Here is a 115,343-nt window from a genome sequence, read left to right on the forward strand (position 1 = left end):
ATAGAGAAAGCCTTCTGAAAGTTCGCATTTCTTGATATTACCACAGAGATTGCAAGTCCCATAGTCCACACCAAGAGCTAAGATGATGTTTCCTTCCCAATCATCGGCCTCGTCTTCTTCCATAGCAGGGCGTTCTTTCTGTATGAAAGTCTGATAGAGGTCATATATCTCTTGCAACTCTTCTTGTTTTCCCACAATGTGGTAGCGTACTTTTATATTATGCATTTGGGATGCAAAGATAGCTAAATCTGATTCCATGTCTTGTCAATCGATTTCACTACTGTCCAATAAAAAAGGGCAATTCGATCTTTGAAACAGTTGAATTATAGTCTTTTATGCAGTATTTTGCAATGAAACGGACTTGATTTTGTACAATAGTTCGTTAATAATTCAATAATGTGCTAAGCAGCTATACGCTGTAAGCACGAGAGATCTTTGAAAATCTTGCTAATTAAAGTTCGGTTCGGGATGTACCCGCATGCTTTAAAAATTCGTCTCACCAGATAAATGTTGGTCATCAGTGACTTGAATGAAGACATAGAATATTCCATTCCCATCTCCTTCATAGTTACCTTGGCAACATTTAGTGATGTGAACGAAGCATTGAAAGCAAAATCGAGTTTCCACTTATCGCGAGCCTGGCAGTCCATAAGACCAGTATAGCCTTTGGCGTCACGAAAGCAAAATTCGATCTGAAACCTGGTTCTATAATAAAGAAGTACCTCTTCACCCGAAAGTGAGGTGTCTGTAGAGAAGAATAGTTTCTTCTTGCCATTCGGCATCTGCCAGATGACAAGTCTAACTTTACACTTGAGTGCCTTGGAATAGGCAATCAAAGTATAAGCTGTTCCTTCTATATCTTTCATCTCCATCTTCTCCATTCGAGTGAGGTCAAGATTCTTCATATCAATCTTGCCATCCTTGGTCTTGGGGCGATCACGTTTTCCAGTACGTGGACCAGTATAGACATAAAAGAGACAAGCATTGTCACGAAAGCGGCTTATCAAAGAGAAACCTTCTTTCTTTATCCCATTAACAAATGTACTTGTAGAGAAGTAAGCATCTGCAACTATGAGGGTTGAGAGTTTAAGAAGTTCCTTGCGGTAACGCTTAATGACGCTGATATAGAAATCTACCATAGTCTTGTTTCTAAGACTCAGTTCTTTATTATTTAGCGACTGGTGGGCTCTTAACATCATGCAGTCTTTGGTATCAATATCAATGAGTCCAATACCCATGATTTCGAGACCATGTTTAACAGACTGAGCACATCCTGACCAAAAACGACCGATATGTGGTGTTTTCTTGCCAGCTTTACTGATGTAGCTGGGACCAATGGCAATAGCCCATCTTCCCTGTTTACCCAAGAAGCGCTTGGCAAGTGAGACATTAAGTTTGAGCCAATCAATGCACTTCGACTTTTTCAAGCCGAATGCGTTGCGATAGGTTTGCTCAACATGCAAGCCATACCTCCCCATTTGGGTGAAATTTATCTTTCTTGGTATTACCATGAACAAAATTATCACCTCGATGAGTATTTTCTCGAAACTTTTTGTTATCTTTGCAGCTGAATCTTCAACTGCATCTTTAAAGATATCCATATATTGGTCAAGTCCTGTATTCATGTAATATTGTATTTGTCGTGATCTACAAAGTTACTGAAAATCAGCGACTTGACCAACTTTTTACAGTTAAGTTTTCATAAGCATTTCTTAATATAAGTTATTGATTTACAGACGATTAAATATTAATTTAACGCAGTATTGATTAATAAAGAATATACTACCGCTGATATATGCGCAACAAATTGTGACGCTTGTGATTCATTTCCCTTGAAATCCTTAACAAATACAGCTAAGGTATAGCAGACCTTATTAGGCAGACATATATAGGCTACATCATTCTGAGCTGCAAGAATACCATTTTCATTGACATAACCAGAACCTGTCTTATGTGCTATTACAACCCCTTCTTTATCAAGAAGTGGAGCTACTATCCTATCTATACCTGTTTTACATTCTTTCAATGCATTCTTAATGAAATCTTGTTTCTCATTACTGATAAGACTTTCTGTAAACAAACGATTCATCAACATTGCAGCACCAAGAGGAGATGTGTAATTAGAGTAAGCTTTGTCATGGTCAGCGGACATTTCCTCTTCTGTATAAGCTATCTGAAAACTCGAACGTGGTATGAGTTTCGCTATAAAACTGTCTGTTTGTGCAGTATTGAGCATATTCTTAAACATGATATTGCTTGCATTATTGTCGCTCTGGGAAAGAGTATAGCGCAACAGATCTCTTACTGTCAACGATATAACTGGTGCTGAATAATCTTTCATCATAGGGCTCCATGTCTTTGGATCAAGTTTTTCCCTATTTATCTTTACCAAGGTATCAAGGGAAAGGCCTTTTTTGTCAAAATCATTGCAAAGAGCTAATGCCTGATGAACCTTAAATACACTCATCATAGGATAAATGCTTTTATTATTAACACTAACCGTATCTGTGTTATTAATAATAACCGCCACACCAATTTCACCAGGACAAGCCGAGACAATCTGAGAAATGCTATCAGTCAAAACATCTGTTAATGGAGGATTCGCGCTACCTTTTGTAGCTGATTTATGGGACAATGAGAACACCAAGATGAAGATGCAAACTAAAGCTATACACAAAACTACGATTTTCTTTTTTCTGTTTTTTTTCATGTTCCTTAATTCCGCAACACTATAGTTTAATATTATTTATAAGTGCCTGAGCAACAAAAAGTTGCCCAGGATTTTGCCATGTCAGAATTTTCACTTACCTTAGTGTTGCGAAAAGAAGACAAGCAAAACTCTAATATGACATGGCAAAGATACAAATTAAATCAGAGAAACTCACTCCTTTTGGGGGAATTTTTTCGATTATGGAGCAATTTGATGCTCTTTTAGCTCAAACCATAGATTCCACCTTGGGATTGAGATGCACTATGTTTGGTTATCAATATAGCGAGATTCTACGCTCTCTGATGTGCGTATATCTTTGTGGTGGCTCATGTATTGAGGATGTTACAACTCACCTGATGAAACATTTGTCTCTTCATCCAACTCTTCGCACTTGCAGCGCAGACACCATATTACGTGCTATCGAAGAACTGACTTTTAAGAGCATCACCTATAAGTCTGCTTCTGGCAAATCCTATGATTTCAATACTGCAGACAAGATGAACTGCTTACTGGTCAATGCCCTGCTTGCTACTGGTCAATTGAAATCCGGTCAAGAGTATGATTTTGACTTTGACCATCAGTTCATTGAAACAGAGAAGTATGATGCAAAACCAACCTACAAGAAGTTCTTGGGCTATAGTCCAGGGGTGGCAGTCATTAACGACATGATTGTCGGTATTGAAAATAGAGACGGTAACACAAACGTGCGCTTCAACCAAAGAGAGACTTTGGAAAGAATCTTCAAGCGATTGGAGGCTTCGGAAATATATATTTCTCGTGCCCGCATGGATTGCGGCTCATGTTCGGAGGAAATCGTAGATATGGTAGAGGCTCATTGCAGGCATTTTTATATTCGTGCCAACAGATGCTCTTCTTTCTACGATTCCATGTTTGCCTTAACTGGATGGAAAACTGTTGAAATCAACGGTATTGAGTTTGAGTTGAATTCTATCCTTGTTGAGAAATGGAAAGGAAAACCGTATCGTCTTGTCATACAGAGACAAAGGCGAATAGATGGATACCTTGACATTTGGGAAGGCGAATATACCTACAGATGTATACTGACTAACGATTACAAGTCGAGTGCAAGAGACATCGTGGAATTCTACAATCTTCGTGGTGGCAAGGAACGCATCTTCGATGACATGAACAATGGCTTTGGCTGGAATCGATTGCCAAAATCGTTCATGGCACAGAATACTGTATTCCTGCTTATGACAGCTCTCATCAGAAACTTCTACAAAGCTATTATGCAGAGATTGAAAACCCATGAATTTGGATTGCGTGCCACCAGCAGAATCAAGACCTTTGTTTTCAAGTTCATCTCTGTTCCTGCGAAATGGATTAAGACATCACGTAGGCATGTATTGAACATTTACTCAGACAACAATGCTTATGCCAACCTGTTCAAGACAGACTTTGGTTAAAGACCATGCTTTTCTGGTTAAACCAGCGTATTACCTCAAGTCGCTTTATGGGGTAAGGGGATTTTGTGTCTGCGACATTTCTGTTATGCAAGAAATATGTACAATAAAATGAATTTTGTCGCTTTGCAAGCAAAATCCCACTAAACCCTATAGGTTGCGGATTTGAGGTAAAGAAGGTTACACAAAAGAACAAATAGCGAAACTTATGTTTATAAATGGTCGTCATCGTAAGACTTCTGACTATTCTCTATATTGGCGAGCCGGAAACTCCATTGTCGTGCAGGTCTTGTCCGCAGTCTTTACTGCAATAATCAAGCAGTATCCAGATTCATTCGGAGAATTTGCCTGTATGTCTCCTAAAGAGTGAAAAACTGCCACGAAAAAAGAGTATCAACGTCGATATTATGCCAGTCATAAGGAAGAACTACAACGCAAGAGCTGTGAGTACCACAGACAGCTAAGAGTGAATAAGAATAAGTGATTGTGGAAAATGTTTGCAAAGTTTTCTACATAAAAAAAGTTAATTTAATCAGTGGTATGTTACGCATATCGCTGATTTTTTGTATTTTTGCACCATTAAAGAAAGAAAACGATATGGCAGAAATAGCAAACCGTATATACGAGACAAGTGAAGGGCAGATTCTCTTCATCTCAGACTTCTCTGACATCAATGATAATGAGAAGGTGGTAAGTCGTGCACTTTCTGTAGAAGAAAAAAAGGGAAATATAGTTCGATTAGCTAATGGGGTTTATCTTCGCCCTAAGAATACCCGATTTGGGATAGTCTATCCATCAATAGATGAAATGGTGATGGCTATAGCCCAGCGAGATAAGGTACAAATACAACCTTCAGGAGTTACAGCGCTCAACAAACTTGGACTCTCAACACAGGTGCCTACAAAATATACTTATCTGACATCGGGAAGTGGAAGAGTCTTGACTCTTGGAAATCGGACTATAGAGTTGAAGAGAAGTGTTCCTAAGAACTTTGCTTTTCAGACAGTGTTGGCAGCGCTTCTTGTACAAGCTCTTAGAACATTAGGACAAAAGAATGTAGGTAATCAAGAACTCTCTACCATAAGAAAATTGGTCAATGAAGAGGAACATAAAGACTTGTTTGTACAAGATCTTACTCTCATGCCAGTATGGATGAGAAAGCTGATAACTGATATAATAGATAAAAACGAGCATTATGACACTTTGGTTAAATCACACAATAGATGAACGAATAGCAATGTTGCAACGTGCGGAAGAGAAGTTTCGTATTAATCAGGTTGCAATTGAAAAGGACTGGTGGGTAACTGTGGTGCTCAACGCTCTTTTCAAATGTTCATGTGCAGATCAACTTATCTTTAAGGGAGGTACAAGTCTCAGTAAAGGATGGAATTTGATAGAAAGATTCAGTGAGGATATAGACTTATCTGTAAACCATGAATTCTTTGGTATAGAGAAGACGACAAAGAATCAGCGTGAAAAACTTCGCAAGAAGGCACGTAGGTATTTTCTTGATACAGTTTCTGCAGAGTTGGATGAAAATCTAAAGAAACTTGGTGTGGAAGGATACCATATAGAAAATGTAGTAGAGGAATTTGATGAGGATGGTAAGGCAAGTCCCGTTGCAAGTGATAAGGATCCGTCTGTCATTCTCGTTCATTATGAGTCTATGCTTGGTCATACGATAGAGTATATTCCGCCAAGAGTAAAGATAGAGATTAGTTGCTTGTCTATGAACGAGCCTACGGAAGACCGTTTGATTTCATCATATATTGAGCAGACTTTCCCTGGAGAAGATGAGGCGGCTACAGCTACTATAAGGACAGTTTTGCCTACACGAACATTCCTGGAGAAGGCATTCTTGCTATGTGAGGAGTTTCAGAAACAGTCTCCTCGTTATGTCCGAATGTCTAGGCATCTTTATGATCTAGAACGTTTGATGGATACAGAATTTGGCAAACAAGCCCTGCAGAATATGGACTTGTATGAGCGTATTGTTAAGCATCGTTCCATATACTATGCTGTAGGGTATGTAGATTATTCTAAGTTGATGCCGAGCGAGATTGATTTTGTTCCTAGGCAAGAGTTAATGAAGGATTGGGAGGGTGATTATGCAGAGATGTGTAACCACTTTATCTATGGTCAGACTTTATCTTTCGAAAAACTTTTAGAGCGAATCAAGGAGTTGCAAGATAGGTTTAGAAAAGCCTTTTAGCGACTTTTACTCCTTAATAAAATGTTCAATAAAAAAGTTAGAAGGCTATAAGTGTTTGGTATTCAGCCCTAATATTCCTCTGGAATGATGACGAGTATTAATCTCGATGATAGGGCTGCTCTCTTATAAGAGGGTAGCCTTTTTCATCTTTTGTTTCTTGCTTATATATAATAATGTGTAAGAAATTCCGTTATCTTATTGTGTTGAAAAGATTTATCATTATATGGATTCTGCTAGTGGGGGTGCTCGAAGTGAGGGCACAGTATGATCCTTCCTTCAGTCATTATTTTGACATGGAACCATCATTCAATCCTGCTGCTGTGGGTAAGCAGTCGAAACTTAATGTTACGGCGGCCTACGCACTTGATATGGCTGGATTCGAACATAACCCCCGTACCTTTCAGGTGGCGGCTGACATGCCTTTCTTCCTGTTCAATCACAGGCATGGAGTAGGCTTATCGTTACAGAATGACCAGATTGGTCTTTTTACTCATCAGCGGCTGGCTTTACAGTATGCTTTGCAGAATAAACTCCTGGGTGGAATGCTGAGCGTGGGTGTGCAAGGAGGTATGCTGAGTGAGAAGTTTGATGGTAGCAAGGTGGATTTGGGAGAAAGTGGTGACCCAGCCTTTTCTACTTCAGACGTAAATGGAAGCGGAATGGATTTGAGTCTGGGTCTGTATTATCAGCATAAGGCTTGGTATGTTGGACTTTCTGCCCAGCATCTTACATCGCCTACGATTAATCTAGGTGAGACCAACGAATTGAAAATAGATGCCACATATTATTTGACTGGTGGATACAATATTCGACTGAGAAATCCGTTCTTAACAATAAAGCCGTCTGTTCTTGTTACAACAGATGGTGCCACATGGCGAGGCGACCTGACAGGAAGATTGGTTTACCAATATGAGAAACGGATGTTGTATGGTGGAGTAACCTACAGTCCGGACAGATCGGTAACCATGCTGGTAGGCGGTAGTTTTCATGGGGTAGTGCTTGGTTACAGTTACGAGGTATATACCTCCAAACTCAGTGCCGGAAATGGCAGTCATGAACTCTTTGTAGGGTATCAGACCGATATCAACCTGACCAAGAAAGGCAGAAACCGCCATCAGAGCGTCAGAATATTATAATGTAAATAGAAATAAGAACATAGTAGAATCATAAAACAATGAAGAAAAGTATATTGCTCCTTAGTGCATTCGCTATATTGCTCACCTTGAGCGGCTGCTTCGGTGCCAAGCAAGCTTCTGTTGCAGGCAGAGGTGGCGAGGTGGTTGGCGTGAGCGGTAGAAGCTTTGTAGAGCCAGCCCCTTATGGTATGGTAAAGATAAACCGTGGCTTCCTGAAAATGGGAATGGAGACCCAAGACTCACTCTGGGGAATGAAAACACCACGCAAGGATGTGTCGGTGGATGGATTCTGGATGGATGATACCGAAATCACCAATTCAGAATATAAGCAGTTTGTGGCTTATGTGCGCGATTCTATTCTTCGTACCCGTCTGGCTGATCCTGCTTATGGAGGCGACGAGACTTACATGATTACTGAAGATAAGAATGGCGATCCGGTTACACCTCATGTAAACTGGAAGAAAGCGCTGCCTAAGAAACCTAATGAGGATGAGCAGAGAGCTTTTGAAAGTTTGTATGAAACCAATCCGGTTACAGGAGAAAAACTCATCGACTGGCGCCAGCTCAACTATAAATACGAAATCTATGATTATACAGCTGCGGCTCAGCGTAAGTTCCGTCTTAATCCCCAGGAACGTACCTTCAACACCGATGTGAAGATAAATCCGGACGAGGTGGTGATGATTTCAAAAGATACCGCTTATTATGATGATGAGGGTAGAGTGGTGCGTGAGACCATCAACCGTCCGCTTTCAGGACCATGGGACTTCCTGAATACCTATATCGTGAATGTTTATCCTGACACTACCTGTTGGGTAAACGACTTCAGAAATGCAGAGAATGAAACCTATCTGAGAAGTTATTTCAGCAATCCTGCGTATAATGACTATCCGGTAGTAGGTGTTACCTGGGAACAGGCAAATGCCTTCTGCGCCTGGAGAACAGACTATCTTTTGAAGGGCTTAGGTCCTGAAGCAAGATTTGTGCAGCGTTACCGTCTGCCAACCGAGGCAGAATGGGAATATGCTGCAAGAGGCAAGAACCAGAATGAATTTCCTTGGGACAATGCGGATGTAAAGAACGGGGATGGCTGTTTTTACGCCAATTTCAAACCAGACAGGGGCAACTATACCAAAGACGGCAACCTGATAACCAGCAAGGTGGCTATCTATTCGCCAAATTCTAATGGACTTTACGATATGGCTGGTAATGTGGCAGAGTGGACAAGTACCGTTTATACAGAGGCGGGTGTTGACGCAATGAGCGATTTTAACCCAACTTTACAGTATAATGCTGCCATAGAAGATCCTTACCGTTTGAAGAAGAAGAGTGTAAGAGGTGGTTCCTGGAAAGACCCTGAGTCGTTTATCCGTTCGGCATGGCGCACTTTCGAGTACCAGAATCAGCCTCGCTCATACATCGGATTCCGTTGCGTGAGAAGTCTTGCTACTACGGCAAGCGGAAAACAGAAACCATTGAAGAATAAGAATAGGAGATAAATAATATGAGCTATTATAGCAAATTCAATATCGTATACCGCTTGCAGAAGTGGATGGATAGTGTGCCGGGTCAGACATTCCTTAACTATGCTTACAGTTGGGGTGCCTCTATCGTAATCGCTGGTACCCTCTTTAAGTTGACCCATCTTCCTGGTGCCAATTTCATGCTTTTCTTAGGTATGGGAACCGAGATTTTCGTGTTCTTCCTTTCTGCTTTCGACCGTCCTTTCGACAAGACTGCCGAAGGTAGAGACTTGCCTACCCATGCTACAGAGGAGTATCTGGAAGGAAAGGTGTCGGCTGAAGAAATGATGACTGCCAAGAATCGTTCTGAAACCATTCAACCTCAGGTTGCTTCTCCTGTCTCTCCTGTAATGACTGCTGCGCCAGAACTGACTCCACTTAATCCTGAGGTGGTGGAAGTTCAGAACAGCTACGTAGAACAGTTGAAGAGCCTGGTAGAAACCTTGAGTAAGGTAAACGAACAGAGTAGCCGACTGACTCGTGACAGCGAGGAGATGGAGAATCTGAACCGTACCTTGACAGGTATCAGCAGGGTATACGAGATGCAGCTGAAAAGTGCCAGCCAGCAGATTGGTACCATTGACCAGATCAATGAGCAGACCAAGATGATGGCAAAGCAGATAGAACAGTTGAACAAGATTTATACCCGTATGATTGATGCCATGACCATCAATATGCGTGTGGCGGCTCCTCATGTAACAAGTGAAGAGTAAAGACGAAGAAAATAAATAGAATCAAGCAAATTTATATCCATGGCAATCAAGAAAAGACCGGTTTCGCCTCGCCAGAAGATGATTAACCTGATGTATGTCATCCTGATGGCTATGTTGGCGCTGAATACTCCTACAGATGAGGAATTCGGTGTCAAAGGCAAGTCTATTGTCGAGAAAATCAAGAAAAGTCTTGCCGATGATGGGAAGAAATCGGATGAGGAGAAGAAAAATATAGATTTGGTAGAACTGAATGTGAATGAACTCGATGCATTCGTTATTCCAGAGAAAACAACCCTCTATGCCGGTGAACGTTTCAATTCGCATGTGGTGATGGCTGCAATAGACAGTACACAGCGCCCGGAAATCTATGTGAATGGTAGTAGGCTGAATGCCGAGAATGGCAGATACAGTTTTGTGGCAGGTGGCGTAGGTGAGCATCAGTTTGGCGGTTACATTCTGATGAGAGGCAAGAATGGCGAGATGATGCGACGCAATTTCGTTCAGAAATATACCGTATTGCCTGTTCCTAACACTGCTACCGTTGCTGCCGACCTGATGAATGTGCTCTATGCAGGCTATGCCAATCCTATCAGTATCAGCGTTCCTGGTGTTCCGGCAAATGCTATCTCTGCAACCATGACAGGCGGTTCTTTCGTGGCTAAGGGTAATGGTCATTTTGTAGCTACACCTTCAGCGGTGGGTAAGGATGTTACCATCCATGTGACAGCCCGCGATAAGGGCCAGGTGAGAAGTCTGCCTCCATTCGTATTCCATGTAAGAAAACTTCCTGACCCAACAGCTTATATCGCGATGGGTACAGATAGATTTAGAGGTGGTGCTCTATCGAAAGGTGCTCTGATGGGTGCTCCTGGCATTCATGCAGCCATAGATGACGGACTCCTTGATATTCCGTTCAAGGTACTGGGCTTCGAAACCGTATTCTTCGATAATATGGGCAATGCCATACCTTTGGCTTCGGCGGGTTCCAATTTCTCAGAACGACAGCGCGAAGAGTTCAGAAAACTGTCTAGAAGCCGTCGCTTCTATATCTCGCATATCAAGGCTGTAGGTCCTGATGGAATTACCCGAAATCTGCCGGCAGCAATGGAAGTTATCGTCAGGTAAGTGAAGAGTTCAACGGCTTTACTTAGCATAAAGTTCAAAGTTCAATGTTCAAAGTTCAATGTAATGAAAAAGATATTATTCATATTCATGCTTTTGGGAATGGTGCAGAGCATCATGGCACAGCCAGCGGCTCGCAGAAAGCAGGCTCAGCAAAAGGCACAACAGTCGAATGCTGACAATATGACCTTGCGTGCCAAACTTTATTTCCCTACAGCCATCCCGATGGATGAGGACGTGGTTTGGAGAAGAGACATCTATCGTGAACTCAATCTCACAGATGATGCCAATGCTGCCTTGTATTATCCTGTAGAGCCAACAGATGGTAAGATGAATCTCTTTACCTATATCTTTAAACTGATGTTTACGGGTAGAGTGCCTGTTTATCAGTATCGTATGGATGGTAATGAAGATTTTTCTGCCGCCAACCGTCTTACTCCGAAAGCATTCGTAGATAATTATCATATCTACTACGAGAAGACTGATAATGGAAAGGTGCATATTGATGACAGCGATATTCCGTCAGCAGAAGTGAAGTCGTACTATGTGAAGGAGACTTCTTATTATGACCAGAAAACAGCTTCTTTCCATACCAAGGTATTGGCTTTGTGCCCTATCATGACCCGTAATGATGATTTTGGAGATGTAGGAAACAAGTATCCGCTCTTCTGGGTGAAGTATGATGATCTGGCTCCGTTCCTGGCTAAGCAGCAGCTGATGACCAGTAATGTGAACAATGCTGCTGTGATGAGTGCAGAAGATTATTTTACCAAGAATCTGTATCAGGGTAAAATCTACAAGACCAATAATATGCAGGGCAATACCCTGGCACAGTACTGTCCTTCGGATACAGCCATGGCGAAGGAACAGAAACGCATAGAGGCTGAGTTGGAAGCCTTTGAGAAGAATATCTGGGGTAATCAGGCTCGGAAGGATTCTCTTGACAGTATTGCCAAGGCAGAAAAGAATATGGATGCCAAGACTCTGAAGAAAAGCCGTAACAGAAGAAGTGGTTCTGCATCTAAACCAGCTAAGACTTCTACTGTTAAAAAACGCAGATCAGGAGGAAGCAATGTTTCTTCTGGTGGCTCTGCTAGGGTAACGGTTCGTAGAGAGCGTCATTAATTTATATAAGAATTAAAGTAAATATAGAATGAAGAAAGTTTTATCAGTATTAATGGTTGTAGCAGCCATGATGTTTGCTACAAATGCTAATGCCCAGATTAAGTTTGGTTTGAAGGGCGGTTTGGATGTTACTAACATGTCTTTGAGTAACGATGTATTTGATGCATCTAACAAGACAGGTTTCTTTGTTGGTCCAATGGTAAAGGTTACTATCCCTATTGTTGGCTTGAGTTTTGATGCTGCTGCCTTGTACGATCAGAAGGAAGCTAAGGTGTCTGTAAATGATGCAGAGACAACGATGACTCAGAAATCTCTTAATATCCCAGTAAACGTACGTTATGGCTTCGGCTTGAGCAGCTTGGCTAATGTTTTCGTCTTCGCTGGTCCACAGTGGGGTATCAACGTTGGTGACAAGAACTTCGAGTGGGATAAATCAGGCTGCTATTCTCTGAAGAAAACAAACTTCAGTGTAAACGTAGGTTTGGGTGTTACCCTGCTGAGCCATCTCCAGCTCTCTGCGAACTATAACATCGCTTGCGGTAAGACTGCAGATGTTACCTGGAAGGAAACAAGCGATAAGATTGTGAATGGTAACAGTAAGAATAACAGTTGGCAGATCGCTTTGGGTTATTGGTTCTAATCTTGTAAAAGAACAGGACAGATTATGGGTGAGAACATCGTATGGTCTCGCCTAGTACATCTTAAAATATATAAAAGCAGGTATCCGATGATGGGTATCTGCTTTTTTTTTGCTAACTTTGCAAGTCGAAAGCCTGAATGATGGATATTTCAAGGTTAAAGAAGATTAGATATGAAATATGTAGATGTGATATTACCCCTTCCGCTCGACGGAACCTTTACTTATTCTGTCCCTGATGGGATGGAAGGGAAAGTTGTGCCTGGGGTACGCTTGCTGGTTCCTCTTGGTAAAAGTAAGAAATATATCGCAATGGCTACCCGGCTGCATGATGATAAGCCTGCATTCTCCTGCAAACCTGTCGAGGCGGTACTTGACAATACCCCTTCGCTGTTGCCTCAGCAGATGAGATTGTGGCAATGGATTGGCTATTATTATATGGCTCCGTTAGGCGATGTCTATAATGCTGCTATGCCCGGTGGACTGAAGTCTACAGAGAAATTCAAGCCCAAGATGGAACTCTATGTAGAACTTGCCAGTACGTACCGTAGTGAGCAGGCACTTCATGTAGCGCTCAACCTGGTGCAGAGAGCCTTGAAGCAAGCCAAAACTTTAACCACCTTTCTGAGTCTCTCGCATTGGGACAGTCTTGATGGAGATACGCCTAGAGAAGGCATAAAAAAAGTGACCAAGGAAGAACTGATGAATGAGAGCCATTGTACGGCTGCTGTTGTCAAGGCACTTATCGACAGGGGAATTCTCTTTACTTATGAATTGGAAATAGGACGATTGAATACGAATGGAGAATCTCATCTTGACTTGATTAAACCTCTCTCCTTGGCTCAGCAAGATGCCTATAATGGAATCCTGATGCAAATGATGAAAAAGGATGTTGTATTGCTTCATGGTGTGACATCCAGCGGAAAGACGGAAATCTACATTCATCTTATCAGAAAAGCCATTGAGGAGCATAAGCAGGTGCTCTATCTTCTGCCGGAAATCGCTCTGACCGTACAAATCATGGAGCGCCTTCATAGAGTTTTCGGCGACCGGCTGGGCATCTACCATTCTAAATATAGTGATGCTGAGCGTGTAGAAATCTGGCAGAAACAACTCTCTGATCATCCCTATGATGTAATTCTGGGTGCAAGAAGTGCCGTCTTCCTGCCTTTTAAGAATTTGGGACTCGTCATCATAGACGAAGAGCACGAGACTTCCTTCAAACAACAGGATCCCGCTCCGCGCTACCATGCCAGAAGTGCTGGCATAGTGCTTGCCAAGATGTATGGGGCAAAGACATTATTGGGTACGGCTACGCCTTCGATGGAGAGTTATTATAATGCGCAGCAAGGTAAGTATGGACTGGTAGAGCTGAAAACAAGATACAAAGGTATTCAGTTGCCGGAAATTCAGGTGGTAGATGTAAAAGACTTGCGCCACCGTAAGATGATGAGCGGTCCTTTCTCTCCACAGCTTTTGGCTGCAGTAAGAGAGGCTTTGAAGAATGGGCAACAGGCAATCCTCTTTCAGAATCGTCGTGGTTTTGCGCCGATGGTTGAATGTAAGGTATGTGGTTGGGTGCCGAAATGTAAAAACTGTGATGTCTCGCTTACGTTACACAAAAGCATTAACCTGCTGACTTGCCATTATTGTGGTTACACTTATCCGGTTCCTACAGAATGTCCTAACTGTGGCAGTACGGAAATCATGGGACGTGGTTTTGGTACCGAGAAGATAGAAGACCAGATAGCGGAAATCTTTCCGGAAGCCAAGATTGCCAGAATGGATTTGGATACAACACGTACACGAAATGCCTACGAACGTCTTATCGCAGACTTCTCTGAAGGCAGAACGAATCTTCTCATAGGTACGCAAATGGTTTCTAAGGGTCTCGATTTCGATAAGGTGAGTGTAGTAGGCATCCTGAATGCTGATTCGATGCTCAACTATCCCGATTTCCGCGCCTACGAGCATGCTTTTATGATGATGGCACAGGTGAGTGGTAGAGCTGGAAGAAAAGGTAAGCGTGGCTTGGTGATTCTACAGACCAAGAATCCTAACTTGCCTGTAATTGGCCAGGTGGTTCATAATGATTATGCAGGCTTGTATCAGGGTATCCTGGAGGAGAGAAGAAATTTTCATTATCCACCTTTCTATCACCTGATTAATGTGTATGTAAAACATAAATATGATAAGGTATGCGAACAGGCTAGCCATGAGCTCAGCAAAACGCTGAGAAGCTGGTTTGGCGAGCGTGTGTTGGGACCGGATAAACCTGCTGTGGCAAGGGTTAAGACGATGAACATCCGAAAGATTGTTATCAAACTGGAAAATGGTATTGACCAGCAGAAGGTAAGAGAATATCTGAAGTTTGCTCAACAGCAGATGGGAAAGGATCCGAGATATGGAGCTCTGCAGATTTATTATGATGTAGACCCATTGTAGTCTCCTGCCCCTCCTTTTCTCTGGCAGAATGGAAGAAAATAAGATTGGTAAATAAAATGAAAAAGGCTATCCGTTACTTGTTGCAAGAACGGGTAGCCTTTTAATTATGATATTTGTAGTTATGTTTAGAAGTTGATGTCAAGACCTACTGCGAATACGTTGTTGTTACGTGTGTAGTCAGAACTGTAGGTCTTTCCTATTAGTTCTACATTCTCTGAGGTCTTCTTGTGCTGATAGAAGGTGTGGAAGTAAGCCACGTTCAAGTCCATCTTCTTATTGATGTGGTATACACCACCAACTGCTACAGAGTTTGAACTGACAACGAATGATTTGTCGTCCATGTATTCATCGCTCAAGCCATAGTTGGTATTCTGCCAGCCAGTACTCAAGGTAATCTTCTTGTTTACGTCTACCTCTACACCTGCGTTGTATTCCAATGTACCACGCTTTAACTTCTCCTGTCGGTTGTTGTAAGATGTAGCGTGCTTGTCATCGAACCAGTGGAAACCAACGTTTACGCGTACTGCATTTACAGGGCTGTAACCTACACCGAGTGCCAGATAAGCAGGAATATCACCAGCAATCTTCTTGCCATCCTCATATTCACCGATAGCCTCTTCGAGCTCTGTGTCGAACTGGGTCTTCAAGCCTAACATTGTAGCTCCTACTGTTGGGTCAGTTAATACAGCATTAGCCTTATTTTCTGCCTGTTGCTTGGCCTGCTCAAGTGTAAGACCTGCCTGCTGATATTTTGCAGTCAGTATGCCTGTCATCTGATTGGAAAGGTTGGCAGGCAAGTTACCGATACTTGGAGCCTGGTTTACAGACTTGTTCTTCAGGCGAATACGGGTTTTGAACTCGTATTTTGCAGAGAAGTTCCAACGGCCAGTCTTGTAATCTACACCGATGATAGGCGTAAAGCCTACACCACTTTGATCGCAGCTCAACTCAATGTTGGCAGCATTTTCCTTGGTAGGGTCGAGAACCTTGTACAGAGGCATGTTGCCTACCTTGATGTTTTCAACATATCCATAGTAGTTTGTTGAAGCATAAACGCCACGCACGCCTGCAAATGCGCTGAAGTTGTCGCAGAATTTATATGCAGCACCTACAGAGAGACCGTAATAGTACTGACGTCCATGCATATAGCTATTGTAACTATATTCGCCTTTCTGACCGAAAGCTTGGTCGGTTGTAAACATTTGCATTCCTGGCTGTCCAAGTGTGTTGCCCAATACGTTGTCAACAGTTCTTGCCAAACCGCAAGCAGCCATTGCTGTCTCTGCTACGATCTTCTCGAAAGAGCCAAGACCATTATCGAAGGTACACTTGCCACCGCCACCTGTGAGGGCGAAGCTAGCCTGAAGTGACCATCTACCTTTATTATAAGCATACTGGAATGAAGGGATGACAGGCGCAAAAGCCTCACCCTTGAAAGTACGAGGAGTAATAGGATTGTTCACATTGTTGGTGAACAGAGCATAATCATTTTCAATGCTACGTGTCTGGTAAGCCAACTGCCAGTTGATGGCGAGGTGGTGACCTTCACCCATGAATACAACTCCGGCTGGATTATAATAAACACCGTCGATACCAATTGAAGCCTCACGGCTCATCATTCTGTTGAATGCTACATGTTGATTGGTGTTGGTGAGCAAACCGCCTGCAAAAGATGGGGTTGCACAAGCCATCGCAATGGCCAAACCAACTAATTTTAGTTTCTTCATCTTAATAATATTAAATAAAAACGTCCGCAAAGGTAATTATAATGTTCTATTTCGCTATAGTTTCCTTGAAATATTTAAAGCATATTAACGCAAAAAGCCCTTTCTCTTGCACAGATTTAAAAAACTGTGCAAGAAAAAGGGCTTTTATTGGTTATGTTTTACCTTTTTGTATATCCGTTTATACGCTTTACGGCATAAGAACTTCACGAATTGTATCTTTACTCTTGTTCTTTAGACTCCTGACTCGTCTTTTTGCCGGCATTCTGTCTTACGTTCAAGTGAGGATACGAAATACGGGTATGGTAAATAGCCTTGAGTCGTTCGATGAGTACCTGCTTAGCGAGAGCGATGTCTCGGAACGTGATAGGGCACTCCTTGAAGAAACCATCTGCCACCTGTCCGTCGATGAGTTTATTGACGAGGTTACTGATGCTTTCTTCAGTATATTCGTTCAGAGAGCGCGAAGCCGCTTCAACCGTATCTGCCATCATCAGGATGGCCTGTTCGCGGGTAAATGGGTTCGGACCAGGATATTGGAACTGCGACTTGTCAATCACCTCTGTAGGGTGGGCATTACAGTAATTAATATAGAAATACTTGGTGATGCCCGTTCCGTGATGAGTAGTGATGAAATCCTTTATGATGCCTGGCAGACCAACCTTCTCTGCCATCTTCAGACCTTCTGAAACATGGCTTATGATAATCTGTGCGCTCTCAAGGTCGCTTAACTGGTCGTGAGGATTAACGCCCGCCTGATTCTCTGTGAAGAAAACAGGGTTAGTCATCTTACCGATATCATGATAGAGTGCTCCGGTACGTACCAGAAGACTGTTGGCTCTGATGCGGTTGGCAATCTCTGCTGCCAGGTTACCTACGGTGATAGAATGCTGGAAGGTGCCTGGAGCAATCTCACTCAGGTTGCGAAGTAATCCCTTGTTGGTATTTGACAACTCGAAAAGTGTAACATTAGATGTAAATCCAAACATCTTTTCTATAATGTACATGAGCGGATAAGAGAGTAGCAGGAAGATGCCGTTTACGGTAAAGTAGGTATACATGCTGGCATCTACGTTGAACACCTGGTTGTCCTGCATCAGCTGAAGGGCAAGATATACTATACCGCTGGCTATAGTCACCAACAGGGCTGTGATGAATATCTGCGAGCGCTTGCTGAGTTCACGCAAACTGTAAATAGCAACAAGACCTGCTACCAGCTGTACGATGATAAACTCGTACTGGTACTTTACCGCTGCTGCACAAATGAGAATCATCGTAACGTGGCTGATAAAGGCTGTACGCGAGTCCATAAACACACGTACGAAGATAGGCGCCATGGCAAATGGGATGATATAGACACTGAAGAAATTGTGTTTCATCATGAGTGACACAAAGATAGGGAACAGCGTAATCATCGCATAAAGCATGGTAATGCTGCGCGGCTTATCAAAATAGTCTTTTCTGAAAAGTGAGAGATAAGAGGTAAACAGCATGACAAGAATGAAGATAAACAGTACCTGTCCGATGATAGTGGTTGTCAGTTCTTCCTGGGTAGAGCTGCGGCGCTTCATCTCCTTATCGAATGAATTGAGCACCCGATAGGTGTTGTTCGTAATCACTTCTCCACGATCTACAATCTTCTGTCCGCTCATCACCATTCCGCTTGCCAGTGGAATGCTGCTCATCATGTCGGCTTTCTCGGCCTCGCTTCTTTCCTTATCGTATATGACGTTGGCTTCAACATAATTATTGAGGTTGCAACGGGATAAAAGCTGTCTCTGGGTTGCCAGCTTCTCATCGTAGAAGATGCGTTCGTAAGCGGCAATAGTAGAGTAGAACGAACCGATAGGTACGCTCTTCACATTCTTTCCGTTGATAATTCGTATCATACTGGTAGAATCTTTGTAGATACGATTATATTCCGTGGTAGCGATGATGCCGGTCTGATAAAGGCGCTGAAGCTGGTGGGCTATGAGTCCCACATATTCTTTTGGCAAACCTGGTACACCTTGGCTGAAGTCGTGCAGGAAACGGCTCACCTGTTCGCTGCCGATGGAATCATTGACAGAATAATAAGGTTGGAATTGCTTCATCAGCGAATCCTGTTCACGCTTGATGGCTTCATCGGTCTTATAGATCGGAAAGTCAAATTTTGCGATGACGGAACCATACATCCATGGCTTTCCAACATCGTACCTGAACATCCTTCCTTCGTTGCGAGGAAGGAACCAAACAATGATAGCAACGGTAATTAATATCAAAACCGTTTTTGTGGCGAAATTGCGCCAATAGTTCTCTTCTGGGTTGTTAAATATGCTCATTTTCCTACTTTTTTCTTACTTATTTTGTTTTACAGTGCGAAAATACGAAAAAAAACGGCTAAAATCGCAAAAAAAGATGTAAATTTGCAGAAAAATTTGAAAATAGCTATAAAAAGACATGGCAGATAGAAAAGTAAGGGTGCGTTTTGCCCCTAGTCCAACGGGTGCATTGCACATTGGCGGTGTTCGTACCGCTCTGTATAATTATTTGTTTGCTCGCCAACATGGAGGTGAGCTGGTGTTCCGTATTGAGGATACAGATTCTCATCGTTTCGTGCCTGGAGCCGAAGAATATATCCTGGAATCTTTCAAGTGGCTGGGTATCCAGTTTGACGAGGGTGTAAGTTTCGGTGGAGAGCATGGACCTTATCGCCAGAGTGAACGTCGTGATATCTATAAGCAGTATGTTCAGCAGCTCTTGGATAATGATAAGGCGTATATTGCTTTTGATACTCCTGAGGAGTTGGAAGCGAAACGTGCCGAAATCCAGAATTTCCAGTATGATGCTCATACTCGTATGCAGATGCGCAACTCTCTGACTCTTTCTAAGGAAGAGGTTGATAAACTGATTGCTGACGGAAAGCAGTATACTGTACGTTTCAAGATTGAACCGGGACAGGAAATTCACGTGAACGATATGATTCGTGGTGATGTGAAGGTAATGAGCGATATCCTGGATGATAAGGTACTTTATAAGAGTGCTGATGAATTGCCAACTTATCACCTGGCAAATATCGTAGACGACCACCTGATGGAAATCTCTCATGTAATCCGTGGTGAGGAGTGGTTGCCTAGTGCGCCTTTGCACGTACTTCTTTATAAGGCTTTCGGTTGGGAAGATACCATGCCTCGTTTTGCGCATCTTCCTTTGCTTCTTAAGCCTGAAGGTAAAGGTAAGCTGAGTAAGCGTGATGGCGACCGCCTCGGTTTCCCGGTATTCCCGCTGGAGTGGCATGATCCTAAGACTGGCGAGGTTTCTTCCGGTTATCGTGAGAGTGGCTACTTCCCAGAGGCTGTAGTCAACTTCCTGGCGCTCCTCGGCTGGAATCCTGGTACAGAACAGGAAATCTTCTCTCTTGATGAACTGGTGAAGGCTTTTGATATTTCACGTTGCTCTAAGGCTGGTGCCAAGTTTGACTTCAAGAAGGGAATCTGGTTCAACCACGAATACATTCTGATGAAGAGCGATGATGAAATAGCTAACCTCTTTGCCCCTATTGTTGCCAACAATGGTGTAGAGGAAACTCTGGACCGCGTAAAGCAGGTGGTACACATGATGAAGGATCGTGTGAACTTTGTCTATGAACTGTGGCCATTGTGTTCTTTCTTCTTCATTGCTCCTACAGAGTATGATGCTAAGACAACCAAGAAGCGCTGGAAGGAATATTCTGCACAGCAGATGACAGAACTTGCTGATGTGCTTGAAGGTATTGAAGATTTCTCTATCGAAGGTCAGGAACCTGTCGTGATGAAATGGGTAGAGGATAAGGGCTACAAACTCGGTGACGTGATGAACGCATTCCGTCTGACTCTCGTAGGTGAGGGTAAGGGCCCGGGTATGTTCGATATCTCTGCCTTCCTTGGCAAGGAGGAAACTCTGCGCCGTCTTCGCAAGGCAATCGAAGTTTTGGGTTAATTCACAATAATTTCTCTCTGAATGGCTTTCTGCAGCATTTTGCTGAAGGCTATTCAGAGAGTTCACGTATTTATAGATAGTAACCAATATAAAGAAATATCATGATCTATAATATCGTAATATATTTCGTCCTTTGGGGCATAGCCATTGCAAGTCTGTTCAATGAAAAAGTGCGCAAGATGTGGCGTGGTGAGCGTGAGGCTTTCAAAATATTGAAGCAGAAGGTGGATCCTAATGCTAAGTACATTTGGTTTCATGCTGCATCGCTCGGTGAGTTTGAACAGGGACGACCTTTGATGGAACGTATCCGCAAGGACTATCCTCAGTATAAGATTCTGCTTACCTTCTATTCTCCTTCAGGTTATGAGGTGCGCAAGAACTATGAGGGAGCTGATATCATCTGTTATATGCCGGTGGATACTAGGTTGAACGCCATCCGTTTCCTTAGACTGGTACGTCCTGTGATGGCTTTCTTCATCAAGTATGAGTTCTGGTCTAATTTCCTTCATATCCTGAAGCATCGCAACATTCCTACTTATAGCGTGAGCAGTATCTTCCGCGAGGATCAGGTGTTCTTCAAATGGTACGGCAGAAGCTATGCTGGAGTGCTGAAGTGTTTTACCCGTTTCTTCGTACAGAACGAAGAGAGTAAGCGATTGCTCGAAGGTATCGGCATCACGGCTGTGGATGTGGTAGGAGATACCCGTTTCGACCGTGTTCTCCAGATAAAGGAGGCTGCCAAGCAATTGCCGATTTGCGAGGCTTTCAGAACAGGAGTGGCTTCATCTCAGTCTGCTGATGTACCTCATCATGATTTCAAGGTATTTGTTGCCGGTAGCTCTTGGCCACCAGATGAGAATATCTTTATACCTTTCTTTAATGAGCATAAGGATTGGCGTCTGCTGATTGCTCCTCATGTCATCGCTGAAGAGCATCTGAAGTTGATTCTTTCTCTGATAAAGGGCAAGAAGGTAGTGCGCTATACGCAAACAACTCCTGAAGAAGCTGCAGATGCTGATGTTTTGATCATCGATTGTTTCGGATTGTTGAGCAGTATGTACAACTATGGTGATGTGGCTTATATCGGTGGCGGCTTTGGTGTAGGTATTCATAACACCTTGGAGGCTGCCGTATGGAATATGCCGGTTATCTTTGGTCCGAACAATAAAAAGTTTCAGGAGGCTCAGGGCTTGCTGAAATCGGGTGGAGGTTTTGAAATCAATACCTATGATGATTTCTCGAGCTTGATGGGTTCTCTGATGAATGATGAGACCTTCCTGAAACAGGCTGGCGATAAGGCTGGCACCTTCGTGGCTCATTTGGCTGGCGCTACTGATAAGGTCTTGGCAAGTGTAAAGTTGTAATAGCTTCATTATATACATATACAAGAAAAGGTCTCATGAATGTTTTTCTTCATGAGACCTTTTCTTGTAAATGTATGTGCCGTAAACCAGGCATCCTGCCTTTATTTGATAATGCGGTAGTAATCCTCTTTTCTTGGTTTTACGGTATGAGGATGCGCAGAAGCATAACCCAAGGCTAAGGCTCCTACTCCCATCAAACCTTCTGGAAGATTCCAGTCTTTCATCAACTTCTTGCCTTCTTCTGATGCAAACATGCCGTCTTCACGGTTAATCCAGCAAGATGCAAGGCCGATAGAGTGGGCTGCAAGCATCATATTGCCTAAGATAAGGCTGCCATCTTTCACACCGTTAACGTTGCTTTCTGGTGCCAGAACGATAACGATGGTTGGCGCTCCATAGTAAGGATCGCTTTCTACACCCATGATTTCTGCGTTCATCTTGCGAAGCTGGGCGCAAATCTCAGGATTCTGAACGGCAATGATGAAAGGCTCCTGGGTTCCATGACCTGTTGCTGCCCATGTGCCGGCTTCCAATACCGTCTTCAACTCTTCGTCGGTAATCTGATCTGCCTTGAAGCGACGAATGCTTCTTCTTTCCTTAATGGCTTTCAAAACTTCATTTTCCATCTTATCTTGTTTTAAACATTTTATTTAGAAATCTTTTCTCTTTCTTCGCTCTTTTATGCAGGGCATCCGCTTAAATCCTCTTCATCCATATACTGGCTGAGAACCCGGGCAATGCGGATCAGACCCTGCATCAGGGTCTTGCGAGGACAGGCGATGTTGAGGCGCAGGTAGCCCTGGCCAGCCTTTCTGCCATACATCGTACCACTGTTGACGAATACCTTGCCATCGTTCATCAGCTTCTCATAAGCCTCGTCGCTTGACAGTTCGAAAGGCAGGATATCGAGCCATACCAGGTAGGTGCCTTCAAGGCGGGTAACGCGAACTTGTGGCAATTCGGTATTGAAGAATTCCTTTACTGCCTGATAGTTCTCGTAGAGATATTGGTTCAATTCATCCAACCATTCTTCTCCCTCATTGTAAGCTGCCTGTAGGGCGATAACGCCGAATGGGTTTACGTCACAAACCTCGTTGATGTTGATGGCGCGGTTGATGCGGCGGCGCAATGTTGCATCCGGACAGATAATGTTGGCTATCTGAAGTCCTGCAATATTGAATGACTTTGATGGTGAATTCAATACTACGCAGTTGTCACGGCAAGCTTCGCTGATGCTGGCAAATGGAGTATACTGATAGCCTGGCATGATGAGCTCGCAATGAATTTCATCTGCGATGACCTTTACCCCGTGCTTGAGACAGATGTCGTTCATTCGCTCAAGTTCCTCTTTCTTCCACACTCTTCCGGCTGGATTGTGAGGATTGCAGAGGATGAAGGCTGTGGTCTTCTCATCGGCACATTTGCGCTCGAAGTCTTCGAAATCTATCTCATAAGTGCAGTTGCCCACACGTTTCAGTTCGTTTTCTACTACTTCGCAGCCGCTGTTTGTAATGCAGGAGAAGAAGCAGTTGTAGACAGGTGTCTGTACCAATACCTTTTCGCCAGGCATGCAGATGGCTTTCAGACAGCAGGAAATGGCTGGTACAACGCCTGAAGTATAGAGAATCCAGTCTTTCTCTATCTTCCACTGGTGGCGGCGGGAGAACCAGCTGATGATAGCCTCGTAATAAGAATCAGGTACGAGGGTATAGCCGAAGATACCATGAGCTACGCGCTTCTGCAGAGCTTCGATGATGCAGGGAGCTGTCTGGAAATCCATATCTGCTACCCACATAGGAATAACGCCGTCTTCTTTCACCAAATCCCATTTGTATGAGTTGGTTCCACGACGTTCGATGATTTCATCAAAATTGTATTTCATATTTGTTTTCTATCTATGTTGTTTCTTCTATCTATATAGGATAAATCTCTTATTTATATAGGATAAATCTCTTTTTCTCCTAATTGAAATCTTCGTTCATAGACTTTGAATGTACGTTCAAAGACATTGAACGTACATTCAAAGCTTTTGAACGGCCGTTCAATGTCTATGAACGGAGATTTCAGTTAAGTGTAAGAATAATTAGTTATGGGAACAATAAGTAATTTACTTGATTGTTGTCATTTCTGTAATTACCTCTTAAACTATTTCGATTTATCTGTGATTTTACATGCACCCTTTGGCGCTTTGGCAAACTCAGTATATGTTACGCTTCCCACTTCGTCTGCCTCGATTCTTCCGGAGATAGGGTTCTTGATATTGGTGATACTTCCCTTGATCTGTGCATCGATGTTGGTGCAATCCTCGAAGGCACGGTCGCATTCCTTATCAAAGGTGCAATTCTCCAGAGTTACATGGTCCATGTAGCAGAGAGGCTGCTCGCCGCTGATGTGGCAACGTACGAACTTGATGTTCTTGCTGTGCCAGGCCAGATACTCACCATTCAGTTCCGAATCATAGACGGTTACATTCTCGCATTCCCAGAAACTGTCCTTGGTTGTAATCTTTGCGTTGTGAATCTCCACATTTCTGCAGTATTGGAATACATATTTAGAGTCGCTCTCAAGTCCGTCTACATAGATATTCTTGGAGAACATGAATGGATAAGTTCCATCGTGGAGTTTTACGTTCTTCAGTTTCAAGCCATCTACCTTCCAGAAAGTCTCATCAGCATCTGTGATGTTTACGTTCTCCAAATCCAGATTCTTCATTTCGCGGAAGAACTTAGGCCCATCGATGGCGCAGTCTTTCATCACCATATTATCACTATACCAGATGGCCGAACGGCTTTCTGGGGCGAAGTAGCAGTCTGTGATAAGGGAACCGTCCACATGCCACCAAGGGTATTTGCCATAAAACTTGGAATGGTGGCATTCTATGTTTTGGCAGCACTTGATGCCCGATTCGCCATCTGTAATCGTAATATCTTCTAAACGTACATCGTGAGCACCGAAAAGAGGGCGCTCGCCCCCGAATGATTTCTTCTTTATCAATTCCATAATTTTCTATTATCCTTTCTTGTTTGTTATTTCTGTGTGCAAAATTACAAAAATAATGCCAAATTCGTATAACCTGATTTACAGAAAAATGTAACGATATGGCGTATTTGGGGATAAATGGTCGCTATAGGGGAAAAATAAATGAAAAAAGGCTGAATCATGAAGCATTTTCACGATTCAGCCCTTATCGAGTTAACTTCTAAAAATCCGAAGCGGAGAATTACAAGTTAGGGTTCATCTCTTTCCACTCAGCTACTGGAGGAACGATGCCAAGCTCTACGATCTCATCGCGCATCTTGCAAAGGTGCTCGTAAGACTTCTGGAGGCTAGCGAGCTCTTCCTCAGTACCTGTAGGCTCTGTGAAGTGAACACCAGTCTTGTCGATAGTAGTAGGCATAGCCATCATTACGTTCTTGAAACCGAGCTTGTCGTGGTTTACATAGCAACCTGCTGGCAATGTGAACTTCTCGCCACCCATAGCAGCCTCGATCATCTTAACTGCGTTGTAAGCTGGGCTCTGGAATGAAGAACGGCCACGGAGCTTGATGATGTTAGAACCACCCTGTACTGTGTGGTGCTTGATCTCTTCCCAACGCTCGTCAGAAAGACCCATCTCTGCCAATGGCTTGCCGTCAACCTTAACCTGAGAAGCAAATACAGCCATCTGCTCGCCGTGACCACCATAAGTGTGAGCGCCAGTAACCTTATCCTGCTGTACACCGAACTCGAGGGCCAAAGCCTGCTGCAGACGAGTAGAATCGAGAGCTGCGAGTGATGTCAACTGGTTTGGCTTCAAACCTGAGTGGATAAGTGCTGTAAGAGCTGTAACGTCAGCTGGGTTGAAGATAACAACTACGTGCTCAACCTCTGGGCAGTACTTCTTGATGTTGTCACCAAATTCTGCAGCAATCTTGCAGTTGCCCTTAAGAAGATCCTCACGAGTCATACCCTCCTTACGAGGAGCACCACCAGAAGAAATGATATATTTAGCACCAGTGAAAGCCTCCTCTGGGTTAACAGTATAAGTTACGTTAACACCTGGGAATGCGCACTGCTGAATCTCATCGAAAACACCATGTACACCTGGCTCGAAGATATCATAAAGACAGATGTTTGGAGTAAGACCGAGCATCAAAGCGCTCTGTACCATGTTAGAACCGATCATACCGCCTGCACCGACGATAACGAGTTTGTCATTTGTTAAAAAATTCATAACTACAATTCTTTTTTAAATGTTTATAATCTTTTTCTCCTGAAAAATAGCGGAATGTATCTGGAATAAAGTTTGTAAAACTCCTTCTTTTTACTTTCCGACCGCAAAATTAATAAAAAGTAATGTAAATCGTGCATATTTTTGCGCTTAAATTTGTTGTTAATTCTTAAAAATGTTATCTTTGTAATCTCTAATTAGCAAAATGCATTATTTGGAGTTAAGTTAAACATTAAATTGCATAACAATTATGAATGAAATCGAATTACGTTTAGCTAGATTGAGGGAGTTGATGAAGCGTGAACATCTTTCTGCTTTCATCTTCCCTAGTACAGATGCTCATCAGAGCGAGTATGTTGCCGACCATTGGCGAGGAAGAGAGTGGATCTCTGGTTTTAACGGGTCGGCTGGTACTGCTGTCGTTACAATGAAATCGGCTGCTTTATGGACTGATTCCCGCTACTTCCTGGCTGCGGAAGAACAGTTGGAAGGTACTGAATATCAGCTGATGAGACTGAAAATGGAAGGTACGCCTACTATCGCTGAATGGTTGGGAAAAGAATTGCGGGATGTACAATCTCCAGAGGTTGGACTTGATGGCATGGTCAACTCTTATAATTATGTTAAAGATTTAAGCTATTCTCTCCGTAAACTCGGTGGAATTACGCTTAGAACTAATTTGGACCCTTTGGAACAGATTTGGGAGAATCGTCCTTCGCTTCCTGCAAATCCTGTAGAAATTCAACCATTGGAATATGCTGGAGAGACGCTAGCCTCTAAAGTGGCCCGTATCCGTAAGGCTTTGAGAGGACTTCATGCAGATGGTATGCTCGTTTCTGCTTTGGATGATATTGCTTGGACTTTGAATCTTCGTGGTACAGATGTTCATTGCAATCCTGTATTTGTAAGTTATTTGTTGATTGAGAGCGATAAAGTTTCTCTTTTCGTGGATGATAATAAATTATCTCCTGAAGTAAAACAGTATCTTCAAGACAATCAGGTTTCTCTCTATAAATATAATAAGGTGGAAAAATGCCTTGAATCATATTCGGAATATAATATCCTGTTAGATGGAAATGAAACGAGCTATTATCTGTGGAAAGCAGTAAAATGCCAGGAAATTGTTGCTGCTGGTTCTCCTGTTCCGGCTATGAAGGCTGTGAAAAATAAAGCAGAAATAGAGGGCTACCGTAGTGCGATGCTTAAAGATGGTGTTGCTATGGTTAAGTTCTTGAAGTGGCTGAAACCTGCTGTTGAGGCTGGCGGACAAACAGAAATTTCCATTGATGAGAAATTAACGTCGCTACGTGCCGAACAGAAACTGTTCAGAGATATTTCTTTTGATACGATTGCCGGCTATGCGCAGCATGGAGCAATTGTCCATTATGAGGCAACTCCTGAAACAGATGTCGTTCTGAAACCGGAAGACTTGATTCTGATAGACTCTGGCGCTCAATACCAGGATGGTACTACTGATATTACCCGTACCATAGCCTTGGGGGCCGTATCTGAAGAGATGAAGCATGTTTATACCTTGGTTCTGAAAGCGCATATTCAGTTGGAATTGGTTAAATTCCCCGATGGTGCATCAGGAACACAGTTGGATGCTGTAGGAAGAGAGTGTATGTGGCGTGAAGGATATAATTTCTTGCATGGTACAGGCCATGGAGTAGGTTCGTATCTCTGTGTGCACGAAGGCCCTCATCAAATAAGAATGGAGTGGATGCCTACACCTTTGAGAGCTGGAATGACCTTGACTGATGAGCCTGGTTTGTATCTGGCAGGTAAGTTTGGCGTAAGAATAGAAAATACGGTGCTGATTTCAGACTACATGTCTACTGAGTTCGGTAAATTCCTGCAGATAGAGCCTCTTACTCTTTGTCCTATAGATACCACTCCTATAGATGTTGATATGTTGTTGCCTGAAGAGATTGACTGGCTCAATGCTTATCATCATTCAGTTTATGAAAAATTGTCTCCTTTCCTTGATGAAGAGGAGAAAATATGGCTTGAAAATGCTACAAAACCCATAAAATGAACATTTTAGAGTAAAAAGTTGAAGAAAAACTTGGTAGTTTGATAAAATAGATGTAATTTTGCACCCGCAAATTGTGGCATTGCCATATTTCGCATTGAATAACATAAGTTTAACATAATAAATTAAAAGCAAAAAAATGATTATTGTACCAGTTAAAGACGGTGAGAACATCGAGAGAGCTCTCAAGAAGTTTAAGAGAAAATTCGAAAAGACAGGTGTTGTTAAGGAGCTTCGTGCTCGTCAGCAGTATGACAAGCCTTCTGTTTTGAAGCGTCTCAAGATGGAACACGCCATCTACGTACAGCAGTTGCGTGCAAACGAGGAATAAAAGTAAAAAATCCTCAAAAAATTTGGTAGTTTAAAATAATTTTCGTAACTTCGTTGCCGAAATGAAAAAGGTACGACGTTATGTTGAGTATAGATAAGTTCTTGGAATATTTGCGCTCTGAACTGAACAGGTCGCAGAGGACGGTAGAAAACTATCGCGAAGATTTGAAACTCTTTGAGCAGTATGCTAGGAACTTGTCTGAATCCTTCACTTGGGAATCTGTTGATTCTGATATGATTCGCAACTGGATGGAGCATATGATAGATGCAGGAAATAAGGCAACCTCGGTTAATCGCCGGTTGAGTGCTTTGAAAATGTTCTATCGGTTTGCTTTAGTCAGACATTATGTGGAGTCGGATCCCGCTCATAGCCTCAAAGGACCTAAGGAGAGTAGACCGCTACCTCAATTCTTGAAAGAAAATGAGATGGATGAGTTGCTTGACAGAAAAATGTGGGGCGATGATTATAATAATGTACGCGCACGTACTATTATAATATTGTTCTATGAGACGGGGGTGCGATTGTCAGAGTTGATAGGGCTTGATGTTGACGATGTGAACTTTATCAAAAAAGAGATAAAGATTACGGGTAAGGGAAACAAACAACGTATAGTTCCTTTTGGTGACGAGCTTAAAAATGCTCTTTCGGAATATTTGGCTCTAAGAGCACAAAGGGTGATGGTTAAGACTGGAGCTCTTTTGCTTGCGGATAAGGGCGGACGGATGAGTCCGGTTCAAGTCAGAGAAATCGTGAAGGAGAACCTCGCAAGGGTTTGCTCGTTGAAAAAGAAAAGTCCGCACGTGTTGAGGCATACGTTTGCTACTGCAATGTTGAATCATGGTGCAGGAATTGAAAGTTTGAAAAGACTGTTAGGACATGCGAAACTCTCGACGACCGAGATTTATACGCATACAACGTTTGAGCAGTTGAAACGAGTTTATATTGAAGCCCATCCTCGGGCGTAACCTTTTAAAAAATGGAGGTAACTATGGAAATTAAGATTCAGTCGATTCACTTCGACGCTACCGAGAAGTTACAGGCGTTTATCGAAAAGAAAGTCGCCAAGTTAGAAAAAACTTTTGAAGATATACAGAAAGTAGAGGTGCAATTAAAGGTCGTGAAGCCTGCTACTGCCTTGAATAAGGAAGTTCATCTGGAAGTTGCTGTCCCTGGAACCAAGTTGTTCGTAGAAAAGACATGTGACACTTTTGAGGAAGGAATTGACCAGGCAGTGGACTCAATGAAGGTTCAATTGACCAAATTTAAAGAAAAATCAAGGAATCGATAAAAAAAACTCGAAAAAATTTTGTTGATTCAAAAAATAGTTGTATCTTTGCAGCCGTTTTCCGATAGATGGAAATTTAGCCGTATTGCGGCTGTAAAGATTGCCTCTTTAGCTCAGTTGGCCAGAGCACGTGATTTGTAATCTCGGGGTCGTTGGTTCGAATCCGACAAGAGGCTCAGAAAAAGAAAAATTTGGGTAGTTACCAGAGTGGCCAAATGGGGCAGACTGTAAATCTGCTGGCTATGCCTTCGGTGGTTCGAATCCATCACTACCCACTTTCTTTGATAAGCGGAAATAGCTCAGTTGATAGAGCACTAGCCTTCCAAGCTGGGGGTCGCGGGTTTGAGCCCCGTTTTCCGCTCAATTTATTAACTTGCTGTAATAGCTCAGTGGTAGAGCACTTCCTTGGTAAGGAAGAGGTCCTGAGTTCAACTCTCAGTTACAGCTCTATCGTTCTAGATGCTTAGGATGGTAGAGGAACAGATTATTCATTTATATAAATAAAAAGAAAAGCTATGGCTAAAGAAGAATTCGTGCGTACCAAACCGCATGTTAACATTGGTACAATTGGTCATGTTGACCATGGTAAGACTACTCTGACCGCTGCTATCTCTAAGGTATTGAACGAGAAGCTCGGTACATCTGAGGCAGTTAAGTCATTCGATCAGATTGATAATGCTCCTGAGGAGAAAGAGCGTGGTATCACTATCAACTCTGCTCACATCGAGTATGAGACAGCAAAGCGTCACTATGCACACGTTGACTGTCCTGGACACGCTGACTATGTAAAGAACATGGTTACTGGTGCTGCTCAGATGGATGGTGCAATCTTGGTTTGTGCTGCTACTGATGGTCCTATGCCACAGACACGTGAGCACGTACTTCTTGCACGTCAGGTAAACGTACCTCGTTTGGTTGTTTTCTTGAACAAGTGCGATATGGTTGATGATGAGGAGATGCTTGAGCTCGTTGAGATGGAGCTTCGTGAGATCCTCGAGCAGTATGGTTACGAGGAGGATACTCCAATTGTACGTGGTTCTGCTCTCGGTGCTTTGAACGGTGTTGAGAAGTGGGTTAAGTCTGTTGAGACTTTGATGGATACAGTTGATGAGTGGATTCAGGAGCCAGAGCGCGAGATTGATAAGCCATTCTTGATGCCTATCGAGGATGTATTCTCAATTACAGGTCGTGGTACTGTTGCTACAGGTCGTATTGAGACAGGTCGTTGCAAGGTAGGTGACGAAGTTCAGTTGCTCGGTCTTGGTGAGGACAAGAAGTCAGTTATTACTGGTGTTGAGATGTTCCGTAAGATCCTTGCTGAGGGTGAAGCTGGTGATAACGTAGGTTTGCTTCTCCGTGGTATCGATAAGGCTGAGGTTAAGCGTGGTATGGTAGTTGTACACCCAGGTGCTATTACTCCTCACGATCACTTCAAGGCTTCTATCTATGTATTGAAGAAGGAAGAGGGTGGTCGTCACACTCCATTCGGTAACAAGTATCGTCCTCAGTTCTATCTCCGTACTATGGACTGTACAGGTGAAATCAAGCTTCCAGAGGGAGTTGAGATGGTAATGCCTGGTGATAACGTAGAGATTGAGGTAGAGTTGATCTACAAGGTTGCTTTGAACGAGGGTCTTCGTTTCGCTATCCGTGAGGGTGGTCGTACAGTAGGTTCTGGTCAGATTACAACAATTCTCGACGATATCAAGTAATTTAGATTTATCTAATTTGCTATATATATCAGACTCCCCTCCTAAGGGAGCGGGAGTCTTTCTACGGGTTTAGCTCAGTTGGTAGAGCACTGGTCTCCAAAACCAGGTGTCGAGGGTTCGAGCCCTTCAACCCGTGCTAAATAGAAGATAATATGAATAAAATAGTAAATTATTGCAAGGCATGTTACGATGAACTTGCGCATAAGACTACTTGGCCATCACGTGCCGAACTTACTCATAGTGCAATGGTTGTATTATCTGCTTCCCTAGTCATTGCACTTGTTGTGTTCGCGATGGATTCTATTTTCAAAGCCTTTATGGGTGTAGTTTATCCAGGTTAATTTTTTAAGGAAATGGCAGACGCAGGAAATAAATGGTATGTGCTTAAAGCCGTTAGTGGTAAGGAAGCTAAGGTGAAAGAATACATCGAAGCTGAAATGAAGCACAATGACTTACTAGCAGCAAATGTTTCTCAGGTGTTGATTCCAGTTGAGAAGCATGCAACTGTGCGTAATGGAAAGAGAGTCGTTAAAGAAAAGGTTTCTCTTCCAGGTTATGTTTTTGTGGAGGCCAAACTGAAGGGTGATGTAGCGCATACGTTGCGTTTCCTCCCTAATGTTTTGGGTTTCCTTGGAGGTTTGGATGAACCTACACCAGTTCCACAGCGCGATATCAATCGTATGCTGGGTTCTGCTGAGGAGACTGAGTTTGAGGAGAATCTTGATTGTCCTTACTTGGTTAATGATACCGTTAAGGTTATGGAAGGTCCATTCAGTGGTTTCAGCGGAATCGTTGAAGAGGTTAATGCTGAAAAGCATAAGCTGAAAGTTACGGTTAAGATCTTCGGACGTAAAACTCCGTTGGAATTAGGTTTTATGCAAGTAGAAAAGGAATAGGATTCTGTTACGAGATTGTTATTCCTTATAAGTTTCAATTTTAAATATTAACAAAGAAATGGCTAAAGAAGTTGCTGGATTAATCAAATTACAGATTAAAGGTGGCGCTGCGAATCCTTCACCTCCAGTAGGACCTGCATTGGGTTCTAAGGGTATTAATATTATGGGATTCTGCAAGGAATTCAACGCCCGTACCCAGGACAAAGCAGGTAAAGTGTTGCCAGTAGTTATTACTTATTATACTGACAAGTCTTTTGATTTTATTATCAAGACTCCACCTGCTGCAGTTCAATTGAAAGAGGCTGCCAAAATCAAGTCAGGTTCTGCTCAGCCTAATCGTCAGAAGGTTGCTTCTCTTACTTGGGATCAGGTAAAGGTAATCGCTGAGGATAAGATGAAGGACTTGAACTGCTTTACTGTAGAATCAGCTATGAAGCTCATCGCTGGTACTGCAAGAAGTATGGGTATTACTGTAAAAGGGGACTTCCCTGGTAAATAATTTAAAACTTCAATTAGAAAAATGAGTAAACTGACAAAAAATCAAAAATCAGTAGCTGATAAGGTTGAAGCAGGGAAGGCATACACATTGAAGGAGGCTTCAGAGTTGGTAAAGGAAATTACCACTACCAAGTTTGATGCATCTCTTGATATTGATGTACGCTTAGGTGTTGATCCACGTAAGGCTAACCAGATGGTTCGTGGCGTTGTTTCATTGCCAAACGGAACAGGTAAGGTTACTCGCGTGCTCGCACTCTGTACTCCTGATCAGGAAGCTGCTGCTAAGGAAGCAGGCGCTGATTATGTAGGTCTTGACGAATACGTTGAGAAGATTAAGGGTGGTTGGACAGATATTGATGTCATCATCACAATGCCTTCTTGTATGGGTAAGATTGGTCCTTTGGGTCGTGTACTCGGTCCTCGTGGCTTGATGCCTAACCCTAAGAGTGGCACTGTAACTATGGATGTTGCTAAGGCAGTAAAGGAAGTTAAGCAAGGTAAGATTGACTTTAAGGTTGATAAGGCTGGTATTATCCATACTTCAATCGGTAAGGTTGGCATGACTTCTGAGCAGATCTATGGAAATGCTAAGGAGTTCATCAACACAGTTATCAAGCTGAAGCCTGCTGCTGCTAAAGGTACATATATCAAGAGTATCTTTATTTCTAGCACTATGAGTAAGGGTATCAAGATTGATCCTAAATCAGTTGAATAACTCTAAAAGTTTTGTAAAATGAAGAAAGAAGTTAAAGATACTATTATCGCTGAGCTTGGACAGAAGTTGCAGGAGTTTCCTCATTTCTATCTTGTAGATGTTACAGGATTGAATGCTGAGAAGACAAGCGCACTCCGTCGTAAGTGCTTCCAGAGCGAGATTAAGATGGTTGTTGTTAAGAATTCCTTGCTTCACAAGGCGTTCGAGGCTTCAGATATCGATTTCTCTGAGCTCTATGGCTACTTGAAGGGTACTACTGCTGTGTTGTTTGCTAATACAGCTAATGTACCAGCTAAGTTGTTGAAGGAATATGACAAGGAAGATGTTCCAACATTGAAGGCTGCTTATGCAGAGGAAAGCTTCTACGTTGGCGCAGACAAACTTGCAGAGCTTTCAGCTCTCAAGAGCAAGAACGAAGTTATCGCAGAGATTGTTGCTTTGCTCCAGTCACCTGCAAAGAACGTTGTTTCAGCTCTTCAATCAGGAAGCAACACTATTCATGGTGTGCTTAAGACATTGGGCGAGCGTCCTGAGTAATCAATCACAATGTTATCATTAATTATAGTATAAACAAAATAAAATTTAGAATAAAATGGCAGATATCAAAGCTATTGCAGAAGAGTTAGTAAATCTTACTGTTAAGGAAGTTAATGAGTTGGCAACAGTCCTCAAGGACGAGTATGGTATTGAGCCTGCTGCTGCAGCTGTAGCTGTAGCTGCTGGTCCTGCTGCTGGTGGTGCAGCTGCAGCTGAGGAGAAGTCTACATTCGACGTAGTCCTCGCTGAGGTTGGTGGCGCTAAGCTCCAGGTTGTAAAGGCTGTTAAGGAGGCTTGTGGTCTCGGTTTGAAAGAGGCTAAGGATCTCGTAGACGGTGCTCCTTCTACAATCAAGGAAGGTGTAGCTAAGGACGAGGCTGAGAACCTTAAGAAGGCTATCGAAGAGGCCGGTGCTAAGGTAGAGCTCAAGTAATTAGAGTAATACATTTTTTATATAAATGGTTAGGATTCTCCAAGTAGGTGAGTCCTAACCTTTTTGTGTCTTTTATTATATTATTAATAAAACCCATTTAATAACTTCTAATGGCTACAAAAATTGTTGATAACAGAGTAAATTTTGCCAGCGTGCATAATCCGTATCCATATCCGGATTTCCTCGATGTGCAGTTAAAGTCTTTCAAGGACTTCTTACAGTTGGATACTCCGCCTGAGGAACGCAAGAATGACGGTTTGTATAAGGTGTTCTCTGAGAACTTCCCTATTACCGATACACGTAACAATTTCGTTCTTGAGTTCTTGGATTACTATATCGACCCTCCTCGCTATTCTATTGATGAGTGTTTGGAGCGTGGTCTTACATATAGTGTACCTTTGAAGGCTAAGATGAAACTGTATTGTACTGATCCTGATCATGAGGATTTCGGTACATTTATTCAGGATGTGTTCCTTGGTACTATCCCATATATGACCGATAATGGTACTTTCGTGATTAATGGTGCTGAGCGTGTTGTTGTTTCTCAGCTTCATCGCTCTCCTGGTGTGTTCTTTAGCCAGGGTGTTCATGCAAATGGTACCATGCTTTATTCTGCTCGTATCATTCCTTTCAAGGGAAGCTGGATTGAATTTGCAACTGACATTAACAATGTAATGTATGCATATATCGATCGTAAGAAGAAGTTGCCTGTAACCACATTGTTGCGTGCTATTGGTTACGAACAGGATAAGGATATTCTTCAGATTTTTGATCTCGCCGAGGAGGTGAAGGTTAACAAGAAGAATATGAAGGCTGCTATTGGTCGTAAGCTTGCTGCTCGTGTTTTGAAGAGTTGGAATGAGGACTTCGTTGATGAGGATACCGGTGAAGTAGTATCTATCGAGCGTAATGAAGTAATCATGGAGCGTGAGACTGAACTTACTGCTGATAATATTGAGGAGATTGTTGAGAGTGGTGCGCAGACTGTTCTGCTTCATAAGGATGAGGAAGCTGCCAACAAGTTTACTATTATCTTCAATACTTTGGCAAAGGATCCAAGTAACTCTGAGAAGGAAGCTGTTAACTATATCTATCGTCAGTTGCGTAATGCTGATCCTGCAGATGACGCAAGTGCACGTGAGGTTTTCCAAAACCTGTTCTTCTCTGATAAGCGTTATGATCTGGGTGAGGTAGGTCGTTATCGTATCAATAAGAAATTGAATCTTGATACTGACATTGATGTTCGTGTCTTGACTAAGGAAGATATTATTGAGATCATTAAATATCTTATTCAGCTGATCAACTCTAGTGCAACAGTTGACGATATCGACCACTTGTCTAATCGTCGTGTTCGTACAGTAGGTGAGCAGTTGGCTAACCAGTTCTCTATTGGTTTGGCACGTATGACCCGTACTATCCGTGAACGTATGAATGTTCGCGACAATGAGGTGTTTACTCCAACAGATTTGATTAATGCTAAGACAATCTCTAGTGTTATCAATTCTTTCTTTGGAACTAATCCATTGTCACAGTTCATGGACCAGACTAACCCTCTGGCTGAGGTAACTCATAAGCGTCGTCTTTCTGCCTTAGGTCCTGGTGGTTTGTCTCGTGAGCGTGCCGGTTTCGAGGTTCGTGACGTACATTATACACACTATGGTCGTCTTTGCCCTATTGAGAGTCCTGAAGGTCCAAACATCGGTTTGATTTCTTCTCTCTGTATGTATGCAAAGATTAATGATCTTGGTTTTATTGTTACTCCTTACCGTAAGGTGAATGATAGCAAGGTCGATATGGCTAATGAGGATGTTGTATACTTGACTGCTGAAGATGAAGAGTCTAAGATTATCGGTCAGGGTAATGCGCCTTTGACTGTTGATGGTTCTTTCATTCGTGATGTAGTAAAGTGTCGTCAGGATGCTGATTATCCTGTTGTAGGTCCGGATCAAGTTGATTATGTTGACGTCTCTCCACAGCAGATTGCTTCTGTATCCGCAGGTTTGATTCCATTCTTGGAGCATGATGATGGTCACCGTGCGTTGATGGGATGTAACATGATGCGTCAGGCTGTACCATTGCTTCATAATGATGCACCAATAGTTGGTACTGGTCTTGAGAAGCAAGTTTGTGAGGATTCACGTACTATGGTTACTGCAGAAGGTGAGGGCGTTATCGAATATGTTGATGCTACAACTATCCGTATCCTTTACGATCGCACAGAAGACGATGAATTTGTAAGCTTCGAACCAGCTTTGAAGGAGTATCGTATTCCTAAGTTCCGTCGTACCAACCAGAATATGACCATCGACTTGCGTCCTATCTGTAATAAGGGACAGCGTGTAAAGAAGGGTGATATCCTGACTGAGGGTTATGCGACAGAAAACGGTGAGCTGGCTTTGGGCCGTAACTTGCTTGTAGCTTATATTCCTTGGAAGGGTTACAACTATGAGGATGCTGTTGTTATTTCTGAACGTATGGTTCGTGATGACGTATTGACATCTGTACATGTTGACGAATACTCTCTTGATGTCCGTGAAACTAAGCGTGGAGTAGAGGAATTCACATCTGATATCCCTAATGTCAGCGAGGAAGCTACAAAGGATCTTGATGATAATGGTATCGTGCGTGTTGGTGCAAGAATTGAACCAGGTGATATCATGATTGGTAAGATTTCGCCTAAGGGTGAAAGTGATCCTTCACCAGAAGAGAAGTTGCTTCGCGCTATCTTTGGTGATAAGGCTGGTGATGTGAAGGATTCTTCATTGAAGGCAAATCCATCATTGAGCGGTGTGGTTATTGACAAGAAGTTGTTCTCTCGTGCTATCAAGACCCGTGAGTCAAAGAAGCAGGATAAGATTATTCTTGCTAAGATTGATGAGGAGTATGAGGCAAAGGGTGATGACTTGAAGGATATTCTCGTAGACAAGTTGCTTACACTTACAGAAGGTATGACTTCTGAGGGTGTTAAGGATTATACAGGTGCTGAGATTATCACCAAGGGCAGTACCTTTACTGCTACAGCCTTGAAGAATTTGGAGTATGATGGTGTTCAGTCAAATAAGTGGACTAAGGATGAGCATACCAATGGCTTGATTCAGAGACTTATTATGAACTATATCCGCAAGTATAAGCAACTTGATGCTGAATTAAAGCGTCGTAAGTTTGCTATCACTATTGGTGATGAACTTCCATCAGGTATTCTTCAGATGGCTAAGGTATATATTGCTAAGAAGCGTAAGATCCAGGTTGGTGATAAACTTGCCGGTCGTCATGGTAATAAGGGTATTGTGTCTAAGGTAGTTCGTTTGGAGGATATGCCATTTATGGCTGACGGTCGTCCTGTAGATATGGTATTGAATCCATTGGGTGTGCCTTCACGTATGAACCTTGGTCAGATCTTCGAGTGTATCTTGGGTGCTGCAGGTAAAAAGTTGGGTGTAAAGTTTGCTACTCCTATCTTTGATGGTGCTAAATTGGATGATCTCTCAGAATGGACAGATAAGGCAGGCTTGCCACGTTTCTGCTCAACTTACCTTTATGATGGTGAGACTGGAGAACAGTTTGACCAGCCAGCTACTGTTGGTATGACTTACTTCTTGAAGTTAGGTCATATGGTTGAGGATAAGATGCACGCTCGTTCTATCGGTCCATACTCTTTGATTACACAACAGCCACTTGGTGGTAAAGCACAGTTTGGTGGTCAGCGATTCGGAGAGATGGAGGTCTGGGCTATCGAGGCATTCGGTGCAAGCCACGTTTTGCAGGAGATCCTGACTGTTAAGTCAGATGATGTTGTAGGACGTAGCAAGGCATACGAAGCAATCGTAAAGGGCGATCCAATGCCAACTCCTGGTATTCCTGAGTCACTTAACGTATTGCTCCATGAGCTTCGTGGCCTTGGTTTGAGCATCAAACTTGATTAATTTTGAGAACCCCTAATTTATATATAGAAACATGGCTTTCAAAAAAGATACAAAGGTAAAGAATAATTTTACGAAGATTACCATCGGTCTCGCTTCGCCAGAGGAGATCTTGGAAAATTCGTATGGTGAGGTTACTAAACCGGAAACCATTAATTATCGTACATATAAGCCGGAGCGTGATGGCTTGTTCTGCGAGCGTATTTTTGGTCCTACTAAGGACTATGAATGCGCCTGCGGCAAGTACAAGCGTATCCGTTATAAGGGAATCGTCTGCGACCGATGCGGTGTAGAGGTTACAGAGAAGAAAGTTCGTCGTGAACGCTCTGGTCACATTGAGCTTGTCGTACCTGTTGCTCATATTTGGTATTTCCGTTCTCTTCCAAATAAGATTGGTTACCTTTTGGGTATGCCGACCAAGAAACTTGATGCTGTCATTTACTACGAGAAGTATGTAGTTATCCAGCCTGGTATTCTTGAGGGAAAGACTGATGCTGATGGTCTTGAATTGAACGGTTCTCACAAACTTGATCTCTTGTCAGAAGATGAATATATGGCTCTTCTTGACCAGTATGATCCTAATGGTGACAATGAACTTTTGGACGATACGGACCCTAATAAGTTTATAGCAAAAATGGGTGCTGAAGCAATTTATCAGTTGCTCCAGAATGTAGACCTTGACTCTTTGTCATACGAACTCCGCGATCGCGCCAATAACGATTCAAGTCAGCAGCGTAAAACTGAGGCTCTGAAGCGTCTGCAAGTTGTAGAAGGCTTCCGTGCTAGTAAAGGTATTAACAAGCCAGAATGGATGATCATGAAGATTATTCCTGTTACTCCACCTGAGCTTCGTCCGTTGGTACCATTGGATGGTGGTCGTTTTGCAACATCAGACTTGAATGACCTCTATCGTCGTGTGATTATCCGTAACAACCGTTTGAAGAGATTGGTTGAAATCAAGGCTCCTGAGGTTATTCTCCGTAACGAGAAGCGTATGTTGCAGGAGGCTGTTGACAGCTTGTTCGACAACTCACGCAAGAGTTCTGCTGTAAAGAGTGAGAGCAATCGTCCTTTGAAGTCACTCTCTGACTCTTTAAAGGGTAAGCAGGGTCGTTTCCGTCAGAACTTGCTGGGTAAGCGTGTTGACTATTCTGCCCGTTCTGTAATCGTTGTAGGTCCAGAGTTGAAGATGGGTGAGTGTGGTCTTCCAAAACTGATGGCTGCAGAGCTTTACAAACCATTTATCATCCGTAAGTTGATTGAGCGTGGTATCGTAAAGACTGTTAAGAGTGCCAAGAAGATTGTTGATCGTCGCGAGCCAGTTATCTGGGATATTCTTGAGAATGTAATGAAGGGTCATCCGGTTATGTTGAACCGTGCCCCTACGCTTCACCGACTCGGTATCCAGGCATTCCAGCCTAAGATGATTGAGGGTAAGGCTATTCAGTTGCATCCATTGGCATGTACAGCGTTCAACGCCGACTTCGATGGTGACCAGATGGCTGTTCACCTTCCATTGAGCAATGAGGCTGTTTTGGAGGCTCAAATCCTGATGCTTCAGAGTCATAACATTCTCAACCCAGCTAATGGTGCGCCTATCACCGTTCCTTCTCAGGATATGGTGCTTGGTCTTTACTATATTACTAAGATTCGTCCAGGTGCAAAGGGTGAGGGCTTGACATTCTATGGTCCTGAAGAGGCATTGATTGCTCGTAACGAGGGCCGATGTGATCTTCATGCTTTGATTAAGGTTGTAGTTGACGACTTGGTTGATGGTACAATCCAGAAGCGAATGGTAGAAACTTCTGTTGGACGTGTCATCGTTAATGGTATCATTCCTGATGAAGTTGGCTTCTTCAATGATGTGATTTCCAAGAAAACCCTCCGTGGTTTGATTTCTAATGTTATCAAGGCTGTTGGTATGGCTAAGGCTTGTGAATTCCTTGATGGAATCAAGAACTTAGGTTATCGTATGGCTTATGTCGCAGGATTGTCATTCAACCTTGGTGATATTATTATTCCACCAGAGAAGGAAGCTATTGTTGAGCGCGGTCGCAAGGAGGTTGAGGAAATTACCAATAACTATAATATGGGTTTCATCACCAACAAGGAACGATACAACCAGGTTATTGATGCGTGGACTCACGTAAATACAGATTTGGGTAATATCTTGATGAAGGAGATGACCGAAGCTGATCAGGGATTCAACGCCGTATACATGATGCTTGATTCCGGAGCCCGTGGTTCTAAGGATCAGATTAAGCAGTTGTCTGGTATGCGTGGTTTGATGGCTAAACCTCAGAAGGCTGGTGCAGAGGGCGCGCAGATCATCGAGAACCCTATCCTTTCTAACTTTAAGGAGGGTATGTCTGTATTGGAGTACTTTATCGCTTCTCACGGTGCCCGTAAGGGTCTTGCTGATACCGCTATGAAGACTGCCGATGCCGGTTACTTGACTCGTCGTCTTGTAGACGTTTCTCACGATGTTATCATCACCGAAGAGGATTGTGGTACATTGCGTGGCTTGGTTTGTACAGCTTTAAAGAATGGTGATGAGATTATTTCATCTCTTTATGAGCGTATTCTGGGTCGTGTTTCTGTGCATGATGTTATTCATCCAACAACTGGTGAACTGATTGTCAAATCTGGTGAAGAAATTACCGAGGCTAAGGCAAAGGCTATAGATGAATCTCCTATCGAGAGTGTTGAAATTCGTTCGGTTCTCACATGTGAGAGCAAAAAGGGTGTCTGCATGAAGTGCTATGGCCGTAACTTGGCAACAGCCCGTATGGTGCAGCTGGGTGAAGCCGTTGGTGTCATCGCTGCTCAAGCTATTGGTGAGCCAGGTACTCAGTTGACTCTCCGTACATTCCACGCCGGTGGTATTGCATCTAATGCTGCTGCCAATGCTAAGATTGCTGCGAAGAATAAGTCTCGTATCGAGTTTGACGAGTTGAGCACAGTACCATTCGTAGAGGAAGACGAGGAAGGCAACGATATCAAGTGCGAAAAGGTAGTAAGCCACTTGGCTGAAATCCGTTTCGTGGATCCTAATACAAACATCGTTCTTGCAACTTTGAATGTTCCTTACGGTTCTTCATTGTATCACAAGGAGGGTGAAATCGTAGAGAAGGATACTGTTATCGCCCGTTGGGATCCATTCAACGCCGTTATCGTCAGCCAGTATGCCGGTACATTGAAGTTCAATGACGTTCAGAAGGATCAGACTTATCGTGCTGAGGTCGATGAGACTACAGGCTTGGAGGAGAAGATTATCACCGATTCCAAGAATAAGGCAATGGTTCCATCTTGTGATGTTATCGATGCTAATGGTGAAATCCTTGGTACATACAACTTCCCTGTAGGTGGTCACTTGGCTGTTGAGGATGGACAGACAATTAATACCGGTGAGGTTTTGGTTAAGATTCCTCGTGCTGTAGGTGGTGCAGGTGATATCACTGGTGGTCTCCCTCGTGTAACTGAGCTTCTTGAGGCTCGTAACCCTTCTAACCCTGCTGTTGTATCTGAAATCGATGGTGAGGTAACTATGGGTAAGGTAAAGCGTGGTAATCGTGAGATCATCGTGACATCTAAGACAGGCGATCAGAAGAAGTATCTTGTATCTCTTTCTAAGCAGATCTTGGTACAGGAACATGATGCTGTACGTGCTGGTACTCCTCTTTCTGATGGTAGTGTAACTCCTGGCGATATTCTCGCCATCATGGGTCCTACCGCTGTTCAGGAGTATATTGTTAACCAGATCCAGGACGTTTACCGTCTTCAGGGTGTGGCTATTAATGATAAGCATTTTGAGGTTGTGGTACGTCAGATGATGCGTAAGGTTCGTATTGACGATCCAGGTGATACTACCTTCTTGGAGCAAGAGTTGGTTGATAAACTTGACTTTGCAGAAGAGAATGATCGTATCTGGGGTAAGAAGGTTGTTACTGACGGTGGTGATAGTGAAAGTCTCAAACCAGGTCAGATCATAACGGCTCGTAGATTGCGTGATGAGAATTCTGCATTGAAGCGTCGCGACTTGAAACTTGTACAGGTTCGTGATGCTGTATCTGCAACTTCTACACAGATCCTCCAGGGTATTACTCGTGCTGCTCTTGGTACTAAGAGCTTTATGAGTGCTGCATCATTCCAGGAAACTACTAAGGTTTTGAATGAGGCTGCTATCCGTGGTAAGGTTGATTACCTTGAGGGTATGAAGGAGAATGTTATCTGTGGTCACTTGATTCCTGCAGGTACTGGTCTTCGTCAGTGGGATAAGCTCATCGTAGGCTCTAAAGAAGAATATGAGCGTATGCAGGCTAATAAGAAAAATGTGCTCGACTATGCTGATTCTCCAATAGGAGAATAATCGTAGAATAGAGTACTATATATAAATAGGTATAATGAGGGTGCGTCATAAGTCTATGGCGCACCCTTTTATTATCTGTAACAGATGAAAAAAAGCAAAGAATCAAGATTCCATCTTCTGTTGTCTTATGATGTTTTTTTTAAAATAAGTGGCAGATTATTCGTTTTTTTCAGATATTATGTGTAAATTTGCACTATCATTTAAAGTTTAATCCTATTAACTTAGTAAAATTATGGAAGAAAATAAGAATAATCAACAGCAGCAGAATCAGTTCCAGATGGGCATCAGCCCTGAAGTTGCAGAGGGTACATACTCTAACTTGGCACTGATTACTCATTCTAGTTCAGACTTCATCTTGGATTTTGCATGTGCACTTCCTGGCATGCCTGCACCTCAGATCAAGAGTCGTGTTATCATGGCACCTGAGCATGCTAAGCGATTGCTCCAGGCATTGCAGAGCAATATTTATAACTATGAGCAGTCCTTCGGTAAAATTAAGTTGTCTGATGAGCAAGAACGTACAATCGCTCCATTTGGCACACCAAAGGGTGAGGCATAATGTACTACAGCATACATACTAAGACTAAATTCTCTGCTAAATTCCGCTTTTTCTTTATAATATTCGTTTTTAATAGTTATATAAAGTTAAAACTAGCCTTCGTTTTTTAAAAGTCTCCTTAATATTTAGGTAGTTTGCCGAAAAAATCGTACCTTTGCACCCCGAAAAGGCTCTATAAAGTAGTGGCTTACATCGAAATAAGACAATAAATAAAAATAAATATATAAATTAAAAAGTAAAATTATGCCTACTATTTCACAGTTAGTAAGAAAAGGCAGACGAGTTCTTGTAGACAAGAGCAAGTCACCAGCTTTGGATTCTTGTCCTCAGCGTCGTGGTGTTTGTGTTCGTGTTTATACAACAACTCCTAAGAAGCCTAATTCAGCAATGCGTAAAGTTGCACGTGTACGTTTGACAAACTCAAAGGAAGTAAACTCTTATATTCCAGGAGAGGGTCACAACTTGCAGGAGCACTCAATTGTTTTGGTTCGCGGTGGTCGTGTAAAGGACCTTCCTGGTGTACGTTATCACATTGTCCGTGGTACACTTGATACTGCAGGTGTTGCAAATCGTACACAGCGTCGTTCTAAGTACGGAGCTAAGCGTCCTAAGGCAAAGAAGTAATATAGCTTCTTAAATTTTAGACAAAACCGCAGACTCACGGTCGGAGAAGGTCGGGAGTTGGGGTTAAAATATTTAATAAAAGTTTTGCTGGAGAAGTAATCAGGTTGAGTAAATGCTCGGGTGCGAGCGTTGAAGAACATTATACAGCCCCATGCAGAATTAAAAAAAAGTTTTATTTAAAATGAGAAAAGCAAAACCAAAGAAGAGAGTGATCCTTCCAGATCCTGTCTTCAATGACCAGAAGGTCTCAAAGTTCGTAAATCATTTGATGTATGATGGAAAGAAGAATACATCTTATGAGATTTTCTACAATGCACTTGATATTGTAAAGGCTAAGATGTCTAACGAGGAAAAGTCTGCTCTTGAAATCTGGAAGCAGGCACTTGATAATATTACTCCTCAGGTAGAGGTTAAGAGCCGTCGTATCGGTGGTGCAACCTTCCAGGTTCCTACAGAGATTCGTCCTGATCGTAAGGAAAGTATTTCTATGAAGAATCTTATTCTTTTTGCACGTAAGCGCGGTGGTAAGACTATGGCTGATAAGCTTGCTGCAGAGATCATGGATGCTTTTAATAATCAGGGTGGTGCATTTAAGCGTAAGGAGGATATGCATCGTATGGCTGAGGCTAACCGTGCGTTCGCTCACTTTAGATTCTAATTTAATATATAATATAGTTAAAAGAAAATGGCAAATCGCGATTTACATTTGACTCGTAACATCGGTATCATGGCGCATATCGATGCTGGTAAGACAACAACTTCTGAGCGTATTTTGTTCTATACAGGTAAGACTCATAAGATTGGTGAGGTACACGATGGTGCTGCTACAATGGACTGGATGGCCCAGGAGCAGGAGCGTGGTATTACTATCACTTCTGCTGCTACAACTTGTAACTGGAACTATCTCGGTAAGTCTTATAAGATCAACTTGATCGATACTCCGGGACACGTTGACTTCACTGCTGAGGTTGAGCGTTCACTCCGTGTCCTTGATGGTGCTGTTGCTACATATTCTGCAGCTGATGGTGTTCAGCCTCAGTCCGAGACTGTATGGCGTCAGGCTGATAAGTACAATGTACCTCGTATCGGTTATGTAAACAAGATGGACCGTTCTGGTGCTAACTTCTTCGAGACAGTTCAGCAGATGAAGGATATCTTGGGCGCTAATCCAATTGCTATTCAGATTCCTATTGGTGCAGAGGAGAACTTCAAGGGTGTAGTTGACCTCATTAAGATGAAGGCTATTCTTTGGCACGATGAGACTATGGGTGCTGAGTATGATGTTGAGGATATCCCTGCAGACTTGGCTGACGAGGCTGCTGAGTGGCGTGATAAGCTCCTTGAGGGCGCTGCTAACTTCGATGATGAGGTTATGGAACTTTATCTCGATGGTAAGGATGTTCCAGAGGAGAAGATTCTTGCTGCTATCCGTAAGGGTTGCTGTGCTATGGAGTGCTGCCCAATGTTGCTCGGTTCTTCATACAAGAACAAGGGTGTTCAGCCATTGCTCGACTATGTATGTGCATTCTTGCCTTCACCAATGGATACTCCAAATATCATCGGTACTAACCCTGATACTGAGGAGGAAGAGGATCGTAAGCCATCTGAGGATGAGCCAACATCTGCTCTCGCATTTAAGATTGCTACAGACCCATTCATGGGCCGCTTGGTATTCTTCCGTGTTTATTCAGGTAAGGTTGTTGCTGGTTCTTATGTTTACAACCCACGTTCAGGTAAGCGCGAGCGTATCAGCCGTCTGTTCCAGATGAACTCTAAGCAGGAAATTCCAATGGAGTCTATCGATGCTGGTGATATCGGTGCAGGTGTAGGTTTCAAGGATATTCGTACAGGTGATACTCTCTGTGATGAGGAGCACCCAATCGTATTGGAGTCTATGACATTCCCTGATACTGTGATTTCTATCGCAGTTGAGCCAAAGAGCCAGGCAGACATCGCTAAGATGGATAATGGTCTCGCTAAGTTGGCTGAGGAGGACCCAACCTTCACTGTTCGTACAGATGAGCAGAGCGGTCAGACAATTATCTCTGGTATGGGTGAGCTCCACTTGGATATCATCATCGACCGTTTGAAGCGTGAGTTCAAGGTTGAGTGTAACCAGGGTAAGCCTCAGGTTAACTATAAGGAGGCTATCACTAAGACTGCTCAGAGCCGTGAGACTTACAAGAAGCAGTCTGGTGGTCGTGGTAAGTTCGCTTGTATCGATGTAACCATCGGTCCTAAGGACGAGGATTACAAGGAGGGTGACTTGCAGTTCATCAACGAGGTTAAGGGTGGTAACGTTCCTAAGGAATTCATCCCATCTGTACAGAAGGGTTTCGCTGACTGCTTGTCAAATGGTGTACTCGGTGGTTTCCCAATGACAGGTTTGAAGGTGACTTTGACCGATGGTAGCTTCCACCCAGTTGACTCTGACCAGTTGTCATTCGAGTTGGTAGCACATCAGGCATTCAAGGTACTTTGCCCTAAGGCTGGTCCTGTTTTGATGGAGCCTATCATGAAGGTAGAGGTTGTTACTCCAGAAGAGAACATGGGTGACGTAATCGGTGACTTGAACAAGCGCCGTGGTCTCGTTCAGGGTATGGAAGAAGGTCGTAGCGGTGCTCGCATCGTAAAGGCAATGGTTCCATTGGCTGAAATGTTCGGTTATGTAACAGCTTTGCGTACTATCACTTCTGGTCGTGCAACAAGTTCTATGGAGTACGATCATCATGCACCTCTTTCTTCAACAATTGCTAAGGCTGTGTTGGAGGAGGTTAAGGGTCACGCAGAACTCCTTTAATAACAAAGAATAACGGTAAGATGAGGCGCTGCTTAGCGAATGACTCTTAAGCAGCGTACCTCTTCTTCCATTAGACTATATAATTCATATAATAATAACTTAATTTAAAAAATGAGTCAGAAAATCAGAATTAAGCTGAAGTCTTACGACCACCAGTTGGTTGACAAGTCAGCTGAGAAGATTGTGAAGGCTGTAAAGGCAACAGGCGCTATCGTTAGCGGTCCTATTCCATTGCCAACACACAAGCGTATTTTTACTGTAAACCGCAGTACTTTCGTTAACAAGAAGTCTCGCGAGCAGTTCCAGCTCTCAGATTTCAAGCGTCTCATCGACATCTACAGCTCAACAGCTAAGACAGTTGATGCCTTGATGAAGCTTGAATTGCCAAGTGGTGTAGAAGTAGAAATCAAAGTCTAATTATTTAAATTAAATTGAAATGCCAGGATTAATTGGAAAGAAAATCGGAATGACATCCGTTTTCAGTGCCGACGGTAAGAATATTCCGTGCACTGTTATCGAAGTAGGTCCTTGTGTTGTAACCCAGGTTAAAACTGTAGAAAAGGATGGTTACAAGGCTTATCAGTTAGGTTTCGAAGAGGCAAAGGAGAAGCGTACTTCTCAGCCTATGATGGGAATCTTCAAGAAGGCAGGCACAACACCTAAGAAGCACTTGGCCGAGTTCAAGTTTGATGAGGAGTACAACCTCGGTGACACAATTACAGTTGAAATCTTCAACGATTGCAAGTTCGTTGATGTAATTGGTACATCAAAGGGTAAAGGCTTCCAGGGCGTTGTTAAGCGTCACGGATTCGGTGGTGTAGGTCAGTCTACTCACGGTCAGGATGACCGCGCTCGTAAGCCGGGATCTATTGGTGCTTGTTCTTACCCTGCAAAGGTATTCAAGGGTATGCGCATGGGCGGCCAAATGGGAGGTGATAGAGTTACAACTCAGAACCTTCAGGTGTTAAAGGTAATTCCAGAGCAGAATCTTCTTATTGTTAAGGGTTCTTTCGCTGGATGCAAAGGTTCAACTGTTTTAATTGAGAAATAATGGAAGTTAGCGTATTAGATATCAAAGGTCAGGAGACCGGCCGCAAGGTAGCTCTTAATGATGCAGTCTTCGGCATTGAGCCTAACGATCACGTTCTCTATCTTGACGTAAAGCAGTATCTCGCTAACCAGCGTCAGGGTACAGCTAAGTCTAAGGAGAGAAGCGAGATGAGCGGTTCTACTCGTAAGCTTGGTCGTCAGAAGGGCGGCGGTGGTGCTCGCCGTGGTGATATTAACTCACCTGTACTCGTAGGTGGTGCTCGCGTTTTTGGTCCTAAGCCACGTGATTACCGCTTCAAGCTCAACAAAAAAGTAAAGATTCTTGCTCGTAAGTCTGCTCTGTCTTATAAGGCACAGGAAAGCGCAATTGTAATGTTGGAAGATTTTACATTTGAGGCTCCAAAGACTAAAGAATTCTTAAGTATTATTAAGAATCTCAAAATTGAGGGCAAAAAAGTGCTCTTCGTTTTGCCAGAATCAAATAAAAACGTATATTTGTCTGCACGTAACTTACAGCGCGCTGAGGTTATCCTCGCATCTAACGTCAATTCGTACAAAGTTTTGAACGCTGATGTAGTAGTGATTACTGAAAAGTCGCTGGAGACTATCGACCAGATCTTAACAAAGTAAATAGGAGATATTAGAATATGGCATTTATTATCAAACCATTGGTTACTGAGAAGATGACCAAGATTACAGACAAGCAGCCTAACCGCTATGGCTTCGTTGTTCGTCCTGAGGCTAATAAGCTCGAGATTAAGAAGGAAGTTGAGAGTCTGTATAATGTTACAGTAGTTGACGTGAACACTATTCGTTACGCTGGCAAGCGCTCTGCCCGTTATACAAAGGCAGGTCTTGTTAAGGGTCAGAAGAATGCGTTCAAGAAGGCAATCGTTACTCTTAAGGAGGGCGATACAATTGATTTTTACAGCAATATTTAAAATAAAAAATGGCAGTACGTAAATTAAAACCGGTTACTCCGGGTCAAAGACACAAAGTTATTGGCACGTTCGAGGATATTACTGCATCCGTGCCAGAGAAGTCTCTCGTTTACGGTAAACGTTCTACCGGCGGTCGAAACAACACCGGTAAGATGACCGTTCGCTACATTGGCGGTGGTCACAAGCAGAAGTATCGTTTAATCGACTTCAAACGTGAGAAAGATGGTGTTCCAGCAGTTGTTAAGACAATCGAGTACGATCCAAACCGTTCGGCTCGTATCGCATTGCTTTACTATGCTGATGGTGAAAAACGTTACATTATTGCTCCTAACGGACTTCAGGTAGGCGCTACTTTGATGTCAGGTGCAGATGCTGCTCCTGAGATTGGTAACTGTCTTCCTTTGGCAAACATCCCTGTAGGTACAGTGATCCACAACATTGAGTTGCGTCCTGGTCAGGGTGCCTTGTTGGTTCGTTCGGCTGGTAATTTTGCTCAGTTGACTTCTCGTGAGGGCAGTTATTGTGTAATTAAGCTCCCTTCTGGTGAAACACGCCAGATTTTGAGTGCTTGTAAGGCTACAGTTGGTAGTGTTGGTAACTCTGACCACGCTCTTGAACAGTCTGGTAAGGCTGGACGTTCTCGTTGGTTGGGTCGTCGTCCACACAACCGTGGTGTTGTTATGAACCCTGTTGATCACCCAATGGGTGGTGGTGAAGGTCGCCAGAGTGGTGGTCACCCACGTTCACGTAAGGGCTTGTACGCTAAGGGTCTTAAGACTCGCGCACCTAAGAAGCTTTCTAACAAGTATATTATCGAAAGAGCTAACAAAAAATAAAGAGTAAATTATGAGTCGTTCACTTAAAAAAGGTCCATACATCAACGTTTCTCTCGAGAAGAAGATTCTCGCTATGAACGAGAGTGGCAAGAAGAATGTTGTTAAGACATGGGCTAGAGCTTCAATGATATCTCCTGATTTCGTAGGACATACTGTTGCAGTTCATAACGGTAACAAATTTATCCCTGTTTATGTTACAGAGAATATGGTTGGCCACAAGCTTGGAGAGTTTGCTCCAACACGTCGCTTTGGAGGTCACTCTGGTAACAGAAAGTAAGCTAAGGGTTAAACCATTTAAAATTTAAGTAAATAATGGGAGCAAGAAAACATATTGCGGCTGAGAAATTGAAAGAAGCCCGTAAAAACTTGTACTTCGCAAAGTTGGTAGGCGTTCCTTCTTCTCCACGTAAGATGCGCTATGTAGTAGACATGATTCGTGGTATGGAGGTTAACCGTGCACTCGGAGTACTTCGCTTCTCTAAGAAGCAGGCATCAGCTGATGTAGAGAAATTACTTCGTTCAGCTATCGCTAACTGGGAAGCTAAGAATAATCGCAAGGCTGAAGACGGTGAGCTTTATATCAGTAAGGTCTTCGTTGACGAAGGCGTTACAATGAAACGTATGAGACCTGCACCACAGGGTCGTGGTTATAGAATTCGTAAGCGTTCTAACCATGTAACTCTTTTTGTTGATGCAAAAACTAATGACGAAAAATAATTAAGTAGAATGGGACAGAAAGTTAATCCGATTAGTAACCGACTTGGTGTTATCCGTGGTTGGGATTCAAATTGGTTCGGTGGTAAGAACTTCGGTGATAACCTCGTTGAGGATCAGAAAATCCGTAAGTATCTTAACGAGCGTCTTGCTAAAGCAAGCATTTCTCGTATTATTATCGAACGTACATTGAAACTTGTTACCATTACTATTTGTACAGCCCGTCCAGGTATTGTCATTGGTAAAGGTGGTCAGGATGTAGATAAGTTGAAGGAAGAGTTGAAGAAGCTTTATAAGAAAGATATTCAGATCAACATCTTCGAGGTTAAAAAGCCTGAACTTGATGCTACTATCGTTGGTAAGAATATTGCGACTCAGATTGAGCACATGATTGCTTATCGTCGCGCTATCAAGATGGCAGTTGCTAACACCATGCGTGCTGGTGCTGAGGGTATCAAGGTACAGATTACAGGTCGTCTGAATGGTGCTGAAATGGCACGTAAAGAAATGTACAAAGAGGGTCGTACTCCTCTTCATACATTCCGCGCAGACATCGACTACTGCCAGTGCGAGGCACTTACAAAGGTAGGTTTGCTTGGTATTAAGGTTTGGATTTGCCGTGGTGAGGTTTATGGTAAGGCTGATCTTACTCCAAACTTCTCACAGGACAATAAGAGCAACAACCGTGGTAACGGTCGCTCTAACAACCGTGGTGGTAATCGTAAAAGAAACAATAACCGTTAAATTTTAGAAAGCTATCATGTTACAGCCAAAAAGAGTTAAATATAGAAGACCTCAAGATGGTCGTGGCAACAAAGGCAACGCTCACAGAGGTACACAATTGGCTTTCGGTTCTTTTGGTATCAAAACTCTTGAATCAAAGTGGATCGATAGTCGTCAGATTGAGGCAGCTCGTGTGGCATTGAACCGCTATATGAACCGTCAAGGTCAGGTCTGGATTAGAATTTTCCCTGATAAGCCAATCACTCGCAAGCCTGCTGATGTCCGTATGGGTAAAGGTAAGGGTGATCCTGCAGGATGGGTTGCACCTGTTACACCAGGTAGAATTCTCTTCGAAGTTGAAGGAGTTAGTTTCGATATTGCAAAAGAAGGTCTTCGCCTTTGCGCTCAGAAACTTCCTGTTAAGACTAAGTTTATTGTTAGACGTGATTACGATAAAAACGCTTAATTATGAAGATTGCAGAAATTAAAAATATCGAGACCAAAGAATTGGTTGAGAAGTTGGAGGCAGCTGTTGATGCTTTGAACAAGAAGAAGATCAATCATAATGTAACTCCACTTGAGAATCCATCAGAGATTAAGGTTGCTCGTCGTGATATTGCACGTATGAAAACTGAACTTCGTCAGAGAGAACTTAACAAATAATAATGGTCCAGATGGAAACAAGAAATTTAAGAAAAGTAAGACAGGGTGTTGTTATTAGCAACAAGATGGATAAAACCATTGTTATTGCAGCTAAGTTCAAGGAGATGCACCCTATTTATGGTAAATTTGTCCAGAAGACAAAGAAGTACCATGCACATGACGAGAATAATGAGGCTAACGTAGGTGATACTGTTATGATCATGGAGACTCGTCCTCTGTCTAAGACAAAGAGATGGAGATTAGTACAAATTGTTGAAAAAGCTAAGTAATTATGATACAGACTGAATCAAGACTTACAGTATGTGATAACAGCGGTGCTCGTGAGGCTCTTTGCATTCGAGTTCTCGGTGGTACAGGCCGTCGTTACGCTAGCGTTGGTGACGTTATTGTTGTTGCAGTCAAGAACGTTATCCCATCAAGTGATTTGAAGAAGGGTGCAGTATCAAAGGCTTTGATTGTTCGCACAAAGAAGGAAATTCGTCGTGCAGATGGTTCTTACATCCGTTTCGATGACAACGCTTGTGTATTGCTTAACAATGCAGGTGAGCTTCGTGGTAGCCGTATCTTCGGTCCTGTTGCTCGTGAGCTTCGTGCAGTAAATATGAAAGTCGTTTCTTTGGCACCTGAGGTTCTTTAATATTTAAAAAGTAAGAAGTAATGAGTAAGTTACATATTAAGAAAGACGATACCGTTATCGTTATTGCCGGTGCAGATAAGGGCAAGACTGGTAAGGTGCTTAAGGTCCTCGTTGAGGAGAACCGTGCTATCGTAGAAGGTGTGCACATGGTTTCTAAGAGCACTAAGCCATCTGCTAAGAATCCTCAGGGAGGTATTGTTAAGCAGGAGGCTCCTATTCATATCTCAAATTTGAGTTTGATTGATCCTAAGAGTGGCAAGGCTACTCGTGTTGCTATCAAGCATGAGGGTAAAAACGTTGTTCGCATCGCTAAAAAGTCAGGGGAGGAAATCAAGTAATGGATACAGCACAGTTAAAGAAAGTATATAAGGAGACAATCGCTCCTGCTCTTCAGAAGCAGTTCAACTACTCTTCAGCTATGGAGATTCCAGTATTGAAGAAGATTGTCATCAATCAGGGTCTTGGTGATGCTACTCAGGACAAGAAAATTGTTGATGTAGCAATCAATGAGATTACTGCTATCACCGGTCAGAAGGCTGTTGCTACATATTCTAAAAAGGATATTGCAAACTTCAAGCTTCGTAAGAAGATGCCTATCGGTGTTATGGTAACATTGCGTCGTGAGCGTATGTACGAGTTCTTGGAGAAGCTCGTTCGTGTTTCTCTTCCTCGTATTCGCGACTTCAAGGGTATTGAGAGCAAGTTTGATGGTCGTGGTAACTATACATTAGGTATCACAGAGCAGATTATCTTCCCTGAGATTAATATCGATGAGATCGATCGTATTCAGGGTATGAATATTACCTTCGTAACAACAGCTAAGACTGATGAAGAAGGTTTTGCTCTTTTGAAGGCCTTTGGTCTTCCATTCAAGAACGCAAATAAAGATTAAGAGATATGGCAAAAGAATCAATGAAAGCTCGCGAGGTTAAGCGTGCAAAGCTTGTAGCTCGTTACGCTGAAAAGCGCGAAGCACTGAAAAAGATTATTGCAACTTCTAATGATCCAGCCGAAGCATACGAGGCAGCTCGTAAGCTTCAGGCTATCCCTAAGAATGCAAACCCAATCCGTCTTCACAATCGTTGCAAGATTACTGGTCGTCCAAAGGGTTATATCCGTCAGTTCGGTATTTCTCGTATCCAGTTCCGTGAGATGGCTTCTGCTGGTTTGATTCCAGGTGTAAAGAAGGCTAGCTGGTAATCCTTTCAAAGGTAAGAATATTTTTTTATTTAATATTGTCGGGGTAGTCCCGATTAATTAAACATTTATATTTTATGACAGATCCAATAGCAGATTATCTGACAAGACTCAGAAATGCAATCATGGCTCATCACCGTGTTGTAGAAGTTCCTGCGTCTAACTTGAAGAAAGAGATCACTAAGATCCTCTTCGAGAAAGGTTACATCCTCAATTACAAGTTTGTAGAGGATGGTCCTCAGGGCTCAATTAAGGTTGCCTTGAAGTACAACCCAACTACAAAGCAAAACGCTATCAAGTGTTTGAAGCGCGTGTCAACTCCAGGTTTGCGTAAGTATACCGGTTACAAGGACATGCCAAGAGTTATTAACGGATTAGGTATTGCAATCTTATCTACATCCAAAGGTGTAATGACAGACAAAGAAGCTTCTGATCTTAAGATCGGTGGCGAGGTTCTTTGCTATATTTATTAATTGGAGGCTTTTATATGTCTAGAATAGGAAAATTGCCAATTAGTATCCCTGCAGGTGTTACTGTAAATTATGATGAGGCTTCTCATGTTTGTACAGTAAAGGGCCCTAAGGGTGAACTTTCTCAGTGGATTGATCCATCTATCAAGTTTAATAATGCAGATGGTCATATTAGCTTTGAAATCGATGAAAATAGTCCTGTAAATATTAAGCAGAAGCAGGCTTTCCACGGTTTGTATCGCTCTCTCGTTAACAACATGGTTGTTGGTGTAAGCGCTGGTTATACAAAGGTTTTGGAATTGGTAGGTGTTGGTTATCGTGTTTCTAACCAGGGTAATATCATTGAGTTTGCTTTGGGTTACACTCACCCTATTTTCATCCAGTTGCCTAAGGAGATTAAGGTTGAGACTAAGTCTGAAAGAAACCAGAACCCAATCTTGACATTGGAGTCTTGCGACAAGCAGTTGTTGGGACTCGTTTGTGCAAAAATTCGTTCTTTCCGCAAGCCTGAGCCTTATAAAGGTAAGGGTATTCTCTTTAAGGGTGAAGTTATTCGCAGAAAGTCTGGTAAGAGTGCTTCAGCTAAGTAATTTTAATTATTTACGATTATGACAACAAAGAAAGTAGAAAGACGAATTAAGATAAAGTTCCGCATTCGTAAGAGTGTGAACGGTACAGCTGAGCGTCCACGTCTTAGTGTATTCCGCTCTAACAAGCAGATTTACGCTCAGGTTATTAACGATTTGACAGGCACTACACTTGCATCAGCTTCTTCACTCGGTTTGGAGAAGATGCCTAAGCAGGAGCAGGCAACTAAGGTTGGCGAGCTCATTGCTGAGAAGGCTAAGGCTGCTGGCGTTGAGGCAGTAGTTTTCGACCGTAATGGTTACCTTTACCATGGTCGTGTAAAGCAGTTGGCTGAAGGTGCTCGTAATGGTGGTCTTAAATTTTAAACGATTATGGCAATGGATAAAGTAAAAGTAAATAACGAAGAAGTACTTAAGGATCGCTTGGTTGCTATCAACCGTGTAACTAAGGTTACAAAGGGTGGTCGTACTTTCACATTCGCTGCTATCGTCGTTGTAGGTGACGGTAATGGCGTAATCGGCTACGGCCTTGGTAAGGCAGGTGAGGTTACTGCTGCTATCGCAAAGGGTACTGAAGCTGCTAAGAAGAACTTGGTAAAGGTTCCTGTACTCAAGGGTACTGTTCCTCATGAGGTTGAAACTTCATTTGGTGGTGCTAAGGTTCTTATTAAGCCAGCTGCAGCCGGTACAGGTTTGAAGGCCGGTGGTGCTATGCGTGCTGTACTTGAGAGCGTAGGTATCAAGGATGTCATCGCTAAGTCTAAGGGTTCTTCAAATGCCCACAACCTTGTGAAGGCTACTATCGCAGCTCTTGCAGAGATGCGTGATGCTTATACTGTAGCAGGTGAGCGTGGTATCAGTATGGATAAAGTATTTAACGGTTAATTAGGAAAAATCGAATATGGCAACAATTAAAATCAAGCAGATTAAGAGTAAAATCGGTGCTCCAGTAGATCAGAAGCGTACTCTCGCTTGTCTTGGTCTCCACAAGATTTCTCAGGTTGTTGAGGTAGAGGATACTCCTAGCAACCGTGGTATGATCCGTAAGGTTCATCACCTCGTAAGTGTAGTTGATTAATTAATCTTTTTAAATTAGGAACGATTATGAAATTAAATAATTTGAAACCTGCTGCAGGTTCTACCCATTCACGTCGTCGTATTGGTCGTGGTCCAGGTTCTGGTCTCGGTGGTACTTCTACACGTGGTCATAAGGGTGCCAAGGCTCGTTCTGGTTATAAGAGAAAGATTGGTTTCGAAGGTGGTCAGATGCCATTGCAGCGTCGTGTTCCAAAGGCTGGTTTTAAGAATATCAACCATAAGGAGTACTTCGCAGTAAACCTTTCAACTCTTCAGGCTCTTGCTGAAGCAAAGAACCTTACTAAAATCGGTATTGAGGAACTTAAGGCTGCTGGCCTCACAAACGGCAAGGAGCTTGTAAAGGTTCTCGGTAACGGTGAACTTAAAGCAAAATTGGAAGTTGAAGCTAATGCTTTCTCAAAGACTGCCGAAGAAGCAATCAAGGCAGTAGGTGGTAACGCAACTATAATCTAAGTAAATGAAAAAGTTTATTGAGACACTAAAGAACTGTTGGAAGATAGAGGATCTCCGTCAGAGACTCCTCATTACTCTTCTGTTTACGGCTATTTACCGTTTTGGCTCGTTTGTGGTACTTCCAGGTATCAATCCGGGCATGTTGGAAAAACTTCAGTCGCAGACCTCTGGCGGTCTTATGTCGCTATTGGACATGTTCTCTGGTGGTGCATTTTCCAATGCATCTATCTTTGCACTCGGAATTATGCCTTATATCTCAGCTTCAATCGTTATGCAGCTTCTTGCTGTTGCTGTACCTTATTTCCAGAAGATGCAGCGCGAGGGCGAGAGCGGCCGCAAAAAAATACAATGGTATACTAGAGTCCTGACTGTGGCCATTTTGGTCTTTCAGGCTCCTAGTTACCTTTTGAATTTGAAAATGCAGGCTGCTAATGCTCTAGCCACAGGTATTAGTTGGACGGTATTCATGATACCGGCAACAATTATCTTGGCTGCAGGTAGTATGTTTATCCTTTGGTTAGGTGAGCGTATCACTGACAAGGGAGTAGGTAATGGTATCTCTCTTATTATTATGATTGGTATTATCGCCCGCTTGCCACAGGCTTTCGTTCAGGAGGTAACTTCTCGCTTGCAGGCAATTTCTGGTGGTGGTCTTATCATGTTCATTGTAGAGATTCTTATCCTTTATGCTGTAGTTTGTGCTTCAATACTTTTGGTACAAGGTACACGTAAGATCCCTGTTCAGTATGCTAAACGCTTGGTTGGAAATAAGCAATATGGTGGTGCGCGTCAGTACATCCCTTTGAAGCTTTTTGCAGCTAACGTAATGCCTATCATCTTTGCACAGGCTTTAATGTTTATTCCATTGGCAATAGTTCGCTATCAGTCTGAAAATGCTAGTAGTGTTGTTCAGCAGTTGATGGATAATCGTAGTTTGCTATATAATGTTGTTTATGTAATCTTGGTTATTGCATTTACTTATTTCTATACAGCTATTACATTGAATCCTACTCAGATGGCTGAGGATATGAAACGTAACAATGGTTTCATTCCTGGCGTAAAACCAGGAAAGGATACAGCTGAGTACATTGATACCGTAATGTCTCGTATTACTTTACCAGGTTCGTTATTTATTGCGTTTATTGCAATCATGCCTGCATTAGCAGGACTTCTCGATGTACAGCAAGCTTTCTCTCAATTCTTTGGAGGTACATCTCTATTGATTTTGGTTGGTGTTGTCATTGACACATTACAACAAGTCGAGAGTCATTTGCTTATGCGCCACTATGATGGTCTTTTGAATTCAGGCCATACGCGTCAGGGTGGTGTTGCTGCATATTAATCTTTTTCTTTTGAAATGAGAAATTTCTGAAGACAGAAGATGAAATTATTCAGAGTGCAGTTTTACTTCATCTTCAAGTAAAGCTGACTTGAATTTACTATATTATGTGAGACGACTCTCCATTTGGATAGGTAATTCCTCATCCACTTGGAGAGCCTTTTCCCGCTAATATGTCATCTAATTATGATTTTTATCTGATAGTGATGGCACAAAGTTGCTCGAAAAGATAAAGCACAATTTTATCTTCATTCGTAGAAGTTTAACATTAAGAAGGACAAATATTTATATTATGGCAAAACAAGCCGCTATTGAGCAAGATGGAACAATTGTAGAAGCATTGTCAAATGCGATGTTCCGAGTAGAATTAGAGAATGGAGTTGACATCACAGCTCATATCTCTGGTAAGATGAGAATGCATTACATCAAGATTTTACCTGGTGATAAGGTAAAGGTGGAGATGAGCCCATATGACCTTACCAAAGGTAGAATTGTTTTTAGATACAAATAATAATCATATATAAGGTTATGAAGACAAGAGCATCATTAAAGAAGCGTTCAGCTGACTGTAAGATCGTTCGTCGTAAAGGTCGTCTGTTCGTTATCAACAAGAAGAACCCTAAGATGAAATTACGTCAGGGTTAATGTTAAAGTATTGTAAAAGTGCCGTTATTTCAAAAAATAGTTGTACTTTTGCACCGCTTTAAACGAAAGGTATTAATTTTTTAATTATTTATTTAAACAATGGCAATAAGAATTGTTGGAGTAGATTTGCCCCAGAATAAGCGTGGCGAAATCGCATTGACCTATATCTACGGTATTGGTCGAAGTAGTTCAGCAAAGATATTGGATAAGGCCGGTGTAAACCGTGACCTGAAGGTTAGCGAGTGGTCTGATGACCAGGCAGCTAAGATCCGTGAAATTATCGGCGCTGAGTTCAAAGTTGAAGGTGATCTCCGTTCTGAGATCCAGATGAACATTAAGCGACTGATGGATATTGGTTGCTATCGTGGAGTTAGACATCGTAATGGTCTTCCAGTTCGCGGTCAGAGCACAAAGAATAATGCTCGTACACGTAAGGGTAAGAAGAAGACTGTTGCTAATAAGAAGAAGGCTACTAAGTAATTCTGAAGGAGGAAATTAATTATGGCAAAGCAAAAAGCAACATCTAAGAAGAGAAATGTACGCGTTGACGCTATCGGTCAGCTTCACGTTCATAGCTCATTCAATAACATTATTGTATCTCTTGCTAACAATGAGGGTCAGATCATTTCTTGGTCTTCTGCTGGTAAGATGGGTTTCCGTGGTTCTAAGAAGAACACTCCTTATGCTGCTCAGATGGCTGCTGAGGATTGTGCAAAGGTCGCTTTTGATCTTGGTCTTCGTAAGGTTAAGGCTTATGTTAAGGGTCCAGGTAATGGTCGTGAGTCTGCTATCCGTGCTATTCACGGTGCAGGTATCGAGGTTACTGAAATCGTTGACGTAACTCCATTACCACACAATGGTTGCCGTCCTCCAAAGCGTCGTCGTGTATAACGCTTGAGGTTAGCATTATTAATTAAGATACAAACAATATAGCATTTATATAATATTATGGCTAGATATATAGGTCCGAAATCTAAAATTGCGCGTCGTTTTGGTGAGCCAATCTTCGGCGCTGACAAAGTTTTGTCCAAGAGAAACTTCCCTCCTGGACAGCATGGCAACAACCGTCGTCGTAAGATGTCTGAGTACGGTGTCATGTTGGCAGAGAAGCAGAAAGCTAAGTACACTTATGGTGTATTAGAGCGTCAGTTCCGTAATATGTTTGATAAGGCTGCTAAGGCTGATGGTATTACTGGTGAGGTTCTTCTTCAGAATCTCGAGTGCCGTCTTGATAACGTTGTATTCCGTCTTGGTATCGCTCCAACACGTGCTGCTGCGCGTCAGTTGGTTGGTCACAAGCACATCGTTGTTGATGGTAAGGTAGTTAATATCCCTTCATTCGCAGTTAAGCCTGGTATGGTTGTTGGTGTTCGTGAGAAGTCTAAGTCTCTCGAGGTTATCGAAGCAGCTCTTGCAGGTTTCAATCATAGCAAGTACCCATGGATTGAGTGGGACGATAATTCAAAGAGCGGTAAGTTCTTGCACAAGCCAGAGCGTGCCGACATTCCAGAGAATATTAAGGAGCAGTTAATCGTTGAGTTGTACTCTAAATAAATCATTACATTAATGGCGATATTAGCATTTCAAAAACCTGATAAAGTAGTAATGTTAGAGGCTGATAACAAGTTCGGAAAGTTTGAATTCCGTCCTTTGGAGCCTGGCTTCGGTGTTACCATTGGTAACGCCTTGCGCCGCATTCTCCTTTCATCATTGGAGGGTTATGCTGTTAACACTATCCGCATTGCGGGTGTTGAGCATGAGTTCTCTTCAGTTCCTGGTGTAAAGGAAGATGTTACTAACATTATCTTGAATCTCAAACAAGTTCGATTCAAGCAAGTAGTAGAAGAATTCGAGAATGAGAAAGTTAGTATCACCGTTGAGAATTCTACAGAATTCAAAGCAGGTGATATCGGTAAGTATCTGACTGGATTTGAAGTGTTAAACCCTGATTTGGTGATTTGTCATTTAGATGCCAAAGCTTCGATGCAGATCGATTTGACTATTAATAAGGGACGCGGTTATGTTCCTGCTGATGAGAATCGTCAATTCTGCACTGACGTTAACGTTCTCCCAATCGATTCCATCTACACCCCTATCCGTAATGTAAAGTACGCTGTAGAACCATATCGTGTTGAGCAAAAGACCGACTATGATAAGCTCGTACTTGAAATTACAACAGATGGTTCCATTAGTCCAAAGGATGCACTGAAAGAGGCTGCGAAGATTCTTATTTATCACTTCATGCTCTTCTCTGATGAGAAGATTACTCTTGAGACTCAGGATCAGGAGAGCAATCAGGAGTTTGATGAAGAGGTTCTTCATATGCGCCAGTTGCTTAAGACTCGTCTCGTAGACATGAATCTTAGTGTTCGTGCCCTCAACTGCTTGAAGGCAGCTGATGTCGAGACTCTTGGTGATTTGGTTCAGTTTAACAAGACTGACCTCTTGAAGTTCCGCAACTTTGGTAAGAAATCGCTCTCAGAGCTTGATGATTTGCTCGAGAGTCTGAATCTGTCTTTTGGAACTGATATTTCAAAGTATAAATTAGACAAGGAATCTTAAAGGTTCGTAGTCCAAAAAGCAAAAACAAAAAATGAGACATAATAAGAAATTCAACCATTTAGGTCGTACTGCTTCTCATCGTAGCGCGATGTTGGCTAACATGGCTTCATCACTTATCTTGAGCGAGCACAAAAGAATCACTACGACCCTCGCAAAGGCAAAGGCTCTTAAGAAGTATGTTGAGCCATTGATTACTCGTTCTAAGAACGATACAACAACTTCACGTCGTGTAGTTTTCCGTTATCTTCAGAATAAGTATGCTGTTAAGGCTCTCTTCGGTGAGGTAGCTGAGAAGGTAGCTAACCGTCCAGGTGGTTACACTCGCGTAATCAAGTTGGGTACCCGTCAGGGTGATGCAGCTGAGATTGCTTTCATCGAGCTCGTTGACTTTGATGAGAATATGGCTAAGACTCAGAAGGCTGCTGCTAAGAAGACTCGTCGTAGTCGTAAGGCAACAAAGGCTGAAGAGGCTCCTGTAGCTGAGACTGAGGCTCCTGCAACTGAGGAGGCTCCAAAGGCTGAATAATTTTCAATCATCTCAGATAAATTTAGCGTCCTTGTCTTGACAAGGGCGCTTTTTTTGTCCCTTTTTCAAAACTATCTGCTCTTTTAGGGTTTTTCCTAATCATTATTAGGGATTTTTTTGCTTTTGTTCTTTTAGTTCTTTGTATCTTTGCAGCAGAAATTTAAAGCTTATTGAAGATGAAAAAGATTATGCTTTTTGTAGCTTGCTCTTCTTTGCTGTTGAGTAGCTGCGATACTTATACGGGAAGTGGTGCTTATGCTGGTGCCACATTTGGTTCTATTCTTGGTTCTGCTATCGGTGGCTTGTCTGGTGGTCCTAGAGGTTCTGATATGGGTACTATCATTGGCATGGCTGGTGGTGCTGCCGTTGGAGCGGCCATTGGTAGTCAGGCTGACCAGAAATCCCAGCAGCAAAGAGAATCTGTTTATCGAGATAGATCATACCGTGATCATCACTCTTATCAGGATGGAGTTTATCAGCAATCTTCACCTGCTTATTCCAATGACGAAATCTTTGATTCAACTAATTCTGGTGATGATAGGATTTATGATTTCAATGATAGGGATTATACAGGAAGTTATAGTGCTCAGCAGCCTGTAGCTACTATTCCTAGTTCTACACTAGAAGAACTTGGCCAGAATTATGCTTATTCATCATCTTTGGAAATATTGAATGCTCGTTTTGTTGACTCAAATGAGGACAATACTTTGAATCGGAATGAAACAGCCAAGGTTATTTTTGAAATCCGAAATAACGGAGCTTACACGTTGTATGATGTAGTTCCAACCGTTATTGAGACTACCGGCAATAAGCATATTTTCATATCCCCAAGTGTTCATGTAGAAAGTATTGCTCCTGGCCATGTGATTCGTTATACAGCAATGGTCAAGGCTGATAACCGTTTGAAGAATGGTACTGCTTGTTTCTGTGTTTCAGTGATACAAGGCGGTAAGACGATTTCCAAGGTTAATCAGTTTGATATTCCGACAAAATCCAGATAAGATTCCGGTAAGATCATGAATTTGTATGATAGTATCTTATTTTAGGATTCTGTTATATATAAAAAGGTAAAGGCGAGAATCAATGATGATTCTCGCCTTTACTTTTTGCTATATCTGTATTGTGTTTTTTTAGTTCAGCCTTTGTCACCTCTTTGCTTTTATGGTGCTCTGTTTTATTTATTACCTTTGAAGTAATTTTATTTGTTTCTTTTTTACTGCTGTGATGATTTTCTTTATTCCTGTCAGTAGTTCCCCACTTGTTAGGAAATTCATATTCAGTTTCAGCCACTTCGAAATCAATCTTAGGCAATTTTGTGTCCTCTGGCTTGTAAGGAATCGGGTTTTCCACCATTTCAACTTTTACAGTCGCTACGCCTTGTGCAATCATACCAATTTCTTTTGCAGCCTTCCATGATAGGTCAATGATTCTGCCTCTTCCAAACGGACCTCTGTCGATGACTTTTACGATAGTACTCTTGCCATTGCTAAGGTTTGTAACCTTGAGGTGCGTTCCGAAGGGATAAAACCGATGTGCGCATGTTAAACTGTCATGATGTATTCTCTGGCCGCTTGCTGAACGGGCACCTGTTGCTCTCTTAGAGTAATATGATGCCTTGCCGTGCTGGTGCTTTTGTCCGTAGCATGGAACCAGGCTGAATATAGCCAAGATGGCTGTGATGAAAGATTTTGTAACCATATCTTCATATTTTATGGCACAAATATAAAAAAAAATGTTGAAAGATGCAAGTAAATCTCAGAAAATCAGTATCTTTGCACAAACTTTAACTTCATTTATGGAAAATAATATACCTCAGGAGTGGAATAAATTCTACTTGAAAGACGTATCGTTTGTGAATCTGATGATGCGCCGTATCTACAATGTACTGATTGTAGCCAATCCTTACGATGCGTTCATGCTTGAAGATGATGGACGTATCGAAGAGAAGATATATAATGAATATATGGAGCTGGGTCTCCGCTATCCGCCAACCTTTACTCAAGTTTCTACTACCGAAGAGGCTGCTGCTGTGCTGCGTTCTACCGTCATTGATCTGGTGATTTGCATGCCTGGCAATGCTGATAATGATGCCTTCGACGTAGCGCGCGACATCAAGGGTAAGTTTCCCAATATCCATTGTGTTGTTCTTACGCCTTTCTCTCATGGTATTACCAAGCGTATGCAGAATGAAGACTTGAGTATCTTCGATTATGTCTTCTGCTGGCTTGGCAACACCAATCTTATTCTTTCTATCATCAAGCTGATAGAGGATAAGATGAATCTTGAACATGACATACTGGAAGCAGGCGTGCAGATGATTCTGCTGGTAGAAGATTCTATCCGTTTCTATAGTTCTATATTGCCTAATCTCTATAATTATATATTGGAGCAGAGCAAGAACTTTTCTCAGGAGGCTCTGAACCGGCATGCAGCTACCATGCGTATGCGTGGCCGTCCTAAGGTGGTCTTGGCTCGTACTTACGAGGAAGCCCAGAAACTGTATGACAAGTATTCTGATAACACGTTGGGTGTAATCAGCGATGCACGTTTCCCGTTAAAGAGTGCTGCCAAAGCTTTTGGTAATGAGGTGATGCCTGAAGAGAAGCCTAAGCATCGTACGGATACTTTCGGTCGCGAGAAATGTCCGGATGCAGGTTTGCAACTCTTCCGTTATATCAGGAAGAACGATCCTTTCGTTCCGCTTATCATAGAAAGTTCTGAAAGTGAGAACCGTGCGAAGGCAGAGGCTGAAGGTTTCCGCTTTGTTGACAAGAACTCGAAGAAGATGAGCGTAGATCTTCGCCGTCTGATGGAAGAGCACATGGGCTTTGGCGATTTCATATTCCGTGATCCTAAGACTCATGAGGAGATTATGCGCATTCATAGTTTGAAGGAATTGCAGGATAACATCTTCAATATTCCTAACGATTCCATGCTCTATCATATCAGCCGCAACCACATGAGCCGTTGGCTTTGTGCTCGTGCCATCTTCCCTGTATCAGCTTTCCTGAAGCATGTTACCTGGGAGAAATTGCAGGATGTGGATGCTCACCGACAGATTATCTTCGATGCCATCGTGCAGTATCGCCACATGAAAAACATCGGTGTAGTGGCTGTTTTCGACCGCATGAAGTTTGACAGGTATGCCCACTTTGCCCGTATCGGAGAAGGCTCCCTGGGCGGAAAGGGTAGAGGTCTTGCATTCCTGGACAACATCATCAAGCGCCATCCTGAGTTCAACCAGTATGAGAATGCCACCGTGCAGATTCCGAAGACCGTGGTGCTCTGTACCGATATCTTCGACGAGTTCATGATGAGCAACAATCTCTATCCGATAGCTTTGAGTGATGCTAGCGATGATGAGATTCTGAAGCACTTCCTGCATGCCCAGCTGCCCGATTCGCTGATAGCCGACTTCTTCACCTTCTTTGAGGCAACCAGGAGTCCTATCGCAATCCGTTCAAGTTCGCTGCTCGAAGATGCCCACTATCAGCCGTTTGCCGGTATCTATTCTACCTATATGATTCCGTATCTGGAAGATAAGTATCAGATGCTGCAGATGCTGGCCTGTGCCATCAAGGGTGTCTATGCTTCTGTGTTCTATCGCGACTCGAAGGCTTACATGACCGCAACGAGCAATGTCATCGATCAGGAAAAGATGGCTGTTATCTTGCAGCAGGTTGTGGGCAAAGACTATGGTACAAGGTTTTATCCTACCATGAGCGGTGTGCTCCGTTCGCTCAATTATTATCCGATAGGAGATGAAGAGGCTGAAGAGGGTATAGCCAGTCTTGCCTTGGGCTTGGGTAAATATATCGTAGATGGAGGTCAGACCCTTCGTGTTTGTCCTTACCATCCGAATCAGGTGCTCCAGACATCTGAAACCGAGCTGGCTCTGCGCGACACCCAGACCCAGTTCTATGCGTTGGATATGAAGCATGTGGGCAATGATTTCAAGGTGGATGATGGCTTTAATATCCTCAAACTTCGGGTGAAGGATGCCGTAGAAGACCAGAGCCTTACCTATATCGCATCTACTTTCGATCCATACGATCAGGTCATCAATGATGGAGTCTATGAGAATGGCCGCAAACTGATAACCTTCTCAAGTGTGCTCCAGCATGGAGTGGTGCCTTTGCCAGAGATACTGCAGATGTCGATGAAGTATGGAGCAGGGGCTATGCGCAGACCTGTGGAGATAGAGTTTGCCTGCAATATCAATAATGACAGGACTTGCGAATTCTATCTTCTTCAGATTCGTCCTATCGTCGATGCCAAGGAGATGCTTGATGAAGATGTGAAGGCTATCCCTGATGCCGACTGCCTGTTGCGTTCGCACAATTCGCTGGGTCATGGCATCAGCGAAGATGTGGTTGATGTGGTTTATGTGAAGTATGATGACCACTTCTCTGCGATGAATAATTTTTATGTAGCCGATGATATAGAACGAATCAACCGCAAGTTCCTTGCTGACGGCAAGAACTATGTGCTGATAGGTCCTGGCCGTTGGGGCTCCAGCGACCATTATCTGGGTGTACCTGTAAAGTGGCCGCATATCAGCGCTGCCCGGGTTATTGTAGAGGTGGCTCTGAAGAATTACAATATCGATCCTAGTCAGGGTACTCACTTCTTCCAGAACCTCACCTCTTTTGGCGTGGGATACTTTACTGTAGATACAAATACAGGTGAAGGCGGCTTTGTAAATAAGGAAATTCTGGATGCCATGCCGGCTGTAGAGGAGACGCAATATGTCCGTCATGTACGCTTTGAGCACCCGATGAGAATTCTGATGGATGGTAAGAAGCAGGAAGGAGCCGTCTTGATTCCGAAGGAATGACGGGAAGAGTTGTCTCTGAATAGACATCAGAAACGTTCTATTTCTAGTTAAAGATGTATTTACAGTAGGATAAAATCTTCGTTCATCGACGCTGAATGTCCGTTCAGCGACGTTGAACCGCCGTTCATCGACGCTGAACCGCCGTTCAACGTCTATGAACGGAGATTTCATCTGATAGTAAAGACAATTTTATTTGATATAAACAACAAATAATCCTGGGAATGTTTGGAATTTCCATCGAAAAGCCTTACCTTTGTTCCCAGCTAAAATGAATGCCTTATGAATATGTTAACAGAACAACAGACAGAAACAAATCAGACAAGCGACAGGAAGTATCTTGTCCCGTTCATTCTCATTACGTCGCTCTTCTTTTTGTGGGGCTTCGCTCGTGCCATTCTGGATGTACTCAACAAACACTTCCAGAATGCGCTGCACATCAGTATTACTCATTCCGCCCTTATTCAGGTTACCACCTATCTGGGTTATTTCCTGATGGCAATACCTGCTGGCTTCTTTATCAACCGGTATGGTTATCGCCGTGGCGTGGTTTTTGGTCTGCTCCTCTTTGGTATTGGCGCCTTACTCTTTATCCCGGGTGCTGCGGTGGGCAGTTTCTCTGCATTCCTGCTCTGTCTTTTCATTATCGGGTGCGGTCTGGTGTTTCTGGAAACAGCCGCCAATCCCTATGTTACCGAACTGGGTGCCAAGGAAACAGCTACCAGCCGACTGAACTTATCGCAGTCGTTTAATGGATTGGGTGGCATTTTCGCCACACTTTGCATCGGTCAGTTCCTCTTCAACCAGACCGAAGAGGGCGGCAATGTGGTGGTGCCTTATACCATTCTGGGTATTCTGGTGCTGGTGATAGCTCTGGTTTTCTCGCGTGTAGATTTACCGGAAATCAGTCATGTGGCAACAGCAGAAGATGAGGCAGCCGGTTCTAATATCAGCAAACTCTTTTCCCATCACAAGATGTTCGTGTTTGGACTTCTGGCTTTGCTGAGCTATGAAGTGGCAGAGATTTCAATCAATTCCTACTTCATCAATTTCGTTACGGGCATGAAATGGATGGACGACCGCACGGCTTCCGTAGCCCTGACTTGTGCGCTGGCATTCTTTATGGTAGGCAGATTTCTCGGTTCCTGGATTATGCGCCGAATCAAGGCAACAACAATGTTGCTGATCTGCGCTGTGGGGTGTGTTGTCTGTATACTTTTAGTCCTGTCAAATCTGGGTAAGCTGTCGCTGGTAGCCCTGCTTTGCAACTATATGTTCGAGGCCATCATGTTTCCTACCATCTTCAGTATCGCTCTCACGGGGTTGGGCAACCTTACCAAGACAGCCTCTTCGCTTCTGATGATGACGCCAATCGGAGGTTGCGGTTTCCTGTTGATGGGACTCATCGCCGACCGTACTCATTTCACGCTTCCTTTTCTGGTACCGCTCGTAGGATTTGTCATCGTTCTGGCTTATGCGGCTCGTGAATATAAACTTGCCAAGAAGTAACTGGCGGTTGGGTAGAAAGATGTAAATATAAAGATGTTAAATTGCTAACTGCGTTTAGCAAAAGCTTTGTGTTTTGTGGGGTATTGGTGCGGAATTAACTTTTTTAACTCGATTGCAACACGAAAAATCGAATTATCATTTTGCTGTCTCAAAAGAAAAAGGTAAATTTGCACTCGGTAAGGAAAGAGCCTCATAAGTTCTACACCTTATTATATATAAGAAAAAAAAGAATGTTTCATTAAACAATAAATTAAGTAAAATTATGGCAGTAGATTACAAGAAAATCGGTCTTGTGAACACTAAGGAAATGTTCGCAAGAGCTATCAAGGGCGGTTGGGCCGTTCCTGCTTTCAACTTCAATAACTTGGAGCAGCTCCAGGCTATCATCCAGGCTTCTTCAAACTTGAAGTCACCAGTTATCCTCCAGGTATCTAAGGGCGCTCGTAAGTATGCTAACCCTACTTTGCTCCGTTACTTGGCAGAGGGTGCTGTAGAGTATGCTAAGGAGTTGGGTTGCAACCATCCTGAGATCGTTCTCCACCTCGATCACGGTGATAGCTTCGAGACATGTAAGAGCTGTGTAGACTTCGGTTTCTCTTCTGTAATGATCGACGGTTCTGCTCTTCCATACGAGGAGAACATTGCATTGACAAAGAAGGTTGTTGACTACGCTCATCAGTTCGGTGTAACTGTAGAGGGTGAGCTCGGTGTCCTCGCTGGTGTTGAGGATGACGTAGTTGCTGAGGAGTCTCACTATACAAAGCCTGAGGAGGTTGTTGATTTCGCTACACGTACTGGTGTTGATTCATTGGCTATCTCTATCGGTACTTCTCACGGTGCTTACAAGTTCAAGCCAGAGCAGTGCACACGTGACCCTAAGACTGGTCACCTCGTTCCTCCTCCATTGGCATTCGACGTATTGGCAGCAGTTGAGAAGCAGCTTCCTGGTTTCCCTATCGTTCTCCACGGTTCTTCTTCAGTTCCTCAGGAGTATGTTGATATCATCAACAAGTTCGGTGGTAAGTTGCCAGATGCAGTTGGTATCCCAGAGGAGCAGTTGACTAAGGCTTCTGAGAGCGCTGTTTGCAAGATCAACATCGACTCTGACTCTCGTCTTGCTTTCACAGCAGGTGTTCGTGAGACATTGGCTCTTCACCCAGAGTACTTCGACCCACGTCAGTACTGCGGTAAGGCTCGTGAGTACATGGTTGACCTCTATAGCCACAAGATCAAGGATGTTCTTCATTCTGACAACAAGTTGGCTAACCTCGACTAATCTTCGAGATTTTACAACACAAGATATGAGCGGGAATCCGAAAGGGTTCCCGCTTTTGTTTTATCCCCTTTTTTCCCGCTATCATACAATCTGTCAGCAAGTAATGCGTATTGTGCACGATAACATGAAAATCTTTACATTATTTAACTGAGAAAACTTGCATCTTATTGACTTTTTTCCTATATTTGCAATGTTCAAACGAAAGAACAGGACATGTAAGAGGGGTATAAGCCCTATAGTAAATGATAAGCAATAGTAAATGATAACCAATAGTAAATGATATCACTCCTCCCAACATATCATTTGTGTAATTGTAAAAGATGATTTAAACCGAAAGGTGTTTGTTTTTAAAAGCATCGGATGGTAATGGCCGAAAGGCTGGAATCTGAAGATGACAGGTTTAAATGATAATGAAAACAATTAGTAAATGGTATAACTATGAAGAAGTATTTTATGATGGTCATCGCTATGACTATGATGACAATAGGATTTGTAAGTTGCAGTGCATCTGACGATGAAATGGGTGAAACAGTTAGTCGCGTTACCACCGATGAGTCAGGTTTCTCTTTGCTCAGCTATTCCATGACTGCGGGCTCTGCCGTAAGCGAGGAGTCTAACAGTAAGGCTGAGAATGATGAGAAGTTGGTTTGCAAGATTCTTCCGGGTGGTCAGCTGATGCTGACTCATAAGAATGTAATCTTCGACCAAGGTACAAATATCAAGTTTGCAACTCAGTTGGTTGGCAAGAAGTTAATCATTACCGAAACAGGTGATTATGGAAAGTCTGGTCAGTATGGTTATTATACGCTTGTTGCCAAAGTAGGAACAGTTAAGGATGGTGACTATGTGGTTGTTGTAATGCGCAATAATCACGCCCGTGAGGAGTTCAAGTTGAAGTATGACTCTTCCCGAGCTAATTAAGATACATATAAATAGTAAAATGCAATTCAGATATATAATAAATGATATGAAGTTACAATTATAATGAATGGTATGTTGATATATAATATACGAAGTTAAGACAAATGATAGTAAATGATAGTAAATGATATGTTTATTCAATAACAGATGTCGCTTCTTTCGACCAGTCTAGTTTTACTTTCTGTTTTCATTTCCCCCTAATGCTTCCATGAGCTGTTCTGGTGTACAGTCTTTTAATATCACCTTATTCTCTTTATCCAACAGGTAAATGGTTGGCATGGCTTTGAGTCCGTAAATCGTGCTCAAGCGGTTATCTGCTACGATGCGGAGCAGACTGAAGCTGGCTGGTATTGTCTGTTTGTCGAGCCATGCAGATATCTTGTGGCAGTTCTCGCAGTCAGGATCGTAGAAATATAAGATAACCTTCTTTTCCCGGTAATCGCTCAACTGATGAGGCTTGCCGTCTTCCAGCATAAAACTGATATTGGTAGCCTGTGTGCCAGGCAAGTTCTTTTTTGCCTGTTTCAGTTTAAATTCTATTCTTTCTTTCTCGGTTACATCGAAGTATGGCGATTTAGCCATGTCTTCCAGAAATAGGGCATATACCCTGTCGTTGCGCATGGGCGACTCAGGGTTCTCATAATAATGCTCGATGAGGCTTTCAAACTTCTCTTTAGATGGCTTCTGCTGGTAAGCTTTGGCTGTAAAGGCTGCAATCCCCTTTTGGGCTATTTCCTGGTCGAAACGTGCCAGAATATCGATGAAGTTGACAAAGCCCTGTTCTGCCATCTCCTTGTTTGCCAGTTCCAGGGTGTCGGAAAAGTTGAAGTTGTCCCAATAGTGCTCACTCAGGTATGTTGCACGTTGCTCTACGCTGCGCAGACTGTCTGGCAGAGCAGGGTATGGGAAACTGTTCTGAGCCTTGGTTGGGGATAAGGCTCCAACCAGCATGAAGAAACTGAGGAATATGAATCTTGCCATCATCTTTATATTGGAATTAATAATATTACTAACGGGTGCAAAATTACAAAATAAAATTGAAAGTGGCAAGGTTTTTTATATAAAAAAAAGCCGCGGAACTATAGAAGGTGAGATCACCTCGGCAACTACAGTTCCAACGACCAGTCTAGTTTAATTTATTGGTTCCCGCATTCTATTTGTATAGTAAATGATAATTATTTTATTACCTATTTCATTGATATTTGGGGGCATTTAAATTTTGAAACGATATGCGCCCCGATACAGATATATGAACTAAACTTTTCTAAAACTTACTACTGATAGGTGAATTCAAACTTCACGGCCTTTCCTTGGTTGAAGTTATCAGCCTTCAGCCAGAAGTATCCCTTTTCACCTTTTTTGGCATTCTTGCGTACATTCCTCAACTTAAAGGGATATGTATAGGTTCTTTCGCCTTTTTCCAGAAGGGATACCGGATCTCTCTTGATTACTTCTGCCTTATAGGTAAACCAGCTGTTTGTTTTGCAGTCGTCATTCGTTTCGGCTCCAGTATCACCTATTTCTACCTTCCAGTCTTCTGGATTGATATCATTGGATGCGATTTTGAAATTCACAGGCACCAGTCCGTCAGGATAATCCTTAGGAATGGTGATGGTGAAATCTCCTACACTGTTCAATGCTGCGCCAATATTGTCTCTGTTCTGGAAGTCATAATTAGCCTCACTCACACTATAGAGATGGATGTTTCTATTGAGTCCATGCACTTTGTCGGTGAGGTAGATGATGCCTTCTCGCCAGGTCTTGTCTACCTTGTCCAGCTTGTACTTAATGGTACCGGTACCGGTCTTTGTTGCTTTGTCATAAGTATAGCTGGTAACCTCTGGTGCAGCTGCAGTTGCGTATGCCAGATTCTGGGTCCATATAGCCTCAAAATCGGTAGAAAGTTTTGTAGCGGCATCGCTACCCTTATAAGTGAACTGTACAGTCTGTTCCTTCTTTTCACCTGTATTTACAGTCTTATAAGTACCTCCGACGATAGCCAGTTCGTATTTTCCATCAGAAACTCCCGGAACAATCTGTTCTACTCTAATCCAAGGGTTATTGACCGGTGCACCTTTTATCGCTTCCTCAGAACTTCCTTTGCCATAGCTTTCGTCCAGTTTGTCTATGATGATTCTGTATTCATAGTTACGCTTGATGGCGTATGGCTTGTTGTTTTTATCCTGAAGGTATATGAAATAGAATTTACCATTATACTTTATAGTGACCTTAGCAGGGTCAGTTGGCAAGTTACTTTCTTCAAAGGCTGCTGTCGGATTGTACATTTGCCCATTGCTACCTTTCAGTCTCTTAGTGCTTACGGATGGTGTTATATATGTAGGTTTCCATGTCCAATCTTTGCCTCCTGTAGTATCATCGAACTTCAAGCTGTCTCGATTGAATGGTGCTATAGTTCCGTATTGTACACCATTGAAAACAGATATTCCGAAATCGCTGCTTTTAAGGTTCGCGTTTGCTTTTTTAGCCGCGTCGCTCCAAACTGCAGAAATCTTCGCTCTATCTCTTATAAGATGGATGATGTAGTCTTTTTGTTTGTCGGTATTGGTAAGATACTCCTTCAGTTGATTAGGGGTGTCTCTTTTGATGTATCCCCAATAGCGAGTCATCACTTCTTGCTTTTCTGTATGATTTGTCTCGAAAGTTGTCATAAGCATGTTTTCATGCATTCCTACCCATTTCCATTGAACGTCATGCCCATCTTCATCTTTATCTTTAAGGGAATTATATTGAGCAGTAGCGTTAGCTACTAAGTGGATACGAGAAGTCTTGTTTGGGATTTCTGCCTTGAAATCTCTAAGTACTGAACTTCCGTCCCCATTTATGTCACCTCCTGATACAGCGGTACTGTCTTGCTCAGCTTTTTTCTCACTTGTGATCCAGTAATTACCATCATTGTCTCTATAAAACCCTTTGATGGGGTTGAACTGATCTTTAATATTTCCAAAACCAACAAATTGGCCTTCGTTGTCGAAGCAGAATAGTTTTAAATCATCTTTACTTCTAATACCTTCGTTCATGTAAACAGTACTTCTTGTAGCTGTGTGCTCCTCGAAGCTAGGTATGGCTATATTGAAGTGAGCGGTATAGTAACCATCTTCAGCCTCGTTGCTTGAAGTCTCGTTGTCTACTATACAATCGGTGCAGGCTGTCAACATAAATGTTAACAGCACTGCTATCATACCAATATGTAATCTTATTTGTTTCATATCATTAACCTTCTTTATTCTATACCTTGATCTTCTATTTTCTCGATTTCATCTGGTGTCAAGTCATGTACGCAACGAACATAGGCTCCCTTGTAATTAGCGTTACTTTGTTCTTCAGACTTATCGCCATCGAATGTCCAGTAGGATTCACCTTGTAACAGATCATTAGGAATAGCGTTATTGCCTGATTGTAAACTAATAATTTTTTTAACCTCTTCTTTTGTAGGCAAACGCCAACCGCTTAGATCAAGGTCCTCGCCTTTCTTTGTCTTAGCCTTTTCTTTGTACTGTTTACAGTATTTCTTGGCTTCGTCGTTGCTGCCTATTGATTGCAACCTACTATTGATGGTTGAGGCAATGATGAAAGCAGGTGATACCGTATTGTCATTTTTATCTGATGGCTTTGCCACGCTATAGGTGTTACTACTCTTTGTCACTGAGTGTTGAATCGTGTATAGGTGTTTATTTTGGCATGGATTCAAAGTACCCGTACTTTCTACATTGAGTGAGTAGATACTAGGGTATTTTTTTACAATGATTTTTTGTTTCTTGTTTGATCCGTTTACACAGAGATTGAAAGTGCAGTATACAACGGTGTTGTGCGCTGGATACCCATCGCTGATTTTTATGTAGCCGCAATATCCGTCACCAGTCGTAGTGTTTCGTTGTGATTCTGCACCTCCTGGTTGGTTGATATTGTTCTCATTTTTGTGTATTGTTCCGTTTGAGTCGAACGAATAGTATACGTATTCTTGTATATTACATTCTGCTGATGCCATCCATCTTATACTTTCATCTGTCTTGTTGCCGTCCATTCCTTTCATACTGATTGTGGTAGGATAAACTATCAGATAGTCAGCCTTGTCGCCTTTTACCTTAGTTTCTTCTCCTTGCGTCCATTTCGTAATTTGCCACTTGAGATAACCAAGGTCGTCATCGTAATCAATATCTGTCTTGGTATCCAGATACTTGATGACTGCATTGACGGTATAGATATAGTTGCGGTCTAACTTCTTGTCACCCTGAGGGTCACGAACCGGTATATTCAATACCTTCAGGGTATCCTTTTTAGAATCGTCCTTATATTTAAAGTTGACCTTTGCTACAATCTGTGGCATTGTTTCCTGAGTTTCCCATTGGGTGGAATAACTGTAGGTGGTTACCGTGAAGACCTTATTTCCCTTCTCATCTTTTGCAAATGCTGCCGGGCTCCAGGTATTGTTGTCTGATATGATAGATGGAGTTGCGGTTTGATCAGCACCAGCAAAGATGGTAGTATTGGTATTGTAATTGATGAGTTTCCACTGAACGTCAGAAATATGGTAATCCTTCACCGTAGAAGAGATGTTCAGCTTGATTTTGGCAGCAGCTCTTATCAGTTCTACCTGGATATCCTGTTCTGCCTTTTCTGTAATCTTGTATGAACCATGACTGCTCATCAGAAACAGCTTCTTGCTGTTGTCTGTAGAGTAAGGCATCCAGATATCATCATCCTTCTGGGTAGCTTTCTGAAGTTCATCCAGGCTTTTGCCTTGCAGGCTCTGACTGGCGTTGGCTGCTGCATAGAATGCATAACTTTGACCTGATTGGAGGTTCAGGCTCTCCTTCCAGTTGCCCGAACCCAGTTCCTCTGCTTTGTTCTCTGCAGGGGCGTCGAACAGACTGTCTATTCTGCGTTTGCTGGATGTTGGTTCGAACATCTTAAAGTCAAGAGAAGACAGAGTTTTTTCATGAAGATTCTCTTCTTCCTTCACTCTTGTGGTCTGCAGGTCGTTGACCATGGGAGTCATGCTCAGCTGTTGTGCAGCCGAACCGTTTCCCAGTTCGTCTTCAGCTGAGCATCCTGCCATGAGCCATCCTGCCGTAAGAGCCAAGATGCATTTTGCGAATCTTATGTCTATATATAACTTCTTCATGATGAATGTTATTTTCTGTTGTCTTTATAATACTTGTTCAAAGTGAATATCCTTACCGGCGAATTTGCCCTTCTTGCATCCATTATATTTGAAACCTGGATTCAGGACAAACTTATCGTTTGGATATTTGGTCAGGAAAACCTGCGCCTTTACATTGTGTGGCTTTGCCAGATCCAGTCTGTTTTTCGGAACCACATAGAAGTAGAGCGTCTTCTTCTCACCACTTTTATTGATGATGAAATCATCTATATGATAAGTATATCCAATTATTTTGTCTCCATCGTTTTGGTCTGAAATGTTTGTATCGTAAACCGGTTCTTTTTCCTCATAATTGCCATCCTTATCGCATTCTACGAATCCGAACATCGGGTTGTCTGTCTGGAGAATCCAAGGCTTACCTTTGGTATCGATATCCTCGAGCGTAATCATCGGTCCGCGTTTAGGGAAACCGTAATATACCTTGTAGCCCCAGTCTGTCTTTCCGCTGTCAGGGATTTCAACATTCGTAGAGGCATCGATGAAATCGAATGTTCCTCCATCCTTCCATTCCTGAATGGTAGGAGTAACGGTGAGCATGCCCATCTGTCCGTTGAGGAAATAACCATAAACTACCAGTTCTCTGTTTCTGATAGCATTTCCTTCAGAAGGAATATTGAAGGTCACGTGATTCTCGGTTACTCCACCATCTAATGAATAGTAGATGGTGCCTTTGATGGCTTTGTTGGTCTCACGGAGATAACAGAGATCATGAGATTTGATTTCTTCCTTATTAAAAGCATCTAAATATTCCTGGGCAGACTGATCACTCTTTTTGATGAAACTCTTAGGATCCTCCACTTCCTTGATATCCTTGTTCTCTACACCAGCCAGTTTCAGAGTGGTTGGTACGTAAGCTGTACCTGCGTTGTCGTATTTCTGGCTGGTTACGTTCTGGTTGTAACCATTCTCGTTATATGTCGCTTCGTCGGGAAAAACATAGCTGGCAGTAGGAATGGTGTAGCCTTCTACTTCAATTCTTTTTACCTTTACCTGACTGGTATTGGCATCAGAACCCGATTTGCGGGCAAAGTAAAAATGGAGTTTCGAAACGGCGCGAACCAGAGGAATTTTGATGCCTTTGTCTTTGGCTCCTTCTTCTGTATCAGCCACATGATTATCTACAGAGATTTGAGTGATGGCACGGGAGATAGGGAGTCCCTTTCCGGCTGGCACTTCTTTTGTTTCTGCAGTACCATCGCCATTGATACCGAAAGGTGAGGTAAAGCTGACTTCTTTCAGATCTTTGCGGGTAACAGAACTGAGGTCTTTGCCTTTTATCTTGTCCGGCATGTTGATGCTCTCAGAGTTTGCCAGGATGTAAAGGTCGATGTTCTTTACTTCTTCGCCGCCAATCTTTCTCAGGAATCGGAGGTTCAGGGTATAGTTACCGTTCTTCACTTCGCTCAGCGTCTCTGCTTTATAAGAGATAGGAGTGGCTTCATCGCCGGTATTTGATTTGAACACCCACACCTTGATATTATGGATGTCGCTCTCCTGAGTAGGATTCGCATCAGTCTCATTGTCGGCAAGAGCCTTTCCGCTAGTTTCTCCGGCTCTGGTACTGTTTCCGGTGCCGGTAGAGAAACTGAGGCTCAGATAGGCATTGTCGCTTTGAGCTGTTTCTGTATTTTCGTTCTCTGAACAGGATGCCATTGCGCCTACCATGAGCAAAGCAGCGAGTGCCATACACACTGGGCGTGTCATCTTGGTCAGAGTAGATTGATAGCGTTTCATGTTTTCTTTCTTTTACTTATACTTCTTTTTTTTCTTATTTTCCCAGGTCGGCATTCTGAAGATTCAGAACCCAGTTGTTTACCTTGATTCTTGCATCCATGCTGTAGGTAGAACTTGGAGCTGGCACGTAGAATACCAGAGTGTAATGGTCCTGACGGTCCAGATACTGCTGGTCGCTCCAGTCTTTGCCGTAGCGGTCGCTGGCACAGAGTGAGAGGAACCAAGGCAGGGAGTGGTTGAAGATGACTTTGTTGATGCGCTTGTCGGTGATGACGATGCGCTTGTCATCATATTGGCTGGATCCGTCGGCAGCGCGACTCTTGTTGTCATCTTTGGTTTCGAACATACGTGATGATGACAGGTCGTAAACCAGCGCCTTTTCTACGTCTTCGCCTTCTACCTCAGTCTTGCCGCTGTGGTTTTCTACCAGTTTCTTCTCATAAGGAAGATAGGTGATTGCCTTTGGCTTTACCTTGTCGCCCTTATAGTCGAGTAGGGCAGCGGAACCTTTGATTTCTACATCGAAGTTTTCGGCTGTGAATCCTTCCTGGTCGGGTTCGAATGGAAGCATCACCACGCGGTATGTCTTGGTACACTTCATCAGACTCAATTTTCCCTGCGCATCGTTTTCTCCATCAAAGTTGAGGGAGTCCTGTGCGGTATAGAGTGCGGTGAAGTGCTTGTCGTTTACTGATTCTTCTGCGTTTTTTTTGCCCATTTCCTCTTGCAGGTCGTTGATGGTAGAGATACCTGGGGTAAGTTTAGTAAAGCTAAACTCGGTCTCATCATCACCTTCGGCTCTTGTTCCCATTGCTGCAGGCTGCTTGTCACGAGCCAGGCAGACGAAGGTATACTTGCCTGCTTGCAGGTCTGTGATTTCCATCTTATGACCTGTTTCAAACTTGTCAGCCGACTCGGTATAGTTATCAACGAACTTACCGTTCTTGTCGAATACATAAACGTTGAGGTTCTTCACCTCAGCAGAGAAAGCATCAGCCTCTTTCACATTATAAGTATAGTCGAATTTGAGCGACAACTTAGCTGTAGGGCAGCTCGTGATTTCGTCTTTCATGCATGATGAAAGAGAAGTGAGTGCGATGGCTGAGATGCAAACCAGCTTGCAACATTTGTTGTTGAGGAAATGTGCCATATTCTTTATCTTTTATAATCTTTTACTTTTTTTATATAGAGAGTGCCGTAGGTAGCGAATATCTTTGCTTTATCAGTTCTCTGTTTCGTTGCCTTCGGCATCGTTATTATCTAAGGATGAAAAGTGCCAGTCTTTCGGGTTGGGGGTATGACGGCACGTCTTTGTATCTCCCGCCTTTTATACATGGGCGGCAATGTTAGTTATCTTTTAAGAATGTTTTCGTTCTTTTCAGAACGAACGTTTGGTTGATAAACTCTCGGAGGAGGATTGCTCCCCCGAGAGTATTGGTATATATATAAGTATTTATATTTTATCTGTCTGGTTTGACGGAATATTACTGCAAGTCAACGTCCTGGTTGTTGAGAACCCAAGGGTTAACAGTAACAGTAACATTGATATAGTAGAATTTATTCTCCTCTGTTGGCTCACCATTAGGAACCTGAGCACCTACGTTGAAGATGTTGTTAACAGTGAGACGATAGATGCTGTTACGCTGAATAGCGTTAGCATAACCGATGTGATTATCCTTGATAACCTGCTTGTAGTATGTCTTACCTCCCTTGAATACTTCAATCTTGTAATCCTCACGGAACTTAGCCAATTTTGCTTCGTCATTGATGGCATTACTCAATTCTTCCTTCATTGTAGCTGCGGTCTTGCCTTCGCCGAAGAGGTTTGTTACATCCTTGTAATCTTCGAAGATCTGAGCGAAAGAGGTGTAGATAACGTTGTTGTAACGATAGAATGTACCTTTATTAGCGTCCTCAGCATTGAAATCAGCATTAGTCATCTCCTTATCCTTAAGAGTAACCTTGTACTCGAAATACATGGTTGTAGGATTTTTTGATGAATTGTTCTCGAATACGTAGTTTACTGTATTGTTGTTGAAGAATTTCTTATCCTCGTAAAGATACTTGGTACCGAAATCATCAGCCTTCTGTGTATACTCGGTGTTAGCTGGAAGACTAAGCTGGTTTTCACTCCATGTCTGCATCACGTAAGACTGATTTGCCAAGTTAGCTACAGCATAGTCTACCAGTTCAATTTTTGCAACCTTATCTTTTGCATCATCTATTGCCACCTTCAATGCTTCTGAAGCATTTTCTGGGTAAGATGCAAGGACTTTTGTTGATTTATTTACAGGAGCATCGATACGAGCTACTACACGCTCAACCTTGATGGCTGCATCTTTTTGTGTATTATTTCCATCAGCTGATGTATAAGTTACCTTTGCTGGGTTCTGCTTGTTGTTGTTAGCCTTGATGAAGGTTACAGAATAACCATTTCCATTCACCTGTGCATCGTTCTGGTTGAACATAGCAAAGTCGTTGGCGTTTGCAAATGGAGATGCAAAGCTATTTGTAGCAGCAGTGAAGAAGTTGTTGCTAGTAGCAGCGAAGTCCATACCACCTGCAGGCTTGTGGCTACCAGCCAGGAAATATACACGGTATCTCTGACCTGCTTCAACTTGAGGAACCTTGATTTCGAAAGTCTTGGTACCGTCCTTCTTTTTAGAAGCATCATCTTTAACATCTCCAGACCAATCCAACCCAGATAAGTATTCATGGAAAGCAATGTTGTTTTGGTCATCTACCAAATACAAAGTACCATTTGTGATAGCTGCTTCACCTGCTGTAGCATTCTCAGTAGGATCAACAACTGAAGTTCTAGTGCCGCTAGCATTTGGAGACTGTACGGTCAAAGTCATGTAGTAACCATCTACCTTCTCCTGACCTGCTTTGTCATTAGCCAAATCCTCACTGTCGCTGCAGCTAGTGAAAGACAAAGCTGCGGCTGAAACCAAGCTCATTACGAGCAAATTCATTTTTTTCATAATCTTTTTACTTAATACAAAAAAAGTTATACAATATATTTAATTAATTATTATTCTCAAAATTAAGTTTCGCACATATTGGCACAATCCGCTGAAAACAGATCGTATTTTACATCATCTTTTATCTTATACTTATATAAATAGAAAGTAAATAGTTACTTTAAAGTGCCTGGTTTACTTTATCCAGGTTTTCCTGCGCCTCCTTCAAACCACCGGCAATAGCTTTCTCAAAGTATTGCTTGGCAGTCTGATAATCTTCCTTCATGGAAGCCAGACAACCGCGGGCATTGTTTGCCTCGGCGCTGTCGCCTGCTTTCAGGAGATATTTCTCTGCACTCACCTTGTCGCCACGTTCGATGGCTGCTGAGGCTGCATTGAGATTGGCAAGTTTATCTTCAGGGAACATTCTTACAGCTATGTCGAAAACATTGTTGAATTCGGCGCTACCCTTAGGATAAGTCTGGGCTACCAGATACATCTCCTGGAGAGAGAGCTTCTGAGGACGGGTCTTGATAACCTCTCTAGCCTTTTCTACATTGAATGCCTGAACATCATATTCTATCGTATAGTCGGTACGGCGAAGTGATGGCCATACATTCTGCAGGAGATAGCGATAAGCCTGAGGAGCCTTCTTGAGCAATGCTTTCTCTTTGGCATCTGGCTGCATGTTGCTGTTGATGATCTCAAGTGCAGCTTCCTTCTGAGGAATCTCATTCTCATTTACATACTTGATGGTTCCTGCCCAGTCCTCTGCTGTAGCTGTGGCCGCAAACAGTTTTGAAGAAATAGGATAGGTCTTCAGGATATGCTTCAAAAGCGCCTGTGTACGGTTATGAGACAACTTGTTGTTGTTGGCATATCCGCCATCTGGTGATGCATAGCCGTGGAGGGTTATCTTGGTGATGGTAACATCCGAATCGTTCTTCACAAGGTCGAGAGTCTTGCGGATATTATCCAGTTCGTTGGCATTGTTGCCCATATCGTACAGGATATCCCACTTGTTCACCTTGAAGTTCAAACGGGCAGAACCATTCTCCTTTCTTGCCTTTACGGCTTCTGCCTTAGGCTGTACATAAGCGTTGAAGAGATTCTTCGGAGTAGAGAATGCACGTCCTTCCGCATTCAGAATACCTTCGTCGAGAAGTTGCTGGTTGCAACCGCAGGCATCATTGCTGATGGCGAAGTTTGAGTTCTTCATCCAGTCGCTGAACGGAGCGGCATATTCATAATGAAGTGTCTGTGCTGTCTTGTTCTTACGGAGTGCCACGATAAGTGGGTCTGCCGTAGCCGTTTTCTGGTTACGCTGATAGTAAATATATCTCTTTTTACCCATCACCTCAACGCTCGGCATGAAGAGCGTATCCTTTTCGTTGAGGATCATTGGGGTATAGATGAGACCTTTGTTGCTGGCAAGCTGAATTTGGTCGAGGTTCAAGTCCATAGCCACTTTCACCTGGTTGCCAACCTTTCTGATTGCCTTATTCTGGATTTTCAGATTCTTGTAAGCCTGCTGGGTATTATCGGCTGATATAGGAAGAGCGATAAGCAAGGCTCCGAACATACTACCTATTATATTATATGTATTCATCTCTGATTCTTTTTAAAAAACATACACTAAGTTGAGGGCTGCTTTCGTCGGGCCCACATAGTTGTGTGCCTTGTCATCTTCAAGTTTATCTCCGCATTGAGCACAGTTAAACTTATCTGCCTTAGAGTAGATATAGCCTACGCCAAGTTCAGCTTCCAGATTCCAATGTTTCGAGAGAGCCCAAGCATAGCCGTAAGCTACACCTGCACCGATAAACCATCCTTCATACCGATAGTCTTTCAGCTTAGAGAAATCAGTGCCCAGGAACTTGAAGTCAAGATCCATGCCACCGATGTTGTGAGATCCACCCAAGGCATGGAAGCCGATGAATGAACCCATCATTTTGTTACAGAACCAGTATCTGGCCTCTGGCTGAACGAGCCAGTGTTTCCATTTCTTGTTCTTTGAAAACGTCCAAGGATTGTAGTTTCCGGATACGTCAAGTGTCCATTTTGGAGAAAGACCGAATTCAACACCCAAGTTCATGGTTGTCGTTGCATCATACAGCAAGTTGGTCTTTACCGCAGCGTTCTGCGCTAGAGCAGGACAGATCAGGCTGCCGAGTGCTACTAACGCAATTAAAATCCTTTTCTTCATACCTCAATTAAACTTTTCTTTTTTTTAAATACATTGAGTGATTTTGAATCACCTTTTACTTTCGTATACTCTTTTATATTTATAATGATCACCAATACCTGAATCTACTGAGAACTCTAGTTTCCTGAAGTTTACTTTCAACTGTTCTTTTTCTCCTTTCAGTTTACTTTCAACTTACTTTTTAGTTCATCTGTATCTCATATCGTTGGTTTTCGGGTGCAAAAGTAGAACGAATATTGGATACAACCAAATTTTTAAGCACTGAAAAATACTGAAAAATGCCATTTTTAGCAAAATAGTACACTGATTTATGCTTAAAATCGTTAAAGTTGCACGATTTTCTGATATTTGAACAAGGATTTCTGATATAATTTGTAATTTTGCAGCCGGAATCAATAGTTCCCTAAAAAATGGCAATTTCCAAGAAAAAGAGCCGTTTGACTTACGAAAGTATAAATAAGATTTCAGAAAATAACCAATACGAAATGAAACTGAAGAATGACATCGTGAACCTGATTGTGAGGGTTGAGCATCATTTATGCCCTCAATATTGTGGTGTGGTAGACCGCCGACGCATTATCGCCTTTCTACTTCTGACGATAAGCGAGCTGATTATCATACCTTATCATATTATGCTCTTTTTGCTGGTGAAAGAACCTTATGGTTTAAGCCTCTGTGGCTTGCATACATTCGTGTTCTGCATCCTGCAGTTCCTGATTTGGAAACGGAAGATAGCTTTCGTGAAGGGTATCTCTTCTCTTTATCTTCTAATGTTCGCCAAACTGGCTCTTGATAGCGTATTTTGCATCAATTTCGGTTTTGCTAATGATGATTTGAGCGTTATCTGCAACCTGTTTGTCATCTTTATCCTGGCTATTACAGCGTTGAGCCAAGCTTTGTATAAGACTTGCGCCATCATCACGGTAGGTATGATACCGATGTTGCTGATATACCTGTTCAGCACTCCGCTTATGCCAGCTCTGTTCAGTCTGAAGACTGTTTTCCTGGGTTTCATGATGCTGGTTTATGTGGCAGTATATAATATGAGTATTGTAACCAAGGGGTTGCGCCAGCCGAAACGGATGGCTCGGGTTGAAAACAAGGCGTTGAATATGCTTGCCGATTTGAAGGATAATCAACCGGAAGCAGCAGAAAGCCTGATGAAGCGTCTGACTCCTGATGTCCGGCAGAAGATTATTACCCATGCTTCTGAACATCTGTATAATGAAGAATTGAATAGAGTGGCATGGGATCTGGTTTGTGATGGGCTTACGTTCAGCGAAAAGGAAATATGCAAGCTGATTCTTCAGGGGCATACTTTAAAGGAAATTTGTGCAGAACTCAATAAGAGTGAATCAAATATCACCAGCCAGCGTTGCCATATCCGCAAAAAGTTGAATATGGACCGTCGCGATGATTTAAGGAGAACCTTGGAAGTAAGGTTCTATGATGCGCAGAAACAAGTAAAAAAGTCAGAAGCCGAGAACTCCTGACTTTTATGGATATTCTTATTTCTTGATCATTATTCTTCCAATCTGAGAAATGCTTTCGGAAGATATTGGATAATGTCGCTGGCGATGAGGCTCTCTTTGCCCAGATCTTTAGCAGCAAGATCGCCAGCCAGACCATGAAGATGCATACCCAGGCGACAGGCATCTTCCTGTTTGTATCCTCTTGCCAGAAGACCGGTGATGATACCTGTCAGTACATCACCGCTGCCTGCTGTAGCCATACCGCTGTTGCCCGTACTGCAGAAATCAATCTTTCCGTCAGGGTGGCAGAGTGCAGAATAATGTCCCTTTAATATAATGTATGCCTGGAGGCGTTCTGCCAGTTCGCTTGCCTTCATCAGTCTTTCGGTACAGCTGCTGCTCGCATTTCCGGCAAGCCGGTCGAACTCCTTCGGATGAGGTGTCATGATGATATTCTTTGGCAACTGCTGCATCCACGCCCTGTGGCTGGAAAGAATATTGAGCGCATCGGCATCAATGACGAGCGGACAGGTAGCACGGCGTAGTTGGGCGATGAGGGCGATGGCTGTTGTCTCGTTCTGTCCCAATCCGGGACCTACGCCCAGCGCATCGAACATCTCTGTATCTACCGGTTCGCTGAATATGGTTTCTTCAGCATCCATCTGCAGTACCGCTTCAGGTACCGAAATCTGCATGATTTCATAATTCCGTTTTGGGGTATGGGCTGTTACCTTGCCCGCACCGGTTCTCAGACAAGCCTTGGTGGCTAATACCGAAGCGCCGCTCATGCCGTAACTTCCCGCTATGAGCAGCGCATTACCCATGCTGCCTTTATGGGCAAAGTCGCTGCGCGATTTCAGGAGCGGACGGATGTCGTTCTCTTCGAGTATGCGGCACCGGCACTCCGTATTCTGGATGAATTCCTGGGAAAGTCGGATGTCGAGAACGCGCAGTCTGCCCAGGTACTGCTGGTTATCCGCCATCAGCATCGACAGTTTCTTCTGCTGCAGGGTAAGGGTCAGAGTGGCACGGATGATGTTGGCATGGATATTATAGGAATTGTCCTCGGTCATCAGTCCCGAAGGGATATCGATGCTTACTACCTTGGCAGGACTCTGGTTGATATATTTCACCATCGCGGCGAATCCGCCAGCCAATGGTTTGTTGAGCCCGCTTCCAAAGAGTCCGTCCACCACCAGTGTTTCTGCATTCAGCTTGGGAGGGTCCAGGTTAGTGGTAATCTCAGTAAATTTCACTCTCTTTGCATCCAGCAGACGCTTCTTGTTGGCAAGACAGTCTGCCGACAGTTTATTCTGCACATTAAAGAGGTATACACTTACATCATATCCATCCTCGCTGAGCATTCTCGCCACAGCAAGTGCATCGCCGCCGTTATTACCCGGACCGGCGAAAACGACCACTGGAGTGCGGTTAGACCATTCCTCTTCTATGGCGCGTGTCAGCGCTTTGGCTGCACGTTCCATCAGGTTGAGCGAACTGATAGGTTCGTGCTCAATGGTGTATTTATCCAACTCATGAATCTGAGCGCTTGTGAAAATCTTCATATTATCTGATAATCTTAGTATTATCTGCGCGAACTGTCATGATAATTTGTCAACTCATGCAGATAAACGGTTATTTTCATGCAAAAGTACAAAAAATAGTTGATGAAAGCACGAAGTTTCATGTTTTTTTCGTAATTTTGCAGAAAATATTATTATAGAACAGACAATGAGCATAGTAAAGATCAAGGATAAGAGCTTCAAGACATCGATTCCTGAGGCTGAGATTCTGAAGAAAGTACAGGTCGTAGCAGACCGTCTGAACAAGGATTATGCAGGCAAGAAACCTGTCTTCCTGGCAGTATTGAACGGCGCATTTATCTTTGCAGCCGACTTGATGCGAATGATTACCGTGCCAAGCGAGATTTCATTCGTGAAGTATGCTTCTTACGAGGGTACCTCCTCTACGGGCAGCATGAAGACCCTGATGGGTTTGAACCAGGATTTGGCAGGCCGCCACGTGGTTATCGTAGAGGACATCGTAGATTCCGGTTTCACCATGGCTCACATGATTGAAGACCTGAAGAAGTTGAACCCAGCTAGCGTTGAGGTTTGTTCCCTCCTCGTGAAACCAGGCAACTTGAAGGTTGATCTTGATATCAACTATGCTGTTATGGAAATCCCTAACGATTTCATCGTGGGATATGGATTGGATTATGACCAAGAAGGCAGAAACCTCCGCGACATCTACACCATTGTAGAAGAATAGGGGGTGAAGCATGTGGGAGAAAATTTTCGCAAGAGGTTCAAGAATGGACTGATTGTTCAAAAACATCTAGGCGCCACACGCCCTGAAAGGGCAGAAGCTCCTAGCCCAGGGCATCGCCCTGGGGATAAAAGCAGTCTACAAGGCGCCCTGTAAGGGCAAAAGCTTTGCGCCCATAATAACTGACACAACATAAATATTTTATATATATATTAAGGTAAAAATGAAAAATATCGTAATTTTCGGCGCTCCAGGTGCAGGTAAAGGCACACAGAGCGACAAGATGATCGAGAAGTATGGTCTCGGTCACATTTCTACAGGTGATGTACTTCGTAACGAAATCAAGAACGGTACAGAACTTGGTAAGACAGCTAAGGGTTATATCGACAATGGTCAGTTGATTCCAGACGAGTTGATGATTGACATCCTCGCAAGTGTATACGATAGCTTCGGTAAGGATCACGCTGGTGTAATCTTCGACGGTTTCCCACGTACCACTCCACAGGCTGAGGCTCTGAAGAAGATGCTTTCTGAGCGTGGTCATAAGATTGCTGCGATGATTGAGTTGGCTGTTCCTGAGGATGAGCTGATGGCTCGCCTGATTAACCGCGGTAAGGAAAGCGGCCGTTCTGATGATAACGAGGAGACTATCAAGAAGCGTCTCAATGTTTATCATACACAGACTGCTCCGCTCATCGACTGGTATGAGAAGGAAGGCATTCATCACCACATCGAGGGTCTCGGTACTGTAGATGAGATCTTCGCTCGTGTTTGCAATGTAATCGACAACTTGTAATCAAGATAAAGAATCTTCCCCGCTATGGTGGGGAAGATTTATTCATTAAATAAAAAGAAAAGAATAAATGGCTGAATCCAATTTCGTAGACTACGTAAAGATACAATGCCGCTCTGGTAAGGGTGGCAAGGGCTCCATGCACCTGCGCCACGTAAAGTACCAGCCTAACGGCGGTCCTGACGGTGGCGACGGCGGACGTGGAGGAAGCATCTATCTCCGCGGCAACCATAACTACTGGACGTTGCTGCACCTCAAGTATCAGCGCCACTTCTTCGCCGAGCATGGTGGAAATGGTGGCCGTGATAAGTGTCATGGAACCGATGGCAAGGATATTTATATCGATGTGCCTTGCGGTACCGTGGTATATAATGCCGAAACAGGCAAGTTTGTATGCGATGTGGCTTATGACGGGCAGGAAGTTCTGCTCCTCAAGGGCGGTCGTGGTGGATTGGGCAACTTCCAGTTCCGTACCTCTACCAACCAGGCTCCTCGCTATGCACAGCCGGGTGAACCTATGCAGGAGATGACCATCATCATGGAGCTTAAGCTCCTTGCCGATGTAGGTCTGGTAGGTTTCCCTAATGCCGGTAAGTCAACTTTGCTGAGTGCCGTATCAAGTGCCCGTCCTAAGATTGCAAACTATCCGTTTACTACGCTCGAACCATCGCTGGGTATCGTAGATTATCGCGATCACCAGAGTTTTGTCATGGCTGATATTCCTGGCATCATCGAGGGCGCGAGCGAAGGAAAAGGTTTGGGCTTGCGATTCCTCCGTCATATTGAGCGCAACTCTCTGCTGCTCTTCATGGTTCCGGGCGATACTGACGACATCAAGAAAGAATATGAAGTATTGCTGGGCGAACTGAAGAACTTCAATCCAGAGATGCTCGACAAGCATCGCGTGCTGGCTATCACCAAGTGCGATCTGCTCGACGAAGAACTGATTGAAATGCTCAAGGAAACTTTGCCTACCGATCTTCCGGTGGTCTTCATCTCGTCTGTTACCGGACAGGGTATCCAGGAACTGAAGGACGTGCTCTGGAAGGAACTCAATTCTGAGAGCAACAAGCTTCAGGAGATTACTGCCGAAGATACGCTTGTTCACCGTGACAAGGATATGTCTCGCTTCCAGCAGGAACTGGCTGCAGAGGGCGAGGATGTAGTAGAATATATTGATGAGGATGAAATCGAGGATGTTGACGACCTCGATGATTTCGAATACGAATAAATGTTATGATCAAAGAATATCAGGTAGCTTCTGGTGTCATGGCTTTCTCTACAACCCGCAAGGGTGGAGTGAGCCAGGGCAACTATGGCGAATTTAATATCAATGAGTTTTGCGGTGATTTTGCCGAGCATGTTGCAGAGAACCGCAAGCGTCTTGCCACAGAGTTGGGTATTGATACAGCCCATATCATCATGCCCCATCAGGTACATGGAGTAGAGGTGCGCAATATTGCCGGTGAGTTTCTCACCATGCCTGAGAATATCCGCAAGATGGTGCTCGAAGGTGTAGATGCCGTGATGACTGACCAGAAAGGTGTATGTATCGGTGTTTCTACTGCCGATTGCATCCCTGTGCTTCTTTATGATGAGGAGCATCAGGCTGTGGCTGCCATCCATGCCGGCTGGCGTGGTACGCTGGCTCGCATCGTGCATAAAACCATTCAGGAGATGGCGTTTACCTATCATACCGACCCGAAGAAGTTGAAGGCAGTGATAGGTCCGGGCATTTCGCTCGACCATTTCGAGGTGGGCGATGAGGTTTACGAGGCGTTCGAGCAGGCAGCTTTCCCTATGGAAGAGATTGCCGAACAGCGTCCTAATGCCGCGTTCTCGGTTGATCCTGCTGAGCGTGAGCGCCTGGCTGCTGAGGGTAATATCGTGCAGCCGCTGAAATGGCATCTCAATCTTCCGCTCTGCAACAGACAGATTCTTCTGCATTGTGGAGTGGCCGAAGAGAATATCCAGGATTGTGGCATCTGTACCTTTGCCCATAGCGATGAGTACTTCTCTGCCAGAAAGCTGGGTATCGAGAGTGGCAGAATCTATACAGGCATCTTGTTGAAGTAAAAGCCTGGTAGCAGGTAAGTATCAGATAGTTTTCAAGATAACATCCATTTTTCCTTTTCTGTAAGAACGGAGAGGGAGAAATGGATGTTTTTCAGTTAATGGTTTATAGTTTATAGAATATTTTGAAAATCAGAAAGAAAAAGTAAATAATGAAAAGAATGAAAAAAGGATTGCGGCTATTGGCTGTGGCAGGACTCATGGTGTTCTCGCTGAGCAGCTTTATGCCCGCTAAAAATGTATTCACGGCAGCCGAACAGCAGCAGGTGAGTATTGCAACACCCGGTCTCTTTGCCCAGAGTCAGGCATTTAATGTAGACTTTGAGATATTCCGTGCAAAGGAATATTCCTTCCCGCTTCCTGTGGGCAAAGCAACCCTTCTGAACAATCATGTGTTGCGTATCTCTACCTCTAAAGGCGATGCTGTCAAGGCGATGCTCGAAGGTTATGTGCGACTTTCCAGAAAGTCGGAATCAATGGGTAATGTCATCGTGGTGCGCCACGATTGCGGTCTGGAAACCGTTTATGCCAACAATGCCGAGAACCTGGTTAAGGTAGGACAGCATGTGGATGCCGGACAGACGATTGCCATTGTAGGCTCTAAGGAGGGTGAAACTTATTGCGATTTCTCTATCATGGTGAATGGCGGTAGGTTGAATCCGGAAACTTTCATAGAGTTGAAATCGCATAAGTTGCGCCGCCAGACGGTGCAGTTCCGCAAGCAGGGTGCTCGTGTCATCGCTTCGGTTATCGGTGGCAAGGATTCTTCTGTAGGAAGAAATGCTGAGGCTGACAAGGAGGCATCTGGCAAGAAAAAGGGTAGAATAGGAGATGGAATGACGCTCGATCCTGATGAGGTTCATGATCCGTTTACCATTACCAATACTTTCGAGCTTGATTTGGAGAAGATAGAAAAGACAGCCTGGGCTTATCCTTTGCCGGGTGCCAAGGTAATCAGTCCTTATGGTGGCAAGCGCCGCCATTCGGGTGTGGATCTCAAGACGTGCCCGAATGATGAGATTGTGGCTGCATTTGACGGTACGGTTGTTGCATCAGGACCCTTCTATGGTTACGGCAACTGCATCCGTATCAGGCATGCTTATGGTTTCGAGACGCTCTACAGTCATCAGAGTAGGAACAAGGTGAAGAAGGGCGATAAGGTAAAGGCTGGTCAGGTAATCGGTTTGACGGGCCGCACCGGTAGGGCTACCACAGAGCACCTCCATTTCGAGGTTAGCTTTGATGGTAGACGACTGGACCCAGCCATCATTTATGACCACGGCAAGCATCAATTGAAGCCTGTAACCCTTCATCTAACGAAGGGCAGGGGCGTAAAGAGTGTAAAGAACCGATAGCCGTTTTACTCTTCACTCTTCACCTTTCGGCCGGAAACCCCTGTGTTTATCGGCATTTCGAGGGGTGAAGAGTGTTTGGGCACTCTTCACTACTCTTCACCTGGAATTTGATGACTGTTTAAGAAGAACAGCCCACTGGCGTCTATGTAGCTAGTGGGCTGTCTTACTTATACCAGTATGCTGTCTTTCGCTTGCCAGTACTCTATTCATGGCTCCCGCTATCAGAAAACAGTTCGCCCGTGCGCTGTTAGCATACAGCACACGGGCGAAACATGTATTTATGATAGAGAAGTATTATTTCTTCTTCTGGGATTTACGATTGGCTCTCTGCTGGCGATACTTTGCCTTCTGACGGGCAGAGCCACTACCGTGAGCACCCGTTATGTACTTTTTCTTCTTGGCTTTGGTCTTCACCTTGTCGTCGTCATCCTTCTTAGGACCACCGCCGCCTTTGAAGACCATACCGCCCATGATAATATCGTCAATGTCACTCATATACCTTAATTATATAATAAATTAGTGATGGAAGAGGCGAACGTGAGTAAACGCCATAGCGATGCCGTACTTGTCGCAGGTATCAATAACATGATCGTCACGGATACTACCGCCTGCTTCTGCTATGTATTCAACACCACTCTTGTGAGCACGCTCAATATTGTCGCCGAATGGGAAGAAAGCATCACTACCTAATGATACACCCTTGTTCTGTGCAATCCAAGCCTTCTTCTCCTCGCGGGTCAATGGCTCAGGCTTCTCAGTAAAGAACTGCTCCCAAACGCCGTCCTGCAATACATCCTCCCACTCATCAGAGATGTAGACATTGATGGTATTGTCGCGGTCGGCACGACGGATCTTCTCCTTGAAAGGCAGGTTCATCACCTTAGGACACTGGCGCAACCACCACTCATCAGCCTTAGAACCAGCCAGACGGGTACAGTGGATACGGCTCTGCTGGCCGGCACCGATACCGATAGCCTGACCATCCTTTACGTAGCATACAGAGTTACTCTGAGTATACTTCAGGGTGATGAGCGAGATAATCAGATCGCGCTTAGCCTCAGGAGTGAAAGTCTTGTTCTTGGTAGGAACATCCTCGAAGAGAGCAGGATCATCAAGCTTCACCTCGTTGCGTCCCTGTTCGAAGGTAACACCGAACACCTGCTTGTGCTCGATAGGAGCTGGCACATAGTCAGGATCAATCTTGATAACGCAGTAGGTACCCTTGCGCTTTTCCTTCAGAATCTCAATAGCCTCAGGAGTATAGCCTGGAGCAATGACACCATCGCTCACCTCACGCTTGATGAGGAGGGCTGTAGCCTCGTCGCATACATCGCTCAGCGCAACAAAGTCGCCATAAGAGCACATGCGGTCAGCGCCACGGGCACGAGCATAGGCACAAGCCAATGGAGAGAGCTCAAACTTGACATCATCAACGAAGTAAATCTTCTTCAATGTGTCGCTCAGAGGCAAGCCGATAGCTGCACCGGCAGGAGAAACGTGTTTGAAACTAGCGGCAGCAGGCATTCCTGTAGCAGCCTTGAGCTCCTTGACCAATTGCCAGGAATTGAAGGCATCCAGGAAGTTGATGTAGCCAGGACGGCCGTTGATCACTTCGATAGGAAGCTCCCTTCCGTCATCCATATAGATGCGAGAAGGTTTCTGATTTGGATTACATCCGTACTTAAGTGCTAATTCTTTCATCTTCTAAGAAATGTATTTTGGAATTTGGCGCAAAGTTACAAAAAATGATTGAGATATTGGACTTCTGTTTCGTAAAAAGCCCTAAAAAACAGCATTTTTATGATATAAAGCATTTTTTTTACCCCAAAACATAAAAAAGTCGGGAAAAATGTACTCTGTTTCATTCTTTTTCAGTACTTTTGCTCCCAGTTAGTAAATATGAGAGGATTGTTATGAAACAGGATTTGAAAGTCCTTGCTGAACACATAGAAAAGAAGGTTGGCAAGGCTCATGTTTTCCACAAAATGTGGGATGTTTTGAAAGGGAAGGAGAAGCCTTCCCGCCAGACTTTGGACAAGCTGGCGCTGCTTGCCGGATTCCAGAGTTGGGATGATTTCCAAGGTGCTTTACACGGCACGGAGGATGGGCTCGTGAATTATGATGCGGGCGAAAAATAAAAGAATGGAGCATGGTTGGTTTAGTAGGCAGCCATGATTTATTGAATCGTAAAGAATAGTTGTTTTTCGGTATAAGATTGTAGATATAAAAAAGGGAATCCGGTCGTGAGACTGGATTCCCTTTATTTTTTCTGATTAGGTCTCCTAAGAAAAATTATTCTGCACCCTTAGTTACAGTCTTCTTCTCAGCGATACGAGCCTTCTTACCAGTAAGCTTACGCAAGTAATACAACTTAGCGCGACGAACCTTACCACGCTTGTTCACCTCGATAGAATCGATAGCTGGTGACTCGATAGGGAAGATACGCTCAACACCTACAGTACCAGACATCTTGCGAACTGTAAAACGCTTCTTGTCACCATGACCAGAGATCTTGATAACAACACCACGATAGAGCTGGATACGCTCCTTAGTACCCTCGACGATTTTGTAAGCGACTGTGATAGTATCACCTGCCTTGAACTCAGGGAACTTCTTGCCGGTTGCAAATGCTTCTTCAGCAACTTTAATCAAATCCATTTTTTGTATAAAATTAAAAATTGTTTGTCGTTCCAACGCAACATGGACTTGGACAACACTTCTGCCCAGACAACAGCGGTTACGCCGAAAAGCGGGTGCAAAGTTACTACTTTTTCTTGTATCTCGCAAATTTTCAGACACTTTCTTTCTTTTTTCTCGCAGATTTAACTATTTTTCTTTCTGGTCAGCGTCTTTTCCCACAGATTTCACGGATTTCACAGATTTATTTTGTATTTTTGCACTCCAAAACATTAAGATAACAATAAATATGAAGAAAAAGAATGGTATGAAGGTGGCACTTGCATCAACGGTGATGCTGCTGATGACAAGTCCGGCTTTCGCCCAGAAATACAAGGTGGCGAAGGTGGAGAGAACCCGAATATTGGTTGATCAGAAATGGGATGCACAGCCTGATGCTGAGGCTGCCAGGTTTATCGCTCCTTATAAGAGTAAGGTAGACAGTATCATGGGCCCTGTTGTAGGTCATATTGCTCATGATATGACCCGTCACCGTCCGGAGAGCGAACTCAGTAACTTGCTCTGTGACATTCTGGTATGGGGTGGCAAGCAGTTTGAAGAACAGCCTGTTTTCGCTGTTTACAATATGGGTGGCATCCGTTCTAATCTTGCCAAGGGAAAGGTTACTATAGGCGATGTGAACGATATGGCTCCTTTCGAGAACAAAATCTGTTTCCTGACCCTGAAGGGCGATAAGGTTCTGGAACTCTTCCAGCAGATAGCTCATCGTGGCGGCGAAGGCTTGAGCCATGCTGTAAGAATGGTCATCACCAAGGATGGCAAGCTGAAGAGCGTTACGCTGAACGGTGAACCTGTTGATCCGGAGAAGAGTTACCGCGTTGCAACCCTCGATTATCTTGCCGAAGGTAATGACCAGCTCGTAGCCTTCAAGAGCGGAACCGATGTCTTTGCTCCTAAGCAGAAAGAGAACAATGTGCGCTACATCATCATGAATTATTTCCGTGAGATGCAGGCACAGGGCAAGGAGGTGAAATCTAAGATTGAAGGCCGCTGCGTGGTAGAATAGTTAATAGTTTATAGTTGATAATTCTGATGAAACATACATTATTATATATAGGTCTGGCTCTGGCATCCTTCATGATGCAGCCGGCAGCCGTTCAGGCTAAAGCTAAGAAAGAGGCAAAGGTGGTAAAGCAACTCGTAGTGCTCCATACCAACGATACGCATTCATGCGTAATGCCCATCAATCCGAATCTCGCAGATACCGCAACAGCAAATCGTGGCGGTTTCCTCCGTAGAGTGGCGATGATCAGTCAGGAACGTAAGGCGAATCCCGACTTGCTGCTCTTTGACAGTGGCGATTTCTCACAGGGTTCACCTTATTACTCTCTCTTCAAGGGAGATGTGGAAGTTGGACTGATGAACGAGATGAAATATGATGCTGCTACCATCGGCAACCATGAGTTTGATTTCGGAATAGACAACATGGTGCGCATCTTCAAGATGGCGAAGTTTCCTATCGTCTGCTCCAACTATGATTTCACCGGTACCGAACTGGCAGATGTCGTAAAGCCTTATACCATTATCAGGCGTAAGGGACTGAAGATTGGCGTTTTCGGCTTGTGTCCGGAACTTGCCGGCTTGGTAATCGAAGCCAACTATGGCTGCATCAAGTATCTCGATCCTATCGCCAAGGCAAAGGAAATGACAGAGATATTGAAGAAGAAAGAGAAGTGTGATGTCATCATCTGTATCTCCCACCTGGGCTGGAAGATAGATGGCATCGACGATTCTGAGGTAGCCCCAGCCACCCGTGACATCGACCTGATACTGGGCGGTCATAGCCATACCTACTTCAAGCAGTTGGAGTATCTGAATAACCTCGATGGCAAACCAGTGCCAGTCGACCAGAACGGCAAGAGCGCCATCTGGGTCGGAAAAATGACATTGGATATTGTGAAGAATAAATAAAAGAAGAAGGTTGATACCGGGCAAAATGCGAGGTATCAACCTTTTCTTTTATTATCTATTCCTAAAACGTTAATCTTTTCTCAAATCCTTATTCCTTGTTGGAAGAAGCATAGAGACCGATGCAGGCACCGAGGAAGCCACCGCTCTTCTGGGTGCTCAGGTTAGATGCATCTACACCCTTGGCAAGAAGCTGCCAGCTGCCGCCTTCTTCAGCATAATAGAAATCATAATATCTGTCATGACCTTCTACCTTCAGCTTCAGCTTACCTCCCTTGATAGGAGCAGAAGCGATAGTTACGTTGTTCTTCTCGGCACGGGTCAGGGTAATCATCAGCTTGCCATTCTTCATGGTCTTACCCAATACGAAGTTGTGGTCTTCCTTCTGGAGAAGTGCCAAGCCTGCGATATCCTTGTCGTTGCGAGGAGTAAAGTTGATTTCTGTCTCAGCTGTGAAGGTGCCGTGCTGCTGACGTGCCCAGATGGCAGACATCGGTTCACGCTTGTAGATGTTGCCTGGCAGGAGATTGAACTTCAATTTGCCGTTTTCTACCTTGTAACAGTCAACGAAGTCACGGAGGAACATCCAGCGTGGATTCAACTCTTTCAGACCCACCTTATTGTTATCTACATCGAAGTTATCCACATAAGAGAAGTTGCCTGAGAACTCATTCTTTGCGGCAGGCTTCAAACCAGCCTTCTCTCCAACGGTAGAGATAGGAGTATTCTTGGCAAGAATCTCTGGCCATCCATTCTTCCAGGTTACAGGCAGGAGATAAGTATCGCGACCTGTGTTGTACATATCCTCTTCATAAGGACGGCAAGCCAGGAATACAGCCCACCAGTTACCCTTGCCATCTTCTACGATGTCGGCATGACCGGCACTTGATACTGGGTCCTTGCGGTTAGGGTCGAGACCGGTACGCTGGGTAAGAATAGGGTTGTTAGGGCATTCCACCCATGGTCCCATCGGATTCTTGGCACGCAGGATAACCTCGCTGTGCCATCCGCCTGTACCACCTTCTGCGCACATCAGATAATAGAACTTGCCCTTCTTGAAGAGGTGAGGACCCTCAATCCAGATAGGACGCGCCTCTACATGGGTTCCGCCACGCAGAATCTCCTTGAAGTCGCCCTTGATGCTGTCGCCCTTCACGTCGAATTCGAAGCAGCGGATAGCACGCTGACCCTCATAGTCGGCACCGCCAACTACTGGACCGTTATGTACGATATATCCCTTTCCGTTGTCATCGAAGAAGAAGCTAGGGTCGATGCCGTCAATCTTCTTCAGATAGATAGGCTCGCTCCAGCCTTTGGAAGGATCTTTTGATTTCACAAAGAAGTTGCCGGCTCCCACATTGGTGGTAATCATATAGAAGGTCTTGTTCTTCTTGTTATAGCTGATGGCTGGTGCGAAGATACCGGCTGATACCTGCTGGCCCTTCAATGGAACCTGTGATGTGCGGTCGAGAACATGACCGGCTGGCTGCCAGTTGACCAGGTCTTTACTGGTTGAGAGAGGCACACCTGGGAAGAAGGTAAACGAAGAGTTTACCAGATAGTAGGTGTCGCCTACGCGACAGAGTGATGGGTCTGGATAGAAACCAGCCAGTACCGGGTTGTAATACTGGTGAGTCTTGTCGATTTCAACATTGAAGCGAGCGTCATTTCCCGCATACTTGAAATAGTCAAACTCAGCTGTCTGCGCCTGTGCAGCGGCTGCAAGCGTCAGGGAAAGCGATAAGATTGCAATTTTTTTCATTTTATTATTGGGTTTAAAATTACAGAATGAGTATCTGAACTCATGGCTGAAACATGTATTCAGAATTCTGCTGCAAAGTTACCGCTTTCCTTTTAAATATACCCCCACAGAATGTTACCAACACTTTGCGAGGCGTATCATAAGCTTCTCTATTTGTAACAAATACTTTATTATGGGAAACATCTGGCCTTTTCTGCAGTGAAAAGGCTAGATTTTCCGGTGTGCCTGCATATAATCGCGAGGCGAAGAGCCATAAAAGTTCTTGAACATGGTGCTGAAGCTGGATGGGTTGGAGAAACCGCAGCTAAACATGATGTCTGTTATCGTCTTGTTAGAGTGGCTCAGCAACTTTTCGGCATATTGCAGACGGGTATTGCGGATGAAGGCATGTGGTGTCTGGTTGGTCAGTTCCTTCATTCGGCGGTGCAGATGCACACGGCTCAGTCCTACTTCGCGGGCAATCATATCCACACTCAGGTCCTCATTATCCATGTTATCATTGATAACCTTCATCACCTGTTCCATCAGCTGGTCTTTTGGCGAAAGGGTTTTTTCTATCGCAATCTGCCTGTCGCTCTGTCTCTCGTTGCCCATAAACTTGTTTCTCAAAGTACGGCGCACGTTGAGCAGGTTGATGATGGTGCGGCGCAGAATGTCCATATTGAACGGCTTCACCACATAGGCATCGGCACCCGACTGCAAACCGGTCAGCTGGTCTTCCTCTCTGCTCATCGCTGTAAGCAGAATCACCGGAATGTGGTTGGTGTTCACATTGTTCTTAATCTTGGTACAGAGTGTATTGCCGTCCATTTCTGGCATCATGATGTCTGAGATAACGAGGCTTGGCTTCTGCTTGATAATCTCCGGCAGCGCCTCCTTTCCGTTGCAGAAGGTAAGGATATTGTAGGTTTCCTGTAGTTGGGTCTTCAGGAAATTACGTATTGCCTCATCGTCTTCTACCACAGCGATGGTGCTCTTTACCTTGCTCTTGAAATCTTCTTCGGCGTCATTGGCTGTATCGGCAGCATTCTCTTCGTTTCCTTCCTCCATGTTTTCTTCCAGTTCCTTGATGTCTTCAGCAGTCTGTGGCTCCGGTGCATCTATCATTTCTTCCGGTTTCAGATGCTCGTTGCCCAGAGGCAGTGTGATGAGGAACTGGCTTCCTTCCTTCCAGTCGGCTTCATCAAGTGTCTTGTTGTTGGCGGCTGTAATGGTTCCGTAGTGCAGCTCCACGAGTGAGCGCGTCAGGTCGAGACCGATTCCCGTACCTACATTCCGGTCATTAGAAGTGGTGGTACTCTGATAGAAGCGCTGGAAAATCGTTTCGAGCTTTTCCTCCTGAATGCCCTTGCCGCTGTCCTTGATGGCGATGCGGACATGATGAGGCGAGTGGGAGAGGGTGATACGGATTCTGCCGCCTGCAGGAGTAAACTTGAAGGCGTTTGACAGGACATTCATCAATACCTTGTCAAAGTTGTCGCGGTCTATCCATACCGGGAGAGTTTCGTCTTCGTGCTCAAAGGTGAAGTGGATGCTCTTGGCTATCGCCTGCTGGCAGAAGAGTTTGTATTCATCGCCAATAAAGGCAACCATATCGGTTTCGCTCATGTGCATCACCATCTGTCCCTTGTCAATCTTTCTCAGGTCCATCATCTGGTTAATCAGGTGCAGGATTCGTTCCGAGTTCTTGCGCATCATATCGTAGATGCCCTGTCGGTGAGCGTCTTTGTCTTCCTTAATCAGCGTGAACAGCGGAGTGAGGATAAGGGTCAATGGGGTACGGATTTCGTGGCTGATGTTCATGAAGAACTTCAGTTTTGCTTCGCCCATCTCTTCCGCATGGATATGCTGCTGCAATATGAGCTGGTCTTCCATCTTGCGTTTGCGGTGCTTGATATAGAGCAGACAGAGCCCCAGGAAGGCAAGCAGATAGCAGATTCTTGCCCAAATGCTGGCGTACCAGGCTGGGTGAATGATGATGGAGAACTCCTTGACAGGGGTTTCGTATCCGTTGCAGATGGCCTTGACACGGAACTTATAGGTACCTGCTGGCATGTGTGAGAATGACAGCTCGTTCATGCCAGACTGTATGGTTCGCCAATCCTCACCATTGATGCTGTAGGCGTAACTGATCTGCTCTACATTATTATATGTAAGAGTAGACAGGTGGATGGTGAAGGTGTTGTCTTCATGAGATAAGGAGAACTTGTCGCTGTTGTAGACGCCTTTGTCGGTGATAGTATAGATGCCCGATTCCATATCCGGGTATACAGGTTTGTTGCCCACAAGAAGTCCTGATATGGTAACTTTTGCCTGCCAAGGATGCTGTTTCACCTTGTCCGTATCAAACCAGTTGATACCGCCGGTTCCGCCCATCACCAGCATCTTTCCTCCCCAGAGCGTGCAGGCTGCTGCATCGCTGAACTCATTGCTCTGTAAGCCATTGTCCGAGAAGTACTTGTTGATAGTTCCTTTTTCTGTATCTACCTGGTTTAAGCCACAGGTAGTTCCTATCCAGATTCTGCCCTTGTAATCTTCTATGATGCTGGTTACGCTGTTGTCAGAAAGTCCAAGTTCTGTGTTATAAATCTTCGGATGAGCATATCCCTTCTTCGGATCATAGCAGATTGCGCCGTCTTCTGTGCCAAACCATACACGGTTCTTGCTGTCAGAATAAACGCAATGAGAGAAACTGCCCTTGTTCAGACAGTTGACGCCACCGAAAGTTGAAGTCCAGCTGTTTTTTTGCTGGTCATAGCAAGCCAGACCCACAGAAGTGGCTACGAAAACCCGCTTACCATCTTTTGAGATGCTAAGATTTATGAGGTAATCATTAGGAATACTGTTCTTTTTCAGGTTGTTGTCGGCACCATCTTGTGCTTCCCATTGCTTGATGCTTCCATCTGGAGAAAGGCGGAAAAGTCCTTTGCCCATGGTAGCAAACCATACATTGCCCTGCGGGTCTTCCTGGATATCGAAGATGCCCGCCTGGTTGCCAATGCCTAGGCTGAATGGATGGAAAGATCCCCCCGCATCTATCAATCCGATGCCGTCAGTATAGGTTCCTACCCATGTTCTGCCTTTCTTGTCTTTGCAGAGTGCCAGTACCGTGGTGTTGCTTAATAAATGGCTCTTGATGCTACCGGTTTTTATGTCAAAGAGGTAAAGACCATCCTTGTCGGTGCCCACCCAGACTTGATCGCCCTGGTTGGCACACAGACTTGTGATGCTGTTTTCGCCTATCACGTTGCGGCTGTCCAAACGGTAGCCCATATAGTTGAAATCGCATTGAGCCTGCGACTGCATGAATACGCCCTTCTGGAGCATGCTCACCCAGATGTTTCCCGTAAAATCTTCTATAATGCTGGTAATCTTGCTCTTGGCAAGATTTACTTCATGGCAGAACAGAGGATTATTTTGCAAGAATCCTGTTACAGGATTATACACGAAGATACCCATACCATCGCAACCGATAAACAAGTGCTGGTCACGGCTGATATAGATGTTGTCAATAGGAAGATTGCCTATGCCGGCTATCTTGGTGAAGATGGTTGAACCTGCCTTGAGAAGGTAAACGCCATCATTCTTGGTGGCAAGATAGATGTTGCCCTTCTTGTCTTGCCTGATATCTTGCGCCTCAGCGTTTTCAGTGCCTGCGAAATTGGAAACAATCTTGCCGTTCTTTTCTTTCCGATACAGCTTTCCGTTTTCCAGGATAATCCAGAGCCTTTCTTGTTTGTCTTCCAATATCTTGTGTACAAACTTCAGCTTCTCTACTTCTCCTTTCATGGTGTAACAGGCGTTTGCATCTATTTTCTTGGTCATGATGCCGTAACCGGAGGTAACGACAGCAATATCGCCATTGTGCAAACGGCTTACCTGGGTAACGTAAGTGTTTATAGGCTTATTTCTTGAATCGAGCATAGGTACGTTGCAGAACCTTTTACCATTAAGTATAAGTAGCGACTTGTTAGTTCCCAGCACAATACGCCCCTTTTCATCCTGTGTTATACAGTTGATATAGTTGCTGTTGAGCCCGTTACTGTTGTTGTAGGCTTTTCTGATGACCATAAAGTTATAGCCATCATAGATATTCAAGCCGTTACGGGTGGCAATCCAAATGAAACCATTTGAATCCTGGAACACCTGAGTGGCAAGGTTGCTCGAAAGCTGGTTGTCTGAATTGAAAAGTTTTCCTCGCTGCGCCATCATGTTCTGCGCAGTGAGACTGAAGATAAACATCAGTAAAAGACCGATGTATCTCATTGTTCTGAGGTTTGATTTCATGGAAATCATCATGATTCTTGGTTTCATTGTCTTTTGGCTTTTTTATATTCGTTTGCAAAAATACAAAATTTATGGGAGAATAGTGCACAGAAATGTATGTTTTTTATAGATTTGTGCTAAAAAGATGTTAAAATGTTACGTAGAGTAAAGATAATGTTACATGTGGTACGAGAGAAAAACTATTGGTTACTTATTATAAAGTATGTTTCCTAGATTAGGAGTATCTTTGCATCGGTTTTTAAGTTGTATATATTTTGAATATTTAGGTTAGTTAGGTTTATACATAATAGTTTGTAGAATAGGTTTAGAATTTCTAAAAGATTTTGATATTATGGTTTTTATATAGAATCATGATTAATTGGTTTTCGGGAATGGTGCGTAGTGATTACGCGCCATTCTATTTTAAAAGACCAGCATCCTTTTCTGTAAACTGGAACCTGGCAATCCTTCATAATATAATAAGGTGACTGACAAATATTGATAAATCTAAAAATAATTATAACAATGAACAGAAAGAAAATGTTAATATCACTCGCTATGGCTATGCTGTCAATGGCGGGACTGGCTGCCGATAATCTGCCGGCACTTCGTGTGCAGGGTAAGAATCTGGTGGATGCCAATGGTAAGACCGTTGTCTTGCATGGTGTGATGGACACGCCTAATCGATACTTCAACAATTGGAGATGGCAGGCGTGGAAGGCTGACTATACGGATGCTGATGTGAAGCCTTGCCTCAATTATTTCGAGAAGATCTTCACCGCCATTACCGATCATTCCCAGGGCGCTTACTGTGATGTGTTCCGTCTGCACATGGACCCATGCTGGACCAATGGTACCGAGAGTCTGAACTCTGGCTATATGAGCTATTATGAAAATAATGGTGCCGAGACTACTGGCGAGGCAAATATTACCAAGTTTTACTTACCTTATTATAAGAAGTATCTCCAGTCACTCTATATTCCGCTCATCAAGCAGGCTTTGGCACACGGCCTTTATGTAGTGGTTCGCCCTCCTGGGGTTTGCCCTCCAAAGCTCACAGTAGAGGAATATAACAATGCCGCCACCAAGAAGAAGTGCTATCTGTATTATCTTCTCAATATATGGCATGAGTTTGCTTCCGATCCATATATCCAGGAACATTCCGGACAGATTTCCATTGAGCTAGCCAACGAGCCAATCTCCATCACGTGGAATGGCAGTTCTGACAATGGAGCTATGAAGGAATTCTTCCAGCCTGTCGTGACCAAGATTCGCCGCGATGGATTCAATGGCATCATCTGGGTGCCGGGCACCACTTGGCAGCAAAACTATCGTGACTATGTAAAGCATCCGATAGTAGACTCGCAAAACAATCTGGGTTATGCCGTTCACTGCTATCCAGGCTGGTATAAGTCAGGCTCGGGCAACAATGACAATACCAACAAGGAGATATTCTACAATGCATTCCTGGAAGCTGTGCCAGTGGTGAAGACCAATCCTATCATCGTGACCGAGATAGACTGGAGCCCATACAAGCCAGGCTCAGGCCACAAGGACGAGCAGGGCAACTGGGTGGAGAGCAACTATGGCACTTGGGGCACCGCTACCACATCAGGTTTTGGTGAAGGATGGAAGTATATCCACGACAAACTGGGCAATATCAGCATGACGCTTCAAGGCTCAGGACTCTACTTCGACATCGACACTTATCTCAAGGACAAGGTTGTGGAGCCTGCGTTCAAGGGAGTAGACGAGGCTTGCGGCGAAGCTTGCTTTAAATGGTACAAGGAATGGTATTTGAAACAAAATGCAACAGGAATTAAACAATTAGAAACCCAGGCAGACGTGGTTTCCACCTTATATTATAATATAGAAGGAAAAGAAGTTGAAAAGCCAACTGCTGGTGTTTATATAATAAAACAACTGTTAAGCAATGGAAAAATACGTTCTCGCAAGGTTTTTCTAAAATGATAAACTTTCTGTTACACCACGCAAAGTATGTTTCGAAAGAAATCCATACCTTTGCCGCCGTGAATAAACAGTTTTTGTGCACGCCTAAATTTTTAAAGCATAAATCAAAAATGAATAGAACATGATTGAACAAGTGTTAACAATGAAACGGACAGCAGCCTTATGCTTGGTGGGAGCTTTCTGCAGCCTGAATGCTCAGGCACAGAAGATCCAGGTCAAGGGTAATCTTGTTGACGGTACAGGTGAGCCTCTGATAGGTGCCACTGTAAAAGTGAAAGGTAATGCCAGCGTCGGTGCGGTCACCGACTTTGATGGTAATTTCAGTATCAGTGTTCCTTCAGAGAATTCTACCCTCGTATTTACATACGTAGGTATGAAGACCAAGGAAGTAAAGATCGGTAAGAAGAGAGAGTTCAAACTTACTCTTGAAGACGACAACGCCATCGGCGAAGTTGTAGTCGTTGGTTATGGTCAGCAGAAGAAGGCTTCTGTCGTAGGTTCCATTACCCAGACCACAGGTAAGGTGTTGGAACGCGCAGGTGGTGTTTCAGACATCGGTTCTGCCCTGACAGGTAATCTGCCTGGTGTGATTACATCATCTTCATCAGGTATGCCTGGTGATGAGGATCCTAAGATTGTGATTCGTGGTGTGAGCTCCTGGAACTCTTCCGACCCTCTCATTCTTGTGGATGGTATCGAGCGCCCTATGTCGAGTGTGGATATCCATTCCGTGCAGTCTATCTCTGTATTGAAGGATGCTTCTGCCACTGCCGTGTATGGTGTGAAGGGTGCGAATGGTGTTATCCTGATTACCACCAAGCGTGGTACGGAAGGCAAGGCTAAGATTTCTGCCAGTGCAAGCACTGCGATCAAGCTGGTGTCTAAGTTGCCTGAGACCTACGGTTCTGCCGATGCACTCTATTATGTGAACCAGGCAATCAAGCATGAGTTGGGACTCTCACCTTCAAGCTGGGGTGACATCCGCTCTACCGAATTCATCGATAAATACAATGCTCCAGCCGGCAGTATTGATCCGGAGACCGGATTGCTGATGAGCGAGCGTTATCCGGATGTAGATTGGCAGAAGGAACTCTTCAAGAACTACGCCATGTCTTACAATGCCAATGTGAATATCGCTGGTGGTACCAAGGCAGTGAAGTATTATGCTGCCATCGACTATCAGCACGAGGGTGACCTCTTCCGCGAGTGGAATAACAATCGTGGTTATACCAGTGGTTACGGATTCAACCGTATCAACGTTCGTTCCAATCTCGACTTCCAGCTCACCAAGACTACCACGCTGAAGGCAAACCTTTCGGGTAGCCATGGTATCCGCAAGTCACCTTATGGCTTGGAGAAAGGTTCATGGGCTGAGTCCCAGCTCTGGCAGGCAGCTTACTCAGCACCTCATGATACCTTCCTGCCACAGTATAGTGATGGTGTTTGGGGCTATTTCCCTAAAGATGAGCAAGGCTCTCCTAACTCTGTGACCCAACTTGCACTTCATGGTGAGCAGTCAACCACTACAACCCGTATCAACACCGACTTTACGCTCGAGCAGGATCTTTCCTTTATTACAAAGGGTCTGAAGGCATCTGCCCTCGTATCTTGGGATAACGTGTTTGTGGAAGCAAACCGAGGTGTCAATGACCTCAATCATGCAGCCCAGTATAAGTATATCGACCCTGTAACGGGTGTGGTAACCTATAAGGAGAAGCCTGCGGGACACAACAACTTCGATTTTGTGGAGACCATCGCATGGACGACAGATGCGGGTGCGCTCAACAACAATCTTACCCAGCGTAACCTTTTCTATCAGGCACAGCTCTATTGGGGACGCAAGTTCGGCAAGCACGATGTAACAGCTATGGGCGTATTCAACCGCTCTGAGCGTGCTACGGGTTCTCAGTTTACCAACTACCGTGAGGACTGGGCATTCCGTACCACCTATAATTATGACGATCGCTACATGTTCGAGTATAACGGTGCCTACAACGGTTCAGAGAAGTTCTCCAAGAACAATCGTTTTGCCTTCTTCAATTCAGGTGCTATCGGTTGGAACGTAGCCAACGAGAAATGGTTCAAGCCAGTGACTGAGGCAAAGGTATTCGGCAGAAACCTGGTTGACATCCTCAAGTTCCGCTACTCTTATGGAGAGATTGGTGAGGATAATGTATGGGAACGCTGGCTCTACCAGACCACTTGGGCTTATGGTGGCAAGACCCATCTTGATTCAACCAACCCAAACAACGAATCCATTTACACCTGGTATAAGGAATCGAAGGTAGGTAACCCAGATATCCATTGGGAGAAGGCCATCAAACAGAATTTCGGTATCGACTATGCTTTCCTCGGAGGTCTCGTAGCTGGTTCGCTTGAATTCTTCAATGAGAAGCGTTCCGACATCATGATTGCCGGCGGCAGCCGTTCGGTGCCTTCCTATTTCGGTGCTTCTGCTCCTTACATTAACAAGGGTAGAACCAAGACCACAGGTTATGAGCTTGAAGTTCGACTGCAGTATGATTTTGCCAACGGTATCCATGCCTATGCCAATATGAACATGACGCATGCAAAAAATGTTGTTACCGAGCATGACGACCCAGAGTTGCTTCCTGCATACCAGAAGAACGTTGGATTCTCCATCGGACAGGGCAAGAGCTATCTCGACAATGGTACAGCACAGTCTTGGGATGATGTCATCGCCATGACTCCTCACAATACCAACGACAACCAGAAGTTGCCAGGTCAGTATATCATCACCGACTTCAATGGTGACGGTGTGATTGATACTAATGATAGTGCGCCTTATGGCTTTACAGGTACTCCTCAGAACACCTACAATGCCACTATCGGTATTGACTACAAGGGATTCAGCATCTATGCACAGTTCTATGGCGTAAACAACGTGAGCCGCTATGTATCATTCAACTCATTGCCTAAGCCATACCTTCACACGGTGTTCAAGGAGGGTGCTTACTGGTCACCATCAACGCCAAACGGTATTCCTTCACTCCGCATGAACTCTACGCCAAGTTACTATGAGGGTACCCGCTTCCTCTACGACGGTTCGTTCTGTCGCTTGAAGAACCTGGAGGTGGCTTATACCTGGAATGACGGATGGATCAAGAGTCTCGGTCTCTCGATGTTGAAGGTTTATGTAAATGGTAACAACCTCTTCCTTTGGACTGATATGCCTGACGACCGTGAGTCGAACTTCGCAGGTACAGGTCTTGCTTCTCAGGGTGCATACCCTACAATGAAGCGTATCAACTTCGGTATCAAGTTAGAGTTGTAAACAGCGTTAATATAACACATTATTTATTATGACAAGAATAATTTCTAAATATAAGTCTGCCTGCCTGGCGTTGGCATTGGGATGTTCTCTCGCCCTGACTACCAGCTGTACAGACTATCTTGACAAGTCACCAGAATCGGATGTATCTCCAGAGGCTGCTTTCAAGAATTTCAAGAATTTCCAGGGCTTTACAGAGGAGCTTTATCTCTGTATTCCTGACTTCTCCAAGAGTTACTGGACAACTTGCTGGAACTGGGGTGAGGATGATATCCAGGCTGTGGGTTTCGACTACCTCATGGGCTACAAGGTTGACCAGGGTGACTTCTGGGGCTGGCAGAGAGAGTTTGACGGATGGGGCGCATGCTTCATGGATCAGGCTGATACATTTAATCCTAACGACCGTTTTAGCCGTGGTCTTTGGAAGGCTGCATGGTATGGCATCCGTAAGGCGAATCTGGGTCTGGAGAATATGGACCTGATGACGGCTGCCACCCAGGAGGAGAAGAATACCATCAAGGGTCAGTTGCTCTTCTTCCGTGGATGGCTTCATTTCCAGCTGATGCAGTATTTCGGTGGTCTGCCATATATTGATCATGCCATAGCTGCCGACCAGCCAATGACTCTTCCTCGTGAAACCTGTCAGGCATGTGCCGAGAAGGCTGCTAAAGACTTCCGTGAGGCTGCAGAGCTTCTGCCTATCGACTGGGATAAGTCTTCTGTTGGTCGCAATACATTAGGCAAGAATGGCTTCCGCATCAACAAGATTACCGCACTTGCCTATGAAGGCAAATCACTCTTGTGGGCAGCTTCTCCACTGGTGAAGAACTGCGATGACAAGATGAACGTAAACGGCAATGCCAGCACCTACGATTACGATACCAACTATGCACAGCAGGCTGCCGAGGCACTTGGCGAACTCCTTACTCTTGTTGAGTCAGGACAGACCCAGTATAAGCTCGTGGATTTTGCTGATTACTCAGATCTGTTCTATACCTGGAACAAGAACATGCTTCCTCCAGGTTCTACCGAGAATATTCTCCGTGATATTCCTGCCGATGCATGGCAGAACTCTCACTTCGGAGTGTTCACCGAGTTTGGCGGTTCGATTCTTACAGGTGGTAAGGCTGCCTCACAGCCTACAGCCAACTACGTAAACTATTATGGTATGAAGAATGGTCTTCCTCTCGATGACCCAGATTCAGGTTTCGACCCAACCCATCCTTGGAAGAACCGTGACCCACGTTTCTATCACGACATCGTATATGATGGAGTAAAGGTGGTAGAGGGAGACATCAAGCCGGATGCCAACCGATATGCCAACCTTTATACAGGTGGTACTTACCGTGACGATATCAACGAGAGCCGCACTGGTTACCTGCTCTATAAGTTCATTCCTATGATCGCCAACAACTATGATATGGGTGCTACTTATAACAAGCTGTACATTGATGTGCCTTACCTGCGTCTTGCCGACTGTTATCTGATGTATGCCGAGGCTTGTGCAGCCGTAGGTGGAGCCACCGCTAAAGCCAAGTGCTCACTCACAGCTCTCGATGCAGTGAACAAGATTCGCAAGCGTGCCGGAGTAGAAGGCGTAGCAGCCAAGTTTACCGGCAACAAGGACAAGTTCATGGATGAGGTTCGCCGCGAGCGTGCCGTAGAGCTTGCTTTCGAAGGTCACCGTTTCAACGACCTGCGCCGCTGGTTGCTTCTCGACAAGGCACCTTACAACATCAAGACATCGCAGGAGTTTGTACGTGCAGGCAAGTTTGATCCAAAGAATCCACAGAACACCGAGGTTTCCGGTTTCAAGCAGAAGATCATTCTTACCCGCCACTTCACAAGCAAGCACTGGTGGATGCCTTTGAAGAAGAAAGACACCAGTATCTATCCTGAGATGTTCCAGAATCCAGGTTGGTAATAGAGTGTGAATCAAGAAAACAATTAAAAGAATAAAGAAGAAAAAATTATGAGCAACATAATTTCAAGATATAAAGCGATTCTTCCGGTTTCCCTCTTCGCTCTGTCTGCACAAGGAGTGATGGCACAGGATGCCCCAGAAGCAGACACCATCAACGTGGCATTCCGCAAGGCGGATGCCCGTGATGTAATCACTCCTGTCAGCACGGTCAATGTGAAAAATCTGCTGGAGAAGAACTACAATACCTATAGCCTCGACAATATGCAGGCTTTGGCTGCAGGTTATAACGGGTCGCTATGGAATCAGGGTGATGCACTTGTGCTGATTGACGGTGTGCCACGTGATGCAAACAATGTTTTGCCAACGGAGATTGAAGACATTACCTTCCTCAAGGGTGCTTCTGCCGTTGTTCTCTACGGTAGCCGTGCTGCAAAGGGTGCCATCCTCATCACAACAAAGCGTGGTAAGATTGAACCGCTGAAGATTACAGCCCGTGCCAACTATCAGATGAGTGTAGCGAAGTCTTATCCTACCTACCTCGATGGTGCGCAGTATATGACACTTTACAATCAGGCACTTGCCAACGATGGTCTTTCTGCTAAATATTCAGCTGAAGACATCTATAACACGGCTGCAGGTACCAATCCTTACCGTTATCCAAACCAGCAGTTCTATAATTCTGATTATCTCAAGAAGGCCAAGTCTCGCTACGATGTGACGGCTGAGTTCGAAGGTGGTGGTAAGTTTGCACAGTTCTATACCAACGTGAGCTACTACCGCGAGGGTGATTTCCTCAATTTCGGTGAAGGAAAGAACAACTATACCGACCGTCTGAACGTACGTGGTAACATCGACCTCCAGCTCGCTGATTGGGCTTCTGGTTGGGTGAATGCCAACGCTACCTATTATAACCAGCATGGTTCAAACAGCGAATTCTGGAAGGCAGCTTCTACATTGCGCCCTAACCGTGTGGCTCCATTCATCCCGCTGTCTTATCTTGACCCGAAGGATGCCAATTCTCTGGCTCTCATCAATAACTCAAGAAATATCATCACCAATCCTGTGGGATTGCCAGCCGGACAGTATTTCCTGGGTGCTACACAGGAAGACCAGACCAATGCCTTCGCAGATATGTATGCTGCAGGCTACAACACCTGGACATCCCGCCAGATGCAGTTTGATACTGGTGTCAAGTTCGATCTGTCTTCTGTGCTCAAGGGCTTGAGCTTCAAGACCATGTTTGCGGTTGACTATTCTACGTCATACACAACATCCTTGAACGACAGCTATGCAACCTTCGGTGTCAACTGGACACAGTTTGACGGCAAGCAGATTATCGGTTCCGTCACTCAGTATGGTGAGGATAAGCATACGGGTACTTTGAACTCCAGCAACTCAGCAGAGCGCCAGACGCTTGCCTGGACCGGACAGTTTGACTACGTTAACTCCTTCGGCAATCACAATGTCAATGCCACCTTGCTCGCCAATGGTTATCAGCAGACTATCAGCGGTGAGTATCACAAGGTAAGCAATGCCAACCTGGGACTTCTCGTGTCATACAACTATGCACATAAGTACTATGCCGACCTGGCAGCCAATGTGGTACACTCGGCCAAGCTTCCTGAGGGCAACCGCAATGCCATTTCTCCATCGGCAACTCTCGGCTGGAGACTCTCTGAAGAGAATTTCCTGAAGGATGTAAACTGGCTCAATGACCTCCGTCTTACTGCAGGGTATACCGTCTTGAACCAGGATCTTGATATCAAAGAGTACTTCATGTATGAGAATATCTTCACGGCTACCGGTACATGGTGGGGATGGTCTGACGCCAACAACAGCATCCAGACTTCAGACTCGCAGCGTGGTGGTAACGACAAGCTGGGCTTCATCAAGCGCAAGGAGTTCAACGTAGGTTTGAATGGTGCATTGTTCGGCAACCGACTCAGCTTTGCCGTGAACTACTACAACACAGTGACTGATGGTTTGCTTGCTCAGCCAGATTACATCTATCCAAGCTATATGCATACCTACTGGCCTGTATCTACATTCGTCCCATACATCAACTATGGTAAGAATCGCCGCACAGGTGTTGACTTCTCTCTCGGTTACAAAGACAAGGTGGGAGACTTCGAATATGGTATCCAGGCATTCGGACAGACCAACAGTTCAAAGAACCTGAAGGTTGCAGAGAATGTAGAGTATGACTACATGCGTACAGAAGGCAAGCTCACTGATGCCCTTTGGGGATATGAGTGCTTAGGCTACTACAACAGTAAGGAGGAAATTGAAAATGATAAGGTCAAGAGCTCTTTCGGTACTTTGAAGCCTGGTGATCTGAGATACAAGGACCAGAATGGTGATAATGTCATCGACAGCAAGGACCGCGTGGTTATCGGTCGCTGGAGCGCCAAGTTCACCGGTGGTATGAATCTTACCTTGAAGTACAAGAACTTCACTCTCTTCGCCATGTTGACAGGTCAGTTTGGTGGTAATGCTCTCAAAGACGATACCTACAACTGGGTTTACGGTGAGCGTAAGTACAGTGATGTGGTACTCGGTGCCTGGACAGAGAGTAAATACAAGAACGGTGAGTCTATCACCTATCCTCGTCTGACAACACAGAGTGGTGACAACAACTTCTGTGCTTCCGACTACTGGATGTATTCTACAGACCGTATCGACTTGAGCCGCGTGCAGCTTACCTACGACTTCAACAAGTCTCTCTTCGGAGACAACAGTTTGGTGAAGGGCTTGCAGGTATATGTTAATGGCAGCAGCCTCCTGACGATAGCCGGTGAGCGCAAGCAGATGGAACGCAATGTAGATTCTGCTCCTCAAACCCGCAGTTTCACCATCGGTGCAAAGGTTGAGTTCTAATATAAAAATTAAGATAACGAAAATGACAAAAGTGATGAACAACTTACTATCAAAATATAAAATTGGTGGAGTGGTGCTCGGACTGGCTCTTTCGATAGGACTGACAAGCTGTGACGATATGTTCGAGCCTGCCATCGAAAACCATCTGGGTTTCGAGTATATGTACGACCATCCTGACTATGCTGATGGTGTGCTTGGCAACGCCTATACCCGTCTGCCAAACCGCCAATACTCGTTCAACGATGTCGCTACAGACGATGCCGTGAGCAACGATGCCGCCGAATCTTTACGTAAGATGACTGGCGTAGATAGCTGGACTTCAAGCAGCAATCCGGTGGAAGCCTGGCGCGACTGCCGTGCAGCCATCCAGTATATTAACCTCTTCCTTGCCAATGTGGATAAGGTAAACTGGAACAGCGATGAGACTGTGCGTGCCATGTATGAGCAGCGTTATATCGGCGAGGCCAAGGGTTTGAGAGCACTCTTTATGTACTATCTGCTCCGTGCCCATGGTGGTTGGGCCAATGGAACACTCCTCGGTGTTCCTAACGATCTTGTGCCAACAAATGTAAGTTCTGATTTCAATTCTCTGGAGGTGCGTGCTTCTTTTGCCGACTGCATGAAGCAGCTCATTGAGGATGCAGAAGAGGCTGTACGTGTACTTCCTGTTGACTACAAGGATACGGATAACGAGACAATGACCGTTAGTTGCCTTGGCAAATCCTATACAGTTACAAAGGCTACTTACAATCGTGTACTTGGTTCCAACTTCGCCGGACGCTTAAGTGGTCGTATCGCCCGTGCCGTTCTTGCACAGGCTACATTGATGGCTGCATCTCCAGCCTTTGCCGATGGCAGCGGCGTAACCTACGAGCAGGCTGCCAAATATGCCAAGGCAGTGCTCGACCTCAATGGTGGCATCTCAGGCATCGATACAAATGGTTTGGAGTGGTATGCAGACCCAAACATGAAGGATCTTAAAGCGGCAGAATGTCCTAAGGAAGTACTCTGGCGTACAGAGAAAAGCGAGAACAATGATTTGGAGACCAAGTACTACCCACCATCAATCTATGGTCAGGGTCGTATCAATCCAACCCAGAATCTTGTAGATGCATTCCCTGCTGCCAACGGTTATCCTATTACAGATGCCAACAGCGAATATGACCCAGCTAATCCATACGAAAACCGTGACCCACGTCTGGCTAAGTACATTATCTATAACGGTCAGAAAGCAGGTTCTGGAAATGCTGTCATCAATACACAGGCAGACAACGCAGACAATCTCGATGGTCTCAACAAGGATGTTTCCAAGTCAACCCGCACAGGTTACTATATGAAGAAGCTCCTCCGTCAGGACATCAACCTGGATCCTACGGTTAACGGCAAGGCTTATCATTATACAGCCCGTATCCGTTACACAGAGCTTTATCTGGATTATGCCGAGGCAGCCAATGAGGCTTATGGTCCTAAGGGTGGCACAGGTTACTCAGCCTACGATGTAATCAAGGCAATCCGTGAGCGTGCAGGCTTGGGAGAGTTTGGTGAAGATCCATATCTGGAAGAGTGCGCACAGAGCAAGGAAAAGATGCGTGACTTGATCAGAAACGAGCGCCGCATCGAGCTTTGTTTCGAAGGCTTCCGCTTCTGGGATCTGCGTCGCTGGAAGGTTAAACTCGCTGATCTCAATGAGACTGCCAAGGGTATGAGCATCACCAACGAAGAGGCTGGCAAGAAATATACTCCTATCTCAGTGGAAACGCGTAACTTCAAGGAGAATGCCTTCTATGGTCCTATACCATACGACCAGATTCTTAATTTCCCATCACTCGTTCAGAACACAGGATGGTAAAAAGAACAACATTTGGTAATAAAAAGAAAAAAAAGAAGATTATGAATAAAACATTCAGAAAAATAGGAACTGCAATCATGGGACTTGCCTTGGTAGCTGGTCTTTCTACCTCTTGTTCAAACGGAGATTGGGAAGATAGTCTTCAGGGAGGAACAGGCAATGGTGGCAACAACGGTAAGATATCTGTATATTTCTCTATGCAGGCACCTATCCGCGTTATCACCCTCGGTAATGACGATGATGCGGTAAATACCGACGACAATGCTCATCAGTTCAAGTTGCAGGCAACTTGGGGTGGTGGCTACAAAAATACCAAGGACTGTAAGATCAGTTATCAGATAGATCCATCTCTTCTGCCAGAAGGCAGTGGTATGGAGGTGCTCCCTGAATCCTACTATACTCTGGAGGATCCTAACACCCTGACTATTCCTAAGGGAAAAATCATAGGTGGTACAACAGTTCATCTTACTGATGCCTTCTTCAACGATCCGAAGGCTGTTACTACTCACTATGTATTGCCAGTAAGACTCGTTTCTTCTCTCACTGGTGATGATATCCTTGAAAAGCAGAACTACCAGTTGCTCTGTGTGAAGTACAAGAATCAGTATTCAGGTCTGTATTGCAAGACAGGAACTACCAATATCCAGGATCTGAAGACCATTACTCACAAGAACGAGGATGCGCTGGATGTGGCTTCATCTGTAGATTTCAACACATCTTCCATCACTTTCTCTTATCCTGTAAAGGAGTGGAAGTATGATGACAAAGAGCATATCTGGAGTCAGATTGATGCATCGAAGGAGTTGACCATTACTCTGGCATTCAATGGAGAAAACTGTAAGGTTTATCAGGATGGCAAGGAGATCGGTACTGGTACTTTTGCTCCTCGTGGCATTCAGGATTTCAGCGACAAGAACCGTATGGCTGATTGTCTGAAGATCAAGTTTAATGCTACTGTAGTGACCAACGCTGGTGATGCAGAGCACGAGAAAACATGGAACATCTCTGCCGACTATGTGATGTCTATGATGAGTCGTAACAACAAGCTTGAGTCATGGAAGTAATTTCGTAACAAACTAATGAAAATGAATTTAGTAGTATGAAAGTAAATAAATATATTATATCTGCACTGGTCTGCCCATTTGTTTTGGGCAGCTGTGCAGACTGGGATGACTGGAAATATGACGTAGAGAAACCTCAGACCATCGCTCAGTATGAGTATCTCAACGACTATGCGCCATTGAAGGAGTATCTGGATCGTGGTGCTCATCCTGGCTTTAAGGTAAGTGCTGCACTTGGCGTGGACGAGTTCAACCAGCAGGGTCCTCTCTTCCGTCTTGCAGCCCATAACTTTGATGAGATTGTTGCAGGCAATGCCATGAAGATGGCTTCCTGTGTCAACGACCAGGGTGAGATGGATTTCAGTAAGGTATCTTCCTTTGTACATGCAGCAGAAGATGCAGGGTTAACAGTTTATGGTCATGCGCTTGCATGGCATGCTCAGCAGCCTAGCAAGTATTTGAATGGGCTGATAAAGGATAAGGAGTTGCCTCCTGCTGAGGAGAATCCTGGACTTATCATCACGGCTGGTGCTCCTAAGAAAGATACCTGGGAATATGAAATCTACTATGATCTGGATAAACCTCTTCAAGCAGGTAAAACTTACGAGATTTCACTTAATGTAAGGGGAACTAATCCTGGAACGATTGATTTCTGGCCTGGTAAGAAAGATGGTTCTGATACACAGTATGGAGCAGGTTCATTTACTGTAGCTGAAAAAGCTATTGATAATAGCTTCTCTTTTACACCGAATGCGGATATCGATCGTTTGCGTTTCTGCTTCGGAAAGATTGGCGGTACTCTCTATTTTGATAATTTTGTATTGAAGGAAAAGGGCTCTGACCATAATATTGCAGTCAACTCTACCTTTGATGAAAAAGATATTTCTCACTGGACCAAAGTTTCTTGGGTAGACATCTCCTATAAGATTGGTAATGTAGCTGGTGCAGGTGCTGTTGAAATCCCTGTAAGTGTTGGGCATCTTACCTTTGATGATGGTCAGAACCTTGGTGGATGGGGTATGGATAATGCGCCAGAGATTGTAAATGGTGTTTGTGAGGTTGGTAACAACGCAGCCAAGGAAAACCCCTGGAATGCACAAGTTTGCTATAAACCAGGTTTCGCTTTCGAGAATGGTACAACCTATCACTTGAAGATGAAAATCAAGGGTTCTGTAGCTGGTGAATTTGGTGCTGGATTCCAGAATCCTGATGGATACAAAGGCTGTGGTGACTTCCCTACCATCAACGTTACAACTGATTGGAAGGAAGTTGATGTGACTACCACATGTAATGGTGACAATGCCAAGCGCCTGCTGCTGAATATCGGTAAATATGCGGGTACCCTCTATATTGATGATTTTGAAGTTTACTACACGAAGTCTTCAAATTCTATTCCTTTGACTGCTGAGGAGAAGAAGAACATTCTTACCTCTGCTATGCAGAAGTGGATAAGTGGCATGATGCAGGCCACTGAAGGCAAGGTGAAGGCTTGGGATCTCATCAACGAGGCTGTCTCAGGTGGTGGCAATGTGAATGGCTTCTATGCTCTTCAGACTGAGGCTACCAGTGAGCATAATCCACAAGATTTCTACTGGCAGGATTACTTCACACCAGAGATGTATGGTCCTATCGTAGAGAAGGCGGCTCGTGATGCTTATGCTGCGGTAGAGGGTACAAACCCTGCAGACCTCAA

General features: G+C 43.9%; 102 protein-coding genes, 5 tRNA genes and 1 pseudogene (2 of these 108 running past the window's edge). 84 read left to right on the forward strand and 24 right to left on the reverse strand.

Going from position 1 to position 115,343, the window contains the following annotated elements:
* From ONT18_RS14415 to ONT18_RS14425, 3 genes are all read right to left on the reverse strand, one after another.
* On the reverse strand, nucleotides 1-258 hold the 5' portion of the coding sequence (locus ONT18_RS14415) for a hypothetical protein (RefSeq protein ID WP_147347302.1). The gene continues 186 nt to the left of window position 1, outside the view; the window shows 258 of its 444 coding nt (coding positions 1-258); its start codon is at nucleotides 256-258; the stop codon falls past the left edge of the window.
* A gap of 143 nt (nucleotides 259-401) precedes the next feature.
* Nucleotides 402-1,625, reverse strand: coding sequence for a transposase (locus ONT18_RS14420; RefSeq protein ID WP_264906353.1), 1,224 nt, complete (start codon nucleotides 1,623-1,625; stop codon nucleotides 402-404).
* A 122-nt stretch (nucleotides 1,626-1,747) separates the two neighbouring features.
* On the reverse strand, nucleotides 1,748-2,710 hold the full coding sequence (locus tag ONT18_RS14425) for a CfxA family broad-spectrum class A beta-lactamase (RefSeq protein ID WP_264906355.1): 963 nt from the start codon (nucleotides 2,708-2,710) through the stop codon (nucleotides 1,748-1,750).
* A gap of 140 nt (nucleotides 2,711-2,850) precedes the next feature.
* Here ONT18_RS14425 and ONT18_RS14430 point away from each other — a divergent pair, with 140 nt between their 5' ends.
* The 10 genes and pseudogenes from ONT18_RS14430 to priA all read left to right on the forward strand — a co-directional run bounded on the left by ONT18_RS14430 (nucleotide 2,851) and on the right by priA (nucleotide 15,047).
* Entirely contained in the window at nucleotides 2,851-4,137 is a 1,287-nt protein-coding gene (locus ONT18_RS14430) for an IS1380 family transposase (RefSeq protein ID WP_264903518.1), read from the forward strand.
* A gap of 594 nt (nucleotides 4,138-4,731) precedes the next feature.
* Nucleotides 4,732-5,361 (forward strand): DUF6088 family protein, encoded by a 630-nt coding sequence (locus tag ONT18_RS14435; protein ID WP_089543958.1) that lies wholly within the window; start codon nucleotides 4,732-4,734, stop codon nucleotides 5,359-5,361.
* Between the two features lie 10 nt (nucleotides 5,362-5,371).
* The gene (locus ONT18_RS14440; protein WP_334639162.1) at nucleotides 5,372-6,346 is read left to right on the forward strand and encodes a nucleotidyl transferase AbiEii/AbiGii toxin family protein; all 975 of its coding nucleotides are present in this window, start codon (nucleotides 5,372-5,374) and stop codon (nucleotides 6,344-6,346) included.
* Nucleotides 6,347-6,519: 173 nt separating this feature from the next.
* Complete coding sequence (locus ONT18_RS14445; protein WP_264906358.1) at nucleotides 6,520-7,482, forward strand: PorP/SprF family type IX secretion system membrane protein; 963 nt, start codon at nucleotides 6,520-6,522, stop codon at nucleotides 7,480-7,482.
* A gap of 38 nt (nucleotides 7,483-7,520) precedes the next feature.
* The gene (locus tag ONT18_RS14450) at nucleotides 7,521-8,981 is read left to right on the forward strand and encodes an SUMF1/EgtB/PvdO family nonheme iron enzyme (RefSeq protein ID WP_119237483.1); all 1,461 of its coding nucleotides are present in this window, start codon (nucleotides 7,521-7,523) and stop codon (nucleotides 8,979-8,981) included.
* Between the two features lie 5 nt (nucleotides 8,982-8,986).
* Nucleotides 8,987-9,718, forward strand: coding sequence for a gliding motility protein GldL (gene gldL / locus ONT18_RS14455; protein ID WP_022120530.1), 732 nt, complete (start codon nucleotides 8,987-8,989; stop codon nucleotides 9,716-9,718).
* A 228-nt stretch (nucleotides 9,719-9,946) separates the two neighbouring features.
* Nucleotides 9,947-10,843 (forward strand): annotated as a pseudogene (gene gldM / locus ONT18_RS14460) (gliding motility protein GldM); the annotation flags it as partial.
* A gap of 63 nt (nucleotides 10,844-10,906) precedes the next feature.
* Complete coding sequence (gene gldN / locus ONT18_RS14465) at nucleotides 10,907-11,965, forward strand: gliding motility protein GldN (RefSeq protein ID WP_264906364.1); 1,059 nt, start codon at nucleotides 10,907-10,909, stop codon at nucleotides 11,963-11,965.
* A 28-nt stretch (nucleotides 11,966-11,993) separates the two neighbouring features.
* The gene (locus tag ONT18_RS14470) at nucleotides 11,994-12,605 is read left to right on the forward strand and encodes a porin family protein (protein ID WP_264906366.1); all 612 of its coding nucleotides are present in this window, start codon (nucleotides 11,994-11,996) and stop codon (nucleotides 12,603-12,605) included.
* Nucleotides 12,606-12,776: 171 nt separating this feature from the next.
* Nucleotides 12,777-15,047 (forward strand): replication restart helicase PriA, encoded by a 2,271-nt coding sequence (gene priA, locus ONT18_RS14475; protein WP_264906368.1) that lies wholly within the window; start codon nucleotides 12,777-12,779, stop codon nucleotides 15,045-15,047.
* Between the two features lie 125 nt (nucleotides 15,048-15,172).
* Here the strand turns inward: priA and ONT18_RS14480 are convergent, their stop codons facing one another.
* On the reverse strand, nucleotides 15,173-16,774 hold the full coding sequence (locus ONT18_RS14480) for an OmpP1/FadL family transporter (RefSeq protein ID WP_264906370.1): 1,602 nt from the start codon (nucleotides 16,772-16,774) through the stop codon (nucleotides 15,173-15,175).
* Between the two features lie 218 nt (nucleotides 16,775-16,992).
* Nucleotides 16,993-19,092 carry an HD family phosphohydrolase gene (locus tag ONT18_RS14485; RefSeq protein ID WP_264906372.1) on the reverse strand — a complete coding sequence of 700 codons (2,100 nt, stop codon included), beginning with the start codon at nucleotides 19,090-19,092 and terminating at the stop codon, nucleotides 16,993-16,995.
* Nucleotides 19,093-19,210: 118 nt separating this feature from the next.
* Here ONT18_RS14485 and gltX point away from each other — a divergent pair, with 118 nt between their 5' ends.
* Together gltX and ONT18_RS14495 are read left to right on the forward strand one after the other, a co-directional pair.
* Complete coding sequence (gene gltX, locus ONT18_RS14490) at nucleotides 19,211-20,728, forward strand: glutamate--tRNA ligase (protein WP_117694722.1); 1,518 nt, start codon at nucleotides 19,211-19,213, stop codon at nucleotides 20,726-20,728.
* A 104-nt stretch (nucleotides 20,729-20,832) separates the two neighbouring features.
* Nucleotides 20,833-22,092, forward strand: a complete 1,260-nt coding sequence (locus ONT18_RS14495) for a 3-deoxy-D-manno-octulosonic acid transferase (protein WP_264906890.1) — start codon at nucleotides 20,833-20,835, stop codon at nucleotides 22,090-22,092.
* Between the two features lie 101 nt (nucleotides 22,093-22,193).
* Here the strand turns inward: ONT18_RS14495 and ONT18_RS14500 are convergent, their stop codons facing one another.
* The 4 genes from ONT18_RS14500 to ONT18_RS14515 form a co-directional block, all read right to left on the reverse strand.
* The gene (locus tag ONT18_RS14500) at nucleotides 22,194-22,718 is read right to left on the reverse strand and encodes a nitroreductase family protein (protein ID WP_117586702.1); all 525 of its coding nucleotides are present in this window, start codon (nucleotides 22,716-22,718) and stop codon (nucleotides 22,194-22,196) included.
* Nucleotides 22,719-22,771: 53 nt separating this feature from the next.
* On the reverse strand, nucleotides 22,772-23,974 hold the full coding sequence (locus ONT18_RS14505; RefSeq protein WP_022122133.1) for a MalY/PatB family protein: 1,203 nt from the start codon (nucleotides 23,972-23,974) through the stop codon (nucleotides 22,772-22,774).
* 263 nt (nucleotides 23,975-24,237) lie between these two features.
* Nucleotides 24,238-25,092 carry a DUF3737 family protein gene (locus ONT18_RS14510; RefSeq protein ID WP_264906377.1) on the reverse strand — a complete coding sequence of 285 codons (855 nt, stop codon included), beginning with the start codon at nucleotides 25,090-25,092 and terminating at the stop codon, nucleotides 24,238-24,240.
* A gap of 220 nt (nucleotides 25,093-25,312) precedes the next feature.
* A complete protein-coding gene (locus tag ONT18_RS14515; protein WP_118140326.1) occupies nucleotides 25,313-26,305 on the reverse strand; it encodes a malate dehydrogenase in 993 nt (330 codons plus the stop codon).
* A gap of 247 nt (nucleotides 26,306-26,552) precedes the next feature.
* Here ONT18_RS14515 and ONT18_RS14520 point away from each other — a divergent pair, with 247 nt between their 5' ends.
* The 52 genes from ONT18_RS14520 (at nucleotide 26,553) to ONT18_RS14775 (ending at nucleotide 62,458) form a co-directional block, all read left to right on the forward strand.
* Complete coding sequence (locus tag ONT18_RS14520) at nucleotides 26,553-28,340, forward strand: aminopeptidase P family protein (protein WP_264906380.1); 1,788 nt, start codon at nucleotides 26,553-26,555, stop codon at nucleotides 28,338-28,340.
* A gap of 136 nt (nucleotides 28,341-28,476) precedes the next feature.
* Nucleotides 28,477-28,668, forward strand: a complete 192-nt coding sequence (rpsU, locus tag ONT18_RS14525) for a 30S ribosomal protein S21 (protein ID WP_006848852.1) — start codon at nucleotides 28,477-28,479, stop codon at nucleotides 28,666-28,668.
* An 83-nt stretch (nucleotides 28,669-28,751) separates the two neighbouring features.
* Complete coding sequence (xerA, locus tag ONT18_RS14530) at nucleotides 28,752-29,633, forward strand: site-specific tyrosine recombinase/integron integrase (protein WP_264906892.1); 882 nt, start codon at nucleotides 28,752-28,754, stop codon at nucleotides 29,631-29,633.
* Between the two features lie 23 nt (nucleotides 29,634-29,656).
* Nucleotides 29,657-29,956, forward strand: a complete 300-nt coding sequence (hpf, locus tag ONT18_RS14535) for a ribosome hibernation-promoting factor, HPF/YfiA family (protein ID WP_022122138.1) — start codon at nucleotides 29,657-29,659, stop codon at nucleotides 29,954-29,956.
* A gap of 99 nt (nucleotides 29,957-30,055) precedes the next feature.
* Nucleotides 30,056-30,129: transfer RNA gene (locus ONT18_RS14540), tRNA-Thr, on the forward strand.
* 17 nt (nucleotides 30,130-30,146) lie between these two features.
* Nucleotides 30,147-30,228: transfer RNA gene (locus ONT18_RS14545), tRNA-Tyr, on the forward strand.
* Nucleotides 30,229-30,241: 13 nt separating this feature from the next.
* Nucleotides 30,242-30,314: transfer RNA gene (locus tag ONT18_RS14550), tRNA-Gly, on the forward strand.
* Between the two features lie 14 nt (nucleotides 30,315-30,328).
* Nucleotides 30,329-30,400, forward strand: a tRNA-Thr gene (locus tag ONT18_RS14555).
* A 68-nt stretch (nucleotides 30,401-30,468) separates the two neighbouring features.
* Nucleotides 30,469-31,665, forward strand: coding sequence for an elongation factor Tu (gene tuf, locus ONT18_RS14560; RefSeq protein ID WP_022122139.1), 1,197 nt, complete (start codon nucleotides 30,469-30,471; stop codon nucleotides 31,663-31,665).
* Between the two features lie 63 nt (nucleotides 31,666-31,728).
* Nucleotides 31,729-31,801, forward strand: a tRNA-Trp gene (locus ONT18_RS14565).
* Nucleotides 31,802-31,817: 16 nt separating this feature from the next.
* The gene (gene secE, locus ONT18_RS14570) at nucleotides 31,818-32,006 is read left to right on the forward strand and encodes a preprotein translocase subunit SecE (RefSeq protein WP_006848848.1); all 189 of its coding nucleotides are present in this window, start codon (nucleotides 31,818-31,820) and stop codon (nucleotides 32,004-32,006) included.
* A gap of 12 nt (nucleotides 32,007-32,018) precedes the next feature.
* Nucleotides 32,019-32,561: a transcription termination/antitermination protein NusG gene (gene nusG, locus ONT18_RS14575; protein WP_006848847.1), complete on the forward strand. Its 543-nt coding sequence runs from the start codon at nucleotides 32,019-32,021 to the stop codon at nucleotides 32,559-32,561.
* Between the two features lie 58 nt (nucleotides 32,562-32,619).
* On the forward strand, nucleotides 32,620-33,060 hold the full coding sequence (rplK, locus tag ONT18_RS14580; protein WP_006848846.1) for a 50S ribosomal protein L11: 441 nt from the start codon (nucleotides 32,620-32,622) through the stop codon (nucleotides 33,058-33,060).
* Nucleotides 33,061-33,081: 21 nt separating this feature from the next.
* Nucleotides 33,082-33,774 carry a 50S ribosomal protein L1 gene (gene rplA, locus ONT18_RS14585; protein ID WP_022122140.1) on the forward strand — a complete coding sequence of 231 codons (693 nt, stop codon included), beginning with the start codon at nucleotides 33,082-33,084 and terminating at the stop codon, nucleotides 33,772-33,774.
* Nucleotides 33,775-33,792: 18 nt separating this feature from the next.
* Nucleotides 33,793-34,311 (forward strand): 50S ribosomal protein L10, encoded by a 519-nt coding sequence (gene rplJ / locus ONT18_RS14590; protein ID WP_022122141.1) that lies wholly within the window; start codon nucleotides 33,793-33,795, stop codon nucleotides 34,309-34,311.
* 55 nt (nucleotides 34,312-34,366) lie between these two features.
* Nucleotides 34,367-34,744, forward strand: coding sequence for a 50S ribosomal protein L7/L12 (gene rplL, locus ONT18_RS14595; RefSeq protein WP_006848843.1), 378 nt, complete (start codon nucleotides 34,367-34,369; stop codon nucleotides 34,742-34,744).
* Nucleotides 34,745-34,854: 110 nt separating this feature from the next.
* Nucleotides 34,855-38,667 (forward strand): DNA-directed RNA polymerase subunit beta, encoded by a 3,813-nt coding sequence (rpoB, locus tag ONT18_RS14600; protein ID WP_022122142.1) that lies wholly within the window; start codon nucleotides 34,855-34,857, stop codon nucleotides 38,665-38,667.
* Nucleotides 38,668-38,698: 31 nt separating this feature from the next.
* The gene (gene rpoC, locus ONT18_RS14605; RefSeq protein ID WP_117727213.1) at nucleotides 38,699-43,033 is read left to right on the forward strand and encodes a DNA-directed RNA polymerase subunit beta'; all 4,335 of its coding nucleotides are present in this window, start codon (nucleotides 38,699-38,701) and stop codon (nucleotides 43,031-43,033) included.
* Between the two features lie 232 nt (nucleotides 43,034-43,265).
* Nucleotides 43,266-43,592 (forward strand): DUF3467 domain-containing protein, encoded by a 327-nt coding sequence (locus ONT18_RS14610; RefSeq protein WP_006848840.1) that lies wholly within the window; start codon nucleotides 43,266-43,268, stop codon nucleotides 43,590-43,592.
* 243 nt (nucleotides 43,593-43,835) lie between these two features.
* Nucleotides 43,836-44,216, forward strand: a complete 381-nt coding sequence (gene rpsL / locus ONT18_RS14615; RefSeq protein WP_006848839.1) for a 30S ribosomal protein S12 — start codon at nucleotides 43,836-43,838, stop codon at nucleotides 44,214-44,216.
* A gap of 181 nt (nucleotides 44,217-44,397) precedes the next feature.
* The gene (gene rpsG / locus ONT18_RS14620; protein ID WP_006848838.1) at nucleotides 44,398-44,874 is read left to right on the forward strand and encodes a 30S ribosomal protein S7; all 477 of its coding nucleotides are present in this window, start codon (nucleotides 44,398-44,400) and stop codon (nucleotides 44,872-44,874) included.
* 27 nt (nucleotides 44,875-44,901) lie between these two features.
* Nucleotides 44,902-47,016 carry an elongation factor G gene (gene fusA / locus ONT18_RS14625; RefSeq protein WP_264906386.1) on the forward strand — a complete coding sequence of 705 codons (2,115 nt, stop codon included), beginning with the start codon at nucleotides 44,902-44,904 and terminating at the stop codon, nucleotides 47,014-47,016.
* A gap of 111 nt (nucleotides 47,017-47,127) precedes the next feature.
* A complete protein-coding gene (gene rpsJ, locus ONT18_RS14630; RefSeq protein WP_006283658.1) occupies nucleotides 47,128-47,433 on the forward strand; it encodes a 30S ribosomal protein S10 in 306 nt (101 codons plus the stop codon).
* A gap of 19 nt (nucleotides 47,434-47,452) precedes the next feature.
* Nucleotides 47,453-48,067, forward strand: coding sequence for a 50S ribosomal protein L3 (gene rplC, locus ONT18_RS14635; RefSeq protein WP_022122145.1), 615 nt, complete (start codon nucleotides 47,453-47,455; stop codon nucleotides 48,065-48,067).
* The gene (gene rplD, locus ONT18_RS14640; RefSeq protein WP_022122146.1) at nucleotides 48,067-48,696 is read left to right on the forward strand and encodes a 50S ribosomal protein L4; all 630 of its coding nucleotides are present in this window, start codon (nucleotides 48,067-48,069) and stop codon (nucleotides 48,694-48,696) included. The genes rplC and rplD overlap by 1 nt, the downstream gene beginning before the upstream one ends.
* A gap of 17 nt (nucleotides 48,697-48,713) precedes the next feature.
* The gene (gene rplW / locus ONT18_RS14645) at nucleotides 48,714-49,007 is read left to right on the forward strand and encodes a 50S ribosomal protein L23 (protein WP_006848834.1); all 294 of its coding nucleotides are present in this window, start codon (nucleotides 48,714-48,716) and stop codon (nucleotides 49,005-49,007) included.
* A gap of 8 nt (nucleotides 49,008-49,015) precedes the next feature.
* Nucleotides 49,016-49,843 carry a 50S ribosomal protein L2 gene (rplB, locus tag ONT18_RS14650; RefSeq protein WP_006848833.1) on the forward strand — a complete coding sequence of 276 codons (828 nt, stop codon included), beginning with the start codon at nucleotides 49,016-49,018 and terminating at the stop codon, nucleotides 49,841-49,843.
* Nucleotides 49,844-49,853: 10 nt separating this feature from the next.
* The gene (gene rpsS / locus ONT18_RS14655) at nucleotides 49,854-50,120 is read left to right on the forward strand and encodes a 30S ribosomal protein S19 (RefSeq protein ID WP_006848832.1); all 267 of its coding nucleotides are present in this window, start codon (nucleotides 49,854-49,856) and stop codon (nucleotides 50,118-50,120) included.
* A 35-nt stretch (nucleotides 50,121-50,155) separates the two neighbouring features.
* On the forward strand, nucleotides 50,156-50,560 hold the full coding sequence (gene rplV, locus ONT18_RS14660; protein ID WP_006848831.1) for a 50S ribosomal protein L22: 405 nt from the start codon (nucleotides 50,156-50,158) through the stop codon (nucleotides 50,558-50,560).
* A gap of 9 nt (nucleotides 50,561-50,569) precedes the next feature.
* A complete protein-coding gene (gene rpsC, locus ONT18_RS14665; RefSeq protein ID WP_006848830.1) occupies nucleotides 50,570-51,301 on the forward strand; it encodes a 30S ribosomal protein S3 in 732 nt (243 codons plus the stop codon).
* Between the two features lie 16 nt (nucleotides 51,302-51,317).
* On the forward strand, nucleotides 51,318-51,746 hold the full coding sequence (gene rplP, locus ONT18_RS14670) for a 50S ribosomal protein L16 (RefSeq protein ID WP_006848829.1): 429 nt from the start codon (nucleotides 51,318-51,320) through the stop codon (nucleotides 51,744-51,746).
* A gap of 2 nt (nucleotides 51,747-51,748) precedes the next feature.
* Entirely contained in the window at nucleotides 51,749-51,943 is a 195-nt protein-coding gene (rpmC, locus tag ONT18_RS14675) for a 50S ribosomal protein L29 (RefSeq protein ID WP_006848828.1), read from the forward strand.
* 2 nt (nucleotides 51,944-51,945) lie between these two features.
* Nucleotides 51,946-52,212 carry a 30S ribosomal protein S17 gene (gene rpsQ, locus ONT18_RS14680; RefSeq protein ID WP_006848827.1) on the forward strand — a complete coding sequence of 89 codons (267 nt, stop codon included), beginning with the start codon at nucleotides 51,946-51,948 and terminating at the stop codon, nucleotides 52,210-52,212.
* A 2-nt stretch (nucleotides 52,213-52,214) separates the two neighbouring features.
* Nucleotides 52,215-52,580, forward strand: coding sequence for a 50S ribosomal protein L14 (gene rplN / locus ONT18_RS14685; RefSeq protein WP_006848826.1), 366 nt, complete (start codon nucleotides 52,215-52,217; stop codon nucleotides 52,578-52,580).
* 20 nt (nucleotides 52,581-52,600) lie between these two features.
* The gene (gene rplX / locus ONT18_RS14690; protein ID WP_006848825.1) at nucleotides 52,601-52,918 is read left to right on the forward strand and encodes a 50S ribosomal protein L24; all 318 of its coding nucleotides are present in this window, start codon (nucleotides 52,601-52,603) and stop codon (nucleotides 52,916-52,918) included.
* Complete coding sequence (rplE, locus tag ONT18_RS14695) at nucleotides 52,918-53,472, forward strand: 50S ribosomal protein L5 (RefSeq protein ID WP_022122149.1); 555 nt, start codon at nucleotides 52,918-52,920, stop codon at nucleotides 53,470-53,472. The genes rplX and rplE overlap by 1 nt, the downstream gene beginning before the upstream one ends.
* A gap of 5 nt (nucleotides 53,473-53,477) precedes the next feature.
* Complete coding sequence (rpsN, locus tag ONT18_RS14700) at nucleotides 53,478-53,780, forward strand: 30S ribosomal protein S14 (protein WP_006848823.1); 303 nt, start codon at nucleotides 53,478-53,480, stop codon at nucleotides 53,778-53,780.
* 74 nt (nucleotides 53,781-53,854) lie between these two features.
* On the forward strand, nucleotides 53,855-54,250 hold the full coding sequence (rpsH, locus tag ONT18_RS14705; RefSeq protein WP_006848822.1) for a 30S ribosomal protein S8: 396 nt from the start codon (nucleotides 53,855-53,857) through the stop codon (nucleotides 54,248-54,250).
* Nucleotides 54,251-54,264: 14 nt separating this feature from the next.
* Nucleotides 54,265-54,837 carry a 50S ribosomal protein L6 gene (gene rplF, locus ONT18_RS14710; RefSeq protein WP_022122150.1) on the forward strand — a complete coding sequence of 191 codons (573 nt, stop codon included), beginning with the start codon at nucleotides 54,265-54,267 and terminating at the stop codon, nucleotides 54,835-54,837.
* Between the two features lie 18 nt (nucleotides 54,838-54,855).
* The gene (gene rplR / locus ONT18_RS14715; protein WP_022122151.1) at nucleotides 54,856-55,200 is read left to right on the forward strand and encodes a 50S ribosomal protein L18; all 345 of its coding nucleotides are present in this window, start codon (nucleotides 54,856-54,858) and stop codon (nucleotides 55,198-55,200) included.
* Between the two features lie 6 nt (nucleotides 55,201-55,206).
* Entirely contained in the window at nucleotides 55,207-55,719 is a 513-nt protein-coding gene (gene rpsE / locus ONT18_RS14720; protein WP_006848819.1) for a 30S ribosomal protein S5, read from the forward strand.
* A gap of 16 nt (nucleotides 55,720-55,735) precedes the next feature.
* Nucleotides 55,736-55,912, forward strand: coding sequence for a 50S ribosomal protein L30 (gene rpmD / locus ONT18_RS14725; protein WP_006848818.1), 177 nt, complete (start codon nucleotides 55,736-55,738; stop codon nucleotides 55,910-55,912).
* Nucleotides 55,913-55,938: 26 nt separating this feature from the next.
* Entirely contained in the window at nucleotides 55,939-56,385 is a 447-nt protein-coding gene (gene rplO, locus ONT18_RS14730) for a 50S ribosomal protein L15 (RefSeq protein ID WP_006848817.1), read from the forward strand.
* A gap of 4 nt (nucleotides 56,386-56,389) precedes the next feature.
* Nucleotides 56,390-57,727 carry a preprotein translocase subunit SecY gene (secY, locus tag ONT18_RS14735; RefSeq protein WP_118067194.1) on the forward strand — a complete coding sequence of 446 codons (1,338 nt, stop codon included), beginning with the start codon at nucleotides 56,390-56,392 and terminating at the stop codon, nucleotides 57,725-57,727.
* A 289-nt stretch (nucleotides 57,728-58,016) separates the two neighbouring features.
* A complete protein-coding gene (gene infA / locus ONT18_RS14740) occupies nucleotides 58,017-58,235 on the forward strand; it encodes a translation initiation factor IF-1 (RefSeq protein ID WP_006848815.1) in 219 nt (72 codons plus the stop codon).
* A gap of 17 nt (nucleotides 58,236-58,252) precedes the next feature.
* Nucleotides 58,253-58,369, forward strand: coding sequence for a 50S ribosomal protein L36 (gene rpmJ, locus ONT18_RS14745; RefSeq protein ID WP_006848814.1), 117 nt, complete (start codon nucleotides 58,253-58,255; stop codon nucleotides 58,367-58,369).
* Between the two features lie 99 nt (nucleotides 58,370-58,468).
* Nucleotides 58,469-58,849: a 30S ribosomal protein S13 gene (gene rpsM / locus ONT18_RS14750; RefSeq protein ID WP_006848813.1), complete on the forward strand. Its 381-nt coding sequence runs from the start codon at nucleotides 58,469-58,471 to the stop codon at nucleotides 58,847-58,849.
* Between the two features lie 21 nt (nucleotides 58,850-58,870).
* Entirely contained in the window at nucleotides 58,871-59,260 is a 390-nt protein-coding gene (gene rpsK / locus ONT18_RS14755) for a 30S ribosomal protein S11 (protein ID WP_022122153.1), read from the forward strand.
* 57 nt (nucleotides 59,261-59,317) lie between these two features.
* A complete protein-coding gene (gene rpsD, locus ONT18_RS14760; protein WP_006848811.1) occupies nucleotides 59,318-59,923 on the forward strand; it encodes a 30S ribosomal protein S4 in 606 nt (201 codons plus the stop codon).
* A 12-nt stretch (nucleotides 59,924-59,935) separates the two neighbouring features.
* Entirely contained in the window at nucleotides 59,936-60,931 is a 996-nt protein-coding gene (locus tag ONT18_RS14765) for a DNA-directed RNA polymerase subunit alpha (RefSeq protein ID WP_006848810.1), read from the forward strand.
* 31 nt (nucleotides 60,932-60,962) lie between these two features.
* A complete protein-coding gene (gene rplQ / locus ONT18_RS14770) occupies nucleotides 60,963-61,457 on the forward strand; it encodes a 50S ribosomal protein L17 (RefSeq protein ID WP_153093124.1) in 495 nt (164 codons plus the stop codon).
* Nucleotides 61,458-61,633: 176 nt separating this feature from the next.
* Nucleotides 61,634-62,458 (forward strand): hypothetical protein, encoded by an 825-nt coding sequence (locus ONT18_RS14775; protein WP_119237486.1) that lies wholly within the window; start codon nucleotides 61,634-61,636, stop codon nucleotides 62,456-62,458.
* Between the two features lie 79 nt (nucleotides 62,459-62,537).
* On the opposite strand, the gene ONT18_RS14780 is transcribed toward ONT18_RS14775, so the two are convergent.
* Nucleotides 62,538-63,155, reverse strand: coding sequence for a septal ring lytic transglycosylase RlpA family protein (locus tag ONT18_RS14780; protein ID WP_118079721.1), 618 nt, complete (start codon nucleotides 63,153-63,155; stop codon nucleotides 62,538-62,540).
* A 97-nt stretch (nucleotides 63,156-63,252) separates the two neighbouring features.
* Between ONT18_RS14780 and ONT18_RS14785 the strand changes: the two genes are divergently transcribed.
* From ONT18_RS14785 to ONT18_RS14800, 4 genes are all read left to right on the forward strand, one after another.
* Nucleotides 63,253-66,294, forward strand: a complete 3,042-nt coding sequence (locus tag ONT18_RS14785; protein WP_264906395.1) for a PEP/pyruvate-binding domain-containing protein — start codon at nucleotides 63,253-63,255, stop codon at nucleotides 66,292-66,294.
* Between the two features lie 279 nt (nucleotides 66,295-66,573).
* On the forward strand, nucleotides 66,574-67,800 hold the full coding sequence (locus ONT18_RS14790; RefSeq protein ID WP_264906397.1) for a sugar MFS transporter: 1,227 nt from the start codon (nucleotides 66,574-66,576) through the stop codon (nucleotides 67,798-67,800).
* A 262-nt stretch (nucleotides 67,801-68,062) separates the two neighbouring features.
* Nucleotides 68,063-69,076 carry a class II fructose-bisphosphate aldolase gene (locus tag ONT18_RS14795; protein WP_153139364.1) on the forward strand — a complete coding sequence of 338 codons (1,014 nt, stop codon included), beginning with the start codon at nucleotides 68,063-68,065 and terminating at the stop codon, nucleotides 69,074-69,076.
* Between the two features lie 438 nt (nucleotides 69,077-69,514).
* Nucleotides 69,515-69,997, forward strand: a complete 483-nt coding sequence (locus ONT18_RS14800) for a hypothetical protein (protein ID WP_264906401.1) — start codon at nucleotides 69,515-69,517, stop codon at nucleotides 69,995-69,997.
* Nucleotides 69,998-70,171: 174 nt separating this feature from the next.
* On the opposite strand, the gene ONT18_RS14805 is transcribed toward ONT18_RS14800, so the two are convergent.
* From ONT18_RS14805 to ONT18_RS14840, 8 genes are all read right to left on the reverse strand, one after another.
* Complete coding sequence (locus tag ONT18_RS14805; protein ID WP_264906403.1) at nucleotides 70,172-70,978, reverse strand: DUF5106 domain-containing protein; 807 nt, start codon at nucleotides 70,976-70,978, stop codon at nucleotides 70,172-70,174.
* Nucleotides 70,979-71,271: 293 nt separating this feature from the next.
* Nucleotides 71,272-73,224 carry a hypothetical protein gene (locus tag ONT18_RS14810; protein ID WP_264906405.1) on the reverse strand — a complete coding sequence of 651 codons (1,953 nt, stop codon included), beginning with the start codon at nucleotides 73,222-73,224 and terminating at the stop codon, nucleotides 71,272-71,274.
* Nucleotides 73,225-73,238: 14 nt separating this feature from the next.
* The gene (locus tag ONT18_RS14815) at nucleotides 73,239-75,140 is read right to left on the reverse strand and encodes a hypothetical protein (protein WP_264906407.1); all 1,902 of its coding nucleotides are present in this window, start codon (nucleotides 75,138-75,140) and stop codon (nucleotides 73,239-73,241) included.
* A gap of 24 nt (nucleotides 75,141-75,164) precedes the next feature.
* On the reverse strand, nucleotides 75,165-76,913 hold the full coding sequence (locus ONT18_RS14820; RefSeq protein WP_264906409.1) for a hypothetical protein: 1,749 nt from the start codon (nucleotides 76,911-76,913) through the stop codon (nucleotides 75,165-75,167).
* Between the two features lie 34 nt (nucleotides 76,914-76,947).
* Nucleotides 76,948-78,063 carry a FimB/Mfa2 family fimbrial subunit gene (locus ONT18_RS14825; RefSeq protein ID WP_264906411.1) on the reverse strand — a complete coding sequence of 372 codons (1,116 nt, stop codon included), beginning with the start codon at nucleotides 78,061-78,063 and terminating at the stop codon, nucleotides 76,948-76,950.
* A gap of 334 nt (nucleotides 78,064-78,397) precedes the next feature.
* Nucleotides 78,398-79,897, reverse strand: coding sequence for an Mfa1 family fimbria major subunit (locus tag ONT18_RS14830; protein ID WP_264906413.1), 1,500 nt, complete (start codon nucleotides 79,895-79,897; stop codon nucleotides 78,398-78,400).
* Between the two features lie 160 nt (nucleotides 79,898-80,057).
* The gene (locus ONT18_RS14835; RefSeq protein WP_264906415.1) at nucleotides 80,058-81,485 is read right to left on the reverse strand and encodes a DUF3868 domain-containing protein; all 1,428 of its coding nucleotides are present in this window, start codon (nucleotides 81,483-81,485) and stop codon (nucleotides 80,058-80,060) included.
* Between the two features lie 12 nt (nucleotides 81,486-81,497).
* Complete coding sequence (locus ONT18_RS14840; protein ID WP_119228762.1) at nucleotides 81,498-82,082, reverse strand: DUF3575 domain-containing protein; 585 nt, start codon at nucleotides 82,080-82,082, stop codon at nucleotides 81,498-81,500.
* A gap of 485 nt (nucleotides 82,083-82,567) precedes the next feature.
* Between ONT18_RS14840 and ONT18_RS14845 the strand changes: the two genes are divergently transcribed.
* Nucleotides 82,568-83,575 (forward strand): transcriptional regulator, encoded by a 1,008-nt coding sequence (locus tag ONT18_RS14845; protein ID WP_264906417.1) that lies wholly within the window; start codon nucleotides 82,568-82,570, stop codon nucleotides 83,573-83,575.
* Nucleotides 83,576-83,604: 29 nt separating this feature from the next.
* On the opposite strand, the gene ONT18_RS14850 is transcribed toward ONT18_RS14845, so the two are convergent.
* Nucleotides 83,605-85,119, reverse strand: a complete 1,515-nt coding sequence (locus tag ONT18_RS14850) for an NAD(P)H-hydrate dehydratase (RefSeq protein WP_203068548.1) — start codon at nucleotides 85,117-85,119, stop codon at nucleotides 83,605-83,607.
* Nucleotides 85,120-85,285: 166 nt separating this feature from the next.
* Here ONT18_RS14850 and hpt point away from each other — a divergent pair, with 166 nt between their 5' ends.
* From hpt to ONT18_RS14875, 5 genes are all read left to right on the forward strand, one after another.
* Nucleotides 85,286-85,825, forward strand: coding sequence for a hypoxanthine phosphoribosyltransferase (gene hpt / locus ONT18_RS14855; protein WP_117727201.1), 540 nt, complete (start codon nucleotides 85,286-85,288; stop codon nucleotides 85,823-85,825).
* A gap of 220 nt (nucleotides 85,826-86,045) precedes the next feature.
* Nucleotides 86,046-86,618: an adenylate kinase gene (locus ONT18_RS14860; protein ID WP_022122168.1), complete on the forward strand. Its 573-nt coding sequence runs from the start codon at nucleotides 86,046-86,048 to the stop codon at nucleotides 86,616-86,618.
* 67 nt (nucleotides 86,619-86,685) lie between these two features.
* Complete coding sequence (gene obgE, locus ONT18_RS14865; protein ID WP_006848787.1) at nucleotides 86,686-87,846, forward strand: GTPase ObgE; 1,161 nt, start codon at nucleotides 86,686-86,688, stop codon at nucleotides 87,844-87,846.
* Nucleotides 87,847-87,851: 5 nt separating this feature from the next.
* Entirely contained in the window at nucleotides 87,852-88,691 is an 840-nt protein-coding gene (pgeF, locus tag ONT18_RS14870; protein WP_264906421.1) for a peptidoglycan editing factor PgeF, read from the forward strand.
* A gap of 158 nt (nucleotides 88,692-88,849) precedes the next feature.
* The gene (locus ONT18_RS14875) at nucleotides 88,850-90,043 is read left to right on the forward strand and encodes a M23 family metallopeptidase (RefSeq protein WP_264906423.1); all 1,194 of its coding nucleotides are present in this window, start codon (nucleotides 88,850-88,852) and stop codon (nucleotides 90,041-90,043) included.
* 294 nt (nucleotides 90,044-90,337) lie between these two features.
* Here ONT18_RS14875 and ONT18_RS14880 read toward each other — a convergent pair whose 3' ends face one another.
* Both ONT18_RS14880 and ONT18_RS14885 read right to left on the reverse strand, forming a co-directional pair.
* Entirely contained in the window at nucleotides 90,338-90,538 is a 201-nt protein-coding gene (locus ONT18_RS14880; protein ID WP_006848784.1) for a hypothetical protein, read from the reverse strand.
* A 21-nt stretch (nucleotides 90,539-90,559) separates the two neighbouring features.
* Nucleotides 90,560-91,744, reverse strand: coding sequence for a phosphoribosylaminoimidazolecarboxamide formyltransferase (locus tag ONT18_RS14885; RefSeq protein ID WP_233401169.1), 1,185 nt, complete (start codon nucleotides 91,742-91,744; stop codon nucleotides 90,560-90,562).
* Nucleotides 91,745-91,956: 212 nt separating this feature from the next.
* On the opposite strand from ONT18_RS14885, the gene ONT18_RS14890 reads away from it, so the two are divergent.
* Entirely contained in the window at nucleotides 91,957-92,181 is a 225-nt protein-coding gene (locus ONT18_RS14890) for a hypothetical protein (protein ID WP_022122172.1), read from the forward strand.
* A gap of 154 nt (nucleotides 92,182-92,335) precedes the next feature.
* Here ONT18_RS14890 and rplS read toward each other — a convergent pair whose 3' ends face one another.
* Nucleotides 92,336-92,701: a 50S ribosomal protein L19 gene (gene rplS, locus ONT18_RS14895; RefSeq protein ID WP_264906426.1), complete on the reverse strand. Its 366-nt coding sequence runs from the start codon at nucleotides 92,699-92,701 to the stop codon at nucleotides 92,336-92,338.
* A 268-nt stretch (nucleotides 92,702-92,969) separates the two neighbouring features.
* Here rplS and ONT18_RS14900 point away from each other — a divergent pair, with 268 nt between their 5' ends.
* Both ONT18_RS14900 and ONT18_RS14905 read left to right on the forward strand, forming a co-directional pair.
* Nucleotides 92,970-93,746: a 5'-nucleotidase C-terminal domain-containing protein gene (locus ONT18_RS14900; RefSeq protein WP_264906428.1), complete on the forward strand. Its 777-nt coding sequence runs from the start codon at nucleotides 92,970-92,972 to the stop codon at nucleotides 93,744-93,746.
* A 71-nt stretch (nucleotides 93,747-93,817) separates the two neighbouring features.
* Nucleotides 93,818-94,651, forward strand: coding sequence for a bifunctional metallophosphatase/5'-nucleotidase (locus ONT18_RS14905; RefSeq protein ID WP_264906894.1), 834 nt, complete (start codon nucleotides 93,818-93,820; stop codon nucleotides 94,649-94,651).
* 88 nt (nucleotides 94,652-94,739) lie between these two features.
* Here the strand turns inward: ONT18_RS14905 and ONT18_RS14910 are convergent, their stop codons facing one another.
* Together ONT18_RS14910 and ONT18_RS14915 are read right to left on the reverse strand one after the other, a co-directional pair.
* Nucleotides 94,740-96,410 (reverse strand): glycoside hydrolase family 43 protein, encoded by a 1,671-nt coding sequence (locus tag ONT18_RS14910; RefSeq protein ID WP_264906430.1) that lies wholly within the window; start codon nucleotides 96,408-96,410, stop codon nucleotides 94,740-94,742.
* A 207-nt stretch (nucleotides 96,411-96,617) separates the two neighbouring features.
* Nucleotides 96,618-100,724: a hybrid sensor histidine kinase/response regulator transcription factor gene (locus tag ONT18_RS14915; RefSeq protein ID WP_264906432.1), complete on the reverse strand. Its 4,107-nt coding sequence runs from the start codon at nucleotides 100,722-100,724 to the stop codon at nucleotides 96,618-96,620.
* 477 nt (nucleotides 100,725-101,201) lie between these two features.
* On the opposite strand from ONT18_RS14915, the gene ONT18_RS14920 reads away from it, so the two are divergent.
* The 7 genes from ONT18_RS14920 to ONT18_RS14950 all read left to right on the forward strand — a co-directional run.
* Nucleotides 101,202-102,647 carry a glycoside hydrolase family 5 protein gene (locus ONT18_RS14920; protein WP_264906434.1) on the forward strand — a complete coding sequence of 482 codons (1,446 nt, stop codon included), beginning with the start codon at nucleotides 101,202-101,204 and terminating at the stop codon, nucleotides 102,645-102,647.
* 121 nt (nucleotides 102,648-102,768) lie between these two features.
* On the forward strand, nucleotides 102,769-105,942 hold the full coding sequence (locus ONT18_RS14925; protein ID WP_264906435.1) for a SusC/RagA family TonB-linked outer membrane protein: 3,174 nt from the start codon (nucleotides 102,769-102,771) through the stop codon (nucleotides 105,940-105,942).
* Nucleotides 105,943-105,970: 28 nt separating this feature from the next.
* The gene (locus tag ONT18_RS14930) at nucleotides 105,971-107,863 is read left to right on the forward strand and encodes a RagB/SusD family nutrient uptake outer membrane protein (RefSeq protein ID WP_264906437.1); all 1,893 of its coding nucleotides are present in this window, start codon (nucleotides 105,971-105,973) and stop codon (nucleotides 107,861-107,863) included.
* Between the two features lie 48 nt (nucleotides 107,864-107,911).
* Nucleotides 107,912-110,740, forward strand: coding sequence for a SusC/RagA family TonB-linked outer membrane protein (locus ONT18_RS14935; protein ID WP_264906439.1), 2,829 nt, complete (start codon nucleotides 107,912-107,914; stop codon nucleotides 110,738-110,740).
* A gap of 34 nt (nucleotides 110,741-110,774) precedes the next feature.
* Nucleotides 110,775-112,589 carry a RagB/SusD family nutrient uptake outer membrane protein gene (locus tag ONT18_RS14940; protein WP_264906441.1) on the forward strand — a complete coding sequence of 605 codons (1,815 nt, stop codon included), beginning with the start codon at nucleotides 110,775-110,777 and terminating at the stop codon, nucleotides 112,587-112,589.
* A 41-nt stretch (nucleotides 112,590-112,630) separates the two neighbouring features.
* Nucleotides 112,631-113,653 (forward strand): DUF1735 domain-containing protein, encoded by a 1,023-nt coding sequence (locus tag ONT18_RS14945; RefSeq protein ID WP_264906443.1) that lies wholly within the window; start codon nucleotides 112,631-112,633, stop codon nucleotides 113,651-113,653.
* Nucleotides 113,654-113,688: 35 nt separating this feature from the next.
* On the forward strand, nucleotides 113,689-115,343 hold the 5' portion of the coding sequence (locus ONT18_RS14950; RefSeq protein WP_264906445.1) for an endo-1,4-beta-xylanase. Its footprint extends 577 nt past the window's final position; only the first 1,655 of its 2,232 coding nucleotides appear in the window; its start codon is at nucleotides 113,689-113,691; its stop codon lies off the right edge, out of view.

This window comes from Segatella copri (genome assembly GCF_026015295.1).
GTDB lineage: Bacteria > Bacteroidota > Bacteroidia > Bacteroidales > Bacteroidaceae > Prevotella > Prevotella copri_C.

Coding starts and splice junctions, on each gene's coding strand:
- ONT18_RS14420 (WP_264906353.1), bottom strand. CDS start 1,625: ATGAATACAGGACTTGACCAATATATGGATATCTTTAAAGATGCAGTT.
- ONT18_RS14425 (WP_264906355.1), bottom strand. CDS start 2,710: ATGAAAAAAAACAGAAAAAAGAAAATCGTAGTTTTGTGTATAGCTTTA.
- ONT18_RS14430 (WP_264903518.1), top strand. CDS start 2,851: ATGGCAAAGATACAAATTAAATCAGAGAAACTCACTCCTTTTGGGGGA.
- ONT18_RS14435 (WP_089543958.1), top strand. CDS start 4,732: ATGGCAGAAATAGCAAACCGTATATACGAGACAAGTGAAGGGCAGATT.
- ONT18_RS14440 (WP_334639162.1), top strand. CDS start 5,372: ATGTTGCAACGTGCGGAAGAGAAGTTTCGTATTAATCAGGTTGCAATT.
- ONT18_RS14445 (WP_264906358.1), top strand. CDS start 6,520: ATGTGTAAGAAATTCCGTTATCTTATTGTGTTGAAAAGATTTATCATT.
- ONT18_RS14450 (WP_119237483.1), top strand. CDS start 7,521: ATGAAGAAAAGTATATTGCTCCTTAGTGCATTCGCTATATTGCTCACC.
- gldL (WP_022120530.1), top strand. CDS start 8,987: ATGAGCTATTATAGCAAATTCAATATCGTATACCGCTTGCAGAAGTGG.
- gldN (WP_264906364.1), top strand. CDS start 10,907: ATGAAAAAGATATTATTCATATTCATGCTTTTGGGAATGGTGCAGAGC.
- ONT18_RS14470 (WP_264906366.1), top strand. CDS start 11,994: ATGAAGAAAGTTTTATCAGTATTAATGGTTGTAGCAGCCATGATGTTT.
- priA (WP_264906368.1), top strand. CDS start 12,777: ATGAAATATGTAGATGTGATATTACCCCTTCCGCTCGACGGAACCTTT.
- ONT18_RS14480 (WP_264906370.1), bottom strand. CDS start 16,774: ATGAAGAAACTAAAATTAGTTGGTTTGGCCATTGCGATGGCTTGTGCA.
- ONT18_RS14485 (WP_264906372.1), bottom strand. CDS start 19,092: ATGAGCATATTTAACAACCCAGAAGAGAACTATTGGCGCAATTTCGCC.
- gltX (WP_117694722.1), top strand. CDS start 19,211: ATGGCAGATAGAAAAGTAAGGGTGCGTTTTGCCCCTAGTCCAACGGGT.
- ONT18_RS14500 (WP_117586702.1), bottom strand. CDS start 22,718: ATGGAAAATGAAGTTTTGAAAGCCATTAAGGAAAGAAGAAGCATTCGT.
- ONT18_RS14505 (WP_022122133.1), bottom strand. CDS start 23,974: ATGAAATACAATTTTGATGAAATCATCGAACGTCGTGGAACCAACTCA.
- ONT18_RS14510 (WP_264906377.1), bottom strand. CDS start 25,092: ATGGAATTGATAAAGAAGAAATCATTCGGGGGCGAGCGCCCTCTTTTC.
- ONT18_RS14515 (WP_118140326.1), bottom strand. CDS start 26,305: ATGAATTTTTTAACAAATGACAAACTCGTTATCGTCGGTGCAGGCGGT.
- ONT18_RS14520 (WP_264906380.1), top strand. CDS start 26,553: ATGAATGAAATCGAATTACGTTTAGCTAGATTGAGGGAGTTGATGAAG.
- rpsU (WP_006848852.1), top strand. CDS start 28,477: ATGATTATTGTACCAGTTAAAGACGGTGAGAACATCGAGAGAGCTCTC.
- hpf (WP_022122138.1), top strand. CDS start 29,657: ATGGAAATTAAGATTCAGTCGATTCACTTCGACGCTACCGAGAAGTTA.
- tuf (WP_022122139.1), top strand. CDS start 30,469: ATGGCTAAAGAAGAATTCGTGCGTACCAAACCGCATGTTAACATTGGT.
- secE (WP_006848848.1), top strand. CDS start 31,818: ATGAATAAAATAGTAAATTATTGCAAGGCATGTTACGATGAACTTGCG.
- nusG (WP_006848847.1), top strand. CDS start 32,019: ATGGCAGACGCAGGAAATAAATGGTATGTGCTTAAAGCCGTTAGTGGT.
- rplK (WP_006848846.1), top strand. CDS start 32,620: ATGGCTAAAGAAGTTGCTGGATTAATCAAATTACAGATTAAAGGTGGC.
- rplA (WP_022122140.1), top strand. CDS start 33,082: ATGAGTAAACTGACAAAAAATCAAAAATCAGTAGCTGATAAGGTTGAA.
- rplJ (WP_022122141.1), top strand. CDS start 33,793: ATGAAGAAAGAAGTTAAAGATACTATTATCGCTGAGCTTGGACAGAAG.
- rplL (WP_006848843.1), top strand. CDS start 34,367: ATGGCAGATATCAAAGCTATTGCAGAAGAGTTAGTAAATCTTACTGTT.
- rpoB (WP_022122142.1), top strand. CDS start 34,855: ATGGCTACAAAAATTGTTGATAACAGAGTAAATTTTGCCAGCGTGCAT.
- rpoC (WP_117727213.1), top strand. CDS start 38,699: ATGGCTTTCAAAAAAGATACAAAGGTAAAGAATAATTTTACGAAGATT.
- ONT18_RS14610 (WP_006848840.1), top strand. CDS start 43,266: ATGGAAGAAAATAAGAATAATCAACAGCAGCAGAATCAGTTCCAGATG.
- rpsL (WP_006848839.1), top strand. CDS start 43,836: ATGCCTACTATTTCACAGTTAGTAAGAAAAGGCAGACGAGTTCTTGTA.
- rpsG (WP_006848838.1), top strand. CDS start 44,398: ATGAGAAAAGCAAAACCAAAGAAGAGAGTGATCCTTCCAGATCCTGTC.
- fusA (WP_264906386.1), top strand. CDS start 44,902: ATGGCAAATCGCGATTTACATTTGACTCGTAACATCGGTATCATGGCG.
- rpsJ (WP_006283658.1), top strand. CDS start 47,128: ATGAGTCAGAAAATCAGAATTAAGCTGAAGTCTTACGACCACCAGTTG.
- rplC (WP_022122145.1), top strand. CDS start 47,453: ATGCCAGGATTAATTGGAAAGAAAATCGGAATGACATCCGTTTTCAGT.
- rplD (WP_022122146.1), top strand. CDS start 48,067: ATGGAAGTTAGCGTATTAGATATCAAAGGTCAGGAGACCGGCCGCAAG.
- rplW (WP_006848834.1), top strand. CDS start 48,714: ATGGCATTTATTATCAAACCATTGGTTACTGAGAAGATGACCAAGATT.
- rplB (WP_006848833.1), top strand. CDS start 49,016: ATGGCAGTACGTAAATTAAAACCGGTTACTCCGGGTCAAAGACACAAA.
- rpsS (WP_006848832.1), top strand. CDS start 49,854: ATGAGTCGTTCACTTAAAAAAGGTCCATACATCAACGTTTCTCTCGAG.
- rplV (WP_006848831.1), top strand. CDS start 50,156: ATGGGAGCAAGAAAACATATTGCGGCTGAGAAATTGAAAGAAGCCCGT.
- rpsC (WP_006848830.1), top strand. CDS start 50,570: ATGGGACAGAAAGTTAATCCGATTAGTAACCGACTTGGTGTTATCCGT.
- rplP (WP_006848829.1), top strand. CDS start 51,318: ATGTTACAGCCAAAAAGAGTTAAATATAGAAGACCTCAAGATGGTCGT.
- rpmC (WP_006848828.1), top strand. CDS start 51,749: ATGAAGATTGCAGAAATTAAAAATATCGAGACCAAAGAATTGGTTGAG.
- rpsQ (WP_006848827.1), top strand. CDS start 51,946: ATGGTCCAGATGGAAACAAGAAATTTAAGAAAAGTAAGACAGGGTGTT.
- rplN (WP_006848826.1), top strand. CDS start 52,215: ATGATACAGACTGAATCAAGACTTACAGTATGTGATAACAGCGGTGCT.
- rplX (WP_006848825.1), top strand. CDS start 52,601: ATGAGTAAGTTACATATTAAGAAAGACGATACCGTTATCGTTATTGCC.
- rplE (WP_022122149.1), top strand. CDS start 52,918: ATGGATACAGCACAGTTAAAGAAAGTATATAAGGAGACAATCGCTCCT.
- rpsN (WP_006848823.1), top strand. CDS start 53,478: ATGGCAAAAGAATCAATGAAAGCTCGCGAGGTTAAGCGTGCAAAGCTT.
- rpsH (WP_006848822.1), top strand. CDS start 53,855: ATGACAGATCCAATAGCAGATTATCTGACAAGACTCAGAAATGCAATC.
- rplF (WP_022122150.1), top strand. CDS start 54,265: ATGTCTAGAATAGGAAAATTGCCAATTAGTATCCCTGCAGGTGTTACT.
- rplR (WP_022122151.1), top strand. CDS start 54,856: ATGACAACAAAGAAAGTAGAAAGACGAATTAAGATAAAGTTCCGCATT.
- rpsE (WP_006848819.1), top strand. CDS start 55,207: ATGGCAATGGATAAAGTAAAAGTAAATAACGAAGAAGTACTTAAGGAT.
- rpmD (WP_006848818.1), top strand. CDS start 55,736: ATGGCAACAATTAAAATCAAGCAGATTAAGAGTAAAATCGGTGCTCCA.
- rplO (WP_006848817.1), top strand. CDS start 55,939: ATGAAATTAAATAATTTGAAACCTGCTGCAGGTTCTACCCATTCACGT.
- secY (WP_118067194.1), top strand. CDS start 56,390: ATGAAAAAGTTTATTGAGACACTAAAGAACTGTTGGAAGATAGAGGAT.
- infA (WP_006848815.1), top strand. CDS start 58,017: ATGGCAAAACAAGCCGCTATTGAGCAAGATGGAACAATTGTAGAAGCA.
- rpmJ (WP_006848814.1), top strand. CDS start 58,253: ATGAAGACAAGAGCATCATTAAAGAAGCGTTCAGCTGACTGTAAGATC.
- rpsM (WP_006848813.1), top strand. CDS start 58,469: ATGGCAATAAGAATTGTTGGAGTAGATTTGCCCCAGAATAAGCGTGGC.
- rpsK (WP_022122153.1), top strand. CDS start 58,871: ATGGCAAAGCAAAAAGCAACATCTAAGAAGAGAAATGTACGCGTTGAC.
- rpsD (WP_006848811.1), top strand. CDS start 59,318: ATGGCTAGATATATAGGTCCGAAATCTAAAATTGCGCGTCGTTTTGGT.
- ONT18_RS14765 (WP_006848810.1), top strand. CDS start 59,936: ATGGCGATATTAGCATTTCAAAAACCTGATAAAGTAGTAATGTTAGAG.
- rplQ (WP_153093124.1), top strand. CDS start 60,963: ATGAGACATAATAAGAAATTCAACCATTTAGGTCGTACTGCTTCTCAT.
- ONT18_RS14775 (WP_119237486.1), top strand. CDS start 61,634: ATGAAAAAGATTATGCTTTTTGTAGCTTGCTCTTCTTTGCTGTTGAGT.
- ONT18_RS14780 (WP_118079721.1), bottom strand. CDS start 63,155: ATGGTTACAAAATCTTTCATCACAGCCATCTTGGCTATATTCAGCCTG.
- ONT18_RS14785 (WP_264906395.1), top strand. CDS start 63,253: ATGGAAAATAATATACCTCAGGAGTGGAATAAATTCTACTTGAAAGAC.
- ONT18_RS14790 (WP_264906397.1), top strand. CDS start 66,574: ATGAATATGTTAACAGAACAACAGACAGAAACAAATCAGACAAGCGAC.
- ONT18_RS14795 (WP_153139364.1), top strand. CDS start 68,063: ATGGCAGTAGATTACAAGAAAATCGGTCTTGTGAACACTAAGGAAATG.
- ONT18_RS14800 (WP_264906401.1), top strand. CDS start 69,515: ATGAAGAAGTATTTTATGATGGTCATCGCTATGACTATGATGACAATA.
- ONT18_RS14805 (WP_264906403.1), bottom strand. CDS start 70,978: ATGGCAAGATTCATATTCCTCAGTTTCTTCATGCTGGTTGGAGCCTTA.
- ONT18_RS14810 (WP_264906405.1), bottom strand. CDS start 73,224: ATGAAACAAATAAGATTACATATTGGTATGATAGCAGTGCTGTTAACA.
- ONT18_RS14815 (WP_264906407.1), bottom strand. CDS start 75,140: ATGAAGAAGTTATATATAGACATAAGATTCGCAAAATGCATCTTGGCT.
- ONT18_RS14820 (WP_264906409.1), bottom strand. CDS start 76,913: ATGAAACGCTATCAATCTACTCTGACCAAGATGACACGCCCAGTGTGT.
- ONT18_RS14825 (WP_264906411.1), bottom strand. CDS start 78,063: ATGGCACATTTCCTCAACAACAAATGTTGCAAGCTGGTTTGCATCTCA.
- ONT18_RS14830 (WP_264906413.1), bottom strand. CDS start 79,897: ATGAAAAAAATGAATTTGCTCGTAATGAGCTTGGTTTCAGCCGCAGCT.
- ONT18_RS14835 (WP_264906415.1), bottom strand. CDS start 81,485: ATGAATACATATAATATAATAGGTAGTATGTTCGGAGCCTTGCTTATC.
- ONT18_RS14840 (WP_119228762.1), bottom strand. CDS start 82,082: ATGAAGAAAAGGATTTTAATTGCGTTAGTAGCACTCGGCAGCCTGATC.
- ONT18_RS14845 (WP_264906417.1), top strand. CDS start 82,568: ATGAAACTGAAGAATGACATCGTGAACCTGATTGTGAGGGTTGAGCAT.
- ONT18_RS14850 (WP_203068548.1), bottom strand. CDS start 85,119: ATGAAGATTTTCACAAGCGCTCAGATTCATGAGTTGGATAAATACACC.
- hpt (WP_117727201.1), top strand. CDS start 85,286: ATGAGCATAGTAAAGATCAAGGATAAGAGCTTCAAGACATCGATTCCT.
- ONT18_RS14860 (WP_022122168.1), top strand. CDS start 86,046: ATGAAAAATATCGTAATTTTCGGCGCTCCAGGTGCAGGTAAAGGCACA.
- obgE (WP_006848787.1), top strand. CDS start 86,686: ATGGCTGAATCCAATTTCGTAGACTACGTAAAGATACAATGCCGCTCT.
- pgeF (WP_264906421.1), top strand. CDS start 87,852: ATGATCAAAGAATATCAGGTAGCTTCTGGTGTCATGGCTTTCTCTACA.
- ONT18_RS14875 (WP_264906423.1), top strand. CDS start 88,850: ATGAAAAAAGGATTGCGGCTATTGGCTGTGGCAGGACTCATGGTGTTC.
- ONT18_RS14880 (WP_006848784.1), bottom strand. CDS start 90,538: ATGAGTGACATTGACGATATTATCATGGGCGGTATGGTCTTCAAAGGC.
- ONT18_RS14885 (WP_233401169.1), bottom strand. CDS start 91,744: ATGAAAGAATTAGCACTTAAGTACGGATGTAATCCAAATCAGAAACCT.
- ONT18_RS14890 (WP_022122172.1), top strand. CDS start 91,957: ATGAAACAGGATTTGAAAGTCCTTGCTGAACACATAGAAAAGAAGGTT.
- rplS (WP_264906426.1), bottom strand. CDS start 92,701: ATGGATTTGATTAAAGTTGCTGAAGAAGCATTTGCAACCGGCAAGAAG.
- ONT18_RS14900 (WP_264906428.1), top strand. CDS start 92,970: ATGAAGAAAAAGAATGGTATGAAGGTGGCACTTGCATCAACGGTGATG.
- ONT18_RS14905 (WP_264906894.1), top strand. CDS start 93,818: ATGATGCAGCCGGCAGCCGTTCAGGCTAAAGCTAAGAAAGAGGCAAAG.
- ONT18_RS14910 (WP_264906430.1), bottom strand. CDS start 96,410: ATGAAAAAAATTGCAATCTTATCGCTTTCCCTGACGCTTGCAGCCGCT.
- ONT18_RS14915 (WP_264906432.1), bottom strand. CDS start 100,724: ATGAAACCAAGAATCATGATGATTTCCATGAAATCAAACCTCAGAACA.
- ONT18_RS14920 (WP_264906434.1), top strand. CDS start 101,202: ATGAACAGAAAGAAAATGTTAATATCACTCGCTATGGCTATGCTGTCA.
- ONT18_RS14925 (WP_264906435.1), top strand. CDS start 102,769: ATGATTGAACAAGTGTTAACAATGAAACGGACAGCAGCCTTATGCTTG.
- ONT18_RS14930 (WP_264906437.1), top strand. CDS start 105,971: ATGACAAGAATAATTTCTAAATATAAGTCTGCCTGCCTGGCGTTGGCA.
- ONT18_RS14935 (WP_264906439.1), top strand. CDS start 107,912: ATGAGCAACATAATTTCAAGATATAAAGCGATTCTTCCGGTTTCCCTC.
- ONT18_RS14940 (WP_264906441.1), top strand. CDS start 110,775: ATGAACAACTTACTATCAAAATATAAAATTGGTGGAGTGGTGCTCGGA.
- ONT18_RS14945 (WP_264906443.1), top strand. CDS start 112,631: ATGAATAAAACATTCAGAAAAATAGGAACTGCAATCATGGGACTTGCC.